This window comes from Paenibacillus sp. JCM 9796, from assembly GCF_055379675.1.
The window spans coordinates 1,953,755-2,069,097 of record NZ_AP043723.1; the positions used below are offsets into that span (position 1 = coordinate 1,953,755).

Annotated in this window: 105 protein-coding genes and 1 riboswitch (2 of these 106 running past the window's edge); of the genes, 11 read left to right on the forward strand and 94 right to left on the reverse strand. The window is 44.5% G+C overall.

Features of this window, described 5'->3' with window-relative positions; genetic code table 11:
• The 17 genes from ACZ439_RS09365 to ACZ439_RS09445 all read right to left on the reverse strand — a co-directional run.
• A protein-coding gene (locus ACZ439_RS09365; protein WP_464620940.1) for an McrB family protein crosses the window boundary here: on the reverse strand, positions 1 to 739 show its 5' end (the start). Its footprint begins 1,526 nt before the window's first position; the window shows 739 of its 2,265 coding nt (coding positions 1-739); its start codon is at positions 737 to 739; its stop codon lies off the left edge, out of view.
• A 16-nt stretch (positions 740 to 755) separates the two neighbouring features.
• A complete protein-coding gene (locus ACZ439_RS09370) occupies positions 756 to 1,286 on the reverse strand; it encodes a hypothetical protein (protein ID WP_464620941.1) in 531 nt (176 codons plus the stop codon).
• A gap of 273 nt (positions 1,287 to 1,559) precedes the next feature.
• Entirely contained in the window at positions 1,560 to 4,781 is a 3,222-nt protein-coding gene (locus ACZ439_RS09375) for a DEAD/DEAH box helicase (protein WP_464620942.1), read from the reverse strand.
• Positions 4,782 to 4,793: 12 nt separating this feature from the next.
• Positions 4,794 to 5,501 carry a hypothetical protein gene (locus ACZ439_RS09380; RefSeq protein ID WP_464620943.1) on the reverse strand — a complete coding sequence of 236 codons (708 nt, stop codon included), beginning with the start codon at positions 5,499 to 5,501 and terminating at the stop codon, positions 4,794 to 4,796.
• A 10-nt stretch (positions 5,502 to 5,511) separates the two neighbouring features.
• Complete coding sequence (gene pglZ, locus ACZ439_RS09385) at positions 5,512 to 7,410, reverse strand: BREX-3 system phosphatase PglZ (RefSeq protein WP_464620944.1); 1,899 nt, start codon at positions 7,408 to 7,410, stop codon at positions 5,512 to 5,514.
• 19 nt (positions 7,411 to 7,429) lie between these two features.
• Positions 7,430 to 10,186, reverse strand: a complete 2,757-nt coding sequence (locus tag ACZ439_RS09390; RefSeq protein ID WP_464620945.1) for a DNA methyltransferase — start codon at positions 10,184 to 10,186, stop codon at positions 7,430 to 7,432.
• A gap of 8 nt (positions 10,187 to 10,194) precedes the next feature.
• Positions 10,195 to 13,878, reverse strand: coding sequence for a DUF6079 family protein (locus tag ACZ439_RS09395; protein WP_464620946.1), 3,684 nt, complete (start codon positions 13,876 to 13,878; stop codon positions 10,195 to 10,197).
• An 18-nt stretch (positions 13,879 to 13,896) separates the two neighbouring features.
• Complete coding sequence (gene brxF / locus ACZ439_RS09400) at positions 13,897 to 14,352, reverse strand: BREX-3 system P-loop-containing protein BrxF (protein ID WP_464620947.1); 456 nt, start codon at positions 14,350 to 14,352, stop codon at positions 13,897 to 13,899.
• An 82-nt stretch (positions 14,353 to 14,434) separates the two neighbouring features.
• Entirely contained in the window at positions 14,435 to 17,734 is a 3,300-nt protein-coding gene (locus ACZ439_RS09405; protein ID WP_464620948.1) for a UvrD-helicase domain-containing protein, read from the reverse strand.
• Complete coding sequence (locus ACZ439_RS09410) at positions 17,727 to 20,624, reverse strand: PD-(D/E)XK nuclease family protein (protein WP_464620949.1); 2,898 nt, start codon at positions 20,622 to 20,624, stop codon at positions 17,727 to 17,729. Before ACZ439_RS09410 ends, ACZ439_RS09405 begins: the two co-directional genes overlap by 8 nt.
• A 1,290-nt stretch (positions 20,625 to 21,914) precedes the next feature.
• Positions 21,915 to 23,162: a vWA domain-containing protein gene (locus ACZ439_RS09415; RefSeq protein ID WP_464620950.1), complete on the reverse strand. Its 1,248-nt coding sequence runs from the start codon at positions 23,160 to 23,162 to the stop codon at positions 21,915 to 21,917.
• Positions 23,140 to 23,493: a hypothetical protein gene (locus tag ACZ439_RS09420; RefSeq protein ID WP_464620951.1), complete on the reverse strand. Its 354-nt coding sequence runs from the start codon at positions 23,491 to 23,493 to the stop codon at positions 23,140 to 23,142. The genes ACZ439_RS09415 and ACZ439_RS09420 overlap by 23 nt, the downstream gene beginning before the upstream one ends.
• A 137-nt stretch (positions 23,494 to 23,630) precedes the next feature.
• Positions 23,631 to 24,581, reverse strand: a complete 951-nt coding sequence (locus ACZ439_RS09425; protein WP_464620952.1) for a helix-turn-helix transcriptional regulator — start codon at positions 24,579 to 24,581, stop codon at positions 23,631 to 23,633.
• 130 nt (positions 24,582 to 24,711) lie between these two features.
• Positions 24,712 to 25,299, reverse strand: coding sequence for a zeta toxin family protein (locus ACZ439_RS09430; RefSeq protein WP_054796034.1), 588 nt, complete (start codon positions 25,297 to 25,299; stop codon positions 24,712 to 24,714).
• A complete protein-coding gene (locus ACZ439_RS09435) occupies positions 25,292 to 25,465 on the reverse strand; it encodes a hypothetical protein (protein ID WP_464620953.1) in 174 nt (57 codons plus the stop codon). The genes ACZ439_RS09430 and ACZ439_RS09435 overlap by 8 nt, the downstream gene beginning before the upstream one ends.
• A gap of 82 nt (positions 25,466 to 25,547) precedes the next feature.
• Positions 25,548 to 25,739, reverse strand: a complete 192-nt coding sequence (locus ACZ439_RS09440) for a hypothetical protein (protein ID WP_464620954.1) — start codon at positions 25,737 to 25,739, stop codon at positions 25,548 to 25,550.
• Positions 25,740 to 25,862: 123 nt separating this feature from the next.
• A complete protein-coding gene (locus ACZ439_RS09445; protein ID WP_054796007.1) occupies positions 25,863 to 26,039 on the reverse strand; it encodes a helix-turn-helix domain-containing protein in 177 nt (58 codons plus the stop codon).
• A 465-nt stretch (positions 26,040 to 26,504) separates the two neighbouring features.
• Here ACZ439_RS09445 and ACZ439_RS09450 point away from each other — a divergent pair, with 465 nt between their 5' ends.
• From ACZ439_RS09450 to ACZ439_RS09465, 4 genes are all read left to right on the forward strand, one after another.
• Positions 26,505 to 27,317 carry a hypothetical protein gene (locus ACZ439_RS09450; protein ID WP_464620955.1) on the forward strand — a complete coding sequence of 271 codons (813 nt, stop codon included), beginning with the start codon at positions 26,505 to 26,507 and terminating at the stop codon, positions 27,315 to 27,317.
• A gap of 135 nt (positions 27,318 to 27,452) precedes the next feature.
• On the forward strand, positions 27,453 to 28,976 hold the full coding sequence (locus ACZ439_RS09455) for a tyrosine-type recombinase/integrase (protein ID WP_464620956.1): 1,524 nt from the start codon (positions 27,453 to 27,455) through the stop codon (positions 28,974 to 28,976).
• A 2-nt stretch (positions 28,977 to 28,978) separates the two neighbouring features.
• Positions 28,979 to 30,082: a tyrosine-type recombinase/integrase gene (locus tag ACZ439_RS09460; protein ID WP_464620957.1), complete on the forward strand. Its 1,104-nt coding sequence runs from the start codon at positions 28,979 to 28,981 to the stop codon at positions 30,080 to 30,082.
• A 13-nt stretch (positions 30,083 to 30,095) separates the two neighbouring features.
• Positions 30,096 to 31,019, forward strand: a complete 924-nt coding sequence (locus tag ACZ439_RS09465) for a tyrosine-type recombinase/integrase (protein ID WP_464620958.1) — start codon at positions 30,096 to 30,098, stop codon at positions 31,017 to 31,019.
• 520 nt (positions 31,020 to 31,539) lie between these two features.
• On the opposite strand, the gene ACZ439_RS09470 is transcribed toward ACZ439_RS09465, so the two are convergent.
• From ACZ439_RS09470 to ACZ439_RS09485, 4 genes are all read right to left on the reverse strand, one after another.
• Positions 31,540 to 32,373 carry an ETEC_3214 domain-containing protein gene (locus ACZ439_RS09470; RefSeq protein ID WP_464620959.1) on the reverse strand — a complete coding sequence of 278 codons (834 nt, stop codon included), beginning with the start codon at positions 32,371 to 32,373 and terminating at the stop codon, positions 31,540 to 31,542.
• Between the two features lie 586 nt (positions 32,374 to 32,959).
• Entirely contained in the window at positions 32,960 to 33,781 is an 822-nt protein-coding gene (locus ACZ439_RS09475; protein ID WP_464620960.1) for a hypothetical protein, read from the reverse strand.
• A 56-nt stretch (positions 33,782 to 33,837) separates the two neighbouring features.
• Positions 33,838 to 34,182, reverse strand: coding sequence for a hypothetical protein (locus tag ACZ439_RS09480; protein ID WP_464620961.1), 345 nt, complete (start codon positions 34,180 to 34,182; stop codon positions 33,838 to 33,840).
• Positions 34,183 to 34,256: 74 nt separating this feature from the next.
• Positions 34,257 to 34,592 carry a hypothetical protein gene (locus ACZ439_RS09485; RefSeq protein WP_054796016.1) on the reverse strand — a complete coding sequence of 112 codons (336 nt, stop codon included), beginning with the start codon at positions 34,590 to 34,592 and terminating at the stop codon, positions 34,257 to 34,259.
• A gap of 1,480 nt (positions 34,593 to 36,072) precedes the next feature.
• Between ACZ439_RS09485 and ACZ439_RS09490 the strand changes: the two genes are divergently transcribed.
• Complete coding sequence (locus ACZ439_RS09490) at positions 36,073 to 37,251, forward strand: site-specific integrase (RefSeq protein WP_464620962.1); 1,179 nt, start codon at positions 36,073 to 36,075, stop codon at positions 37,249 to 37,251.
• A gap of 154 nt (positions 37,252 to 37,405) precedes the next feature.
• Here the strand turns inward: ACZ439_RS09490 and ACZ439_RS09495 are convergent, their stop codons facing one another.
• The 17 genes from ACZ439_RS09495 to ACZ439_RS09575 all read right to left on the reverse strand — a co-directional run bounded on the left by ACZ439_RS09495 (position 37,406) and on the right by ACZ439_RS09575 (position 55,367).
• On the reverse strand, positions 37,406 to 39,157 hold the full coding sequence (locus tag ACZ439_RS09495) for a recombinase family protein (RefSeq protein ID WP_464620963.1): 1,752 nt from the start codon (positions 39,155 to 39,157) through the stop codon (positions 37,406 to 37,408).
• Positions 39,158 to 40,305: 1,148 nt separating this feature from the next.
• On the reverse strand, positions 40,306 to 41,520 hold the full coding sequence (locus ACZ439_RS09500; RefSeq protein ID WP_127607660.1) for an IS256 family transposase: 1,215 nt from the start codon (positions 41,518 to 41,520) through the stop codon (positions 40,306 to 40,308).
• Between the two features lie 204 nt (positions 41,521 to 41,724).
• Complete coding sequence (locus ACZ439_RS09505; RefSeq protein WP_127608009.1) at positions 41,725 to 43,752, reverse strand: coiled-coil domain-containing protein; 2,028 nt, start codon at positions 43,750 to 43,752, stop codon at positions 41,725 to 41,727.
• Positions 43,739 to 44,227: a hypothetical protein gene (locus tag ACZ439_RS09510; RefSeq protein ID WP_127608010.1), complete on the reverse strand. Its 489-nt coding sequence runs from the start codon at positions 44,225 to 44,227 to the stop codon at positions 43,739 to 43,741. Before ACZ439_RS09510 ends, ACZ439_RS09505 begins: the two co-directional genes overlap by 14 nt.
• Positions 44,228 to 44,236: 9 nt before the next feature.
• Positions 44,237 to 45,193 carry a hypothetical protein gene (locus ACZ439_RS09515; RefSeq protein WP_127608011.1) on the reverse strand — a complete coding sequence of 319 codons (957 nt, stop codon included), beginning with the start codon at positions 45,191 to 45,193 and terminating at the stop codon, positions 44,237 to 44,239.
• On the reverse strand, positions 45,190 to 45,402 hold the full coding sequence (locus ACZ439_RS09520) for a hypothetical protein (RefSeq protein WP_464620964.1): 213 nt from the start codon (positions 45,400 to 45,402) through the stop codon (positions 45,190 to 45,192). The genes ACZ439_RS09515 and ACZ439_RS09520 overlap by 4 nt, the downstream gene beginning before the upstream one ends.
• Positions 45,403 to 45,889: 487 nt before the next feature.
• A complete protein-coding gene (locus ACZ439_RS09525) occupies positions 45,890 to 47,545 on the reverse strand; it encodes a hypothetical protein (protein WP_127608013.1) in 1,656 nt (551 codons plus the stop codon).
• A 32-nt stretch (positions 47,546 to 47,577) separates the two neighbouring features.
• Entirely contained in the window at positions 47,578 to 47,985 is a 408-nt protein-coding gene (locus ACZ439_RS09530) for a DUF6075 family protein (protein ID WP_127608014.1), read from the reverse strand.
• A 118-nt stretch (positions 47,986 to 48,103) separates the two neighbouring features.
• Positions 48,104 to 48,523, reverse strand: a complete 420-nt coding sequence (locus ACZ439_RS09535) for an RNA polymerase sigma factor (protein ID WP_127608015.1) — start codon at positions 48,521 to 48,523, stop codon at positions 48,104 to 48,106.
• 588 nt (positions 48,524 to 49,111) lie between these two features.
• Positions 49,112 to 49,441, reverse strand: a complete 330-nt coding sequence (locus ACZ439_RS09540) for a helix-turn-helix domain-containing protein (protein WP_054796026.1) — start codon at positions 49,439 to 49,441, stop codon at positions 49,112 to 49,114.
• 233 nt (positions 49,442 to 49,674) lie between these two features.
• A complete protein-coding gene (locus ACZ439_RS09545; protein WP_054796027.1) occupies positions 49,675 to 50,232 on the reverse strand; it encodes a hypothetical protein in 558 nt (185 codons plus the stop codon).
• Positions 50,233 to 50,471: 239 nt separating this feature from the next.
• Complete coding sequence (locus ACZ439_RS09550) at positions 50,472 to 51,185, reverse strand: response regulator (protein WP_464620965.1); 714 nt, start codon at positions 51,183 to 51,185, stop codon at positions 50,472 to 50,474.
• A gap of 92 nt (positions 51,186 to 51,277) precedes the next feature.
• A riboswitch (cyclic di-GMP riboswitch) is annotated at positions 51,278 to 51,363 on the reverse strand.
• A gap of 248 nt (positions 51,364 to 51,611) precedes the next feature.
• Complete coding sequence (locus tag ACZ439_RS09555) at positions 51,612 to 52,355, reverse strand: urease accessory protein UreH domain-containing protein (RefSeq protein WP_127608017.1); 744 nt, start codon at positions 52,353 to 52,355, stop codon at positions 51,612 to 51,614.
• Positions 52,356 to 52,539: 184 nt separating this feature from the next.
• A complete protein-coding gene (locus tag ACZ439_RS09560) occupies positions 52,540 to 53,130 on the reverse strand; it encodes a class I SAM-dependent methyltransferase (RefSeq protein WP_141336219.1) in 591 nt (196 codons plus the stop codon).
• Positions 53,131 to 53,165: 35 nt separating this feature from the next.
• Positions 53,166 to 53,687, reverse strand: a complete 522-nt coding sequence (resA, locus tag ACZ439_RS09565) for a thiol-disulfide oxidoreductase ResA (protein ID WP_127608019.1) — start codon at positions 53,685 to 53,687, stop codon at positions 53,166 to 53,168.
• An 8-nt stretch (positions 53,688 to 53,695) separates the two neighbouring features.
• Positions 53,696 to 54,745 (reverse strand): F510_1955 family glycosylhydrolase, encoded by a 1,050-nt coding sequence (locus tag ACZ439_RS09570; protein ID WP_164751823.1) that lies wholly within the window; start codon positions 54,743 to 54,745, stop codon positions 53,696 to 53,698.
• Between the two features lie 58 nt (positions 54,746 to 54,803).
• Positions 54,804 to 55,367, reverse strand: coding sequence for a TVP38/TMEM64 family protein (locus ACZ439_RS09575; RefSeq protein ID WP_127608021.1), 564 nt, complete (start codon positions 55,365 to 55,367; stop codon positions 54,804 to 54,806).
• 374 nt (positions 55,368 to 55,741) lie between these two features.
• On the opposite strand from ACZ439_RS09575, the gene ACZ439_RS09580 reads away from it, so the two are divergent.
• Positions 55,742 to 56,305: a C40 family peptidase gene (locus tag ACZ439_RS09580; RefSeq protein ID WP_127608022.1), complete on the forward strand. Its 564-nt coding sequence runs from the start codon at positions 55,742 to 55,744 to the stop codon at positions 56,303 to 56,305.
• Between the two features lie 788 nt (positions 56,306 to 57,093).
• Here ACZ439_RS09580 and ACZ439_RS09585 read toward each other — a convergent pair.
• The 3 genes from ACZ439_RS09585 to ACZ439_RS09595 form a co-directional block, all read right to left on the reverse strand.
• Positions 57,094 to 59,238, reverse strand: a complete 2,145-nt coding sequence (locus tag ACZ439_RS09585; RefSeq protein WP_127608023.1) for a heavy metal translocating P-type ATPase — start codon at positions 59,236 to 59,238, stop codon at positions 57,094 to 57,096.
• Complete coding sequence (locus ACZ439_RS09590) at positions 59,228 to 59,605, reverse strand: ArsR/SmtB family transcription factor (RefSeq protein ID WP_054796030.1); 378 nt, start codon at positions 59,603 to 59,605, stop codon at positions 59,228 to 59,230. The genes ACZ439_RS09585 and ACZ439_RS09590 overlap by 11 nt, the downstream gene beginning before the upstream one ends.
• 226 nt (positions 59,606 to 59,831) lie before the next feature.
• Complete coding sequence (locus ACZ439_RS09595) at positions 59,832 to 60,035, reverse strand: DUF2933 domain-containing protein (protein ID WP_054798818.1); 204 nt, start codon at positions 60,033 to 60,035, stop codon at positions 59,832 to 59,834.
• Between the two features lie 176 nt (positions 60,036 to 60,211).
• Between ACZ439_RS09595 and ACZ439_RS09600 the strand changes: the two genes are divergently transcribed.
• The gene (locus ACZ439_RS09600) at positions 60,212 to 61,114 is read left to right on the forward strand and encodes a cupredoxin domain-containing protein (protein ID WP_127608024.1); all 903 of its coding nucleotides are present in this window, start codon (positions 60,212 to 60,214) and stop codon (positions 61,112 to 61,114) included.
• Positions 61,115 to 61,127: 13 nt separating this feature from the next.
• Here the strand turns inward: ACZ439_RS09600 and ACZ439_RS09605 are convergent, their stop codons facing one another.
• The 10 genes from ACZ439_RS09605 to ACZ439_RS09650 form a co-directional block, all read right to left on the reverse strand.
• Positions 61,128 to 61,595 (reverse strand): putative iron-sulfur cluster-binding metallochaperone, encoded by a 468-nt coding sequence (locus tag ACZ439_RS09605; protein WP_127608025.1) that lies wholly within the window; start codon positions 61,593 to 61,595, stop codon positions 61,128 to 61,130.
• Between the two features lie 39 nt (positions 61,596 to 61,634).
• Positions 61,635 to 62,966: a multicopper oxidase family protein gene (locus ACZ439_RS09610; RefSeq protein WP_236595690.1), complete on the reverse strand. Its 1,332-nt coding sequence runs from the start codon at positions 62,964 to 62,966 to the stop codon at positions 61,635 to 61,637.
• Entirely contained in the window at positions 62,857 to 63,120 is a 264-nt protein-coding gene (locus ACZ439_RS09615; protein ID WP_164751825.1) for a hypothetical protein, read from the reverse strand. The genes ACZ439_RS09610 and ACZ439_RS09615 overlap by 110 nt, the downstream gene beginning before the upstream one ends.
• Before the next feature lie 43 nt (positions 63,121 to 63,163).
• A complete protein-coding gene (locus ACZ439_RS09620; RefSeq protein WP_236595681.1) occupies positions 63,164 to 63,574 on the reverse strand; it encodes a rhodanese-like domain-containing protein in 411 nt (136 codons plus the stop codon).
• A 14-nt stretch (positions 63,575 to 63,588) separates the two neighbouring features.
• Positions 63,589 to 64,395, reverse strand: coding sequence for a prolipoprotein diacylglyceryl transferase (gene lgt, locus ACZ439_RS09625; protein ID WP_127608027.1), 807 nt, complete (start codon positions 64,393 to 64,395; stop codon positions 63,589 to 63,591).
• Between the two features lie 144 nt (positions 64,396 to 64,539).
• A complete protein-coding gene (locus ACZ439_RS09630; RefSeq protein WP_127608028.1) occupies positions 64,540 to 65,397 on the reverse strand; it encodes a prolipoprotein diacylglyceryl transferase in 858 nt (285 codons plus the stop codon).
• 13 nt (positions 65,398 to 65,410) lie between these two features.
• Entirely contained in the window at positions 65,411 to 65,926 is a 516-nt protein-coding gene (locus ACZ439_RS09635; protein ID WP_127608029.1) for a TlpA family protein disulfide reductase, read from the reverse strand.
• A 61-nt stretch (positions 65,927 to 65,987) separates the two neighbouring features.
• Complete coding sequence (locus ACZ439_RS09640) at positions 65,988 to 66,701, reverse strand: cytochrome c biogenesis CcdA family protein (RefSeq protein WP_127608030.1); 714 nt, start codon at positions 66,699 to 66,701, stop codon at positions 65,988 to 65,990.
• Between the two features lie 61 nt (positions 66,702 to 66,762).
• The gene (locus ACZ439_RS09645) at positions 66,763 to 67,620 is read right to left on the reverse strand and encodes a M56 family metallopeptidase (protein ID WP_127608031.1); all 858 of its coding nucleotides are present in this window, start codon (positions 67,618 to 67,620) and stop codon (positions 66,763 to 66,765) included.
• Positions 67,617 to 68,051: a BlaI/MecI/CopY family transcriptional regulator gene (locus ACZ439_RS09650; protein ID WP_127608032.1), complete on the reverse strand. Its 435-nt coding sequence runs from the start codon at positions 68,049 to 68,051 to the stop codon at positions 67,617 to 67,619. Before ACZ439_RS09650 ends, ACZ439_RS09645 begins: the two co-directional genes overlap by 4 nt.
• Before the next feature lie 173 nt (positions 68,052 to 68,224).
• Here ACZ439_RS09650 and ACZ439_RS09655 point away from each other — a divergent pair, with 173 nt between their 5' ends.
• Positions 68,225 to 69,886, forward strand: coding sequence for a multicopper oxidase family protein (locus ACZ439_RS09655; RefSeq protein ID WP_127608033.1), 1,662 nt, complete (start codon positions 68,225 to 68,227; stop codon positions 69,884 to 69,886).
• 62 nt (positions 69,887 to 69,948) lie between these two features.
• Here the strand turns inward: ACZ439_RS09655 and ACZ439_RS09660 are convergent, their stop codons facing one another.
• The 5 genes from ACZ439_RS09660 to ACZ439_RS09680 all read right to left on the reverse strand — a co-directional run bounded on the left by ACZ439_RS09660 (position 69,949) and on the right by ACZ439_RS09680 (position 75,780).
• The gene (locus tag ACZ439_RS09660; RefSeq protein ID WP_127608034.1) at positions 69,949 to 70,848 is read right to left on the reverse strand and encodes a WD40/YVTN/BNR-like repeat-containing protein; all 900 of its coding nucleotides are present in this window, start codon (positions 70,846 to 70,848) and stop codon (positions 69,949 to 69,951) included.
• Between the two features lie 23 nt (positions 70,849 to 70,871).
• Positions 70,872 to 71,951: a sensor histidine kinase gene (locus tag ACZ439_RS09665; protein WP_127608035.1), complete on the reverse strand. Its 1,080-nt coding sequence runs from the start codon at positions 71,949 to 71,951 to the stop codon at positions 70,872 to 70,874.
• Entirely contained in the window at positions 71,948 to 72,640 is a 693-nt protein-coding gene (locus ACZ439_RS09670; RefSeq protein WP_127608036.1) for a response regulator transcription factor, read from the reverse strand. Before ACZ439_RS09670 ends, ACZ439_RS09665 begins: the two co-directional genes overlap by 4 nt.
• Positions 72,641 to 72,658: 18 nt before the next feature.
• The gene (locus tag ACZ439_RS09675; protein WP_127608037.1) at positions 72,659 to 73,483 is read right to left on the reverse strand and encodes a C39 family peptidase; all 825 of its coding nucleotides are present in this window, start codon (positions 73,481 to 73,483) and stop codon (positions 72,659 to 72,661) included.
• Positions 73,484 to 73,587: 104 nt separating this feature from the next.
• Entirely contained in the window at positions 73,588 to 75,780 is a 2,193-nt protein-coding gene (locus tag ACZ439_RS09680) for a spermine synthase (RefSeq protein WP_127608038.1), read from the reverse strand.
• A gap of 216 nt (positions 75,781 to 75,996) precedes the next feature.
• Between ACZ439_RS09680 and ACZ439_RS09685 the strand changes: the two genes are divergently transcribed.
• Positions 75,997 to 76,341, forward strand: a complete 345-nt coding sequence (locus ACZ439_RS09685; protein ID WP_127608039.1) for a four-helix bundle copper-binding protein — start codon at positions 75,997 to 75,999, stop codon at positions 76,339 to 76,341.
• Between the two features lie 62 nt (positions 76,342 to 76,403).
• Here the strand turns inward: ACZ439_RS09685 and ACZ439_RS09690 are convergent, their stop codons facing one another.
• The 13 genes from ACZ439_RS09690 to ACZ439_RS09750 all read right to left on the reverse strand — a co-directional run bounded on the left by ACZ439_RS09690 (position 76,404) and on the right by ACZ439_RS09750 (position 88,633).
• Entirely contained in the window at positions 76,404 to 77,594 is a 1,191-nt protein-coding gene (locus tag ACZ439_RS09690) for a D-alanyl-D-alanine carboxypeptidase family protein (RefSeq protein ID WP_236595682.1), read from the reverse strand.
• Between the two features lie 319 nt (positions 77,595 to 77,913).
• Positions 77,914 to 78,537, reverse strand: a complete 624-nt coding sequence (locus ACZ439_RS09695; RefSeq protein ID WP_127608041.1) for an NAD(P)/FAD-dependent oxidoreductase — start codon at positions 78,535 to 78,537, stop codon at positions 77,914 to 77,916.
• 47 nt (positions 78,538 to 78,584) lie between these two features.
• Entirely contained in the window at positions 78,585 to 81,014 is a 2,430-nt protein-coding gene (locus ACZ439_RS09700) for a heavy metal translocating P-type ATPase (protein WP_127608042.1), read from the reverse strand.
• A 97-nt stretch (positions 81,015 to 81,111) separates the two neighbouring features.
• Complete coding sequence (gene copZ / locus ACZ439_RS09705) at positions 81,112 to 81,312, reverse strand: copper chaperone CopZ (RefSeq protein ID WP_054798833.1); 201 nt, start codon at positions 81,310 to 81,312, stop codon at positions 81,112 to 81,114.
• Between the two features lie 25 nt (positions 81,313 to 81,337).
• The gene (locus tag ACZ439_RS09710; protein WP_372814415.1) at positions 81,338 to 81,676 is read right to left on the reverse strand and encodes a metal-sensitive transcriptional regulator; all 339 of its coding nucleotides are present in this window, start codon (positions 81,674 to 81,676) and stop codon (positions 81,338 to 81,340) included.
• 363 nt (positions 81,677 to 82,039) lie between these two features.
• Positions 82,040 to 82,450 carry a DUF302 domain-containing protein gene (locus ACZ439_RS09715; RefSeq protein WP_127608043.1) on the reverse strand — a complete coding sequence of 137 codons (411 nt, stop codon included), beginning with the start codon at positions 82,448 to 82,450 and terminating at the stop codon, positions 82,040 to 82,042.
• A 72-nt stretch (positions 82,451 to 82,522) separates the two neighbouring features.
• Entirely contained in the window at positions 82,523 to 83,776 is a 1,254-nt protein-coding gene (locus ACZ439_RS09720) for a cell wall-binding repeat-containing protein (RefSeq protein WP_054795925.1), read from the reverse strand.
• Between the two features lie 891 nt (positions 83,777 to 84,667).
• Entirely contained in the window at positions 84,668 to 84,976 is a 309-nt protein-coding gene (locus ACZ439_RS09725; RefSeq protein ID WP_054795924.1) for a type II toxin-antitoxin system RelE/ParE family toxin, read from the reverse strand.
• Entirely contained in the window at positions 84,969 to 85,229 is a 261-nt protein-coding gene (locus ACZ439_RS09730; protein ID WP_127608044.1) for a type II toxin-antitoxin system Phd/YefM family antitoxin, read from the reverse strand. Before ACZ439_RS09730 ends, ACZ439_RS09725 begins: the two co-directional genes overlap by 8 nt.
• Positions 85,230 to 85,389: 160 nt before the next feature.
• On the reverse strand, positions 85,390 to 87,717 hold the full coding sequence (locus ACZ439_RS09735; RefSeq protein ID WP_127608045.1) for a VirB4-like conjugal transfer ATPase, CD1110 family: 2,328 nt from the start codon (positions 87,715 to 87,717) through the stop codon (positions 85,390 to 85,392).
• 5 nt (positions 87,718 to 87,722) lie between these two features.
• Positions 87,723 to 88,073 carry a PrgI family protein gene (locus tag ACZ439_RS09740; RefSeq protein WP_127608046.1) on the reverse strand — a complete coding sequence of 117 codons (351 nt, stop codon included), beginning with the start codon at positions 88,071 to 88,073 and terminating at the stop codon, positions 87,723 to 87,725.
• Complete coding sequence (locus ACZ439_RS09745; protein WP_127608047.1) at positions 88,057 to 88,428, reverse strand: hypothetical protein; 372 nt, start codon at positions 88,426 to 88,428, stop codon at positions 88,057 to 88,059. Before ACZ439_RS09745 ends, ACZ439_RS09740 begins: the two co-directional genes overlap by 17 nt.
• 16 nt (positions 88,429 to 88,444) lie before the next feature.
• Positions 88,445 to 88,633 (reverse strand): hypothetical protein, encoded by a 189-nt coding sequence (locus ACZ439_RS09750; RefSeq protein ID WP_054795922.1) that lies wholly within the window; start codon positions 88,631 to 88,633, stop codon positions 88,445 to 88,447.
• A gap of 157 nt (positions 88,634 to 88,790) precedes the next feature.
• Here ACZ439_RS09750 and ACZ439_RS09755 point away from each other — a divergent pair, with 157 nt between their 5' ends.
• Positions 88,791 to 89,123, forward strand: a complete 333-nt coding sequence (locus tag ACZ439_RS09755) for a helix-turn-helix domain-containing protein (RefSeq protein WP_127608048.1) — start codon at positions 88,791 to 88,793, stop codon at positions 89,121 to 89,123.
• A 7-nt stretch (positions 89,124 to 89,130) separates the two neighbouring features.
• Here the strand turns inward: ACZ439_RS09755 and ACZ439_RS09760 are convergent, their stop codons facing one another.
• The 14 genes from ACZ439_RS09760 to ACZ439_RS09825 form a co-directional block, all read right to left on the reverse strand.
• Positions 89,131 to 89,970 carry a VirB6/TrbL-like conjugal transfer protein, CD1112 family gene (locus ACZ439_RS09760; RefSeq protein WP_127608049.1) on the reverse strand — a complete coding sequence of 280 codons (840 nt, stop codon included), beginning with the start codon at positions 89,968 to 89,970 and terminating at the stop codon, positions 89,131 to 89,133.
• A 59-nt stretch (positions 89,971 to 90,029) separates the two neighbouring features.
• Positions 90,030 to 90,329 (reverse strand): glutamyl-tRNA amidotransferase, encoded by a 300-nt coding sequence (locus ACZ439_RS09765; protein WP_430016623.1) that lies wholly within the window; start codon positions 90,327 to 90,329, stop codon positions 90,030 to 90,032.
• Positions 90,326 to 92,101, reverse strand: a complete 1,776-nt coding sequence (locus tag ACZ439_RS09770) for a VirD4-like conjugal transfer protein, CD1115 family (protein ID WP_054798835.1) — start codon at positions 92,099 to 92,101, stop codon at positions 90,326 to 90,328. Before ACZ439_RS09770 ends, ACZ439_RS09765 begins: the two co-directional genes overlap by 4 nt.
• The gene (locus tag ACZ439_RS09775) at positions 92,088 to 92,279 is read right to left on the reverse strand and encodes a hypothetical protein (protein ID WP_054795919.1); all 192 of its coding nucleotides are present in this window, start codon (positions 92,277 to 92,279) and stop codon (positions 92,088 to 92,090) included. Before ACZ439_RS09775 ends, ACZ439_RS09770 begins: the two co-directional genes overlap by 14 nt.
• Before the next feature lie 15 nt (positions 92,280 to 92,294).
• On the reverse strand, positions 92,295 to 93,188 hold the full coding sequence (locus ACZ439_RS09780; protein ID WP_127608051.1) for a hypothetical protein: 894 nt from the start codon (positions 93,186 to 93,188) through the stop codon (positions 92,295 to 92,297).
• On the reverse strand, positions 93,185 to 94,147 hold the full coding sequence (locus ACZ439_RS09785; protein WP_236595683.1) for a PcfB family protein: 963 nt from the start codon (positions 94,145 to 94,147) through the stop codon (positions 93,185 to 93,187). Before ACZ439_RS09785 ends, ACZ439_RS09780 begins: the two co-directional genes overlap by 4 nt.
• A complete protein-coding gene (locus tag ACZ439_RS09790) occupies positions 94,059 to 95,480 on the reverse strand; it encodes a relaxase/mobilization nuclease domain-containing protein (RefSeq protein WP_127608052.1) in 1,422 nt (473 codons plus the stop codon). The genes ACZ439_RS09785 and ACZ439_RS09790 overlap by 89 nt, the downstream gene beginning before the upstream one ends.
• A gap of 13 nt (positions 95,481 to 95,493) precedes the next feature.
• A complete protein-coding gene (locus ACZ439_RS09795) occupies positions 95,494 to 95,859 on the reverse strand; it encodes a MobC family plasmid mobilization relaxosome protein (RefSeq protein WP_127608053.1) in 366 nt (121 codons plus the stop codon).
• Positions 95,860 to 96,142: 283 nt separating this feature from the next.
• Complete coding sequence (locus ACZ439_RS09800) at positions 96,143 to 96,460, reverse strand: type II toxin-antitoxin system RelE/ParE family toxin (protein ID WP_127608054.1); 318 nt, start codon at positions 96,458 to 96,460, stop codon at positions 96,143 to 96,145.
• Complete coding sequence (locus ACZ439_RS09805; RefSeq protein WP_054795918.1) at positions 96,438 to 96,728, reverse strand: type II toxin-antitoxin system Phd/YefM family antitoxin; 291 nt, start codon at positions 96,726 to 96,728, stop codon at positions 96,438 to 96,440. Before ACZ439_RS09805 ends, ACZ439_RS09800 begins: the two co-directional genes overlap by 23 nt.
• Positions 96,729 to 96,892: 164 nt before the next feature.
• The gene (locus tag ACZ439_RS09810) at positions 96,893 to 97,843 is read right to left on the reverse strand and encodes a DUF3991 and TOPRIM domain-containing protein (protein WP_054798837.1); all 951 of its coding nucleotides are present in this window, start codon (positions 97,841 to 97,843) and stop codon (positions 96,893 to 96,895) included.
• Positions 97,844 to 97,892: 49 nt separating this feature from the next.
• Complete coding sequence (locus ACZ439_RS09815) at positions 97,893 to 98,177, reverse strand: hypothetical protein (RefSeq protein WP_054795917.1); 285 nt, start codon at positions 98,175 to 98,177, stop codon at positions 97,893 to 97,895.
• 170 nt (positions 98,178 to 98,347) lie between these two features.
• On the reverse strand, positions 98,348 to 104,359 hold the full coding sequence (locus tag ACZ439_RS09820) for a helicase-related protein (RefSeq protein WP_307720681.1): 6,012 nt from the start codon (positions 104,357 to 104,359) through the stop codon (positions 98,348 to 98,350).
• 68 nt (positions 104,360 to 104,427) lie between these two features.
• Positions 104,428 to 104,853 (reverse strand): TnpV protein, encoded by a 426-nt coding sequence (locus ACZ439_RS09825; protein WP_307720682.1) that lies wholly within the window; start codon positions 104,851 to 104,853, stop codon positions 104,428 to 104,430.
• A 235-nt stretch (positions 104,854 to 105,088) separates the two neighbouring features.
• Here ACZ439_RS09825 and ACZ439_RS09830 point away from each other — a divergent pair, with 235 nt between their 5' ends.
• Positions 105,089 to 105,490: a hypothetical protein gene (locus ACZ439_RS09830; protein WP_244932950.1), complete on the forward strand. Its 402-nt coding sequence runs from the start codon at positions 105,089 to 105,091 to the stop codon at positions 105,488 to 105,490.
• Between the two features lie 148 nt (positions 105,491 to 105,638).
• Here ACZ439_RS09830 and ACZ439_RS09835 read toward each other — a convergent pair whose 3' ends face one another.
• The 11 genes from ACZ439_RS09835 to ACZ439_RS09885 form a co-directional block, all read right to left on the reverse strand.
• Positions 105,639 to 105,905 carry a helix-turn-helix domain-containing protein gene (locus ACZ439_RS09835; RefSeq protein WP_054795916.1) on the reverse strand — a complete coding sequence of 89 codons (267 nt, stop codon included), beginning with the start codon at positions 105,903 to 105,905 and terminating at the stop codon, positions 105,639 to 105,641.
• A gap of 21 nt (positions 105,906 to 105,926) precedes the next feature.
• Positions 105,927 to 106,367, reverse strand: a complete 441-nt coding sequence (locus ACZ439_RS09840) for a hypothetical protein (RefSeq protein WP_054798838.1) — start codon at positions 106,365 to 106,367, stop codon at positions 105,927 to 105,929.
• A 32-nt stretch (positions 106,368 to 106,399) separates the two neighbouring features.
• Positions 106,400 to 106,576: a hypothetical protein gene (locus ACZ439_RS09845; RefSeq protein ID WP_164751826.1), complete on the reverse strand. Its 177-nt coding sequence runs from the start codon at positions 106,574 to 106,576 to the stop codon at positions 106,400 to 106,402.
• Positions 106,573 to 106,929: a hypothetical protein gene (locus tag ACZ439_RS09850; RefSeq protein WP_054798839.1), complete on the reverse strand. Its 357-nt coding sequence runs from the start codon at positions 106,927 to 106,929 to the stop codon at positions 106,573 to 106,575. The genes ACZ439_RS09845 and ACZ439_RS09850 overlap by 4 nt, the downstream gene beginning before the upstream one ends.
• Before the next feature lie 164 nt (positions 106,930 to 107,093).
• On the reverse strand, positions 107,094 to 110,912 hold the full coding sequence (locus ACZ439_RS09855) for a DUF5704 domain-containing protein (RefSeq protein ID WP_244932951.1): 3,819 nt from the start codon (positions 110,910 to 110,912) through the stop codon (positions 107,094 to 107,096).
• A gap of 4 nt (positions 110,913 to 110,916) precedes the next feature.
• Positions 110,917 to 112,023 (reverse strand): copper amine oxidase N-terminal domain-containing protein, encoded by a 1,107-nt coding sequence (locus ACZ439_RS09860; protein ID WP_244932952.1) that lies wholly within the window; start codon positions 112,021 to 112,023, stop codon positions 110,917 to 110,919.
• Positions 112,024 to 112,138: 115 nt separating this feature from the next.
• The gene (locus ACZ439_RS09865; protein ID WP_127608059.1) at positions 112,139 to 113,122 is read right to left on the reverse strand and encodes a hypothetical protein; all 984 of its coding nucleotides are present in this window, start codon (positions 113,120 to 113,122) and stop codon (positions 112,139 to 112,141) included.
• Positions 113,109 to 113,657, reverse strand: a complete 549-nt coding sequence (locus ACZ439_RS09870; protein ID WP_464620966.1) for a hypothetical protein — start codon at positions 113,655 to 113,657, stop codon at positions 113,109 to 113,111. Before ACZ439_RS09870 ends, ACZ439_RS09865 begins: the two co-directional genes overlap by 14 nt.
• Positions 113,658 to 113,667: 10 nt before the next feature.
• Entirely contained in the window at positions 113,668 to 114,057 is a 390-nt protein-coding gene (locus tag ACZ439_RS09875; protein WP_054795910.1) for a hypothetical protein, read from the reverse strand.
• A gap of 83 nt (positions 114,058 to 114,140) precedes the next feature.
• Complete coding sequence (locus ACZ439_RS09880) at positions 114,141 to 114,620, reverse strand: hypothetical protein (protein ID WP_054798840.1); 480 nt, start codon at positions 114,618 to 114,620, stop codon at positions 114,141 to 114,143.
• A 75-nt stretch (positions 114,621 to 114,695) separates the two neighbouring features.
• On the reverse strand, positions 114,696 to 115,343 hold the 3' end of the coding sequence (locus ACZ439_RS09885) for a hypothetical protein (RefSeq protein ID WP_127608061.1). 1,422 nt of this gene lie beyond the right edge of the window; the window shows 648 of its 2,070 coding nt (coding positions 1,423-2,070); its start codon lies beyond the right edge, outside the window; it ends in the stop codon at positions 114,696 to 114,698.

Sequence of the window (115,343 nt, forward strand, 5' to 3'; positions counted from 1 at the left end):
TACCATGGAGAGAAAGCGGAATATCTTCTTTATGAGAATTGAACTGTTCCAAAATCTTCAAAGAAAGAGCATGCCTAGTCGCCTCATTACGTACAAATTGCCGAATCGGTTCGAGCAAATTCCAAGTATTCCATATCACATCAATTAGTCGATCCATTTGTGGTATCTGATCAAAATCAATTAATGCGCCAAAACTTATCCAAGGACGACGTTTCTCATTTGCACTTTTTTGAATATAAGGGATCAAATCCGATTTGTTTAACAAAACTTCATCATTATCGCTGACATATATACTTACTTGATCTGAAAGTAAATCTAGGATCGCGCCAAATTCTTCTAGGTTATGTTGAGTTCGCACAGCCTCCCAGAAAGGATAGAAATTGCTGTTCAGTATTATTTTCAGTTTCCGATCCGCCCCGTTTAACGAGAGCATTAAAGCAGAGTACTCTGATTGAAAGAGGCTTTTATCCATTAATTCAACAAATGCTTTTTTGCCAATATCAGAATTCTGCTTGCTTTCCGCATACTTTGGATTCCGAGCATCATGCATCGTTGTACGAAGAGTAACTTCATATGTATGGACATGGTAATCTAGCAGTTCCGGGGCATCGCCTGCATATTTGTTTTTGAATTCTTCCATGAGTTGACGAAGCACTGGCTGGACTTCATCAAGCACGCGTTGGCAACGTAGCGACGTATCGGGAATAGACAGAGCTTCTTCTATTTGATGGATGTTCATGTTGACCTCCGATTATTTATTCGTAGGGATTTGATCTGAGAGTCATTCCTGGATTGGTAAGAGACAGCATATATTGATGCTCCTCAAAAGCATCCGATAATCTGGATTTCAGCTCGCCATCCAATTCGATCGGTAACACTTGCACTTCTTCGAAAACACAAGCAGGAACAGCGCCTTCTAAAATTGGAATAGCAGATTCCATTCGAATATATCCTCTATGCCGCCACATCGTTTCAACAACAGGGTCCACATCTCGGCCAACCACGTCTTGAAAAAATGGCGTAATGATCAAGGCAAAACCATCAACAACCTGACGGTTATCACCTACCAGCTTCTTCTGACAAATCCAAAGATAGAAAGGTCCCTTCAAGAGTTTTTTGGATTTCTGTTTGGATAACGCCTGAATAGCCGATAAATAAACATTTCGAATGTGCTCATTAATTGAATCTTCATTTTGATCGGACAACACAGATAGATCGAATTGGTAAGCCCAACCTTTAGATTTTAATACTTCCTCAGCCAATTCAATAGTTCTCAGTGAACTCATCCCCTCTCATGTGTTACTCTCACATAGTATAAATCAATCGTTGGACACATCCATGTCACGAAACATATGTTCTTTTTAAATTACTTTATCGATTACTTTTCTTGGTTACATTAATTATTAGTGCATTTGAAATAGTTCTCACTTCCTATGTCTTCGTCAATATCCAACAAAATCCTGCTATACAACCATCAATAAAAAAGCTTCCCAACATAGGATGTCAGGAAACGAAAAGTAGAATATTATTCTTTGTAAAGCGCCGCGGCACAGAAAGCCTTACATTTGAATAAACGTTGGTAAATCTGTTAGTTTTCTCTCTTCCTTCACAGTACCGTCTTTCACAACATAAATATAAGTCCGATCTTCTATCTCTTTCAAATCCTCAAAAAATTCTTCGGATGGCCAATACATTTCGTCGTCGGAAATGATGATGAATCGTGGTTCCCCGTTAAATCTTTCACTATAAAAGTCAACCAGCGAATATGGATTAAATGTCTTTGTATTTGCCCGCCCATTTTGTCGTTCGTAATCCTGGATAATGTCCTTGTAATCTACGGAAATGAGTCTTTGGGATTTCCCTCTTGGTATAACCTCCAGTTGGGCAATTCGTTTTGGAGGCTTCATTCCAATATTTTTTTGTCTTTGAACTAAAGCTAATCTCCGCTCCTTACGCATTTCCACGTCAATTAGATTAGCATCAACTTGATTAATTAAGGCACCATTACGATTTTCCTCATTTTCTCGTTCATACTTACCGCGGCGCTCAATTAAATCATCGATTTGTTTTTTAAACGTTTTGTCCAAATAGCTTGATACTCGGTCCAGCTGCTCTTCACGTTTTTGTCGAACCTGATCACGTAAATCCATTGCTGCCTTCACCGCGGCGGACCGAAATGAACTATCTAACGACTCACTTAAAGTGGTAAGTTCACCGACAAACTCATGCTGAAACAACCAATAAGGATCTAATCGAATTAATGAATCATCCTGTCGTTTACCTAGAAGGATAAGTTCATTAGCTAATTCATTTCCTGTGCCATCGGTAACACTATTAAGATAAACCTCAATTGACAAGGGTTCACTTACCGGACAATACACCATATAACGATCTATTGCTAATTTCTCATTTTCTTTACGTGTAAGAATCATTCCTAATTTAAATAGAGGATGATCCTCAGAAATGATATCGATTCCTTCCTTTACATAACTCCTAAATGAAGTGAAACGAATTGCATCCTCCAGTTGATACAATGGAAGACGATTTGTTTTTGATATATCTCGAATGTATTTAGGCAATCGTTCAATTCGTTTTATCTTCTCATTTTGGGTCTGGTGTATCCGCACATTACATTTCTTAAGGATATATTCTGTAAATAACCCAAAATTTTGTTCGGGGAGTTTTCTTACTACCAGATCATGCTGTTCCCTTCGCATCTTGGGTAAATCAAAAATATCTTCGGAAAGCCTCTCCCGCTCTACCTCTTCAAGCAGTTTTTTATGCTCTTCTGAGAGTTTCCGCTCCATAGTTGCAATAATATCGTCTAACTTTTCACGGTGAATGACGGCAGCTTGCATTAACGATGCCAAATCGTTGAAATCACCATCAACGATGTCACCGATAAAATCGTATACAAGGTCGGCACCTAAGTCTTCCCTCATTCGTTCCATTTTCTCAAGCAGACGTATCATTACGTCGCCTTCTCGTGTGTTAGATGCAACAAGATTAAAGATAGCCACTTCATTCTTTTGACCAATTCTATGAATACGTCCCATACGTTGTTCTAGCTTATTGGGGTTCCACGGAATGTCGTAGTTGATCATCTGATTACAAAACTGTAGGTTGATCGACTCTCCACCGGCATCCGTAGCAAGCATGATCTGGCACTCATTACGAAACAATTCAACTTGTCTTCTACGCTCATCCATAGAGAAACGCCCAACAATCTTCGCGATCTGCGGGACACGCGTTAATAAGCGTTTCTCCAAAAAATCAAGTGTGTCCGCCGATTCCGTAAAGATAAGAATCTTTTCCCCTTGATTCAATAAACCATTCCAACCAAATAAGGTTTGCTCTAGTTCATCATATTTTCGTTCAACAGCCGTTTCTTTCAGTCGGGAGGTTTTCCTTATTAATCGTTCTAACTCATTAATTTCGATCCTTAGCTCCTCTGGATCAAGGTTATCTGTTGAGCTTTCAAGTTCATCTTCTAACTGTTCTTGAGTTTCCAACGATTCGTCTTCATACTCATCCCAATCAAATTCCATTCTATTTTTGTTTTGTTTCTTCTTACTTGCGATCGTTTCTTCTAACAGCTTGATTAACCGGTCTCTTCTACGCTTAAGCGACAGATCTATGGCATTAACAGACGAGCTGAGCCTTCTTTGGAGCAGCATCATAGCAAAAGCTGTGCTGTTACTTCCTGAATTCATCGCTCGATTAAAGTAGAGACGAACATAATCTGTAACTGATTCGTAAAGATCAAGTTCTTCTTCAGATAAAGTATACTGAATCGTTCTAGCTGTCCGTTTAGGAAAAAGGGGCGTCCCATCAAAATTTTTGAGTGTTTCCTTTAATCTTCGAATAATAAACGGATTTGCCTTTTCGCGTAGGGATTCTGTTACCGACAAGTTAGAAAAAATATCATCATCTACTAAACGCATCAGATGCCGAAAGTTCTCCATGTCACCTTTATGTGGAGTAGCTGTTAGCAGCACGCAATGCTCTGCTTGCCTAAGTACGGTTTCGCCTAAGTGATATAGCTTTGTTTTAGATGTTTTCTTATTGGCAACTCCATGAGTGTAGGCTGCCATTTTATGAGCTTCATCCACGATCACAAGATCGAAATTCGCCTCACTGACTAAGCTTTTTACATCATCACGGGCCGCCCAATAAACGGAAGCAAGACAACATTCATGTTCTAAGAACGGATTTTTCGAACCATACTGCTTGATTACAGAGCGATTTATGATAAAGAAATCCTCATGGAATTTATCCTGCAACTCTTCCTGCCATTGTTTCAAGACTAATGGAGGAACAAGAATTAAGATTCTCTCCACACTTTCACGTGCTTTAAGCTCTTTAATGAGCATACCCGACATAATCGTCTTCCCTGCACCTGGATCATCCGCAAGTAAGAAGCGTACCTGGGGCATTTGAAGCATGCGGCTATAAACCGCTTCGATCTGATGTGGCAATGGAATTAAATTTTTGTTGCCCAATGCCCTTTTTGAAGAGTATTTACTATTGACTAACAATGCGTGATATCGCAGATAATGTTGAAGATCACTTGAGGCTATCTGCTGGTCCATACTAATTTGCCCACTTATTCTTTTCAAAGATTCAAGCTCAGTTTTATCCAACATTAACTCATAATACCGATTCGAATCCCGCCCTAATGCAGCAATAGAGAAAAAGCCTTCATCGAAGGCTTCAACTTTTTTAATTTCAACACTCTCTGGAAACTGAGCACCTTGTACTATTTCACCGACTTTAATCATGATCCCACCGCCTTACCTCAATCCTACCATCACCATGTCTATACCCTGCCGCGTTACTTGTAACCGACTATTTCTCAATTCGCTTTCCGCTAAGTTTAAACTGAATGGGAACAAACAAGGTTCCGTAGCAATTTGCTTTAATTCTATGGCTGATTTCTCAGCGGCTTTCAGCATGACCTCAATAAGCCAAAGTTTATATTCTAACTGGTGAATGGGTATCTTTCCAGCATTCATATATTGTTTTTTTTGCTCACTGATTACTTCTAAGTGTTTAAAAGTTCCAAGTACGGCTCCCGTTGATACACTGACTCGCCTACGTTCACCATAAAGCGCAAAAATTTTCCTGCTCAACTGCATACTCGAGAATTCCCCATGAAGCTGAAAGAGACGCCCCACTTGATCAGCAACATCCCTGAAGAATGGATATGCAAGAAGCATCATGCCCCAGTGCAGGAGCAATCTTTCTTCTCTCGAAGCGTTCGTACACAATTGTAAGCCACGATCCCGAATTTCCATATTCTCGTTGTCGACTAACAGCCAAATTTTAAACAGGATCGTTCTAGCATTAAGTCTTGCCTTAGCACCAGCAATATCTGCCATCAAATTTTGATCCACTAGATCATATAGCTGTTGTCGATTTTCCACTCTTGATAATTCACGTGCGATGTGGTCCAACTGATGCAATTGCAGTTTTTGATCAAAGCCAACCGCCTTTTTCAATCTGACACCTTCATTCTCTTCTTTTCTTGACTCGCACGAAAGGAACGATAACCTCTTCAATGCTGGTCCCGCCATGACTCACTACAACTTCGCCTTCTTTAACAAAAGCCTCGCCACTTTTAGCTGTCAATACGAAGAATTCATCCGGGAGGCCGATAGAATCCCATTTTTGCGACGAGTATTTCTGTACAGCCCGATCCCGCAACTCCTCAGAATTATAAACTCGAACTCGCTCACCACGGGTATCCGCTAATACGCCTTCGCGAATGGCTCCGATACCTATGCTTTCTTTGTTGCCATGATCAGAAGTTATATATACATCAAATCCAGCATCCAATAAATCGTGAAGTAATGATTGCAAATAACCGGTTTTTAACCAAATAGAAATTTGCCCTTGCATTCCCCTATGACCTTGAATCGTGTGATGTGTCAACTTATCGATAATGTCGACTACAAGTCCCGCCACTTTAATGCTCGATTTAGATAACGCCTTAATTTCCGATTTATTATATTCCCTTTGGCCTAATGATTTCTCATACGTGACATGGATTGGCGCAATACCATATTTAGCCCAACATGCTCTCCACTCTTTTTCCTCATTAGCTGTTGTATGAATGGTTGAGTAATAAGTTTTCGGTATTTCCCCCGAGAAAATGGCTTGTCTAGATACAGAGGTTAACGTAGGGATCCAAGCAAATGTACCGTTTTCTATAAAATCGAAAGAAGACTGTAAGTTTGAACGCAATTGACTCCACTGTACAAAACTTAATCCGTCCATTACAATTATAGCCTTTTTAGGACTTCCTTGCAGGTGCATATGCTCAGCCACTTTATGGAGCATAACCGGTGTATGCTGATCTGATAACGAAGCCAAAGCCCCATAATGATTATTTAGCCAGAGAGCAAATTGCTCTTCTATAAGTTGCTCAAGGGACTTTATTTTCTTACTAATTTCTGATGAAGTATCTAGAGTTAACATGATTGATTTCGCAGTACTGAATAAACCGATAAGGTTGACCCAGCCGCGGCGGTCAATCTCAAGTTCTAACATTTTTTCGATCTGACCGATATGCTCGTTTATTAAAACGATTTGTGACTGTTCTTCATTCAGTTGTTTTACTCCAAATAATAATGAATCAGGCAATGAATCTTTATTAAAGGAAATAGGTTTTAATTTGCCTATACGAAATAAACCAGCAAGTGTATCTTGTAATTTGGTATCCCAAAATGGATGATTCTCAGGAGTATCATTCTCCAAGAAATTGCACCATTCCTGCTGTAAGTAGGAGTACAAAGCATCAGAAGATTGAATTAACTCAGATATAATCAATCGTGGATTACTGTTTGTATGATTTAATGCATCTCTCAGATAGTTTTCTATCGTTTCAGGCATTGTAAAAGGAAGTTGATGTCGGCTTATACAAAGTAAAATATATTCAGCTGCGGAATCAATAGTGTCGTATGGTAATTTGTAAATTCGCTTCAATAAGAAGTCTATAGTATCATTGTCTGATCTCTTGACTGGTATATCATCCATCAACGATAAAGTATCTAGTGTTCTAAAATCGAGTTCTTGCACGATAGGTGCGGATAGCATTGGGAACAATTCACTTTTACAAATTGAAATATGTTTGCCCTGAGCCCATATATCGTAGGGGATATCACTGATATCATCTGACTTCGGATGTATTAGCAGATAACTATTAAATGGATTCGGTCTATACTGGCTTTCATACCAATACCTGAATACGGCCCGATCTTTAAATTCTACAACGTCTATCCCTAACTTATACAACTGGCTGATAATGACTTCATCTTGCAACAGGGAATCTGGGTCTGTCACTAACGTAATATGGTAGAAAGGTGCTTGAAAATGTTCAAGCACCTTTTGACGCCAATTTTTATTCAAATCGTCTACACTTCCTTAACTACAGGCCGAGTCTGATCTGTGCGTTATCGTAATACATTAGCAATTTGTCATCTTCTTGAAGTACGTTTTCAGGGAGGCGCTCCCCGATTGTTACGATTGTTTGATAATCTTTTTCTCCCCAAGCCTTCTTGAATCCAGCTCGGATTGCTTCCGTGCGGAATTGTTTGAGTTTTTTACGATTACCAACTAACCCATCACGATATGTTTCAAACTCACGTAATAACGATTTTTCACGTAACTTCTCTAAGTCCGCTTGTTTGTTTGGATCCGGTACATACCAACGGTCCTTAGCTTTCAGTTTGAGCCCCGGATCATTTTTAGAAAGATTTCGCAATAACTGAGTCGGAACTTCCCCATGTCCATCATATTTTAGAAAATTCTGTTCAAGTAAAGTATCTAATTCCGGTAACTCCTCATGCTTCGCTATATGCTGAATTTCCTTCATATAATTCGGATGCAGGTCCTGACGTGTTTGGGGCTTTCTCATAAGCTGTTGGCGTAACCACTCAATCGCACTGTTTTCATCGGAAACAAACAACGTCATCTGTGTAAATTCTTTAGCCAATGTTCGTTTTTTATCATATTCAGCAACTTGTTCTTCCAAAAAGGCCATTCCATCTCGCATTGGAAAACGTTGTTCTACTCCTAATTGGAAGTCAGCCGATGATATAGGTACCGAAAGGCTATGTTGAACATGATACGCAATCATCCGATCAAATAAAATACGCGGTGTCCTCTCTACTATAAGTTCAGCGGCCCCTTTACCCCCAACAAAAACGGGTAATTGCTGAAGATGTTGTTCAACAAAAAGCCAGGCTGATTCTTCTGAATTTTGTCGTTTTAACATATTATCTACAAAATCTGATTTGGGTTTATAGGCGGAAATTACAAGGTCTTGCTTTACAGCAGTTGTTGTAGTAATAGCTTTAAAACTGCCTTGTTTTTTATCAAGGGCGGATACATTGGCAATAATGAAGCCAGCACGTTCTATTGATTCACGTATGGCATTCCAAATACTCGCTTGAGAATTACTAAATTCAACTGTTATCCATTTCCCCGGTTTTAATGCTCTATAAAAGTTTGCGAAAGAAAACTCCATCAGCTTTCGGTACTCGAAAATTTGCTTGTCGTGCTTTTCATTTATTATAGCTTCATCTTTGTTATTAGTTTTAACTTTCAACCAGGATTCCCAAAGAAAATTGAGCTCTGAATACATGATATTTCCACCAAAAGGTGGGTCCACAAAAATATAATCGATAGAATTGTCCGGAATTTGAATAGTCGTAGCTGAATCAACAGAAATTATGGTATTTCCTTTATTTTTTGAAAATCCCATATTTTTAGGAAGTTTTTCACCAAATCGCTTAAGCGCATCCAACGCTGAAATTTCTCTATATAATGCTGGAATATAGTAGGTACCGCTAAGTGGTCCTCCACCTTCATAATTTGGTGTCCACCTGTACAATTTAGTTGTTGCAAAGGCTACTCCAGTTAACATTGCTAATAAGTTATTTCGATATTTGGAACGACTTGCCAATTGGTAAAACTTGGATAGTGTTAGCAAACTTCTTCTCGTATATAAATGATGTACATGTGTAAATCCATGACTATTAATAGGTTGTGCCGTATTATAACCAAACGGTAATTTATCTGTAGGGTAAAATCCATCATAAATGTAGGCATCTATGGACTTAAGTAACTCAGTATCTAAACTTTCAGCTCCTCTTTCCATTCTGTTTGATCCATATTTAAGATTAACAGCAACTGGGGTTTGCTTTGCACGTTTTATTGTAGAATTTATGTTCCCATCAAAAACTGTTTCCCAAGACCTTTCTAAACCTCTCTTCGTCAATTTGACTCCACAATTGGGACAAGAAAATTCTGCTTTAAGCTTTTGAGTATCTTTTTCTACAGCTTCATTCCAGTAATTTATTTCCCCTGAACATGAAGGGCAGATAAAAACATCGCTCCATATTGTATAAAACACTTCCCCTTGATTAGGGTATTTTGGATCATTCACCTCATACATCCATTTGCTATACTTCTTTAATTCGCCCATAATTTTTTTTATCTCTTGAGACAAGCTTTCTTTTTCAATTGGTAAATTAAAATTACTTGATATAAAAGTTGCTGCAGGGGAAAGGTCAGAAAGAATTGTTTTTCTTATCCCACGCTCTGATATTTTTTCGCCTTCTTGATTAATGATATTGTTGCCTTCAATTGTAAAGCCCATTTGTCGTAATTCCGTTTCATCGTTGCATAACTGACCCGCAACACCTGTCATCCCTGTTCCGGCAAAACCATCCCATACGATATCGCCTGGGTTAGTATAATGTAGTAGATACCTCATTATCGCTTTATGTGGCACTTTAGTATGATAACCATGTGCTTTATAAATTGAATCTGTTTTTCCTTCACTTACATCAGCGGTAAAAGGTTCTTTGTTATAGCCTTCAATATTAGTATCTTCTGATGACTTTTTTTCACGATTCCATTCGGAAATAAAATCAAAAAGCCATGGATTTGGACACACTGTAAAGTATGGGGGATCGGAAAGTGCGAGTATATCCTCGTCTTCACCTACTGGAAACCCTTCAATTTTCTTAAGTTCCGGTAGCTTTTTGCGTAATTCCTCGGTAAAGTACGCGCGGCGCGCTTCATCATTCTCAAATGTCAAACCCAAACAGGTCACAGGACCTGTTTGGGTTTCTTTTTTCATCTCGAATAGAGTTCCTTGCTTTAGGTTATCACTCATATCTAAAGTTACTCCTTCTTTAACATGATTCTTACTCGATTAGACGATTGGGTACCAACCTGTTCCCTTACTAATTGTTCAAATCGCACACGCAGCTCCTCAATAGTCAGGGGACTACCATCTCCAGCCATCTGCAACAACCGATCTAATGGCAGTTCAACTTTTTGAATTCCTTCTAGGACTTCCTTTATTGTTTGGACTAAGCGCAAATCAACCGGTATCCCAAATGTTTTATCGTCCATAAACTGTTTTATCAACTGTTTCTGTTCGCCACTGAGTAATTCAATATTCTCCCGTAACTCACTGTCATTGAGGTTAGTCAACAAGGTATTCGTCCAAGATTCAAGTAATTCTTCTAATTCCGTTTCCAACTGCCGAACAGTTACCTGCTGTGCAAATTTTTCATCTTTTGGACGATAACGGCAATGCGGACAAACAGGAGAATGCTCCAATTCACTTTTTTGCAATTTCCAGCAAATTTTCAAATCATCAGACTTTGTCTTCCATGCTTGTAATTGTTGTGCCGGCAGAATTGGAATCACAGAAATCTTCTGCAATGTATCGATACGTCCGTCACGTTTAAGCTGGTTGAGCTTATTCTCCTCTGTTGCTCCTAATCGTGATGCTGCGTGTTGAGCGTAATAGAAAGCAATATACTGATCTTTTAGCTGATCTATCACTTGAAGTTCAGCACTGCAGTCACTGTTAGCCTTTAAGGAAAGGTATAGATCCTCCAATGCACCTTCAACTTTTACATACCAATCATCAGCAATCGAGACATGATTCCTAGCACTCACGATATAGTTCGCTTTTTTGGTAATTTGAGAAGCAAGCTCACGCCACTTGATAAGTTTATCTATTAACATGATGGATTCTTGCTGGCTTTGAATTTCTTCAATTGTCTTTTTGAAATTTTTAAGTTTCGCCGGTGTATCGAACACTTGAAGACTCTGCAAGAACTGATTCAAGTTTTGAAGCTTACCTTGGTACTCCTGCAGCACCTCATCCGATAGAAGGGGCAATTCCCATGTAGGAATTTTGTCTTTAAGCTCATGTTGCAGTTTAACCAGCTGGGTCAATTGTTGCTGCACTTTAGTTTGAAGCGTTTGAACCCCATTTGTTTGAGAATCTGGTTGAAGCAATCCATGACTAATACTAAATAAATCAAACAATGCTCGTAGTTCTGCTAATGGCAAATCACTCGGTTTCTTAATATGGCTAAATTCGGCAATTCCTTCTGCTCTCAAAGCGATTAATTGGTTAAACTTCATGGAATCATAAGTTTCCCCATTAATCGTGATCACAATATCACCAGTGTAGACTAGCGCAGCTAGTATAACACTTAGAAGTTCAGGTTCTAATTGAAATCCGATCATTTTCTTGACTTCCCAATCCCCTTGAGATTGAAGAACCTCAAGCAGTTCAGAAGCATTTAGAACCTGTCCATTTCCTTTGTTATTTAACAAGTTCAGGACCCATTTGGCATATCCCGATTTCTGTACATTTATTTTTTCCCCATCCAATAACACTAATCCTTCAAGTATGGTTCTTGCCGTCTTGGTTTTTGGGTTAGAGATATTGGCTAATGTCTCCGGTATATATGTTTTCAACATAGCTTCACGAGTGATACTGATGCTGCTAAGCCGGAATGTAGGGTAATCAGTATATTTCTCCTCAAACCATGTGGTTAAACAATCATCTGCCGCTGCATCAATGATTTCCCGCACAGTCGCTTGAGCTGGAGCAGATAGGCTCCACTCAGCAAGTTTCTTAGTCACGCCCTTATATGTCATTTTATATGCAGATGGCATATTCTCAACAAGCCACTTCATTAATTTCCTTAAGAACTCAGCGGCCTTATCGTCATACAACTTCTTGGTCGCGCTTGAAGCAGTTATGGACATTTCCCTAGCACCTGCGTAAAGACGAAGCGCAGTATGGAATGACTCATCCTTTGTGTCCAGTTTGAAAAACACTTCGTCGGGTTTGGCTTCATCTTTGAATTTAGGCGGATCATACGGTTGAAGCATATAAATATAGAAGTCCCGCTCCGGTTGTGCTGTGGAACGTTCATTCGGCGCCCCAAAAAATAGATACCCCGGCCGAGTTACTTTCCTTGAGTACCAATTTAATTCATGCTGCCAAATTCGATAACCAGATACTATACTTGGAGATCCATCGTCGGTTAACTTCTCTAGGACTTCAAAGTAATATCGATCCAGTTGATTGCCAACTAACATCCCAGCTTTTTCTTCAATCAAGGAGTCAACGTCAGTTACTTTCTCCAAATCAAGGTAATATTGTCCGTTATCTCGATTAAAGGAAATAAACTGGTAGCTGACGGATTTCATGATCTCATTTAAAATCGTATCAATAGTTGCATTTAGAAAATCAGAATCTAAATCAGGAAAATCAAAATATAAAAATAATTGGTCTCTCAATTCCGCTGAAGAGACGCCGATCTTTACTTTAATATCATCCGTTGTAAGTCTAAACACGGAAAGAGCCTGTACGATACGTCTAGCAATTGGTTTATAACTTGCCTTTGCTTTAGGGAAAGAACTTTCAATCCGATCCATGAGGACATCCGATTTTTCCAATACTTCACGTACATCCCGATCTGTACGCAAAGTACGATCACCTTTGATATAAAGCCAATAATTATCGTAAGAGACTACTCCGGGGCTATTTACTGGAACTTCGGTATCAAGAAGTTTCTCGATCTCATCACTAATAGTGGTTAATGCTACACGTTTCTCCACAACACGTACATTCTCGAATGCCGTTAAGTACGCAGGATGAATTGGAAATAATGCAGTGTACTTCTCGATTTGTTCTCCAAGATTCTCAAAAAGTGGAGCAAATCTTTGTAAGTGTTCTCTTATTAAGGCTTTTTGACGGTCATTCTTTCGTAATAACCGCTGGGAAACGACGAATTCGATATCCTCACGAACTATGATTGCTTGCTCAGTACGCTCCTTGACTCTTCGAATTTCATTTGCTACGAATTGAAATTTAGGATTATCGAACAGCATTTCCTGTACGCCTGTAATAAATCTAAATCGAGTAGACTGTACAACTTCCCCCATAGCCCGTAAAAAACCTAAATCAAGAATAAGTTCTTGCTCCTTGCGTGTACGCAAATAATCAAGTAATTCATCTATCACCAACAAAAATCCGTGATCTGGATACACCTCATGAAATGCAGCCATCATACGTTTCATTTCGTCTTTATTACTTACCAATGTAGCTACATTCGGCATTTCATAGTCCACATTAATCTCTTGAAGATAATTAGTCATTTCTCGGAATAAAACTTCACCAAGTGGCAATTGAATTCCATCAAATTCTACACGTAATACTTTGAATTTCCCTTCTATTTCTTTTGCCTTTTTCGCAATTTTCTCATGATGGATATATTGTGAGGTCCCATCAGACTCAGCAATAGCTGCTATTACACTCATTAAGTGAGATTTACCGGTACCATAATTACCAACGATCATAATTCCTTTGTGGTCAATAGGACGTTGGAATTGAAGTTGCTCAAAAATAATATCATCGATTACTTCTGCCATACGGTCCGATATTACATATGTTTGGACTAATTGCTGAGCTAGTTGATTTTCAGCGGCATCCTTTAGAACAACTACAGACTTTATCGGTTCAAATTGGATCAGTTCTCTATACTTCATCGTTAAAACCCTCCACAATTAGTAGATCATAATACTATTACTGTATTCAGAATTCATGTAGTACTCTGGGTGCTCCGGAGTCGCATAATAGAGCACTCCATTTCCAACTTTACCAGGCCATATTACCAACAGAACTGTATTTCCACTCTGTGCTTCTAGTAACTTAACTGGATTTTGCTTTAACTCAGGGTCAAATAAATATTCGATATTGTGTATGCATACAACATTATGCTTTTGATCATTTATAGCCTTCCTTAGCCACTTCGCAACATCAAAAGGGCGTTTGTCAGAAGGGACTAATCTTAGTTGTTCTGATAAATATAAGCCTATGTTAAATGTCGGAATACCCTCACGATTTAAGTCATTGATGAGCTTCTGTTGGTTCGTAGTTGCCGGAAGCAGGAAAAAAAGTTTATATCTCTGATTACTCAAACTTGAGATCTCAGTATGTAACAACTCAAGTTTCTCAGCCATAAGGTTAACTCCTCTTGAATGTAGCTAATAGGACTATAGGATTATAATTCGACAAGTGGACCTGTTATCCTTCACTTAGACGTCATGTTGCCCAGTTTCCTAACAGGGCAAAATACAACCCCGCTTCTTTCACTTTATAACCAAAAGTCTTTTCCCATTCTGACGCATAAGCCAATACCTGCGGCCGATAGAAGTCAATGAATGATTGCAGCTTCTCTTCTGTTACGCTGTCCGTCTTGAAATCAACAATAACCCAGCCATCCTCTTCCTCGAAGAGGAAGTCTATGATTCCACGAACATAGGCATACTGAATTGAACCTGTACCTTCCAATGCAGCCGCAACCTCTGATGCTGCACTCCCAGCATCGCTAAATCCGCCGATTCGGTCGGCATTTTTTCGAATCATCAGCGGCACCTCGAATAAGCGGCGGCGAGCGCGCAGGCTGCGCTGCCAGAGCTCGCTGGCAATTACGCTTCTTACAACCCGAACGGATTCGCTTATGAGCTCCTCAGCCATGCCTTCCTCATCCGCTAAGAAGCGTATGGTGTCCTCAAGTTCCGACTCCGGCATTCCCTTGCCTAGCATCTCAATAGTACGGTGAACAACACTTCCAAAAGCCATTCCTTTGCCTGCCGCGGACCATTCCGGTGTATCGCCGGCTGCTTTCGTCTGGCCGGTGACAGATAAGACTGCGTAAGTAGGCTCACTAATCGCATTCAGCCTCATCTTTCGAACTTCCACGACATTTTGCAACTCCGGCCCCTCGGTCAACTCCGTCTTCTTCTCTGGCTTCATCGCCGGCACAGCAAGTTCGCGTGCGAGATCCATCCCATCTACGAGCGGTGTCCAAGGGCACTTCGCCGGTTGATCGGGATACAAGCTTATAACGAGCATCTGCTTCGGGCGTGTAGCCGCGACATAAAGTAACCGATCTTTCTCTGCATTGGAAAAAGCACGCTCTCGTTCGTTCATCTCACCCCATCCTAAGGGTTGAGCGATCACTTCCGTTTTGAACTCTCCGATTGATTTACTTATCGTAAAGTAACCTGCAGCCGGATCTGCGGAACGATCTATATACTGCGTCGCATCATAATCAGACTCCCCGCAGGGACAGGCTAAGAAGACTACGGGCGCTTCTAGTCCTTTGGCTTTATGCAGATTCATAATCCGGACAGCCTGGTTGCCGCCAGCGTAAAGGCTCGATGTTTCCATCTCTCGATCCGCGAGTATGTGCTCAATCAATCGACACAATTCCGCCCAGCTTGAACTCGCCGCAGGATCTCCATGTAACAGTTGCAGCATTCTCACCAATGTCCCCGCACGAACAGAGCCTGCCGGCAGCGTCGACACGTATGGCAGAACACCGAGATCATCCACGATTCGGCTGAATGCGGTGGCTGCGCTTAACGTGCGAACCCATCCCTTATATTTCTGAAGCTTTCCAAGCACCGTAACAACTGCCTTGGCCTCATCCCTGCAAGCCTCCAATGCCGGTAAGTCAAATAACGAGAACGAAAATCCGCCCTGCTTATAAGCCCATAATTGCCGATCACTCAAGCCGAACAGCATTCCGCGCATAACGGAGAGTAGAGCCGGTTTATCTGCGGAATCCTCTAAATACCGTACCAGCTGTAATAATGCTAGCAGTTCCTCATAGACCGTCGTACTGCCCGAAGTATCAGCCGGTACTCCGAACAAATCCAACTGTTCTGCGTACAGGTGGATGAACTCCCTCGTTTTCGTCAAAATCAGAAAATCACTCGGAACCGCATTTCGGTTTCCTCTATCACGATCTACAATCTGCAAATTACCATTATGACACGCCCACGATATATATCTTGCAATCTGCTCAGCATCTGTTTGTGCTACGGCAGCTTTGCCTCCCGGCATTTTGGGATAATTAAGAACGTATATCCCATGTGGCGGTTTACGAGCGCCTTTGGGATTGTCCGTACGTGTCTCCATCTTCACGAACGCAGCCTGGTACTCCGTTTCCGAAGACGGAAATTTGCCGACAAACTGACCATTTATGTAATCGCCGATGGAATGTACAGAACGGAAATTAGCTGCTAGACGACAAACCGCACCGCACTCCTGGATACGCGCCTTGACTTCGTTATAGATAGAAATATCCGCCCTGCGGAAACGATAGATTGACTGTTTCGGATCCCCGACCACGAACAAGGAACCCGGCCGTGGTGTAAGCCGCCGCCAGTTCTTCTCAAATACCCCAACCTCAGCGCTCCCTGTGAGTAGAAACATCAGCTCCGCTTGAATCGGATCCGTATCCTGAAATTCATCGACAAGCAGCCTCTGGTATCGTTCGGCGAAATACGCTCTTACTTCACTATTTTCACGTACAAGCTTGGCAGCTTCCATGAGTAAGTCCTGGAAATTCAGTTTTCCCACTGTGTATCGGCGTGTCTTGTAATAATCAAGTACAGGCCGCACGAAGCGGATCAGCTTCGAATACATATATTCACGCCATTCCTGAAGGAACGGAAAAAGTACGTTGATCTGCCAATCGGGAAAAAGCTTTTTCATCTCGCTGGCATATTCTTTGGATGTCCACCTATTAAGCGTCACGTCGAGCTTGCGGTCAAACCCCTTTGCGATTTCGAGAATTCGCATATCATCCGACAAGTCGATGTAGCGCATCTTTTGACGCGTCTGTCGAACAAGCTTCTGTACCGTATCCCAGCCTTTCTCAGGCTCCACCGTCGGAATATAGGGCGCTGCAGCATCGAGCAAAGGAAGCAAAGTATCACGAATTCGATCAAAATTGGGCCGCTCCCGTTCCTCGCAAGGAAGCTCAATATCAGTAAACAAAGACACACGATCAAATACGTCTCTAAGGGTATTAACATCCACACGCAGCGATAATAACTCTTCGAATTGTAACCGCGCTTCTTCATCCAGATCAGCAATGTAATCATCCCAACAACTCGCGCGGAATTGCTTATCACTTACTTCGTCCATTTCTACAAATGATGGATCCAGCCCTGCCTCAATGGGACGCTCGCGCAATAGCGATCCACAGAACGAATGGATGGTTCCGATGAAGATCAGATCAAGATTTCCCAGTGCTTCGGACAACCGCTCCCGAACTAAAGAAGCATCCGATGATCTTCGATATGCTTTCTCCAACGCCAGTTGGAAACGTTCTTTCATCTCGTCTGCAGCTTTGTTGGTAAAAGTAATAGCCGCGATTTGACTGACACTAACGCCGGATTCGATCAATGCCAGAAGCCTGCCAACCAAGCTGGTCGTTTTACCCGATCCAGCCCCTGCCTCAACAAGCAAAGTCGTATTTAAATCCGTAAGGATCCGATCACGGTCAGCTTGATCTGCAGGTGCCGTAAAGCCGAATGACTCAGTCATGACTCTCCACCTCCAGCAGCGTGCTTAGAATATCAGCATTTACAGACGAATCACGTTTGCCCGCCATCCACTCCGCATGAGATCCGCACACGGCTCGGTAATCACACCACCCACAGACCATCGAATCTTTAGCTGGGACATAAATCCCTCGATTCCGAGATTCCAGCAGCTTGGTAACGATGGCAGCAAGCTCTACTCTGCGGTTCTGAGTTCGAACTACCTTCTCGCCGCGCCCACGCTCGGTTGGAAAATAATATTCCGCCTCCGTAACCTTGGCTCCTGGATCCATACCTGTTTCGCGAAGCCACTGCTCTACAGCAATGGAATATACAGCATGCTGCAGCTGTGTTCCGCCGCTGAAATATTCAGCAGCCTTGTACTTGCTAGTGCTGCCCGTTTTATAATCGATAATCCGGTACTCGTGAGGTCCTATTCGATCGACCCGGTCGACGAAGCCTTTCAGCTTAAAATGAATACCTCCGGGCAAATGAATCTCCATCGGCTCTCCATCATGCGTCGCAAGCTCTAACTCGAAGAAGCATGGTTGATCCGTTCTGCCGTCTTCTTGGAGATAAAAGATTTCCACATCCCGACTGATTTCCTCACATTCCTTGTTGAATACATGCTGATTAGGGGCAGGGATGGATAGCGCATTCTCCCGGATTACGGCTTCCACGATCTCGACCAGTCGGCCTTTGTCATGCAGGGCCGGTTTCGTCCCTTTGTCCGTAACGTCCTCTAAATACCGCCTGAAAATATCATGCAGCAGGGAGCCTCTTTCGCTTGGTTGCAGCCAGCGGGTCCGATCGAATTCCGAGACTTCCTTCGGACGAAGCTTCAAGACATAGTAAAAATAGTATTGCAGCCCACAGCTCGCATACTTCTCTAACTGACTTACACTAATAGTATCGCGGCGTTGAACGTCATCTAAGCCATAAGCACTTGTAGAAAAGTCGCTCTCCAACCAACCGTCATAGGCTGATAACCTCTCACCAAATCGGAAAGTTAGGGCTTGATAACCCGCGGCAAGAGCAGGGTACGTTTCCATCATAGCCTGCCATCCATCCTTGGGTTTACCATTTGGTTCCTGGAGCAGTCGGGCCCACGCATCGATTCCGTCAAACGGAGCAGCTAACTCGGATGCATGCATGATATCCATAACACTGTAAGGTTCACCTAGTGAATGCTCTAATACTCCAAAATCTAATAACGAATCTCTTGACTGCAACCGCAGAACCTGAAGCATTTCAAAAGCAGGGCTGTTGCTCTTCTGCTCCCCTATATCATAAGAAGAATAGCTTAACCATATCTCGCCTCGAATTCGCGACAGTCGGGACTCACGTTCGCTTCTGGCATTTTTCGCACGTTCCTTGGCAGACTCCAAGTGCTTAGATAGACTAATACGTTCTTGGTCCAAGAGAAGAGGGTCTTGTACTGCAGATATACTCCAAGTTCTCTCATCCATACCCAAGATCCAAGTCCGTTCTCTCCCACTCCATCCACCGTTATGTAGAGAACTAATGTGAATCGAACCCGGTTTCGGTGTTGCCGTGGCGCGAATACGAATCCCAGATAATATCTCTTTCACGTACTGGACAGCCAAATCCATCGGCATTGGTTCAAGTGGACTTGCCGAGTATCTCTTCGTCATCTCCTTCAACGCTGCCCCTACATTTGCATCATCCAGTGACCGTGCCGGCACATATCTCTGAACAAAATCCGTCATCCACTCTAACAGTATAAGTGGATTCCATTCATTGCCTTCGGGCAGCTGATCAAACCAATCTTTCACGTAAGTAAATAAAGCAGTGCCTTGCTCCCGTTCTTCCTCACTCAGTCGTTCTGGACGAAGTAAAGCAAGATACCTTTCTCTCCCCCAACCAATACCGGACTTCTCCAGCAAGCGAATCCAATCGGTGCGAGACCAGCGTTCATCTGAAAACGAAATATAGCCATGTCGCAGCATTTCCGCAAGCCTCTTTACCGGGAAACCTTCTGCAATCCAATCAAGTATACCTACAACCGCTTTCCCAGCATCACAAAATATAAGCGGCAGTCCGTTCGAGAGCGTATATTCGACGCCCAGTGCTTCGGCATGCGAGTGAATAATGGGTGCATAATGCTCATAATCAGACAAAATGATTTCCATCCGATCAAGAGCCGCGGGGTCCGATAGTATTCTTCGAAATCCCTCTCTGACTTCCGATAGACTTCCGGTCGCGCGAAACATCGTGAATTTATTGGTTGAGAAATCTTCGTTTATATAAAATGGAACATCCGGATCAAGGAAGCAGAGACGATCCCCCGACAGCTTGTGGATCATATTCCGCTCTACAAACGTCCACCCTGTTGGCGCAAGCGCCAGATAGACGGTTTCGTCCCCTCGTGGTTCCAAGTAGTCAGCCAATCCGGCAACATCCGTCCGTCCATTTTCCCGCAGATACGTCTCGTAGAATGCGAGCATTCTTTTCAAATATTCGCCTTTAAGCGGATTTGTAAAACATTCCGCCTTCATTTCATCCGAACGAAGACCGGCCAACCGCATATCGGATATAACACGATTCACTTGATTGACGATACCGGGCTTCAACATGGACTCGTTTATATAAGTCATCGGATTCTCTATGGCCAACTGCTTCATCAACTCACGAACAACCCAAACAGCCTGCCCCTCATCAAGCAGACTGATTTTTCTGCGAAACAGCTCTGGCTTTGTATTTGCGGTCACTATTCCGCGAAGAGTCTGCACTTCTACATTAAAAATAGCTCCGTAACGCTTGCATATCTGCTCGAGCAGTTGGTGTCCTTGGGCATAGGATCCGGCCAACAACACTTTCGGAGACAATGGAGCCTCGTTGATTTTCTGATACAACCGATCGATCAGATCCATGTAAAAGCCTCCCTGCGAATTCATTTAACCTCATTTTACAATTTCGAATAGACAGCAGGATGTCAGCGAATGTATGTTCCGAAAAACGAAACACCCCGCTTGGGATCAAGCGAGGTTCGATAAAGCATCTGCAATCAGCCCGTAAATGTAAACTGAATTTACCGATTTACTCGTGACTTCTTGACTTACAGAGGTCCCTTTAAGCCGTACATGATAATAGGGATATATTCTTTCGAATTCTTTGAACGTAATGGTACGGGACATTTTCAGAGTGGAGCTTGGTCCGTTATCCTTTGCTTCTCTGATGAGAAGTTTAGTTCCATCCGTACTGACTCGAAACCATAAGGGTGTCTTTTTGTTTTGTGGGACGGTATGTATCTCGAAAGATTGGCTCTGGGCGCGTTCAATAATTCGATTCCACGTTTCAAGTGCTTGCAAGGTCTTCTTCCCCCTACTGACTTGTCTTGTTTTTCTATGAATAATGGATTTATCCACTTATCTTGGTGAGAAGGCCCCGCCGGAGACTTCTCTTTTTCGATAATGTTTAAATCTGTTACAGACTTCGTCACTTAACGTTATCAAGGAATGTGTTCTACACATGCCCTTTATATAGAAGTCACAATTGCCGCAATTACGATACTCACTATAGCTCCTCTTAATCCCATTCAGCTTCTTGGGATCCTCTTCTCTAGACTTATTATTGTAAACCTCGTCATTCTGACGGGATTGAATCATTTCAGATTTCGGAGTCATTGGCTTATTGGCCTGCTTCATCAGGGTCGGATCGATATAGGTCTTTACTTCAGAGCTACGCTTATTAGATCCTCCCCGATAGATGTCTACGGAGGAGATCGTCGTAATCGGCAGCTCCAAACGCTCCCAACCGGAATCATCCACATGATTACCATTCATGACATAGTCCAACCGACATATCTTGCAGTGAAAAATATTCGTCTGTCTCTCCACCGATGTCTGCGTTCGCTGGTAATACCATAGAGCCTTCTTCCTCGTCAGTTGTAGACTTGAACAGCAGCAGGAACATCGCTTTTTTTCGTCACAGAGCAAATACTTCTTCACGGCATTTCGCCCCCATGTCACAGTATAGCCATTATATAAGCGTTCTTTGTCAGATCCCTGCCAATGAACGTAAGCTTTTATTTGAGATTGATTTAACACTTACTTATTCTTCAAACTAAACGATTCTCCTTCTAAATTCAGACCAAGATTCCCATTTTTCGACACTCCGATAGTCCAACCGGACCTGGATCTCCTGGCTTAGGGGGCCATTCACTATTTTCGTTTCATACGGCGATACTTTTCTTGATGCAGCTCCTTACGCTTCTTGCTGGAATACTCGAAATTCTCCAGCTGACTGTATAGCTTAGCTGATTCTTCAGCCATGACCGGACTGCTCATAGTGACGGACATTTGAAGCATTTGATCTGCCTGAGCTTTCAGCAGGTTCTGACCATGTTCCATATCCCCCTGATCGAACGCTGCCATGGCTTCTTCGATGACCTTCGCAGATTTGGTCAGCTCAACCTGCTGTACCATTTGGGGATTTTCGGGCACGTTTAGCAAGTTGATATCTGACGTAAAATGAGCCATTACATCCATAGTAGTGCTGCAAGTTGCAGCGTTCTCCGTCACGTCAACGTACTCCCAGAATAATTGGAGCACATGATGCTCACCCTGCGTATGAGGATGAAAGGCCAATTCTACGAGAACAGACTTTACTTCATCCTGATATATGTCGCTGGCGTGAATAAAAGCATGCCCTTCTTGATTATCTACCGGATACCCGTAAACTCCGACAATTTGGGTTCCATCCGATGGAACCAACCTAAGTTTGATATTCTGAGCGACCACGGATAGCAGCCCTTGTAACTCTTGCTGAAAAATCGAAGGTATGTCATCTGTCTTGTCAATATAGTAGAAATTTCCACCGCCATACTCCGCAATGCCTTCCATTAATTCTTCATCGAAACCGTCGCCGACGCCCATAGCACTGATCCCGACACCAGAAGAACGGTATTCCTTTGCTATGGCAAACAGCTTCCCGCGATCCGTAATTCCTTCGTTGGCATGGCCGTCTGACAACAGAATGACACGGTTCACCATTCCTTCGGCCTTGTTCTTCCGGACATGCTGCGCTCCTTCAATCAAGCCCCCGCTGAGATTCGTTGTTCCACCAGCTTCAATGGTATCGATGCGCTGCTTGATCAGATCCTTATGCGTCACTTTTGCAGGCGGTAAAACGGTTCTGACTTCGTCATCAAATGCAACCAGACTGAGTAAATCATGGACATTCATCTGTTCAGCGACAAACCGGCACGCTTTTTTGCTGTACATCAGAGGCTCTCCCGACATGGACCCGCTGCGGTCCAATACCAGAGAAAGATTGATCGGAGCGCGGTCTTTAGCGTCTTTCATCCCTCCAATCCCATGTGCTTCGATAAGGAGATAAATCTTCTCCGCTCCTCCAGTCGGTAAAAATGGCTTACTCCATGAATGATTAAACAACACAGGTTGATTCATCTTGCATCTCCTTTCTCCGAATCGATTTCATTAACTTCTTTGCTGCGCGGCTTTTTTTGGCGGTTACATGATTTGCCCATTTAAGATTGCTGATATATTCCAGCATTCCAAGGCACGTGACTAAAGTAATGGTATTCGATTTTTCATCTCGCACATAACGCCAATAGGTCTGATCAAAGTAGACGGCAGGCTTCCCTTGCCACTCCAAAAAACACAGATCTTTTCTCGGTACCTTAGATAATTGATTTTGAAAACGATTGAAGTCGTCCTGACATGTCACCGCCCTCTCACAATAACGTTCAAATGCGTGTTTTGTTATGATGAGCTTCATTTGGCCAATGTCCCCCTTCTTTTCGTCCTTGTACCTACATCTTAAGCTATTCCTTGGGCACCTATTTGTCAGCGAATAGATGTTCGCAATAAGAAACCCCGCTTCTTAGCGAAGCGAGGCCACTCTATAGGTTACTTTTATTGATACATCATGATCCACTGCGACAACTGCTGTTTTAGCGATTCCCGGACGGTTTTGGGTTCCAGAATTTCCGCCGACGGACCATACTGAAGGATCCATCTTAAAAACTCTTTTTCATTATTGACCGTGACTTCGAAAATAAGGCTGCCGTCCTTCTGGTCCTTCATTCGCGGTTGTACGAACAGTTCTTCTTCCTTAATGTAACGGGCGACTTCAGCATTGAACCGAACTTTGAACGTGACGTTCTTATCCCCACGATCAATGGACCACGTGTTCTTCAAGTATTTTTTGATATTGAAATCGCCTTTGTCGAACTGCTGCCCGGTAGGCTCAACCTGCTGAAAACGACTGATCCGAAAGGTCCGAATGTCCTGTGCTGAGTGGCAATACCCAATCATATAAAACCGCTGATCGCGTGGAACAAGATAATAAGGATCAATTTTGCGCTCCGTCGTTTCATTGCGATATTGCGTATGGTAGACGACGTCGATTGTTTTATGCTCCAAGATGGCTTGAATGATTGGCTGCAGAAAATTGGGGCTTTCTTGACGGTACGCAGGTGTACCCATTTGAATGACACCGACGATATCCTCAATGATATTATTTTGGCGCGATTTCTCCTTAAGATGAGTGCCCATTACCTTATCATATGCTGTATCGAAGCCAGGAGGCAGCTTGTCCTTGTCCAGCATGGAAGGGAGCAAAGAAAACACAAGAGCTTCCTGTTCGGTAAAGTTAAGAGGATACAGAAAGAACTTACCCATAAACCGATATCCGGTTCCCCTGCCCTCTCTGGAAACCGGAGCAATCAGTTCGAGTATATCCATATCTCTGTAAATAGTCCGGATGTTCACATCACATTTGAAAGCAAGATCTTTTGCCGAGATTCCAGGGTTCGCTTGTATTGCATTAATAATATTGAATATGCGAATGACTTTATCAATCATGACAATCCCCTCTATTTCCCATAATAGGTAACATCCATTTTTGATTATCGTATCATGGTTAGAGGAATCTATGAAGAAATACTTTAGTTAATATAACAAAAGAACAGCCTGAATTTCCTGACTGTTCTCTCTATGTCTGAAATCTCTGCTCAATGCGTTCACCCCATTGAGGAATAGAGTCCAAGCGATAAGTTATTGAACCGTTATCTGAACCCAGAATAATTTTGCCTTCTATATGGCTGTTGTCTATAACGATCAGATGGTCAATTAAGTGAAGATAAGAAAGCAAATTTCCAATTGAAGTATCATGTCGTCTGATAATATCCTCAGTAGGAATGTGATGCCCACCGTTTTTAACTCGAGCTGCTACCCGCTCGATATTCAGCCGATAGTCTCCCAAGCCAACATAAAACATAGTTACTTCGTATCCGCTTACCTTGGCATCTTGCATAAGACGGATGGCGTTGCCCCCGGCCAATGTTGTTTCAATTGAGAAGTTACGGCTGTTTTGAATGCAATCTCTGGCCAATTTTATGGCTTCTTTCCCAGCGGATACTTTTCGTCTCTCTGGATGATAAGAATCCATGCCTCGTGCCAATGCATCAGGATCAATGTTTATACTGAGCCCGAGCTGGTCAACAATCAGATTACGGATTGTACTTTTCCCGCTGCCATTGTTGCCGGCAAAAACGTACATGATTGGCATTGTATCACGCATGATAGGCATCACTTTGGGGTACAGGAACAATATTGCCGCCACTGTATTCCTTTACGATTTGGCCTTCGCTTGTTTTGTATACTATGTATGTTTCGTTGGCTTTGGCATCCAACTTAGCTCGATCGCCCGTAAGTTTGATCAACTTTTGGAGATCTTTGAAGTTCATTTAGCTCACCATCCCGTTACGCAAGTATTGGCTTTGATTCGATTATAACACATAAGAATTTTCCGGCTATTCTTAACGAACATCAATCAATGATTACATCTATTTGATTCCCATTTTCGGGTCTGTTGTACATTCGACATGTAATGAGTGCTTGCTTAATGCCAGCGATTTTTCCTTTCAGAAATTCGTCATTAGGTTCCAACTGAAGCTCCCGCAGTAATTCGGCTAAGTTTCGTTCAAAGTATTCAATCAAACCCTCAATATCCTTTTCCAAAAGGGAACACCTCTCCAAGATATCTTAATAGTTCCGGTAATTATTATATCAATTCATATTGATAACTAAAAACAGCAGGAAAGTCCTTTTATGGAGACTTTATCTGCTGTATTCTTGCTTCTATTAAACCGATAAGTGTGCTTTGCTTCTCATCCATTCCTCGATCATATCCATGCTAAATAAAATTCTTCTGCGCACCCTTATATGAGGAATCTGTTTCTCGCGTACCATCGCATAGATACTGTCAGTGGATACTTGCAGATAACTCGCGAGTTCATTTACGGTTATTATTTGTTTCATTCCGATCTCCTCCAGGTTAATTCTTTTAAATTGATTTATCCTTGAACTTATTGTAAAATTTGTATCAATTACAGGCTTGGCCTGAAGTGAGCATTAATGAGGAATCAACGTCCTATTATAAGTCTGCCCTTTTATCCCTTTTCGCCTTTTGGGATAGCATGGGGTTATAATCCTTTCATATTGAGAGACTAAGCTGCACTTTACATCTGTTGATGTGAAGTGCTTTTTTGTTTTGAAGTCGAGCCAATATTTTATGAACTCATCTTCAAAACATAAGTGTGCAACGATCTGGTTAAACAAGATACGAAATCTTACTCGGTCTTGGGCCCTCCTTTTCAGGAGGTTGGTTTAATGTTGACTAGAATGAGTATTCCCGCGGCCCGACTTTCTATAGGAAAACTTACTCAAGTAAGAATTTCTATTGATGGTCAAACAACGATGTATCATTGTCATTGGTGATCCATTATGAGTAAGAACGGTAATAATTTCTACCCGCTTTACAGGGCCGAACCACTTCAGCAAGCACAAAATTATATAAGCATCAAAGATCCTCAGAAAAAAGGCGAACTAAAGCGTTACTTAAAAGCAATGAAATATAAAGATATTTTGATCATCCAGAGTAATCGCAGCCTATGGGAGCAAATATTAAGAGATCCAGATCCAATCTTTAGACGACAACTCTGCACAATAACTTATAAAATAACTCAAGAACAAATTGCACACAACGTATCAGGTTCAACAAAAACTGGATTTTCGTTGATCAACCATACGCTGCGGCCGGACTATTTGATCACATTCATTCTAGCAATCATGTTTAATGTCCCGTGGCAAATTATCACTGAAAAAGAACCCGTCGAGAACTCATTTAAAGATTTTACGGAATATAATCTCGACGGGTCTGCAAAAAGGATCAGCGTTGAGGCACTTTATGAAGAGAAGGATCGTGTTGGTCGAAACATTGCTGGATACTTAATCACAGATGCTCAGCGCCTGCTTGAACAGGCTGGACCCCTAACGACAGGACGCTGGGTGACTACGTATCCGGAATTAGATTATTTTGAATTTCATTTACCACATGAACCCGTCCTTCATAAAGCCAAAAGAAAAGAAATCCTCAACACCTTTCCATTTGCTACGCATTTAGGGACAACTTACACACCATTACGATCAGAACGATCTTTATGGGTGATGGGACCAAAACCTGGGAAGCTTCAAGAATATCAACAAACTTTAATGGAATTAGATTTCCGGGATGAGACAGATATTCGTGAAATCTAAATCATATTTGAATCAGACCATCTTCCGATTCGGAGGATGGTTTTTCTTATACAAGTAAGAATTTTCAGGCACCAGATAATAATTGGCCACCCTGTTGATGTAGTGAAAAACTCATCTGCTGTGGGAGGAATCAGTATGGAAAAGGATATGAAAGCCCAACCCCCTTCACGTTTGGAAACCGAAGAAATAACAAAAGAATCTTTTCGGCAGAATGCTTCTTTAAACGAAAAGATTCTTCTTTGTGAAGGTATGTTTACTGATCTTCGTGACGATCATGATATTAGAAAATTAACCCGAGCGAGGATTGAGAGCATGCTTTACGCGGGTAATCTTAAACAATCGGAAGCACCGATCAACGTTCATATTGGACGACAGGGAATCAACCAGTGGATATGGGAAAACAATGTGATACCTGAAATTCCAACGAATGTTTTGAAGGAATATCTTAAGCAGAAGCTGACGTATGATGCCTTTGCTTTTTATAACGAGTACATCATGGTTCGAGAACTATCGCAAAAAATTGCTGCACATTTGAAGATACCTGTCAGTGATATTTTAGATAAGCACTTCACGGACAATGAGGTCTTGGCGTATTTATCATCATCATTTGCAACAACCGGCAGAAAGCAGAACCTAATGGCGTTTATTGTTCAGCACGCAAATCAATTTCTACAGACTACCTTGCAAGATACAGAAAAAAATAGCCTGCTCTTTACGCCATTGAAAACAAATAAAGGAAAACCAGTTCATCCGAAAATTGAAATGTATATGAAACAGTTAACAAAAGAGGGCAAATCTGATCATACCAAAGCAAGAGTCAAGACGCACATCAATTCTTTGTTGGTTTGGTTGGTTGGCAATATGAAGGATTTCGCAGCTTGCCAATCTCATACTGTTCCAGTCTTATCCATTACAGAGACCCATCTACAGGAATTTCGTTCCTATCTACTGAAGAAACAGCGAAATGGAGAGTATAGCCTCATTACCATTAGTGAATGTATCTATGCTATTAGAAGCTTCTTTTTATTTTTGAAAAAAACTTTCGGATTTCCAGACCCGGCAAAAAAAATTAAATCGATTAAAGCAGCTCGATATCGTTTCCGAAACTTACCTACTAATGAACAGGCCACTGTGTTTTTTAATGTTATTGAGGTATATTCCGAGTATCCACTTATGGAGCGGATCGCTTTTCAATTTATGCTTACACTTGGCTTGCGTTCTATGGAAGTCTCACAAGTATCGTGGAATGACATTAATATGGAAATCCGAACGATTTGTATTCATAGTAAAGGCGGAAAATATCACGAATTACCACTGTCGGGAGAACTCTATCGTGATTTAAAAATGTTCCATAGCGTTCCTTCAAAGTCTACATACTTATTTGGCGACGATCCAAAAAGAATTGTAAGGAAATTTCAAAACAACTATAAATTATACAGCCATATCGCTGGCTGGACATTCCCCGGCGGCTTACATTTATTTCGCCATTGTTTCGTAACGAATCTAGTTGGTCAAAATCCTCCACCACAAGTGATTCAAGTACTTTCGCGGGTTATTAAAATGGACACGGTTAGTTTATATACCCATCTAAATCAGATTTCAAATTGGCTTTCACAAGAAGTGAATAAGCTTGATTATTCATACCGAGGAGGTAAATGAGCATGCCTATTTATGATAAAGAATTCGAAATGGACCTCTTATTAGAGGACAAAATTAAAGAAATGGCCGAAGCATACGGTCCCCATAAATTTCTCCAAGCTTTAAATCAAATGGATTGGATTCCAAAATCGACAAACAACGAAAAAGCTCGTGAGCATGTAAAACTAAGTGATGCTGTCGAGTTCTATTTTTTGAGCGATTCATTTACTGAACTTGCGGAAAAATCACAAGTAGCTTATCGCTATGAAATGAATTGGTTTATCAAATTCTGCAATCAACATTTCGATCAAGACCCTGATTTCAAAACGATTTGTACCTCTCAACATTTAAGTGATTACTTGGCACCAGTGAAAAATAAAAATACTCGAAGCAAAAAGGCTGCCTTTTTGAGAAGCTTTTTGCGAACCATTCTTGAGCATTTTTATGAAGAGAAGATAGATAAACTAAAGCGGGTATTAAAGGTGGAGGTTGATAAACGACGTGTACCTCGTGCATTCACTAAAGAACAAATTGATGAGTTGATACTGCTGGCTAGATTAGGACGTGAATCTCATCGGAACTTTATTATACTGTGGACGTTTCTCGGGACCGGGATACGCCTCAGTGAGCTATGTTCTCTTCAAATTGGAGACATTAAACCGCAGACACAAGACATTTGCGTTCGTTCAAAGGGCGAAAAAGAATTTAAAACTCCATGTAAAATCACTAATTTTTCACTTGAACTGCTGTGTAAGTATGTAAATTTCAGGTATGGTGCCCTTAAGGAGTCACCCAATTATACTGAGCTATATGTATTCTCCGACGATAAGGGTATTACACCACTTCATGAGAGTACTATTCAAAAAATGTTTACCAATCTCATTGATGAGGCGTCAACTATTACTGATGATGACAAAAGAGTTTATCAGCTATCTGTTCACTCTCTCCGTCATTCGTTTGCCCTTTATTTGCTGGAATCTGGTGTAAATATATACACAATCCAAGAGTTACTTAGGCATAAGTGGCTCAGCTCAACATTGGTTTATCTTAAAATGTTCGATAGCATGCTTGTTAAAGTAATCAATCAACATCCATTAGGAAAGCTGAAAGTCAATGATTTTTTTTAAGGGGGTCCGATAGATGAACAACATTTTATTCGAATCCAAGTACTATAAATTTTGGTATGAGCATGTAGATCTTACAGCGAAAGAATATGTTGAACGCGACCTGCGAAAGTTTGAAAAGTATTTGCAATTGAGAGGATTTGAAGGCGAACTTGATTTCGACAAATTCCATGCCAGCCCAAAGCATCCCGGCTTATTTCGACCCATTCAGCAATACTTTATCGACCAATTTGTAGAATACCTTCGCGAAGATTATCAGGCAACGAAGAATGTTATGTACAATGCGATCAGTTCTTTAAAAAATTTCTTTAAATTCCTATATGACATGGAGTTGATTCAACTTAACCCAATGGAGGATTATCCCAATCCATATTATGACCGGCCGATCAAAAATACTGCTCTTTCAAAAGAGGAATGCCTTGCTCTTCTCGGTGCTGCCATAAAAAAAGATCCTTTCTTTCGTCAGGAATTCGTTTTAATCTGGTTCATGCTGATTACTGGGGTTAGGAATTCGGAAGTTAGATCCGTTTCTCGAACCAGTGTTAACCTGGACACCAGGATGGTAATGATAATAGAAGGGCAGAAAAATGATGCTCGTTCTACCAGTATTACAACTGCTCTATCAGAAGAGCTTAGACGGTATATAAATCATCCAAACTATATCGCTTGGACAGAGAAAGGTAATAACAAGCTGTTTTTTCGAAAAGAAAAACCATTAACCGATAAAGCGTTACGAGTACTTCTAAAGAATTTATGCCTCGAAGCAAATTTATCTCGGATCGTAACCCCTCATGATTTGAGGCGTACAGCTGGCTATCTCTTGCAATCAGTCGGGATGAATATGGTCGAAATTCAAAGACAACTTGGACATCAAATTCTATCTACAACATTACGTTACATCCCGCCATTGAATGATCTAGAGAAGATCCTAGCCCAGTAGGGATGATATTTCATGAAAATGCAGAATTAAGTATTTACCGAGAGCTGATTACTTGCAGCACAGAATAATGTTTGATTTGGTTGTTTTAGGTTAAACTATAGTTGTGACTAAGCGTGGTCACTGGGAACAAGCGATCTTCGAGAAGGCGGTTAAACCTTTACCTCGATTGGTCGCTTGTTTTTTATTACTGATATTTGTATTCTTTGATGTTTCATGTGTCAACTTAATGGAAAAAATGGTGATGCATAACTACTGGAGAAGATACGAAGAGCGTTTTTCTTCGGCATTACCGGGGGTATGAAGCGCAGTTATGGTCTTAATATGAATGTTCACGATTTTTCCAAGGTGATTGATGGAATTGAACATGGTGTAATAAATACAATCCCGATGAACCAGATCACATTTACGTTGGTCATTTTCGAAATCGATTGAGAAAACAAACATAGACCGTGCCAGGTAAAGCCGCATATACGAGCGCTGAGTGTTATTGAATTCGTATAATAAATGTCAGATCACTACATTAAGATGAATCTTTTGGAAATTCCCTTGCATCGAAATAATCGATACCAATCATACCGATAGAAAGAATCTCATAAAGAGAGTTATCATTGATTTCTCCAATAACTCCAAATGAGTTTGGGGAATATGTCTTCCTAAAATCGTGCAGTTTATTTTTTTCACGATTCTTGCTTCTTGATAACTCAGTAAAACTAAAAATGATACTTGATTGTTCGTCTGTAAGCTTTGTATATCCTGCTGGTGCATATCCAAAAACATAATCTTTATAGTATCCACGATTTCCGAAATTATCTAATTCAGTATAAGAAATGAACTTACTAGATGCATCAGCGGATACATTTTGGGGTTGATTAGGCTCTATTTCAGTTAGTGTTGCTCTGCCCAGCCTTAACTTTTCGTTTTTATTTGAAGAAGGCATGGGGAGTAATGGGTTAAAATTTTCATCTCGAGTCGTTACTGAGTAGAAGAGAATTTTGTTCGTACTCTTTTCTGATATTGTATAAAGAAAGTATAAGTCGCTAACATAGAGCCTCTCTGTATAATTAATAAATTGACTTTGTGTTCCCATTGGTCGGATTGTAGAGGGTTTGCCGAATAACTGATCGATATAGTCTGAACTTAGACCTGTGTTTACCTTTTGTAGTTTTTTATAAATTTCTTCATGTTTATTGAAATTTGAAACCGCCTTACTTCCTATTTCAAATACGTTTTTTCCAAAATCAAGAACATCACCTAAGCCTGCTAAGATCGTTATTATTGCACCGATCAATACAAAAATAGGCCATTTCTTCTTTTGATTGTACGATTTGAGAAGTAATTCTAATCTTGATTTCACCTAACTGTCCTCGCTTTTTGTTGGATGCTAAAAATGCCGTACTACCATCCCTGCATTTCGGCTTGGCCGCTTGTCTACAACTTTATTTCGTAGGTCTAGCACTTTATTTACTGCAACGTAATACACATGCTCAGGCACGCTGATAAAAAATTAAAGTAGTGCGATAACGTCTTGTAGGCATGATTGCATACTTGTCAATAAACTGTCCACTTGAGTACTATTTCCAGGGTATGCTCCGGCAGAATGTAAATAATGATTTCGGATTCTAGCAACAGATGCGTTATGAGTTCGTCTTAAAGATTCAGCTAAATGTCTTCCAGTTCTTCTTATACCATGATCTCGCAGTTGGTATAACGCACTCCCCATCCCGTTTGGAGCTAGCTGATGATCTTGAATAAGAACTGCTTTTAAACATGTATCCAACGCTCGGCAGGAATGAACAACTTGTAATAAATGACGATTTCTAAGATTACGGATCCTGCGCCCTTCATATACAGATTCAAACTCCCGATGTATGTCTACATACTCTGGGCAACGGCTGACAGGAGTACCAACCAAAAGTGCCTGCATTGCTGTAATTCTTCTTCTATGTCCACTCATTTATATTTCTCTTCACCCATTCTGATAGTTTTTCAACAACGTATGGTACAATATCATGCTCCACTGCGGGTAGAATTGCCCAACCTGCATACGCTGCGGCAATACAAGGCGAGGCAACCATCCCATCACTTCTACCTGTAATAGAATCACTTACAAAGAGGTTTGCTGCAATATTAGGATAGGGCACGCCACGATCTAATTTAAAGGTCTCTTGGAGAAGAGGAACGGAAAAATCTCTTAATTGTTCACGTAACGACTTCTTCCTCCTTATATTCTTTGAATGATATTCAGCGTAGTATACACTATCTTGATATACTTTCATTTCCTTATACTTAGTGGTTTCATTTAAGTTTGCAGGAGCATATCCAAAGGCATTTTCTTTCCAGTCCTCTGAGAGGAGATAACCAGCACGCTCGGAAACATAATGACGTATATTTTCAGGTACAATCCGAATGTTAGGACCTAAATCACTATCATGAAACAGGTACTCAAGATGTCTCAAATCATCCTTTTCATTTATAGTCGCATGAAAATGCTCATAAATTTTTGAAAATGTATAGCTCTCGTTGCCGTCTACCATCAGAATGCACTTGGTATGCGATGGTAGGACAAGTCTAGATAATGTAAGTCTAGCTAAAGTCTGTGCTTCATCACTCGGACGACTTATGAAAAAAGCGAATAATCTCCCCTCTCCGCCGATTAACAACTTCGGACCGTACAGTAAATTAGGTAAGTCCGGATCTATTGATGTTACGAAATTCCTTGGTACTCTTTCTATAATAAGATTTAAAAAGTTACGCATCGACACTTTTGCTTTTTTCCACCCTTCGTTGAGACTCAAAGTAAATCATATGTAGGATTTTTCTATAGAGATTTTATTAAATCATCTACCGCCGCATTCAACACATGCCAGCAAGTAGTACAAGTTGCTTCATCATAATTAGCTTTTGTCGTCACATGAGTATATGGATGGACTACATTCCGCGACTCGCGTAACGCATGGCCGAATTTACCCCTATCAATCTTGAGCCATCCGAGCTCAACAGCCACATCAATTAGGGTGTTTAAATTCCAGTTATGAATGGGAGCTTTGCCTCCCTCTTTCCTATTGGGAGCAGCCTTCGCCTGATATGAATCTGCTTGATTCAATAACGCGCGAGAAAGCAAGAGTGCTTCTAATATGCTCCCCATAATGATCACCGATGCCAAGTATGCCCTAGCATGCTGACACATTTGAGCCTCTAGCCAACGATCCTTAATAACTATATCCAAATCAGGCATGCTTATTGTAAGCTTGGAAATTTCGTCAGGTGCTTTAAATAGTTTTTTTTTTCCTTAATTGCGCCAGTATCCAGGAACCTGAGTGCGGTCTTAATATGATTCGCTAAAGCCTCCAACCGTACACGGCGACTATTAGCCTGGAAGTCAACATCATGTTCAAAAGCACTAATCAGGCTGTTCGTATCTCCAGGTAAACTACGGAGTACGTGCCCAGCTTCCTTTACTTTAGCGTCAACAGCACGAAGAGAGTCAAAATTTCCAGTAGCTGCTGACCCGTTGTAGGCCATTACCTCAGAAAGTATTTGTTCAAGCAACCTCTTAGACACTACTATATCCAATGCATTACCCCCGATAGTTAGTTGGCGGATTTATACAATATCAACCTTTTTACCTATCATACTCCAGATAATAGAATATAGAAAAGCAGAAAATTGGCCTCAGGTATGTTGGATAATGACTTTGTCTACACCGATATTGAAAACGGACTGCTCAAGCCGGCGCTCCGATCGAAACGAGTTCCAACCCGGAAGAGCCCGGAGCACGAGAACTTTAAGCTGCGCTATTCTCGGCCATCAGTCTACAAAGTTTAATACTTTCTTTTATCTACTTTATTTCATTCACCGACTTGCTCTAAAGACTAAAAGCTCCAATTTATCTTTTGTAGGCTTTCCATCTTTGAACTTTTGACTAATTACCAGCCTGCTCTGTTCCTTTTACGCTTTGTGTGGCTTGGTTATTTTTACCTTTCTTCTGGTGTTCTATAAACACACGTACCGCATTTTTGTAATGCTGTTTAATTCATTCCTTTCGATTTAATCCAACTTCATTAGCCAACTGCTTGGCGTATGCTTTAACGCATTCATGGGTTTCACGAAATCCTATGAGTTCAAGATCTGCCGGCACTTCACCTAATATGATAGGTGCCCCCTTGAAATTATAGAACGCTTCGATTTGTTTAATGCTGATATCTACTATGGATTTGTTGATCTCTAACCAAGCATGAAGGCCGTCTCTTCCAGGCCCATGTAGTAATATATCGTCGAGTTCCTCAAAGGTTATTCGGTAAAGACCTTGACCTTATTGATGTTGGTATGTTTGGAGTATCCAATACAGCACAACAGATAAGTAAATGCATAATCCGCCCTTGTTCTGATAGTTATTGACTTGTCTCATCAAGGTTTCATCCAGGTTAAGGACGTTCTGGTCCAAACGATCCGCAAGTTTATACAGATAACCCATATAAAACAAGCACATATACAATTCAGTTTGAATCTCTGCTGGAACTTTTACCCCGCGGAATAATACAAAGATGATTACTGTTGTATTCATAACCCGTCTTCCACTTTTCCTTAAAACCCACAATCATTTTTTCTGCGTTCCGATCCAGTTCCATATGTCCTCCCATACTACATTAGCCCAAACCTTTGTTCCTGTATTGTTTGGCAGAATATAGATTGATTCAACTCCATAACTGGCCAAGAAGCACTTGCATATGTGTGCGCATAGTACTTCAAAGGGATCGAATAGTATCCCAGTCTTCCTTCCGTCGTGAAGTTAGACGGATGATGGCTCCTTAGACGGAATCACCGGTCCTTCTATTAAACAAGAACCCCCATATTCTAATTTCTGCCGTAGCTGACGTTCCTTTTTGAAGTACATTCCCCTCTCGGACATACACATTCACCTAATGATGACGTTCATGTTAAGTGTATAAAGCCGAATGAGAATGAGACTTCTCTAGGGTCTCATTTTTTCATTAATGGACAATACTAAGTATTACCAAACTAAAATTCCTGATTATTGAGGTGATTTATTAAAATGGCCAATATTCAGAAACGAGGCGAAACTTCCTGGTTCTTGACAGTAAACCTGGGAAAAAACGCTAATGGCAAATATATTAGGCATACTAAGACCATTCATTGCCGGACAAAACGAGAAGCTGAAAGTGAATATGCGAAATTCCGGCAAGAAGTCGAAGCAGGTGAGTATATTGCACCTCAGAGGATGACATTCGGGGCCTTTGTTGAGGAATGGCGTAATAAATATGCCATAAAACATTTGGGATACAAAACATTGTATACTTATGACTCGAATCTAAAAACCCGAATTCTTCCGTACTTTCAGCATCTAAAGCTGGAAGAAATTAAACCTCTTCACATTGTGAACTTTCTTGACCAACTAGAAAAAGAAGGCAGCCGCGGGGATAATAAAACCGGAGGGTTAGCCTCTGGAACAATCGAAATTCAGCACCGCATCTTAAAAAACATACTCAAACGTGCAGTCGAATGGAGAATAATTAAGCGAAACCCAGTCAATGATGTGCAAAAACCGAAAGTTATTTCAAAGGAGCTTATCCCTTACGACGAAGCTGAAGTAGAACAGATGCTTCGAGCACTGCAACGTGAACCTTATCACTGGAGGATAATGATTACTTTAGCTCTTACAACTGGGTTACGACGGAGTGAGTTGCTTGGACTTGAATGGAAGCATCTTGATTTTAACACGGGCGTGTTAGATGTTTCACAGAGCATGATCCATGCTCTGAAAGGTGAAGTCATCGTGAAACAGCCTAAGACAAAGAAATCCATTCGTAAAGTTGCATTACCAAGCTCAATGCTTAAAGAGCTAAAAGAATATTACGACTACAGAATGCAAGAACGAAATGACATCGGGGATGCATGGCGCGGCGGCAATTGGTTTTTTATGTTTTCACATACAGATGGACAACCTTTCCATCATGAACGGCCCTATCTTTGGTTTCGACAGTTCGTTAAGAAAAACGGGTTTCGATACATTCGATTCCATGATCTTCGGCATACCTCGGCTACAATTCTGATTAATCAAGGTGTTCATGCCAAAATCATTTCAGAACGGTTAGGACACGGAAGCATTACTACAACAATGAATATTTACGGCCATGCGCTTCGAACTGCAGATCAAGCTGCTGCAGATAAATTCGAATCATTCTTTACATCTAAGGCTGCACAAGGACAATAATGAAGACGCCTAGGAATTTCCTGGCGTCTTCGGTTCATTTAGGCTAACTTCTGATCGATTTTTACATCAATTTTACATCAAGCCTAATTTCCGTCCTCTGTATTAATATCTTTTTGAATCTGTACCATATCGAAAAATCCAGTAAATATAAGGATTATATTATGCTGTACCATTCCTCACCAACAAAGCTACCGATTCTACGTGTGTTGTGCTGGGAATAGGAATGCACTTTCCCCCTTTCACTTCGCATGGACTTTTTTTGCTTATGCATCTTGCTTTGGATGCTGTTATGAAAGCCGGTTTTATAGACGAAGGTCAATTTGTACGGCTCGGGACTACCTTGATCGGGGTTCTCCCCAATAATCACTTTATCGACAATGCTTTCGAATACGTTCCGGTCGAATGCGGTCAGAAGCTCATTCGTTTGAAGCACTTTGCGAAAATGTTCAAGCCGTTTTCCCAAGTCAATTTCATCTTGCGCGGATTGCTCTAACTGTTCCTTTTCTTCGAGCAATTTAGTAAGCGAAGTATCGAGCTCCGCATACTTCTGTTCGTAAGTAGCCCTGTCTATTTTCTCATCCAGGCACAAATCAATCAGTTTGCAACGTTTTTGCTCCGTAGCCTGAATATCGCTGATAATTTTGTTCAGTCGCTTTTGATTATTCTGGTCGCTAAACACGGACTCCATTCTTTTCATAAGCTCGTCTAGCACATCCGAATTGTTGCGGCACACCAATTTGTACGATTCGACAAAAGCACCCTCAATCAGCTTTTCCTCCAAGGCTTTACTGAGAGAGCAGTATTTCTTCCCTTTTTTCGTGGCTGTCACACACTGCCAAATCACCTTTTCATGCGGGGTTCCGCTGTGCCAGTTCCGCCGCGAGAGATTGCTTCCGCAGAAAGCACATTCCAACTTGCTGCTGAAAGCAAATTTCCTGCTGTACTTGTCCCGCTTGCCTTTTGCGCCGCGGCGGCGATTCTCGCCTCTTCGATGCAATATGTCCTGCGCCTTTTCAAAAACTTCCTCGCTGACAATCGGCTCATGATGATTTTTGACATAAAACTGATCTTCCTCGCCGTAATTGTCCAATCTTCTCTTGGAAATGGGATCGACGGTAAATGTCTTTCCTTGCAACAAATCGCCTTTGTACTTCTCATTCTTTATGATACCAAGAACGGTTGTGTCCTGCCATTCGACTCTTCCGTACTTGGTTTTATGTCCCGCCTCAGTCAGTTCCTTTGCAATAACGTAAGCGCCGATTCCCGATGAGTATCTTTCAAAAATATAGCGGACGATTTCGGCTTCTTCTTGATTAACGGTTATCTGTTTCGTATTCACATCGTAATCGTATCCCAGACAACTTTGAAAGCCCACCAGTTCGCCGCGCTTCATTTTCATTTTCAAACCTTTTTTCACGTTGGCGGAGATATTCTCCACTTCCTGCTGCGCTACGGAGCTTAGAATGACAAGCAACAATTCGCCGTCCATCGTCAGCGTATTGATATTTTCGTCTTCAAAAAATACGGCGATGTTCTTTTCCTTCAACATTCGGACGTATTTCAACGTATCCAGCGTGTTTCTTGCAAACCTGGAGATAGACTTTGTGATGATCATATCAATTTTCCCATCCATACAATCGTTAATCATGCGCTGAAAATCCTCGCGCTTCGTTACCTGTGTCCCGGTTATGGCTTCGTCCGCATAAATATCGACAAGCATCCAGTCGCTGCGCTTGCTTACGAGATCGGTATAATATGCGACTTGCGATTTGTAGCTGTTCAATTGCTCCTCAGTGTCGGTACTTACGCGGGCATAAGGGGCGACGCGAAGAACATCCGATAACTTTCCGGCGTTGCGATCCGATATTTTCCGACTTGCTTTAATCACTTCCACTTCAAGAGCCATGGTGTTGTCCTCCATTCTTATTTACTCGCCATCAGTTTAATAAGAGATGGGCGAACCGACAAATGTGCGAATCAAGAAGTAAGGTCCGAAATGATGCCGTAATCCCGCATCGTTTTGTTCTTTATCAAATGAAATTCGTTTTCGGTAATCAAAGATAAAGCCAGTAACTGTCTTATCATAGCTATTTGCATGCTGTACCGGATGAGTTTATGGTTCATAATAACCTCCCATTAATCCATCAAAGCTGAAAATCAGAGATGCGCAACGAACATAACCGTATGTGCGCATCTCTGTTTTCGCCTCTGTTTTGGTTGCTTCTCTCAAATATCCTATCCGGCGGACAGTGGTTAGCCGTCCTCATAGGCTTCAAACCTCTTCCAGGATCGCTGCAAGCCGCCCCCATTGCGCTGAACTGTGGCTGGACGGAAGTATCATTATCCCTCCGCATGGGTCTTCGCCATAAATAGCACCACCATTTTTCATTGCATGGGCAAAATCGCTCGCAGTTTACCGCTTCTGATTTCAGGGCATGTAGAAACAAGAACCGGCAAAATGGTCATGGCGCGCCTGCAATCTGGCTTTCCTTTCAGGTCATGCGGGGAACGTACCGGATAAGATTTTATTCAGTTTTCAAGGATCAATGAGGGGTTGAATAGTGTCCCTCTAATATTCATTTCATTTTCAATGCAAAATCGGACCTTGGTTGCAAAACTATCGATCAGATCGGAGAGCGTTTTCTAAGAAAAAGGCGAGGGGGCTAAGGAAAACGAGACACGAGGATACGTTCTTTTGATGCCAGACGTGAAAGGGGTATTGCTACTCTGTCGAGATAAATAGGCACAGACTTTATTGGTTTAATGCATTACCGCCGTTCAGTAGCGTTAGACTCTTTACGCTGTGGTCGAGTCTGACTCACAAGCGCTTACGTTAATGGCGGTATTACGTCACCGACGAAGCACATAAGTTGTAAGTGCTGACAATTCTCGAGTCTGTCAAGAATTTTGTGTAAACTCGGTTATGCCAAAGTTTGGTGCCGGACTTGACATGGAGCCTCCAGCGGGCATGACTTTTCGCGATTGGGCGATACTGGAAAGTCGGTATCGCGTGGCTAACCAGCCTATCATGCCCGCCTCTCCATGTAAAGTCCTTTAGCGGACATGTACGCGGTCAGGGAAGTGCACCGTGAGTTGCAGCAAGATTTGTCCCCAGTTTTGAACACGACCTGTCCACTTGCGAAGAACGTCCATTGTCGCAAGATACAGCATCTTGAGCAGCGATTCATCGTTCGGAAAAATACTTTTTCCCTTTGTGACTTTACGAAGCTGGCGGTGGTAGCTTTCAATCATATTCGTCGTGTAGATTAATTTACGCAGTTCTGGCGAGTATTTAAAAAACGTTGCGAGTTCATCCCAATTGTTTCGCCATGAACGTATGATCAGTGGATATTGCTTGCCCCAAACCGCCTCAAATTGTTCCAATTCCTGCAAAGCAGCTTCCTCCGTTGGAGCGGTATAAATCGGGCGTAGCGCGGCAGTAACCTTCTTCAAATCTTTGTAGGATACGTATTTGATTGAATTGCGGATTTGATGGATGATACACTTCTGAATCTCTGTCTGCGGGTAGCATGCGGCAATGGCATCGCTAAATCCTTTCAGATTATCGACGCAGATGATGAGAATGTCTTGGACGCCACGATTCCTCAGATCGGTTAGAACACTCAGCCAGAACTTCGCGGACTCGTTCTCGCCAATCCAAATGCCTAGTACATCCTTGTAACCCTCTAAATCAATGCCTACGACCATGTAAGCGGCTTTGTTGATAATTTGCCCGTCCTGCTTCACTTTGAAGTGAATGGCGTCCATGAAGACGACGGAATAGACATTTTGTAAAGGGCGATTCTGCCATTCTTTGATAAGCGGCATAATTTTAGCCGTTACATTGGAAATGAGTGTTGGGGAGACGTCGATGCCGTACAACTGGTTTAGATGATCCTGGATATCTCTTGTGCTCATTCCTTTGGAGTACATGGATATGATCTGATCCTCGATGCCGGTGACCTGTGTCTGATGCTTCTTGACAACCATCGGTTCAAATTCGCCGAGTCGATCACGTGGGACTTCAATTTCGACCTCACCATACTCCGACGTTACTGTTTTCTTGCTATGTCCGTTGCGGCTATTGCGAGTCTCCTTATTCTTTATATCATGCTTGGCGTAGCCGAGTTCCGTTTCCAGTTCGGCTTCCAACATTTCCTGAAGTGTCTCCGCAAAGAGTTCCTTCAACGTTTTCTGTACGTCTTCGACGGTTTTCAAGTTATTGTCTTTGATGAATTGGCGCAGTTGATCTTTTGGTAGTAATTTCATGATGTGTTCTCCCTCAACCTTTCGTTAATCTCCATTGTAATAGATTTAGGTTTGAGAGTTTACACAAAATATTTTACAGTCCCCAATTCTCCTGAACAAGCTAAATCCCCGGAACGATTATTATAACGAGAACATTCAATCCCTCATTCATTCTGGTTTTGGATTGAACTTAGTTATAAATTCCCCGGGGATTCTAGATATTTGCTATTCGCTTTCTGATTCGAACTTTCGAAAAGCTTTATTGGGTACTCTAATTAAATTATAATCTTCCGAAGGTAATTTACTTATTGCTTGACGTGTATCGCTATCCTTTATCGTAATTCCAACAATGACCTGACTCTTTTTCAACTTGATAATACAATTAAAAAATTGCTCCATATCATTAATAACGATGCTATGCTGGGCAGGTTCGTCAAAGATTAATACTCCGGGGTGATTTCCTGCTTTTTCATTAGATGTTTGGAGTAATGCCAGTATAAAAGCCCATATCGCTCGTATATTATCACTTGCTGAAGAATCAAATTTCATATCGAATCCTTCAATTACGGGTAGATATGACTCTAAAGAGATATCTATTTGATTTAAGTTGAGAATACTTTTATAACCAAATTGCCTCAGATTGTTAATAAAATGATTTCTTAATGTCTTTATTTTTTCCTCATCCAAGTCCGTAAACTTTTTACTTGGCAATCCGGATTTTTCTGTTAGATATTGTTTCCAGTCATCCGATAGCTCTTTTAGTTTCAGTTTCTGGCTTGATAAAAAATCACACAATTTATTGAGATTGTTTATTTCGGAATCAAGTTGCAATCTCTTATAAACAATAGATTCTGACATATTATCGTTCGTCGAATAAAGATCGCTGCGTAACGATTTAGCTAAACTACGAAGCTTAAATAAGCTATTTTCCAATTGAGTTATTTTACCCTGCAATTTCTCTTTATTTTGTCTATGACTATTTCGGGCAAATTCTAGCATCTCTTTCTGTGCGTTCAAATGCCTAATGTTTTCATCAATACTCATGACCTGCATATGACTTGAATCTGGAATCAAAGTATCCTGAATAGCTTGACTACATACAGGACAAAGATCCTTCGAAGTAGCTAAATTCAATTCAGAACCGAGATCTCGAAGACGTGCAGCATCTTTATTATTTCTAATATCAGAATCGATTATTTCCAGATTACTAGCTAATCTTTCAATACTGCTATTTTCTGAAAGCAACATATCTCTATGTTTATGAAGCTCGCTTTCGAATTGGTCTATTGAATTTTCAGTCTCATTTAGTTCTTCTTGAATCTCATCAAAATTATCGATGATTTTGGGCTTCATAAGCCCCAATTCTTTATACTGCTCGTTAAGGTCTTCAATATATTCCTCTATACTGTCATTATCCTTACTAATAAGGATTTTTGAGAAATCATCCTCGGACAGCAACTTCGGGCTTGCTGGAAGCCCACTTATTGTACATGACTCCCTATTTGTATAAATGATTAATTCCTTTACAAGGGACTCCCATTTATGCTTAATGTTACTTTCCGATGTCCGAAGGTAATCCTTTTTCTTTTCATTTTCCAAAGTATCTAGGCGCAAAATAAATTCTAATACCCGTTTCTTGGACTCTCTAATTCCGAGAACAGGCATTCCTGATAAGAGATCCGCCCATCCGTGCTTCTGTTCAATAAACATCCCTGAGAAAATTAATTGCAAATATAACTTTCTAATTGCATCATCAGAAGCTGGTACTAACGGTAATTCAATATGTAAGAATGTTTCTAAGAAGCTATGAAATCCTTTTTTGTTAACTGCTGAATTGGGCATATGTACGTACATATCTTCGCACAATATATTGGGTTTTCCGATATCGTCTAATTCACTGTGACACACCGTAATCAGTTTACTATCTCTATTTTCCATCTTAGCTGCCCGGTAAATTGTAATCACGTCTTTACCATTTGAAATTTCCAAATATGCCCCTGACTCAAGTACTGGCCATACGCTTTCTCCTTCTTCAATAGAAGTTTTATACACTGATGTCAGGACTTTCTCACCGCGACCACCAATTATTTCTTCAAGACCAAGACAGTAATAAATTGCAGCTATTATTGAACTCTTTCCACAGGTGTTATCTTCACTTGCAATAAAATTCAGACCTTCAGTGAATTTATCGTCAGATCCAAACACACCGTTACTTGTCTTAATTTCAGTTTTCAATCTTCTAATTCTCAACATTGGAATACCTCCAAAGCGAAGTGAGGTTGTTAATTTTTTCTTCTGTTAGTTTATTTGACAAGGTGAATAAATACCGCTTTTCATTACTTAATAAATCTGTGTTTCTAATAATTTTCTTTACGTAGGCCTTACCCTTCTTTGTCAGACGAAATAAACCATTTTGTTGTTGAAAGAACAGTTCTTCAGCAAGTGCATACTTTACAGCATGGTTTACTGCTGGATCAAATCTCACTATAGTATAATTGGTTAGTCTATCGTTAGCGAAATCACTTAATTTCTCCATGTCATTGTTTGTACTAAGACCGATTGAAATCATATGCAACTTTAACAATGAACACCCTCCACGGCCACAGCACATTTCAAGAATTAAGCAAAGTTGTGCCAACTTATAACTAATTCTATAGTTGTACGGTACTGCATCGGGCTTCGCATCAAACAATATCTCATCCGCAATTAGAAAATTTTTCTCTAGCATTATCCCAGTTCACCTACTTCTAAACTGCATCGAACAATCAGCAAGCCACCCGCTAATAAGATCAATTTTTAATTCCATTACTGATGCAGTTGTAAGATATTTAAACTGTTGTTCTAGCTTATTCTGAAAATCATCGAGTATTTCGAAAAATAACTTAGAGTTAATTGAACTGTCTGTATTCATTTTAGTTTTTAGGGATACCTGCTTTTTATACGATTGCTCCAGCATGTAAATTTCTTCATAGACCTCAGGGTAAGAAACACGTAATATTCTTAGAATTTCAATGCCTTTAATGTAGGAATCTATGTAAGTATTAACAATATCATTGAAATCCTCATCAGACTCTTCAACATCTCCCATTACTGCTTTAACCTTTCTTTTAATATTGCCGGCTTTCTCAGAATCGCATTTCGACCAGTCGGGACTAGTAGTATGGTAAATTGCAAAGTTAAGTTGCATATCCGTCAATGTTGTTCGAATGATTTTAGATATTTCCACTTTAAAGTCTTCTGCTTGCTTAATGACTATTACAAAATCATCATCTATATAATCATAATTATTTGGTTCGGATTCTTTCTTCAGAAGCACTTCTTTACGTTTAGTCTCTGCATGTGTAACAATTCTTGAATCCCTGTACTGAGGAATTACAAAATGCCATTCTTTTATTTTGGGCACACCCAATTCCTTTAATCTTTTGGCATATTTGGGCGATATCAATTTGTTTATATCTGCTGTCATTTTATCTCTTAGATGATCGTGCAATTCATCATCAGAATACTCACGTTCAGGGCAATAACATTGATAAACCCTTCCATGACGTGTAAATCCCTCAATACCAGCATCACCTCCATGAACTGCTGGAATTTCGGTGAAGTGCTCATCTTGGTATTTCATCCTGTAACAAGAGGTAATTAGACTTTCCCAAGAATCACCGTTTAAAGGTCCTTCAATAAAATTTAAGATCATTTAACTGTACCACCTAATAACTTAATAGAGATAGAACTACTTTTATCTGCTTCTTGGCGCAAAACTTTTATATCAACCATAAATGTAGCGAGTGAGCAAGCGTAACGAATTTCTGCCAATTGAAAAATAGAAAATACTTTCACAACGATTACCTCTTTATCGAAAAAAAATAATCGTTCATTTACTCGAGGTAGGGTACCAGTACTCATAATATTAATCCTCCACATAGAACTGACAATGGCTGTCGTGCCAAAATACCGCCCGTTACCAGTCATATAAAGCAAGCTCGATCCGTAAAGAATTAACTGGAGAACAGTATAAAATAATTCCGACCTGTTTTGATAAAACAAATCGTCATGCATATAATTACATATGTTCATGAAGACCCACCTTTCGCTACTCCCGAAAGTTACCTATTTGACAAAAGGGGACTTTATTCCTTCTTTTTCGCAATAAACGCGCTTTCCACAGCCAAAGTTTATTGAAGCCAACACTTGATAACCGCCCGTGAACCAATTTTGTCCAGCAAGAAGATATATGCTTTATGGGGCACGCTAACGCGAATAAGGCTCAGAACTTGAGCCTTATCTTTTCGGAGGATCAATTTGCGTTCGTAGAATGCGATCTGCCAAACAGGACTTGTTTATCCAAATCGAACAATTCCTCTTAGGGCAGATGATGTTTAATCGTTTCAGGTTATTCCGGCGTAAATCCAATATCCTGTTCTTTACCTAAGATCGCTAACATGAAAGGTCGGAACTCTACGGATAGCATTTCATTTATTATGTCTTTCTGTTCACTTGTAAAGCGGTATATGTCGGCCTGTTGCTCCGCAGTCCTGCTGGCAATCGTAATATGCAAAATGTACTCGTAGTTGGTAATCGTTTCTTCGCTGGTGCTCCCGTCTTCATGTTCTACCGTCATTGTTTCCTTATGTTCTATCGTTTCAACGTGAGTTTCTATTGGATTCATATCCCAAAAAACGGATTGGATTATACCGATTCTTGTTGCATCGAGCGTAGCCACATCCATTCCATTTTCAGCATCCATGACGGTCTTCACGGCGAAGACGGCTATAATATCCATCCAATTATCCATTCGAGTATTGTCCGCGCTGCCAGGATAATGAATTTCCACCCGGTCTACAGGGTCGGCTGATTGCTGTACTTCTTCCAGTCTGGCGGCAAATTCATCGTCCATTTGTTCAACAATTTGGGAAAGCGGCTTTACATCGGCGTCCGTATTTTCGCCGGATACAAAGATGCCAAAGGGAGAGGAAATGACTGCGGCTACCGCCATTACAATGCACAACAAGATGATAACGGAACTACTGATCCCCAAAAGCGCCGTCAATCCCTTGACGAGCAGGGCGGTTGCTTTTGCAACCATTCTAATGATCCGAAGATTAAATCTCGCGGCGGCTTGTGCCCTTTGAACAGATCGGCGGGCAGTCATCACCATTTGTACTGTCCGCCGTGCCGTTTTGAACGCATTCATTTTCCCTTCGGCTTGCGAATCCGGATGATTATTAGTCTGACCCAGTCGTTGCCCGGTTTTAATAAATAGGGGTAATACCTTGAATTTTCGTTCTTTACGTTTGATCGTTGAACCTGCTTGTTTTGATATAGCGGAGGGGATACGGGATAACGCTTGTCTGAAATGTCGTGGCTTCAATCTTTCCGGCGTTAGCGTTTTAGGGTGATTGCTTCGTACATTTGCTGAATGAGATGCCGCGGCGGTGATGATTATTTCATTTTTTACGACGGACTTTGGATGTCTAACGTCCATTCTTAGCATCTGGTCAGGAAAGCTGTTTTTTTGAGAACGATGCAAAAGCCGGGCATTGACCCGGCTTCGTACAAAGCGTTGTTTTCCCGGTAGTTGATCAGAAGGCAAAAGGTATTTTCCATCGAACGGCTCACGGGGTTGCATCCTACGGGTAAATCGCAGTGTACTCATGTTAGAAGCATCGGCATTCGGGGAAAGTCGGGAATCGTTAACGGGATTTTTTCTCGCCTTCATAACCCCGTCTGTCGTTTTCTTATACTTTTTTACGGGTAACCCACTCGATTGTGGATTAGCAGCATCTTCAACTGGAGTTGCCCTCTTTTTTTGAATCAACCGAATCAGTCTGCTGTTGGTCTTCATGCGAATGCCCATTTGAGCCATTGTTTTAATTGACGATGCGGTGCGGTGTTGCGCAAATTCAACAGGAGATGGGGAAGTCGACTCATCGTTGTCTGTATGATTCTTGACTCGGACACCCGTTTTCCTTACTCGTTCCATTAAATTTTTGAACCTATCCAGCCGTTTTATGTTTTTTACAACAACCCTCGTTTTAATTTCTTTCATCTTCTTATGCACCCCCGACAATCGGTATCTGTTCAGCGGGTTTGTTCAGATAGCCGTTTGAAAATCTTTTCCTGACTTCGGAAATATTCCGGATAACGAAGATGAATTGCCTCGAAAAAGAAAGGGGCGTAGCTGCAATCGAATAATTCGTTGGGAGTGGAGAAGCGTTCCCCACCTGGTTCGGTCCACCCGTTCCATAGATTAAAGGCGAGCCGACATATTCGAATGGAACTGCCGGTTTGCCATGGGGCCGAAAGGCCCTTGGGATTAATGCCGCCGTTAGAAAAATCAAACAAATCACGTACATGACTCCTAGTTTCCCGGGAAATGCCCAATGTGTAAAAAAGCGCACGATGATAGCCGTCGTTGCATTTCCTTTCAGCCAGCATTTGATGATAGAACCTCTCGTGTTCTTCATCCCGAAATCGAATAGGATGCATCGATACTTGCCCCTCTCACCGAGAATGATGAGCGGCTGGATGCAACCAGCCGCTGTCTGAAAAGATCCTCTATATAACATTTCATTCTGACGGGAAAACCGGACCCAATGACGAAAAATCACATGTTTTTGAGTAGACGCTCCATTATCTTTAAGCCTTGTTTAATAGATTTACGAACGGCCCGTTCATCGACATGCTCAGCTCTGGCAATAGCGACTTTGCTCATGCCTAGAAAAAAGTGTGCATAAATTCGTCTGGCCGATTTCTCCGGCAACTGGCACAACGCTTCGTAAAGCTGTTGCCGGGAGAGCTTGCGTTCATAGTACTCCTCCGGCGAAATCGAAAGAAAAAGAACGTCCTTCTCAATTCCATCGTTTCGATCCAGCGAGTAATACGCCCGGTGACGATACGTGCGCAGTTTGTATGCGCTTTCAATTAATTCAAACCGATGCAGCTCCTGAGCCACCTCGTCATCCACTTCAACCCATACATCCGTTTTCCAAAAAGGATATATGTCTTTCAAATTGATCTTTTTCATACTCGTCCCTCCGTTTTGGTTTGTTTGATCAATCAAAACAGAGGGGGGAGAGCGACAGCCGACGCTTCCTGACAAGCGGGAAGGACAACAAAAAAGACCTTGCCGCAGAGCGTGCCAACGCTTGATTGCGACCAGGTCTGATCGTAAGACTTGATAAACTTGATTCCACGCATGCCGATGAATCATTCGCCGCTTGTTATTATGTGTCGTCGGGATACATCAACATCAACTCCCTTTCTCACCTGGCAACACCGTGCGAGAAATTGTGCGGGCCTTTGATGGTTGGCGTTGCCCTATGTTTAGTTCAACTCCTTTACATTCGGAATATAGTCGACGACTGCTGTATCAGTAACAAAATAAAAAAAGCGCCGTATTTCTTCCCACTGGGATAGCAGGGAAAGAAACGGCGCTTGATGAAAGGGACAACCAGTCTTCATGATGCTTGTGGTTGCACAACCTGTCCACACTAACATCATAACACGGATCATGTGCATAACGCGTGCAGACTTTGTGCAAAAAGAGAGCAAATCCAGTGCTGCGTTCGGTGCATGTTCGATGCAGTTCCGGCGCTTCCTTTCGAGCAGTTACTTACTTTTGTCTCCACTTCAACAAATGCTCGATGTGTTGAATCAGAAAATCTAAATCTTCTTCGGAACAATGCTGTAGCATTTGGCCAATCTGGGACAACGGCTCTGGAAGTTCGCGATTCTCAAAAACAAATAACTGAGACAAATCCATGCGCAAACCAACAGCCAGTTTATAAATATTATCCAATGAAACGTTCTTTAGCCCGCGTTCAATTTGTCCGATATAATTAGGATGGAGGTCTGCCCGCTCTGCAAGCTGCTCTTGCGTCCATCCGTATTGTTCCCGCAATGTGCGAATGCGCTGACCTAACGAATCCCGAATTGAGTTCACATTTCCACCACCTTATTCTTTCAGCTTATAAGGCAGAGTAAGTCAAATGAACATTCGATAGATTCGCTATTCTCAGTATCCAATGTATGTGTTATAATCTCCTCAATACTCATTGAATCAATTGGCGAGACATTAATCGTATTTACTGGGATTGGACGTAACGAATAAAAACGTATTAAAATGAAAAATGGACGCAAAAAAAGAAGATGCGCATATGCATCTTCTGAAACCGGTCAATCATTTTGGGACGAATCCAAATCCAACAAAACCGCCCGATCTTTGATTTTCATATAGATTTTGTGCAATGTTCGCTTTCGAAGGTAGAAGTACGCGCGGCGGGAAAGTGCTAGGCGGCTCATGGCGTCTGAAAGCGCCAGTTGATCCATATATCGTAACCGAATGAACAAGCTTTCTTCCGGGGTGAGAGCCGAGAAAGCATAGTCGATCAAACCGATTCTGGATAGCAGCAACGGGATTTCATGTTCGGTGATTTCGATACGTCGTATAACCGTCCGTAAAACCGTTTCCTGTTTTCTGCCGCTGCTGTGAGCCGCAACCATTTGTAGCGTACGCGTTAATTCAGGGATGTAGGACAGTTCTGACTGCATGTACTTCAGTCTCGCCTTCCAGTCCTTGTAAGACTTCAGCCATAATTCTACTTTCTCATAGGGGACGGGGTGCTGGGTCAGCGTCATCACAATTCCCTCCTTGCTGTGCATGCTGCCTGAAATTGTTCCGCCAGCCTGCCTGTTAATCGTCATGATTATAGGTTGTTCACGCTCCGTTTTCATTATCATCGTCCCTTCTCTAGTAAAGTGGAGGAAGCAGTAAGGATGCCATTTTTCGCAACTTAAGTCAATTTTTGATTCTCACCTCCTACAAACTTGGTAATAAAATTCCTCTGTAGATACCTGCATTTGTCCACATTTTACCAATAATACATTCGAAAGAGGAGGGTGATTTTTCCCTCATACCAACAGATCATTGGTTGTCAAACCATCGCGAAACGGCTCGAATCGGAAACGAATCGCTAACAGGTGATGCGATCTAGTTGATCGTACAAGCGCCTACGTTTCGCTTTTTCCGCTGCTTCGCGAATGGAAGATACGTCGAATTTGCGAATGATATTGCGAACATGCGTCTTCATTGTGTTAGACGTGATTCCGAGCAATTCTCTAACTACCGGTTGTGTATAGCCCCAACCGATCAACTGCAAGATTTCTTTTTCAGTAGGAGTCAGCATTCGATGCAATTCCCTTCGCTTAACAAGTCCAATTTCATTACGGATGATGGATGCAACATCGGCGTGAAGGGAGGATTGCCCTTGATACGCTTCCCTGACGGCACTTGCGACATCCACATAATTGATCTTGGTAATATAATTGATCGCTCCGGCCAGCATTGCATCCACAATGATCTCGGGCTGGTAGAGTGAAGTCAAGATAATGATTGGCAGTGATTTGATCTTCAACACTTCGGCAATTGTATCCAATCCATCCTGTTGCGACGAATGTAACACCGGGTCATGAATCATTACGTCTAAATCCAATTGCATACTGGCTCGAATAGCCGATTCTTTGTTTGTTGCAATATGAGATATACTCATATCCGGCTCAGCATCGATCAACGCCGTCAACCGTTGTTGCCATACGGGGTCGCTGTCCACCAGCAATACTTGTATCCTGCTTTCTTGCCAGCGCATGACTTCTTCAACTTTTGCAGCATAGCGTACACGCTCCTCCATATATCATCACCTCGTATTCATTCTAGAATCACGACAAAAAGACACGTACCCTCAAACGGCCGTGTCTAGTTTTTCGTAGATGTGAGATTTGTGAGGGTAACCCGGCGATCATTGCAATAGTGCAGAAGACCCGTGGCTTTGCGTCCCAGCCTTTCGATCTGGTTTGCCATTTTTCCTATTATTTCTTCCAAATCATAGCCTTATAATACCATAATTTTTATTTTTCTGGCACCGCCCTAAGTCCCACGTGTTTAAATGTGTTGATATTTGTCGATTCTATATCATTTCATATCGAATGATACAGGATAAACTATAGAAGCGTCACAAATTGTAAGTTCGCGAAAAATTTCTTGATCACACAATAGGTCTAATCAACTACTCGTGGCTCTCACTCTGCATTATTTTTCCGTTGGCACCTCCCATGATTTACATTAGAGTCCAATATGTCAAGGTATCGCTTATGCCCAGCACTATAAATAACACACCCGCAAGTTTTTGTATCCACAACCCCCACCTTTTGGCACGCTTAACAATGACTCGATCTAACCCGAAACCTACAGCAAACCCGGCAATTAGTAAAAACGGCATTGCGGTACCGATTGCAAAAACAGATGGCAACACTACGCCATATGTTGATTGCAATGCCAAAGGCATAAGCGAACCGAAGAACAAAACAAACATTGTTGGACAAAATCCTAGCGAAAATGCAATCCCCATTAGAAAGGCTCCGCTCCTTCCTCCGGTTCGATCGGCCAATTTTTCAAAAAATCCTGCCACTCGAGCCCCAAGTTGAAAAGGAAGCCGAATCCAGCCAAGCAAAAACAATCCGATTAAAATCAATAACGGCCCAAGCAGCTTTCTTGCAAAAGAATATAAAGGGATCATGTCAGTGGATATCTTTTGACCGAAAAACCAAAACAAAGCACCGAAAATACTGAATACAATCATCTTCCCTAATAAATACATGAACGTTTCGGGCCACGACAACCTTGCTTGCGCTTGACGCTGCCCAAAGTAAGTAATAGCCGCAACGTTCGCTGACATTTGACAAGGAGCAACCGAACCAACAAAACCGAGAAACAGCGCCGCAAGAAAGGCGATATCAGTGTTCGCCGCGTTAACGAATGGTTCGCTAAGGAAGGCGCTAATTTTACTAAAAAAGGAGTACATTAACTATTCACCCCCCAAAATCCGTTAAATAGATTTGGCAGTTATGCTTTCATCACACATCGAACCTTGACAAGCATCTATTATAAACTACATAACGTAGTGTTTCGCGGATACATAAAAGCAGTCTATTTTATTTCCAGAATAACTGCCGCTTTATCGTTCACCGCAGTCTCACATTTCCAATTTATTTTATTCTTGCTTCAATTACTAGGAACAGTTCCCTACACATCGACGTCGTTTGCACCACTCTGAAACCTGCTTGTTCAACGGTTTCAAGTGTATTGCGGTTTAAATGACAACCAACACATAATCGTTTCCAAACGGGCGTTAACCAGTCTTGTATTTTACCAAGGACCAGATGATTTAACCTTACGTGTTCAAAAATTAAAATCGTTCCTTCAGGCTTGCATACTCTATGGATTTCGGCCAGAGCTTTCGCCGGGTCAGGTATCGTACATAATACTAGTGTTCCAACGATTGAATCGAACGAATTGGTTGGATACGGTAGTTTTTGGGCATCTCCCGGTACCACTTCGATCGGAACTGTAGCTTCACGTGCTTTAATTAGGGATTGCTCCAACATCATTGGATCTGGCTCTATTGCAATGACTTGATCTGCAAACTCATAGTACAAAAAGTTAATACCCGTACCTGAGCCAATTTCCAGCACTTTTCCTTTCGCCTTAGAAAGAAGCTGTTTTCTTATCCGGCCGAATATTTTTGTTTCTAGCGGCTGCATCAACCGATCATAATATTTGTTGAATAATTTATCCATTGCAGCCTCCTGATCATAAACTGCTCACGAAGCAATTATTGTAATAATCGATTTATCCGGATGAGGATATCTTGTTCTTTCATCTCACCAATAAATTTATCTTTGATCACGCCAGATGAATCTACGAAAAACGTCGTGGGATAAGACATAACATTATATTTGTTTCGGATTTCGTTGTCGTTGTCGATAATGATCGGAAACGTAATCGCGTATCGATCAATAAAACTTTGTACTGTAACCCGGCTTTCACTTAAGTTAATGCCAAGCACTACCACATTGTCGTCTTTCCATTGATCATATTGTTTTTGCAGAGCCGGCATCTCGTTCACACATGGCGGACAAAACGTACCCCAAAAATTGATTACCAGTGCTTTCCCTTCATAGTCTGCTAATTGATGAACCTGTTGATCCAAACCAAAAAGCTTAAACTCGGGGGCTTTTGAGCCAATTTTTACGGAAGAATCTGATCTAAATAACGCTGATCCAATTGTATAAGCTCCAATTACCAATACGACCGACAATACAACAATTTGAATCCATCTTCGATTACGTTTCACTGTTATTCTTAAACCCCTTTTCCTTTATCCGCAATTTTCCTCCAGTTCATCCCTTCATCCAAGGATATATATACATCCAGATTAAAAGTGGCGAAAACAAGTTCTTTGGTATTCGTTGGGTTCTGTGCAATATACGATGCTGCATCTTCAACAAGATCTGGAATATTCACCTCAACCAACTGTTTCTGTTGCAGATCCATTTGATAAATAACCCCTTTTTGTTTGTAGCTGCCAACGATTATATTTCCTTCCATACCAAAGGTAAGAGAAGTTACCTGTAGATCGGCTATTTTTTCGAATTGGTTGCCTGAATCTTTGGATACATACAACGCTTTTGTCGTTCCAACTGCAACGATTGAATCATCGGACGGGTGAACAGCTAAAGATGTCAGTTCGGACAGTTCAACATCTATTCCAGTCATTTCGCTTTTGTTCCATGTCTTTGCATCGTCTTTGGAATAATATAATCCCGTTGTTGTTAACCTAGAGTTCGGCTCCGGGTTAACTGCGTAAATGGTGTGCGTCTTGTAACTTGCACTCATTAAATGAAAATCAATTTCCCCATACAAATCCAGGATTTCAAAGCTTTTACCTTCATCTGAACTTTTTACAATTCCAAAAGGATTCCTTTTATTCGAACCCTGTGCCGGATGCCCGCTGCTATAAAAACCGTTGTCCACAGTGGTAAATCCCATATAATCGTGTTTTTCTCCTTGACCGTCTGACCATTTCCCTTGTGAGTAAACTTTCAAACCGAGGTGAGAAGGGATTAAAATTCGCTGTCCGTCCCCTGAATAACCGAGACCATGGACATGCGTCAACGTAATCGTTTTTGAAGCCGTTCCCTGCAAAGACAACACGCCGCTAATGATGACCGCGATTAGAGATGCGACCCATGCCCACCTGAATCCGGTTGCTATTTTGGTCCACTTCTGTCGCTGATATCGGTCTTCCTGCCTCTTCACATCTTTGAGCTGCTTTACTTTGTGGGATGCGTTCCAATGTAATGCAAAGAATAGAACAAATAATGCACCTGTTCCAATTAATAATGTGTTCATAATGAAATTCCCTTCTTCTGTAATGATGTAGTCAAATCTAATGCAACTGAACATTGTCTCATATTCGTTTCTTTCTATATAACAAATAAATTAATAATAAACAAAAAAGCGAAATTAATAGTCTGGGATAATATTCGCCGATGCGAATCAAATCATGTCCCACCATTGTCTCCAACGCAATGGAAGGGGCTTTGCCCAGCGAAGTAATAAGAAAAAAATCGGTAAAAGGCATTCGCGAGATCGCTGCGGCAAAAGTTATGACGCCGGAAGGAATCAGTGGAGTCAACCGAGCTATAAACAGAATCATTGCCCGACGACTGCGGCCCGCCTCGTTAAATCGTTGTAACCATTTCCAATTCTCTTTTTTTACTTTCTTTTGCTTACCGAACCCCCATCGATACAACCAGAATGAAACTGCTGCCCCAAGTGCTTCCCCTGCCAAGGAAAGAAAAAATCCAGGGATAAATCCGAATACAACAGCGTTAGCTCCTGATAAAAACAGGGTGGGAACGAGTCCTAATATACTGATCAGAATGTTGATCAGTAAACTAATCAGGATGGCCCATACCCCATAACTTCTTAGCCATTCTGCAATAACATCGACATTAAATAAAGGGGCCATCCGGTTTATTAGCCTTTCTGTAAGAAATCGGGTTTACCGCCAATCGTTTGTTCAAACTTCAAAGTGAAATTTCTATCGCAACCTATTACCAAGTCTCATTGTAGTATTTTAACCCGTTTTTATACTACTCATTGTAGTGTAATGTCGAGTTAGTGTCAATTTGCGCAGCCATGCTTACCTGTCTTATCGTTTAATTTATCTTGTAAATTTGAATGATTTATGAACACGGCAACTCTATTAACTATTAATCTCTCAATTCGTTTTCCCTATCTCTTTTTGTATATTGGAAAACATTCCATCCAACCCCCTCCTATCGCACATGTTACCATGGGTGAACAAGCAAGTTATATATCTTTAATTTTTGGAGGGATTCTATGAAAAAGATCGCAGCAATAGGGTTGATAACCAGCACTCTAGTTGTAAGTCCTCTCTTCTACCAAGGACAAGCTTATGCCGCTTCGCAAAATCAACAGGATATTAAGCTAACAAACATTTCTTCGGTCAGGCATAGTGTGATCAGTAGCGGGAAGAAATATTTAGGAACTCCTTATGAATTTGGGTCGAGCCGTTCTAACACCAGGACATTTGATTGTTCCGATTTTGTCAGACAAGCCTACCTGGAGGGAGCCAAAATTAAGCTTCCGGCTGATTCGAGAAAGCAAGGGGATTATGTAAAGAAGAATGGAACAGTCACAACAGATTGGCGAAAACTAAAACCAGGGGATATTATGTTTTTTATGTCCTATAAAGGCAGCAAAGATTCGAATTATCGCGGGATCGATAAAAGTAAGGAACGTATTACACATAACGGTATTTATCTAGGGAATGGAAAAATCCTTCACACTTATTCCAAAAAGTCGGGTGGAGTCAGAATCGATACGATTGAAGGTAAACAGTGGGAAAAGCGCTTCTTGTTCGGAGGAAGTATTTTAAAGTAACAAATAAAAATGACAATGTTATCTCAGTGATAATATTGTCATTTTTTGTTGCCCCTTCTCTTTAGACATATTCGCTTACAACTGGTCCGATACCGCTATTCTAGCGTCACCGTTTCATTCCGTGTTTTCGCGTCACGCGCATGAACACATGTTTGTTTCGAACAAAATTGTTTAATTCCGTCCCAATATCCCCAGATACAATTCTTACATTTCTTTGGTTGCTTTGGTTTTTGTCCAGCAAACAAACCTAATCCCCCTTCAAGTTTGGTTCATCAGTTAAATGTATCCATATTTGGTTTGTATTATTCAAAAAATACTTTTACAAAACTTGTTTTAGGATAGATGATCTCATAAGCCATTTGCATAAAGTGTGTCGTGCTAAATCCGAGTAGTTAGTAGAAATATAGTGTTTCAATATTTAGTGATATTATGATGCAAGTCGCACATACTCACACGTATCAATGCAATGGACAACGGAATGGATTACTGGAACAACATGATGAGAATTTTTTTAATAGTTCAGTTGTGATGCTTGAAGTGGCCAACGTCTATATAAATACTCCCATCGCCGAAAATCCCATACTTCGTTGACCGTGGCGGGTGTATTGTCGAAGAAAGTCGCATTAATTGAACTAAACATCCACAAACAACATGCAGATCGAGAAATGAAGCGTAGACGAAGCGAACGCCGAAGCCGATAGTTATTGCCGCCCGACCTTCGCTATTCGAAGCGAACCCCCCGCTTAGCTGACCTTTAAATGTAACGGAAAGTGGCGGGGCTTCTTCAATTACTTACTATTTCTGATCTTCAACAATCTAAGGCTATTTAGCGTAACGATCAACGTCGCGCCCATATCGGCGAAAACCGCCATCCACAACGTAAGCCATCCGGGAACAATAAACGCCAATGCAAGAAGTTTTATACCGAGCGAAAACGTAATGTTTTGTTTAATTATCGTTAGGGTTTTACGGCTTAATCGAATTGTATATGGTAATTTACTTAAATCATCCGCCATAAGCGCAATATCTGCCGTTTCAAGTGCCGTATCTGTACCGGCGCCACCCATTGCGATACCAACCGTTGAAGCCGCAAGCGCTGGCGCGTCGTTTACGCCGTCGCCGATCATTGCGACATTGCCGTAATCTTTGCGAAGTTGCTTGATATAGTCTAATTTATCTTGTGGCATTAGATCGGCTTTAACGTCCGTAACATTCAGTCGTTGCCCGATAGCTTCGGCGGTTGCTTGATTGTCGCCCGTAAGCATAATCGTCTTCTTGATGCCAATTTCGTGCAGTTGTTTGATAACGTCTTCACTGGAATCGCGTACTTCGTCAGCAACGGCGATTAAGGCAAGAACTTGTTGTTCAGTACCCAATACCATAACTGTTTTCCCCTGCTTTTGAAGAACTTCGATACGCTGATTCGTTTCAACATTCATATTGGAATGAAGTTCTGTGAAAAGTTTCGGACTTCCGATGTAATACAATTCCCCGTTTACCTTCGCTTTTACACCTTTGCCCGTAATGGACTGAAAGTCTTCAACGGTAAGTGATAAATCGGCGCAGATGCTTTCAGCTTTTCGAACAATCGCGGAAGCAAGCGGGTGTTGCGACCCTTTTTCGATAACTGCCGCGATAGCAAGCAATCCCTTTTCGTCTATCGTTCCGAAAGTTTCAACGTTAGTTACTTCCGGGAAGCCTTTTGTCAAAGTACCTGTTTTATCAAAAGCGATTGCTGAAAGGCGTCCAGCTTCTTCAAGGTGAATACCGCCTTTGATAAGAACGCCATTCTTTGCCGCGTTACCAATAGCCGTAACAATCGAAATAGGTGTTGAAATAACTAACGCACAAGGACAACCGACGACGAGTAGCGCCAATCCCCTATAAACCCATTCGCCCCAATCGCCACCAAGGATAAGCGGAGGAACAACGGCAATACCTAACGCCAAAATCATAATCGCGGGCGTATAGTATTTCGCGAACCGATCAACGAACGCTTGCGAAGGTGCGCGTTCCGCCTGTGCTTCTTCGACAAGGTTGATAATTTTTGAAATCGTCGTATCCTCGACTAATTTTGTAACTTTAACTTCAAGCAAACCTTCTTCGTTTAAGGTTCCCGCAAATACTTCATCGTCAATTGTTTTAGATACGGGAACGGATTCGCCTGTTATCGCGGCTTGGTTAATCGTTGATGTCCCTTTAATAACAACGCCGTCCATCGCAAGTTTTTGTCCCGGTTTCACGATCATAATATCGCCTACTTGAATATCGTCAACGTTAACCATTAGTTCAGCGGAACCGCGACGTATTAGCGCTTCTTTCGGTGCAATGTCCATAAGGGAACGAATGGATTGACGGGCTTTTTCCATCGAGTAGCGTTCCAGAACTTCACTGATAGCGAATAGAATGACGACCGTTGCGCCTTCGCCCCATTCGCCGATAGCCGCGGCGCCGATAATTGCTACGGTCATAAGCGTGTTCATATCAAAATTAAGACGGAAAAGATTCTTTATACCTTTAATGAATAATGCGTACCCGCCAATTATGATCGATGCGCCGTATGTTATTGAAGATAGAATGCTTTCTTCCCCGTATTGTTCACCAAGTAAATAACCCGCAACCAGTAGAACGACCGAAAGTAATACATTCCAGTTTGCTAACCAAAATGGTTTTTTCTTCTCGACTACACGTTCTTTTTCTGGCGTAACTTTTAAGTTCTCGAAAGCGCCAGCTTTTTCAAGTTCTTGAACGCTTGTCTTGCCGTAAACAGTTATTTTTGAAGCACCGAAGTTAACTTGTGCGTCCTTTACACCGGGTAAGTCCTTGACGTTCTTTTCAAATTTCCCCGCGCAATTGGTACATGTAAAGCCTTGCACGCGGAAAACATTTTTATTTTCTTCACTTATAGCGTTATTTTCTACATTACTTGCCATTAGTAATCAAATCCCCCGAATGTGTGGATGCTAACTGTACCAATTGACGAACATGATCGTCTTCTAACGAGTAGAACACTAATTTGCCTTCCTTACGGTTTTTCGCTAATCCAAGTTGATTTAACGTCCGTAAGTGGTGCGAAGCCGTCGCCATTGTTGAACCGATAATATTCGCGACGTCGCAAACGCAAAGTTCATCTTCTTCACAAAGGGCGAAGGCGATCTTCATACGTGTTTCGTCGGCTAATACCTTAAACATTTTGACCATGCCGTGAATATTTTGCCCTTCAAGCGATTTTTGTACCCTTTGAACCTTGGGTTCGTCATAACAGTAAATATCACAAGTGTCTTTTTCCTTTTTGCTCATTCCGTCACCCCTTCAATCAAACCTTTATTTGATTATTATCATAGCACGATCTTTTTATACATTCAAATGAAAATTTGACTGTGTTTAAAAAAGGCTTCAACCATATTTGAGTATAATTCCACGACATGGAAAAAGCGCTACAAACCAGGGAGTTTTTTTGTCCCTTGTTATAGCGCTTAGAATCGATGTAAAAATACAAAGAAGAGGCATATGCCCCTTCCGTATTTTAAACATGCTGTTTTTGTTGCAAATTTTCAACCTGTCGATGTAGTTCGTTATTCCGTTCCTTTAATTCGTTCAACTCGTTAGTCACTTGTTCAAGAGAATGACTGTTATTTGAGTTTCCGGCTTTATGATCGCCATGCATTCCTTTCATCATCCATATCATCATTATTGGACAAACAAGCATTAACAACCAGTACCAATTCATCTTACCTTCACTTCCTTTCTTGGTTATCTTATATGAGTTTTTATAACTCAATTGTAATTCCTAATTATGAGATCCCTGTGTAGAAGTTGTTGAAATCAAGTTTTTTCCACATTAATATTTAGGACATTCCATACATATTTTTAATATACAAGCTATCATTTACTGGAGGGCAAAAAATGACGAACACTTTCTTTTTCCTGGGTATTTATTCCGTTTTAACCATATGGATTCTTCGATTCATTATCGTTTTCCGCCATCGTTTATCCTGTATGGCCGGTATGATGGCTGCAATGGTGCAGGGAATGACAATCGGTTTAGGCGTAGGGACGCTGCTCGTTATATGGCTCCCGGGTGAAATCTTTCATGCAACAATAATTAGTATGTTAATCGGGGGAATCATCGGGACAGTTTCTGGAATCCCTATTAGTATTATGGCCATATTGGACGGACTTTTATCGGGTATCATGGGCGGCATGATGGGCACAATGTTTATGGTCATGATCCCTACATCATATACAATTGCAGCCATAAAAATCATGTCAGTTCTTTGTACCGGTGTGCTGTTTCTTTTATTTCTGATGTTACAGGGAGAAATAAAGCTAGAACATTTACAGAAAAGATCATCATTATTGTCCAAACCAGTCTCTATGTTTGCCGTAATCGTTTTGTTTGCAGTCATAATTATTTTGGGTGTAGGGAGCGATTTACACAATAACTACTACGGTAAACAATACAATAATACAGCTGATCCTAACGCTACGCATGAACACCAACTAGAGAAGAATTTACCAGACCTATCCAAAAATGAACTCGCAATAATAGCGAATGAATTTTCATTTTCCCCATCCACAATCCACATGAATGCGAACGAAAAAATAAAGATTATTTTGTATAACGCGGGAAATGTTGAACATGACTTTGAAATTGTCGGAACTGATATTCATGTCCATGCAAAACCAGGGCAAAGAAGCAGTGTAATCGCCACTCTGGAGAAAACAGGTGAATACCGAGCAGTGTGTACATTGCCTGGCCATCAGGAGGCTGGAATGATCTCTGCCGTTCGTGTTCATCCATTATAGAACAATATTGATATTAAGACGTAGGATTTTTATCCGTGTTAATGCTGCGTATAAATGAGGTTACATTACCCAAACAACAAGACCCTTGCGGGTTATTAACTTCACAGCCACAACGCTTGGCTTGTACCTGCATGCGTATATGTTCTATGGGGCGTTGGTTTTTTAGAGTTGCTTCCGTTAGGCGTTTTCTCGTCCATCCAAAACAGTAGCAAACCGGCACATTCAAAGCCTTGTTTTTCTGAAATACAGATATTTTGAGGTCGTCTGAAACGTAAGTTTGATCATTGCTGAAATAAACTACTTCACATGAGGAATTTGAGCAGAATGTGTATATCAATTCACTGTCTATGGTTTCTAAGGCTTTTGGTATAAGCATTGCTTTGAGTGTAATAAGAGGAACGTTCTTGCCCTTTTGCTGACAAATAGGGCAATAATTAAGATTCGACTTTTCCAACGATGATGATTGACAACATTCGTTCAATGATGACCACTCCTTAATGTCCGTAGAAACACGCTAATCTTACTCGCTCGGCTGCGATTGATCAATATGGCTCGGAATTGCATACCCGTCATAAAGTACTGATGTCATCATCCCAGAACTCGCATGGTTGAGATCGTGGCAATGAAACATCCACTCTCCGGGATTATTTGCAATGAAAGCCAACTCATACTTCTCGCCCGGTTTTACAACAAGTGTATCTTTGAAGATCGCCCCGTCTTCAACCGGTGAGCCATCCTTACTTAATACTTGAAAAAAGTGTCCATGCAAATGCATAGGATGATCGAACATCATATCTTTGCTTTCTAATGTTACTTTAATAATATCCCCTCTCTTCACATCAAGCGGATCGATATCAGGATATGTCCTTCCATTAATTGTATAGATCATCCCCATTCCTTTCATTCCATGCGACAGCACCATCTTGTATTCTTGATCATATTTATTTGATGCAAGAGAAGCATATTCTGTTGCAATCCCGGATCCAGTCAATGTAAAGATTCCGTCATACTCCGTTTCATCCAATGTTTTCTTGGATGTTCTATTAATTAATGGAATGATTAATCCATCTGCAGCAGGCGTATTTAACATCTCTCTTATAAAAAAGCTGCTATCGGGCGCAGTAAATTCCACATCGTATCTTTCCCCTGGTCCAACGGGCAAAAGCTTATTTTGGATTATTTGCGGATCCATTACTGCCTGCCCATCAACCGCCACGACTCTATATTCGATCGAACCCAAGTTCATATAATGGGTTATATATCCTGCATTTATAAAACGCAACCGCACATTCTCACCCGTTTGAATTTCGTACGCAGAAATCAAATCACCAGACTTGCCATTTACAGTGAAAAGATCATCATTGGAGCTTCCCATCATACCCTTTGATCCTGCTTTTCCCTTACTATTCATCTCATCCAGGATAAACGTATAATCTCGGTCCAACTCCGTTTGCCGGTCGCCCTCCACGATCAGTGCACCATATAACCCAAGATCCACTTGCTCGGCACTTTTGTAATGGGAATGATACCAATAGGTGCCTGGAACGGTTGCTGTAAATGAATACTGAAAACTCTCTCCAGGTTTCACTGCGTTCTGTGTTACCCCGGGTACTCCATCCATATCTACCGGAACAGGATATCCATGCCAGTGGATGGTTACGGGCTGATCCAGCTCATTCTTCAAATTGACTTCTACCTGCTGCCCTACTTTTACACGGATTTCTTGGCCGGGTACAGTTCCGTTATAGGAATAAAGGTTTAGTTTTATTCCCGACGAGACCTCTTGTTTGTGCAACGATATTATATGTGATCTTATCGCCTTCGATTTGAGGCCTTGTATAAAAGGTATCATCGATTGGAAGTATTGAAAACTGATTAATATCCACTTCTTTCCGTTGTCTTTTTTCACTTGTGGGTTCTGATCGATTCATCATTCCCATCATTGAACAAGAACCAAGGACTGAGGCAATGAGAAGGATTAGAATTGCTTTATAAATGTTTTTCAACCGCTAGTCCTCCTTCTTAACGTGCTCGTATTTTAACGGATAGTTACTTCTCGAGGTCCCCCGTCCATTTAGCCATACCGCCGTCAAGATTATAAACCTGGTTATAACCATTCTCTAACAAAAGGTTCCCACTTTCCACTCCCATACGACCGGTATGACACACAAAGACAATTTCCTTATCCTTAGGCAGTTCAGTATACCTCAACTGAATCTCCTCAAAAGGAATGTTTATCGAGTTGGGTACTCTACTATTGGAAAATAATTCGGGTTCCCTTAAATCGACAATGACCATATCTTTTTTACTGTTGATCATATTCGTGAGCATCTTAGTATCCACGATTTGCAGTTCAGGTATAGTTTCTAGGGACTTGTTCGTTGTTAAAAACTTGATGGAGGCCGCTCCTAACATAACTACAATCAATACAAGTAAGACAAACCACTTATTTCTTATCACAAGCGACCCTCCTTTTAATGAATTTGTTCTAACTTGGGCGAAAGATCTTCGGGGTCTTTTCGTTTCTGTCTTAAAGTGAAGATCATCATGATTACCAGACTAATTACAATCACAACTACACTCGTCCATTGTCCTGCTGTCCAATTAAAAAGATATCTAGGAGAGTCACCTCTTAAAAACTCCAGCATAAACCTTCCGATCGCATACAAGATGTTATAAGATAAGAACAAAAACCCTTTAGGCCATGTTTTATTTTTCATGATCAATAAAATCGCAAATACAATGAAATCCCACTGACCTTCCCATATCTCGGCTGGCCAAAGTGGTTGCGGACCGTATTCGGCATATGCCATTGTGCCTTCCGGATAAACGATGCCAAAACTTGAGCCTGTAGGTGATCCATACGCATCTCCATTTAAAAAGCAAGCGATACGACCGATAGCCTGGCCAAATATAATAGCTGGCGCCATCGTGTCCGCCAGCTCCCAAAATGAAATCCGAGCCACTCGGGCGTAAATCGCCGCAGCGATAAATCCACCTACTAGCGCTCCTTGAATGGCAATACCTCCGTTCCAAATAGCAGGTATCTCCACTAAATGTTTGGAGTAATAGTCCCATTGGAAGAAGAACACATGCCAAATTCTTGCAACCAAGATTGCTCCGATTAGTACATAAAACATCATGTTTGGAATATGTTTGCGATATGTTGTCCCTTTTGCTAAATAATACGCCACACCCATGGCCAACATGATGGCTAAAGCAACGACCAATCCATATGATCGAACTTGGAAATCGCCAATCGAAAAAAGAATCACTCTCATCCTATACCCTACCTTGCCCTATAATTGTTTTGCAAATTAGGCGTTCGCCCAAAAAAACAGTCCCTTACCGCATCCGGGTCTAAATCCACCGCAAAGCAGAGCGCTTCAAACCATTCTGTTTGTATAAACGATAATGCATCTTGTTTAATCTGAAAATATTGTCCTGTTCTCTTTGCTCGAATTTTCAGATCGGATTTGGTCAGCAACAGCATTTCCTGGATCAGAAGATAATACCCACGCGGCATCATGTTGATCTTCATCCCTTTCGCTTATTGATGTCTGTTCATGATGTTTCAATCTGTTTAAGAACATGGAAGATATAAATCCCGCTGCCATCATCAACAAATACACGATTTGTTGTCCAGATAACCCTAGTAGAAAAATTGCTTTCGGCTTAAATAACGACACTAGCATCAAGCCTGCACCAAAATAAGTTAAAAACAGAACAACTATGTTTCCCGAACCGACCTTCGACCGTTGTCTCCACAAGTAAATGAGCATGGGAACTGTAATAAACAGCATGTAAACATTGATAGGATGATATTTAAACTGAGGGCTTTCAATCGAAATTCCCCAAGGCAACGAAGTAGCCGAACCGTATTGCCATCCAATCAAACTGTATACGAGGACTGACGTGATGGTTCCAATAGCAAGCAGGTCACCAATAAAAAAAGCCGGAACTTTCAATCGCCGTATACTTATGGTCATGTAAAATACGGCAACCGTAACTCCTATCCATAATCCCGTTGAAGAACCAATCATAGTAATTAATCGATACGGGTTACTCCATAAAATAGACGGCGAGAAAAGCAAGGGGCTGAATTTCCAGACGAAGAATACGATAATAAAACTATTGAAAAGCTTATCAAGAATTGGACGATCATAGAAAGGGGAGTTTTTGATTAGCTTTTGCAGTACATAGTAGCCAACCATTCCTGAAAACCCCATCAGCAGCCAGTCCAATTTAATCATAAAGGGTCCAAATTGCAGTATTTCCGGCATAACCCTTTGCCCCCTAACGAATAAGTCGCTTAAATTTACTTTCCAAATCTCGGGAATCTACAACTCCGATTACCTGATCCACAATGACGCCTTTCCCATTTACAAAAAAGGTTGTTGGAATTGGCCTGATCTGATATCGCCCAGACACTGTTCCTTCCGGATCCAGTAAAACGGGGAAATCAAAACCGTATTCCTCCACAAAAGCTTTTGCTCCATCAATACTGTCGCCGACAGTAACGTTTACTGCATAAATCTCGATCTGTTCATTATATTTTTCATACAGTCTCACCAAATCGGGCGCCTCAATCCTGCATGGGCCGCACCATGATGCCCAAAAGTTAATAACAACGGGTTTGCCATTCAAGTCATCAAAAGAATACGCCTTCCCATCAAGTCCAGTTAGTGAAATCTGCGGGGCTCGATACCCTACTTTGGGCAGTTCTTCCTTATTATTTGGTGATGGCGATTGATAAACAGCCGCAACGGTGAGAACAACAATAGTCGCTAGCACTATCCATTGTTTTTTCATCCTTTTCCTTCTCTCCATTACCATATTCAAAAAGTTATATTTTCCAGCATACTACTTCCTTTTAAAATCCTGTAAATCCACCGAATAACTGAATCAAGAAAATCGTAATTTTTGTCATTTGGTCCGTATACAACAGAATTCCGGTCAATACCATCAAGGCCCCACCAATTTTCATCAAGATGCCTGAATATTTAAGTATCGATTTTAATCGTCCGATAAAGAATGCCATCACGAAAAACGGAATAGCAAAACCAATTGTGTAAGCAACGGTATAGATAATTGCCTGATTCGGATTGGCCACTCCAAGCATAATCACCGCCGACAAAATTGGTCCGACGCAGGGTGTCCAACCCGCCGCATACGTTATCCCGACAAGTACGGAACCAAAATAACCAACTGGCTTGTTCTTGAAAGTAACTCTCGCGTCTTTCATTAAGAACTTGGGTGTAAAAACTCCAAGCATAACCAGACCCATAACAGCGACCATAATACCTCCAAGTTTGCGTATCAGGTCTTGATAATCAGTAAATAAGTTTCCTATGAAACTAACTGAGATACCGAGAGCAATAAAAATAATTGAGAAACCGATCATAAAAAACACCGTATGCATCATCGCTTGCCGGTGGAGCATTCCTTTACCTTCTTGCAAATCTTTTACAGAAATACCTGTAATGTATGATAGATAAGAAGGATACAATGGAAGACAGCAGGGCGAAATAAATGATAAAAGACCTGCGCCAAATACAAGCCAAATGCTTAAATCTGCAGCATTCAAAAAGGTTACCTCCCTTTTCACACTACTGATTGTAGTGTAAATTGTTTTGAAAAGGGCGGGCTTACGAACACCCACCTAAAATAATGCTACTCATAATAAATATAAGAGATAGGGTCAGTAACAACGGTTTAAAGTCAGACATGGGAACATGGATCCGCTGTTTCGGTTCAAGAACTTGCATAATTCGATAATTGATTGCATTTTCTGCAAAGTAAGCAACTGCAGTAGAGTGCTGCATCTTGCCTACTTTTGATAGCTTTAGTAGAACATTGCCTAAATAATACTCCGTCCCCATTTGCTTAATGGCGAATCGGTCGGCAAGCAATTCCTTCCATGTCTTAAAATCACGTACCATCGCCTTCATCGTCGGTATATACCCTAACCCGTCAAGGATCAAAGCTAACAGGAACATTTTCAATGGGTCACGATTCCGGCAGTGGTACCACTCATGAAGCAGAATGGCTTCTACTTCATGATTGGAAAACATGCTCAATACTCCGGTTGAAACAATAATTCGGGGCTGGAAGAATCCTATTGTTAGAGCAATAAACTTCTCATCATTAACAACAATGAACTCTGTCCCCCACTTTTTATACTTATCATTCAGTTGTTTGGTAAGTTTCGTATGTTTCTTGCTATGAAACACCCTGAGCCATTTTTGGGTTAAACGTAATTGCTTGTAAAGACGCCAGATCATTTTCCCAAACGTATATAAAATGATCACGTTGATCAAAAATTTTATGACATTATGGGCTACGGTTTCTTCCTTTAATGCACTTATACAATATTGGAAAAAGTTCCAGGGAAGGCGAACATCCCATAGTTGATGCGCTATATATAGGCCCATTTGTACTAAAATCATAACACCGACGAGTAACAAGGAACCGAAAATGAAATTTATTCGGAATACAGGATTCATAAATCTTTCCTGCTTTTCAGTTGATTTAATTTATCCGATAATTTATTGATCAATTCAGAGTCGGCATCCTCCAACGCATCAATCATGTGTCCCACAACAAGATCACCAAATTCTTGAATGAGGCCATCTGTAACCGCCTTAGTTTGTACGTGCAGAAATTGTTCTTTCGTTTGCACAGGTTCGAAAACTGTCACCCTATTCCTGCCTTTTCCACGTGTATCTTTACTAAGGTGCCCTTTTTCCAGCAATCGATTCATTACGGTCATCACTGTGTTAAACGAAATAGGACTTTCCTGATTTAAAATTGACTGCACATCCTTGATACTCATACCATCGGACAACCACAATATGTTCATAATCTTGGCTTCGAGTGGGCCGAAAAAACGATTTAATCCTTCTTCATTCACATTAAACTTCTTCACATTTGTCATTTTCTGCCCCCCCACACTACAAATTGTAGTCTATTAAATACACTGTGTCAATCGCTCACAAATCGGGCAAAAATGAATCCGGCCTCCCTACATAAGTTCTACATAATCATGTATTATGATTAGTTTGTGATAAATGTTATAGACAAAAGTATTGAGGATAGGGAGGAAGCATTATGAAGATTGGTACACGTTTTAAATTAGTATTCGTTTTTGCAATACTTGCTGTTTTGCTTACAGCCTGCTTTGATTCGAAGGATTCGATGGAAGGAATGGATCACTCGAACATGAATCAATCCGGTATGACCAATACGGATAGCAGCAATCAGTCTAATGTAAATACACAAGATAAAACATCAAAGATGACAACCTTAAAGGGGAAGGAATTTACGCTTACCGCAAAAACAAGCAATTTAGAAATCACTCCTGGAAAAACGTTGCCTGTATGGACATTTAATAACTCTGTGCCAGGCCCCGAATTTCGTGTTAAACAAGGCGACACCGTCAAAATCACATTAAAAAACGATTTGCCTGAACCCACTACGATACATTGGCATGGTTTACCTGTTCCCAACGAAATGGACGGCATTCCGGGTGTAACTCAAAATGCTGTACAACCTGGGAAGTCATTTGTCTATGAATTTAAAGCTACTGTTCCCGGCACTTACTGGTACCATTCTCATCAAGACGGTGCTAATCAAGTGGATAAGGGCCTCTACGGTGCGTTTATTGTTGAAGGAACAGATGAGAAAGTGGATCGGGATTATACGTTAGTTTTAGATGAATGGATGAGCATGGGCGATATGGACATGTCATCAATGGACAATAGCAGCATGAACATGGATATGTCATCGATGGATCATAGCAACATGAATATGGATTCTTCAAAAGACCAGGCATCGAGTGAAAATAACATGGACCATGGAAATATGGGTGATGATGCTCACGGTTCTTCGGCTGAAGGTCATGATATGAGTATGTACGATATATATTCAATCAATGGGAAGTCGGGAGACTCGATTGATAAACTTATAGTGAAAAAGGGCGAAAAAGTTCGCATTCGACTCGTTAACGCTGGATTACTTTCGCATAATATCCATTTACATGGGCACGAATTTAAAGTCGTCTCTACTGACGGACAACCGATCAACAATCCTGCTTCTATCAATGATCAGGTCATTTCGATTGCTCCGGGAGAACGCTACGATCTCGAATTTGAAGCGAACAACCCCGGGCAATGGTATATCGAAGATCACGGAGATGATCCGCGTGTGAAAGGCATGAAGGCCATCATTGCCTACGAAGGCGCAAACGCAGATACAGACAAGCCAAACGAAACTGCCGCGCTGCCAATCCTTGATTTGACACGTTATGGGCAATCATCAAATTCAGTGTTCACATTGGACCAAAAATATGATTTAGAGTACACGATGGATCTGAATACGGATCAACAGAGTGGACAGCAGGTCTATACGATTAATGGAAAAACATATCCCGACACTGAGAAAATCAAAGTCAAAAAGGGAGACCTCGTCAAAGTCCGATTAGTCAATAATTCCAAGACCGACGATCATCCCATGCACCTTCATGGTCATTTCTTCCAAGTTCTTAGCAAGAACGGTAAGCCTATAGAAGGCTCACCCATCGTGAAAGACACACTTAATTTGAAACCAGGAGAAGAATACGAAGTGGCTTTTGTTGCGGATAATCCAGGAGACTGGATGTTCCACTGTCACGAACTTCACCATGCTGCAGCAGGTATGGTTACGCATTTGCAATATACCGACTATAAGAGCGATTTTGTACCTGATCCGAATGCCGGCAATAAGCCTGAATAACCTTAAATGGCCTGATCTTACGCCTTAAATTAGCGTAAAATCAGGCTGTTTTTTGCAGGTTGTTATTTTGTTTTCGCCCAGCTCTCACCACCGTCTTTACTTTCATATACCGAATACCTTTCAGTCACAATTAACAGACGGTTGGCGTCTTTCTTCGAACCTTTGATCCCAAGCGGCATTTCTCCATTCAAATCGACTAGCATTGGCTTCCAAGTTGTTAAGTCGTTCGATCTTTGAAATCTGCTTTCATTCATAGTAATGATTTCCCCGGTTGGCGTAATAAAAATTTGAAATGTCGGCTCATTACCGATCTTCGTCTCTTTTATATTGTTATCCATTATATCGTAACGGTACAGCCCGCTTTCTGTGCCGGCAATAATGGATGAAGATTGACCGGGTGCAATTGCTATAGAATATGCAGCTTGAGGAATAACACCTACCTTCGTCCAGGTATTCCCACCGTTGTTGGATTCATACAGATTGTCTCCTGGACCAGCAAGCATTGTATAAAGATGCTCAGGGTTATTTGTATCCATGGCCAAAAGGTGCGCATCCGGTTCATTTGGTTTTTGTTTATTCGGTAGCCCGTCTTCGGCCACATCCCAAGTCTTTCCACCGTCTAATGATCGCTTAACAAAACCATGACCGGAAACTATCATTTTTTCCGGATTTGTTGGATCGATTTCCAGTCCCATTACGTCGTTACTTTGCAAAGGTTGTAATGTGCGTAACCATTTCCCGTTGTTATATTCATAAACACCTGTATGCGTTCCTAACCAGACAGTTGATTCATCTGCAGAATAGCTAAAGACATGAGGATGCGTTGCCGAGCCGGGTTTTAACTCGTCCGCTGAGCTTGTCCTATTTATGATTCCCCAGACAGCCACGCCTAAAATTCCAATCATAACGATCGAAAATACCCACCCTATACTCAAAGAAGATCCTTTTTTCTTACTGGCCATATTTATCTCTTCTCCTTCAGTTACTAATCCAAATTTTTAGGAAGTTGAATATAAACAATAGTTCCATGGTTGCTTTCAATCCATACCGATCCATGGTGGGCTTCGACTATTTTTTTCACGATTGTAAGACCAATACCTCCACCCCCGGATTTTCGATTTCGCGATTTGTCCCCCCGATAAAACCGTTCGAAAACATATGGCAAATCTTTAGGCGAAATACCTGATCCAGTATCACTCACAGTGATAAGAACACTTTCCCCCTTATCCGTCGCTTTTATTTCCACATATCTATTTTCCGGGGTAAATTCCAAAGCATTGCTTAACAGATTAACAAGAACTTGAATAAGACGTTCCTTGTCAACCTGTATGATGATTGAGGGAGCACTTTTGACTATGAGTTGAACATTTTTTTGCATGTAGGCAGCTGATACCACGCTTACTCCATGTTGGATCAACTTACTTATGTCTTCTTGTTTCAAAGATAATCGAAATTGGGAGGATTCTATATGTGTGAGTTGCTCCAAATCAGCAACCAAACGAATTAATCGCTCGATTTCTTCATAACAGGCTTGAATCCGCGACGGTGTCGGTTGCCAAACTCCATCTTGGAATGCTTGCATGTGACTTTTTAACGTTGCAAGCGGAGTACGCAATTCATGTGCAATATCTTGAGTCATTATTTTGCGCAAATGTTCCTGATTTTGCAATTGTTCTGCAAGTCGATTTAATGAGGCTCCCAGATCCGCCAACTCGTCATTTCCTTTAATGTTTGACCTTGATTCTAAATGTCCATGTGTCATTTTTTCCGCAACATGTTTCATTGTGATCAGCGGCGCAGATACTCGTTTCGCTATATATAAGCTAATACCGATGGTCAAAAGAAGCGCTACCAAAAATGTCCAAACGATGGATTGAATCAATGCTTGTTCTAAATGATAAATAAGCTGAGAAAAATCGTGAGTCATTCCCATCGACTGGTTCTGATACATCAAGAAGTGATAATGCGTCTCAAATATAAGACTTATACTAACGAATACGAGTATGGCTGCCACCGTAAAAATAAAAATGAAGGAAAGGCGGGCACGCAATCCGGTTTTTCTCATCTAGTACCACCCATAAAGCGATACCCAACACCGTAAAGGGTAACGATATATTCCGGTTTTTTAGGATCCGGCTCAATTTTTTGACGTAAATTTTTAACATGCTGATCAATGGACCGAACATCCCCCGCATAATCAAAACCATACACTTTTTCCACCAATTCTTCTCTTGTAAAATGTCTTTGAGGATGTCGGGCTAAAACCATCAGCAGTTTATATTCGTTCGGAGTTAACACAATCGGAGCTCCATTTAAATATACCTCATGGCGTAAAACATCGATAATAAGCTCGCCATCGTTAAAAGAGACGCGATCAGCAAGTAAATAACTGTCATCGGAACGTCGAAGGATTGCCCTAACCCTGGCAACCAACTCTCGAACATCAAAAGGCTTAATCAAATAATCATCTGCACCAAGCGAAAGACCTTGTATCCGATTATTTTCTGAAACCTTTGCGGTAAGCATAAGAATGGGAACGGAGCTTTGCTGACGAATTTTTTGGCATACTTCTTCTCCAGGAATATCCGGAAGCATCAAATCCAGTATGACCAAGTCGATTGCCGTTGATTCGATAAACGATAAGGCTTCTATACCCGTTCCCGCCTCAACGACGTTGTACCCCTCCTTTACCAAATAAGAACTAATGACATCGCGGATTTTTTCCTCATCATCGACTATTAAAATGCTCTTCATACCCTATCATCCTCGCAATTAATCTACTCTGTAGGATAGCGCCTGTTTTCCTAAGGCTTCCCAACTCTCAATAAATTGTTTCTTATCGACTTTAATTCCTTTTTGATTTTTTCGCGGGTCGTTTATAAACACATGATCATTGTCGTAACCGACCAAGAGCACCGTATGCTCTTGAAACGTCGTCCGGATCGGCCCAAGTGGGGAATCCCACACCATCCATTGCTTTTCAGACGGCTTCGTGTATGAAACGGTTGTCCAAACCAGAACCGGAAAACCGTCAGATACTTGTTGCTCCAGTTCATCAAAGTCTTTTCCGGTAAAATCAATTCCGGTTGGAATATATTTGATAAGTAATTCAAATAATGCCGTGTGATAAATACCGTATCCTTTTTTCTTGCCTGTTATATCTCCTACAAAACCTAAATTCGGGTTTCCCCAATAGCGGATGCTTCCGTCTTTATTATACTCAATAGGCGTAGGATCCTGTTTTAGTTCGGGAAGCAAATCCATTTTACTTTTATCGATGCCGTAAAAATTGAACATCATCGTTAATGTTGCAATTTCACATCCGTTATAAAGTTCGGGTAACTGAAGAACGACAGGTGCGTCAATAAAGGCCGATTCGAGCTTTTCTTTTTTCTGATCAACATTATCACTTTCATTATAATCATCTTTATTTTCAGTTAAGATAGCGACGGATTGTCGCATGTCATCGGGATTAGAACCTATCAAAAACTCCTGATCAGTTATCTTTAAATACAATAACAACGTAAAGAACGCGCTTGTCATAACAAGGCCGATGACTAATATTGTTGCAAATATGTACTTCAGAGTTTTCAACATACTTTCTGCCTCTCCCGTTGTACAACCACTCATAATAAATTTAAAAATTTAATACACTACATATTGTAGTATATATTTGGATAATTGTAACTACCTGTTCTCACTTATTTATAAACCAATTTCGGATGCACAATGTATAGCAATCCGTAAACAGCGGCCCCGATCATCATTGCAACGGTAAATCCCATTGTCATGGAAATCATTACGGAAAGAAGGGAACCGGCTACTGTCATCAATCCGTTTATCGCCCAACTTACCGCCGTCTGCCGTTCCGAAACTTGAGTTAAACCATAAGGAAAGGGCATACCCATAAAAAAGCCCAGCGGGAATAACAATATCGCTGCAACTGCTATTCGATAAATCAAAGGCAAATAAAACATTTGCTCATTGTACCAAGTAATTCCCGAATTCACTCCTATCGCAAGAATTGTTATTATCAGTAAAGGGACAAATCGTTTCGTTTGTCCATTGAACCATATCCCGGATAACAAACTCCCGATTCCACCGGCAATCAGTAAAATACCCAGAACCAATACAAAAGACAACGTAGGATGGCCTAACGGTAAAATAAGCCGTTGCACAAGCGTTGTTTCAATGATAATAAAACCGATGGCAATACCTGAAAAATAGGCGGTCCCTCCGTATCCGTTTTTCGTTATTCTAGCAAAGACAAATACGAACAAAAATGTCAGAACTACGATCCAAATAAACGAATAGGGGATTTTTCCTGTTTTGTTATAAAAGAACGGCATATCGTCGCTATTCGCAGCCAAGTTGACTTTCTGATCGGCTAATAACTTACTTAACGAAGAGTATTGATCATTTACATGAGGAATGTGAATCGGAATTTGCTGTATGCTCTCCGTTTCCGATTTTAAACGGTTGGCTAACATTAACGAAATCGGCCGCTTGTTAATGATCAACAGAGGCCGTGTTATCACGCTTCCCCCCATACCCCAAACCTCGTGTCCAAGATGCTGAAACGTACCAATCACTGCAATGTGATCACTTATTCGATTGTTGGTAACCCCTTCGCTTTTAAGGGATTTTTCAACAGCAGTCATAACCTTCGCCAATTCCATTTCGTTATGAAGCAGAAAGGCAAGTCTTCCGCCCGGCTTTAACTTCTTTAGATATTCTCCTACCGCTTCAACTGTAAACATATAGTTTTCTGTTAAGGTCATACCCAAAGCGTTTTCTGACTCCTTTTTTACCAACGATAAGTAAATTAAGTCATACTGATTTTGGGTTTGCCGGATATAGTTACGGCCATCGGATACAATTTCCCTAACGCCAGGCTGTTTAAATACATTGCCTGAAAAAGATGACATTGCCTCAACAGCCCGAAAACTTCCTGGATTGATATCGACTGCCTCAATCTGCTCAAAACCGGCCATTTTTGCAGTCAGGACTTCTTGTCCCCCGCCAGCACCAATAATTAAGACCCGTTCTTTTGTAACATCTTGAAAAGCAAGAAAACTCGTTGTCCATCGCAAATAATCGACCTGCTGCAAATCGCCTGTATATTTCGAAATTGGCGATACTGCTCCGCCATCGATCGTGATATATAACAATTGCCCATCTCCCGCGTCGTATACATCTGTGCGAGAAAATGAATTCCAATCCGAATAAACAATGTGAGTGTCTTTTTCACCTAAAAACAAATTTGCCGGGCTCGTTTGGTAAGCACGAAATGGAAGAAAGTTAGTAAAAGGTTGAACTAAGTTGAAAATCAAGATAGCAAGACCCGTTATATATATATATTTTAATGGGTTTGCAGCGGTTTTGACGCTGCAAACAAAACTAATGAACACTAGCGCCGCTGATATTAGACTGACCATTTCGATCGGACCTAGTACATCCATTAACCATATAGAAAATACCGCACCAATTCCGGCACCGGCTAAATCGAAAAAATATATCGTCCGAATATTTTCACGTTGCCCCTGCATGATTGCGGCAAGCAACGAACCACCCGCGAAAAAAGGTAAAAGTGCTACAGCCGAATAGAACCATATATTCTGATAAGGAAGCACATATATTGTTAAAACTGAAATAATCAACAGGATAGCAAATAGCCCTAACCATTCATTGCGGTTTCTAAAGACGAATCCTGAAGATTTGTAGGCTAAAAACCCGCCAAGACCGATTCCTAATGTTGCCAGGGAAATCGTTAAAAAGACGAAGTTATAATCCAGTATCACCGAAAAAAAACGGGAGAGGAATACTTCATATACTAAAAAAGCAAAAGCCGATGAAAATGTAATCAGCATATCTTTACGATCGCTTCGCTTCAATGACATAGTTCCCCTTCATAAGGTAATCCTGTTAATATTAACAGTTTGGTCAAATCGTGATGACCTTAAAACCAAGCAAGGGGTGATGTTTTTATAATATCTTTCCGGATTAATTAAATGAAAGGAAGATGGTTCTCTGCCCTCACGAATATAGATGTATCATTTGGGAATTATACATCAAGAAGTAACCAACGATATAAGGAGGAGTGTTATTCCATGCCAGTCACAACGCATACTGCACAGCATCACCAATCTTGTATCGACACATGTAATGCCTGCGTACAAGCTTGTGAACATTGCCTAACCGCGTGTTTGAATGAACCGGATGTGCAGGCAAGAATTCAATGCATTCAGTTGCTGCGGGATTGTGCAGATATTTGCTCAATCTCATCTCAATTCATGTCACGTAACAGTCCCTATGCCAAACAAATCTGTAATATCTGCGCAAGCATTTGTGATGCTTGTGCGGCGGAATGTGCGAAGTTTAAAGACGAACACTGCCAACACTGCGCCGAACTTTGCAGAAAATGCGCTGAAGAATGCAGAAAAATGGCAGCTTGACTGAGATAGGGGGACGGTTGTCCCCCTTTCAGTTATCCCTCTTTTTTTATTTGGATTTTTCTCTAATTTTCGAAAATTTGTTTAGATAATTTTTTTTGCTTTCTCTTTTTCCTTAAGATTAGAATAACGACCGTAAGAATTAACATAAACATAAATGTTATACTGGTGCTGAATGGGGATGATGCTGCCTTTTTTTCAATTGAAGGATCTTCCGTATTATCTCGTTTAAGTTCTTTATTATTATTGATTTCCAATTCTTTTGAATATATTTTTTTTCCGTCAAAGTTCAAAACAACGATTAGGAAAGCAGAATCATCGATCTGGATATCAAATTTTTCGTCTTTATCGCTTGTAAAGATTAATTGTTCCGGGATTACAAAACGGTCGATATAAGACTCAAATGCTGAGGGATTTAAAGTAATCTTATTGGTTTGAAAATGTTCAAATCCATAGTCGAACAATTTTACCATATCACCGTAAGCTAATTCTGACGAATCGGCTTTCAAGGTAACGGCAATCCATTCTGAATTCCCTCTCTTGACAGAGGCAACCAACGTGTTTCCGGACTGACTCACATATCCGTTTTTTACACCTGTTGTTCCTTCGTATCGCCATAGTAGTTTGTTATGATTATAGAGTGTTGTTTCCCATCCTTTCCCGATCCACTCCATTTCCTTTGTTCCAACGATGGAACGAAATATCGGGTTTTTCATCGCGTATTGCGTAATAATTGCCATATCATAAGCAGTTGTTTGATGTTTTTCATCAAATAGCCCATGCGGGTTTTGAAAATTTGTGTTCTTAACTCCAACCGTATCCCTGACAAATTGATTCATACGTTCTGCAAATTGGGCTTCACTTCCATCAAAATATTCCGCAATCGCTGTTCCCGCATCATTGCCTGAATTAATAAGCAGTCCTTGGACAAGTTTTAATAATGTAACCTGTTCCCCTTCAAGTAAATAAACTCTCGTACCAATAACATTTCTAGCTGTTTCGCTAACGGTTACAATATCGTCCAAATTGCCCTCTTCTATAGCTATTATCCCTGTTACGATTTTCGTGATACTTGCGGGATACATTAAGCGATTACTTTCTTTTTCATACAATATGGTGCCTGTTGCTCCGTCAATTAAGATAGCAGCTTCGCTGTTGAGCGAAAAATGCTGATCATCTTTCGTTGCATATACCGTATTTTGAAAAACGAATATGAACGAGACGAATAGAAGAAAAAAATGATAGAATGTTTTCACTGAACTTTTCCTTTTCATGAACGGAATTGAAAAAATACACTACTTATTGTAGTGTATTAAAAAGTGCAATGTCAAGATCTTAAGATCCTTGAAATATCCTTTGTAATATTTTGAAAATGCATATCGCTTTAGTTTTTATCTAAGAATTACAGTATAGCAGTACAAAGTTAAAATAACTTCGGACTGCTATACTATTTCCTTGGCATCCATTTACTTTATTTATACAGCGATTATAAGATATAACTAAATTGGATTTTCCTAAAATACCGCTCAGCACCAACCTTATACTGTTCTTTCACTAGTAGTCCCCTCTGAAATATTAAGCTGCTTCAGCAACTTCTCGTAATTTTTCCAGCGATATACGTTCCGCATATCTGGCGTAGGTCTCTTTCTTTTTTCCGTTCTGCTGAAAGTCTGTAATCAATCGGGTGACTGCAGGAATAAGCTGTTCTGCTCTAAGGCCAGGTACTAACAACTGCGCAAGCCGCGCCTTCAAACCTTTGGCATCGCCACCAACATAGAGATCATATCTATCTTTCATTTTCACGATAGCAATGTCTTTTAGTAAAGGCTCGCTCGTACCGAGCGCACAACCTGCATAACCAATCTTCAATGGACTGGGAACTGGATGACCGACAATTGCCTTATCGAGTGTTTCGGCTACATCCAACCCTGCATCCTCTGCTCCTCTGCAAAAATTGCATGCAATTAAACTTTTCGAATAAAAGCCTGCAGGGTGAATCTCCAAGCCTGCTTCCTGCAATTGTTTCTGCACTTCTTGCACACGTTCTTCTTGCAATGCCACATAAAGCTGCTTGAATGTCGTCATTTCAATCTGGGCATCTTCCCCTACGATGGAACCTAGCAATGCAAGCTGGTTAGGCTTAAATATTGTACCACCCACTCCAAACCCAGGTGTTACGGCAAATTTCTGAAAAGCCATTTGATTTTCACTCTCCCTTTTCAATATATATGAAGCTTAGTTCAAACTTAAATTTTCACTCTCTGCAATCTCAATGCATTTAACACTACGGAAACGGAACTGAACGCCATTGCCGCTCCAGCCACCCATGGCGCCAACAAGCCAATTGCCGCAATCGGGATTCCAGCGGAGTTATAAGCAAGAGCCCAGAATAAATTCTGCCTAATGTTCCGCATTGTCTTACGGCTCATAAATATCGCATCAGGTATACTATTTAAATCACCACGCATCAATGTTACATCAGCTGCTTCCATGGCTACATCGGTTCCAGTACCGATCGCCATCCCGATATCCGCCAGTGCCAGGGCTGGAGCGTCGTTGATACCGTCGCCAACCATCGCCACCTTTTTGCCTTGCGACTGTAATTTCTTGACCTCTTCCGCTTTTCCCGCTGGCAACACTTCGGCCAACACATTATCAATACCGACTTGCGATGCAATGGCCCGAGCCGTCCGCTCGTTGTCCCCCGTAATCATGATTACTTCTAGTCCCATCCGCTTGAGGCGATCAACAGCCGTTTTTGAAGTCTCTTTAATCGTATCAGCCACGGCTACTATTCCGGCATATTGTTGATCGATCGCAATAAGCATCGCTGTTTTCCCTTCCTGCTCTAACTTCGACATCTGATCGAACGCCTGCTCCGCAGTTACGCCATACTTGGCCATTAAACGGCGGGTACCGGCCAAGATCACCTTTCCTTCTACAACAGCGCGGATGCCGTATCCCGGGACGGCTTCAAACTCGCTAGCTTCGGGAAGTTCCAGACCTCTCCCCTTAACACCTGACACGATCGCCTCCGCAAGCGGGTGTTCCGAACTCTTCTCAGCTGCACCGACTAGGCGCAGGAAATCCGATTCCTCCATATTATCGACCCATACATCGGTCAATTCCGGCTCACCTTTTGTAATCGTGCCGGTTTTGTCCAAGATGATCGCCTCGATTTTATGCGTCGATTCCAAATGTTCTCCGCCTTTGAACAGAACGCCCATCTCTGCTGCACGACCGGAGCCCGCCATAATTGAGGTTGGCGTTGCAAGACCTAGCGCACACGGACAAGCGATAACAAGGATAGCTATCGATTTTTCCAATGCACTGGCAAAATCGCCTGGTGTTACAATGAAGTACCAAACCCCAAAGGCTAAAACCGCAATGGCGACTACAATCGGTACAAAGATGCCGGAGATGCGATCCGCTACCCGTTGGATCGGCGCTTTCGAACCTTGTGCTTCTTCCACAACTTTAATTATTTGAGCCAGCGCTGTTTCCTTACCGACTTTTGTTGCCTTTACTCTCAATCTTCCGTTCTTGTTAACGGTCGCTCCAATGACAAAGTCGCCTACGTTTTTCTCTACGGGAATACTCTCTCCGGTTAACATCGATTCATCTACGGATGACGTTCCCTCGACCACTTCTCCATCTACGGGAACTTTCTCACCCGGCTTCACAAGTACGATATCTCCGGTCACTACTTCTTCAACCGGAATGGTCAGTTCCTGTCCATCGCGCACGACTAGCGCGGTTTTGGCTTGTAAGCCCATAAGTTTTTTGATCGCTTCGGACGTTCGTCCCTTCGCCTGAGATTCGAATAGTTTTCCGAGAACAACCAATGTAATCAATACGGCGCTTGTCTCAAAATACAGATCCGGTCCATGATGTGCAGCATCCGCAGATGATGCCCACACAATCGATAAATACAAACTATAGAAATAGGCTGCAGACGTTCCTAGTGCAATAAGCACATCCATATTGGCGCTTTTGTTACGTAAAGCCTTAAAGGCACCCACATAAAACTGCTTTCCGATATAAAACTGGACTGGGGTGGCAAGTGCCAATTGGAACCACGGATTCATAAATAATTCAGGCATCCAGATCCACGATGTGAATGAAAAGTGGCTAACCATCGACCACAACAACGGCAAACTTAATAGGACTGAAATGAATAGCTTACGCTTTTGATGTATTATCTCTTGATGCCGATGTTCCTCCAAATTACTTTGAGCTTGTTTTGGCATTGCTTTATAACCTAGTTTTTCTACTTGGTTCTGCATATCGGCGACAGTAACTTCCGTCGGGCTATATTCCACATGAGCTGTTTCCATCGCAAAGTTGACAGTTGCATTCGTAACACCCGGCAGCTTGTTAAGCGATTTTTCAATCTTGTTTGCACAGGCTGCGCACGTCATACCACTAAGCTGCAGGTCGATTGTTTCCTTTGCCGTCCCGTACCCCAGTTTTTGTATGCTTTGTTCCATTTTTGAAAGATCCATTACTGTAGGATCGTACGTTATCGTCGCCCGCTCCATCGCGAAATTAACATTGGCCTCTTTAACCCCTTCCAACTTATTCAAGCCTTTTTCAATACGATTCGCACACGCGGCGCAGGTCATACCAGTAATTTGCAGGGAACTTTGCTTCAATTCGATTTGATTGGATTCCATCTGTAGTCACCTTTTCATGTACCCATGGGGGGTATAATTTTGAGTAAAAAAATGATGGAAAATAGTCACTCGATGCGAGTGACTACTTCGTTAAATTTCAAACCACATCATAGCCTTGCTCTTCAATTTCATGTTTGATTTTCTCAAGATTAACGTTATTTTCATCATACTGAACCTGAACTGTACCATTTTTTAGATCAACTTTTGCGGTTACCCCAATATTTCGCAGTGCTCCTTCAATAGAATTTACACAATGATTGCAAGACATGCCTTCCACTTTCAATGTTTGATTTTGCATGTTACGGGTCTCCTTTATTTGAAATTTACTTCATTAAAGTATTCATTGTTTTCAATAGTTCTTCAATAACCTCGACTTCACCATCTTGTATTCGTTCCACAACACAGCTTTTTAAATGTTCGGCCAATAACAGTTTTCCTACGCCGTTCAGAGCGGATTGAACCGCGGCAATTTGATTCAAAACATCATCACAATAAGTATCCTTTTCGATTAACCCTTTTATACCTCGGACCTGTCCTTCAATCCGATTTAATCGAGCTGTTAGTGCAGCTTTCGTTTTACTGGAATGATGACTTTTCCGTTCATCTAAACTCGAACAACAATGTTCTTGAACATCTGTAACCCCAGTTTGTATGATTTCCACTAAATTGCACCTCCTTGTATTTATAGTATACCCCCCTATGGTAATTGTCAATCATTATTATCCGCAAATTCGGGTGTTTGCGCTGAAGCAATTTTCTAATAACGATATAGACAGTAAATCCGGATACCGCAATAATCAAAGCCATTCCAATAAACATGACGATTCACATTCCGAACATACCATCCATCATCCAGTTCATTAATCCGTCCCTTATGTCACTATTTTTTCGAACAGTAGTTTTTTTTTTTAAGTCCATTTTTCTCATACCAAAAACACTAAATTTCAATGAAAAATGACACATACCCGGAGGCAGTGTCTAGACGTACCTTATAGCTAATGATATTTTCAGACCAGAGGCGTTAATCACAACGTCCTTTGGATATCGCGGATTAACGGCTTTTTTTCCACGCAGGCTATAAGCCGCTTCTCGATATCTGAAGCGATAGCCATCAGTTCATCGTTCTCTACAAGTCCGATTAAAGCCGTAGGCTTCGGCAAGCCGATCCGGGTACTCCCGCTCTCTTCATAAACGGCAAGCTTACATGGGAGGAAATAACCAACCAAAGCATTTTCTGAAAGCACACGTTTGGCTTCATTTGGATTGCATACTTCAAGAATATGATAAGTATTGTCAAAATCAACACCTTTCTCATGAAGTTTTTCCTGCATATCTAATTGCCAGAGGACACCGAATTTTTCTTCCTTTAGGTTTTCAGTAAGGGCTGAAATTGCTTCTTTAGGCGTTTTTGCTGTCTTAACAGTGTAATGGAACATGACTTTTCCTCTTTTCCCTGTTCAACTCGCCCGCGATGAAGACAATCGCAAGTAAGTCCTTTTATTTAACATCTAATGACCCATAGCCGGCATTTCCGACATGCCGTTTTTAGAATTTCCCTCATGTTGCCCATGTCCTTCGCCTGTGGAAGAAATGATCTCCAGCATATCGTCAATTTCTCCTTGTGCAGCCCTATTCAACGATTGTTCATCGCCGACTAACCAAGAATGGTTATACGGCCCTTCCGTTGGAGATTTCTTATATTTGGGTTGAACCGTCATCATGTAATCCATGACAGTGTCCGGCATCTTCTCCTTATCAGTCCAAAGAATAGGAGCATGTTTGCCCAGATGTGAGAAAGGCGCTGCTGCGAGAGCCAATGATGCTGTATTCAGACTAATAAACGAAAAGTTATGTCCCGGTGAAGTGATTCCCCATCCAAATCCGGTCTCGGGGTCTTTATATTTAGCAAATGCAACGGCATTTTCATAAGGGTCGTTTCCAGAGATCCGAACGACCTTTCCGTACTGTCCTAATTGTTTTTCAACATTTTCGGATATAATGCTCTTTGGTCCCAATAAATAAATAGATGCCTTTCCATTTCTAAGCTTTAATGCTTCTATTGTATCCGTTGGAATCTCATCCTTTGTTACATACAGTAGCGGCTCAGGCATGTGTGCAATCCAGTTAATTGCCGGCAGTGAATATTCTTGGCTATCCAGAGAGCCTATAATTACAGATTGTGGATAGCCCTGTGAAATTCTTGCATAATAATCATCTACTGTTTTAGCGATAGCTGCGGGACCTTCACCCTTAATCCAATCTATTTTAAAGCCCATTCCTTTGATTTCCTGCTCAACATTTTGATCCAGATTTCCGACCAAAATAACTTGTGTTCCGTTATTCAAAGTCGATCCTACAGGATTGAGCCTTTTTAATTCATTTTTCGTAATCTCTGGCACATTATTCTTATTCACAAATAATACGGGGCCATTATTCGGATGATGAATTAAATCTGCACTTACTAGTGCGGATTGCCAATCTTCTGGGTTGGCCAGAATAACACCACCGGGCTGGTTCTTTTCGTTTGTCGCCATCCAAACCGTTTTGGACACCAATACGGCCGTTTGAAAAGGATCACTGTTGTTAATACGTGTTGTATTTTTAGAAGCGATCCAAGGAGGCTCTGACGCTTTGTTTTTCTGTTGATCGACGTTTACTTGACCTTTTTGTGTTTGTTGGCCTTGTGTAGCTCCCGGTGTGCATGCAGTTAATGTCAATATTACTGCGAAGAAAAGGATATTGATCTTTAAACGCTTATTCATGCGAAATCCTCCATCTTGGATTTTCATCTGTAACTTTTAGATGTACTTCAAACTTCTGCCTTTGCGGCTTCCCGTATATTATTTCCAAACGGCTGAAAGTCTTATCCATTTGTTTCTGGGGAATTTACGCCCCAATTAGTCTTGATTTACAAGTAAAGCTACTGTATGAGGTCACGAACAATCGGTTACAGCGTAAAATGTCTACTTTGCGTACGATAAATCAAACTTGCCATTTGATTTATACATCTTTCCATACTTTGTTGAATTCAGGTTTCGTATCATATTTTGGGCACATGCCGTGTTCATGTTATGCTATCTAGCATAGACTGTTATACGTGATGCAAACATCACGAATTCGCCCCTAAGGGAGGTATGCAATAACTTCACCTATTACACAATGCGGTGCCTACACCCTCAATCATGAAGATTGTTGCCGACAAAAAAGGTGGATTGGCATTTAAAAATGAAACTTTATCTTGAGCAACAAAAAACTAATTACTCGAAACAGGAGAAGAAATTTTCAAAACTTGCCGGGGAAAAAGCGCACGTGCCTAGTAACGACACCGTTGCATAATGTATGATAAGCATGATGGAGAGATCCGTGTATAGCGAGGTTTGCGAAGACTTTGAACGAGAACTGAACTCCCAAAAAGTTGACCATTTATCTGTGCCTATATAGGAATGTGTTACCCCTAGCCGTTGGCCAGGGGTTATTCTACATTGGTATGTTGTTCCTAATTATTTGCTTCTTCCATCTATCTCGATCTTTATAGAATGATTCAGTTGAAAAATCTCTTATTTCGTATTTCCTTGGTAACTGCATTGTTATTTATATATAAAGCATAGAAAAAAGCAACCTAGATAAGAGTTGCTTTCGATTATATTATGTTTCTATATTAATTTATTATAGTCTTGTGCTCCATAAAAGAAGCGTAAAATAACTACCTTTTCTGCGCCTTCGTCCACTTTATAGACAAGAATATAATTCTTTATAACCGCCTTTCGATAACCTTCCTTCTCCAATCGATTATCTTGACACTTAGGATACATTACAGGGTTATTTCTTAGATGAGCATAACACTTATCAACCTCGTCAAGGAAATCAGAAGCAGCTGTTGGATTTGCCAGCTGAACTGCAATGTATGAAACAATATTATCTAAATCCTGATGAGCAAGTTCTGTGACAATCAATCTATACATCGTATTTTTCTCTTATGCTTTTTAATGAAGATTCGCCATCAAGAACTTTTTCTTCCGCCAATTGTTTTTCAGCTGCATTCAGCTTTTCGTAGACATCAAGCATAAACATCTTTTCCTCATACGTTTTCATGCTCATGAGAACCATGTCTCCATATCCGTTCTTGGTAATAAAAATAGGCTCATCAGATTCTTGACACATTTGAGAAATTTCACTCGTATTTTTCAAATCGCGAATTGGGATTATTTTAGGCATAACATCCAGCTCCTTTTCGTGGCCTTATTGTACCATAAATATCCCCTACATTCAATGATCTTACTAATCATCTTATTAATCATCCCTACTATCTGTCACCATCTTTATAAAATAGTAAGCGGATGGATCTAATGGCGACCAACCGCTTACTGCTGTTTTGTTATCCCTCCCCGGGCTTTGTCGTCATTAGGCGATACAGTTTCGTATTCCGCGGGAATTTGTCGGTAAATGGAACAAGGGAACTGCCTACCTTCATAAGTCCATTTCCGGCGTCTACATTCGTGATGTATGAGAGTTGCAGGTCTGAAATATTAAGCAACTCGGCAAGCTCCATCCGATCGGTGCTGGCCTGATTCAACATGACGATAAATTCACTATTTGCTAACATGGTACGTGCCGTATGGCTTTGCAGCAAATCGTCCACGTTTTGCGTAATTCCCGTACAAAAGGCGCCATACTTTCGGACACGCTTCCAAAGCGTGAAAAGAAAGTTGGCGCTATATTCATGCTGGAACAACAGATAAATCTCGTCGATAATGATAAACGTATTTTTTCCCTTTGCCCGGTTTTGTGTAATCCGATTCAGGATACTATCCAGTACGACTAACATGCCAATCGGGAGCAGCTGCTTTCCCAAGTCAAGAATATCATAGCAAATGAGCCGGTTATAGACATTAACATTAGTAGGCTTTGCGAACGTATTCAGACTGCCGGAAGTAAACAACTCAATCGCCAGAGCAATGTCTTGCGCTTCTGGTTCAGATTGCTTGAGCAGTTCAGCGTGAAAATGTTGCAAAGTAGGCGGGTCGCCTTTGAAATTGCTTTGCAAATAAGTTCGATACACTTTTGCGGTGCAGCGGTCGATCAACGACTTCTCCTTTGCGCCAAGGGGATAGCCGCCCATCAGTTGTTCGCACAGCGACAGAACAAACTCCGACTTGAGGATGATTGGATTGGCCCCGTCGCCGTACTGCCGATTGATATCCATGGCATTAATATGATTCGGCGAGGTTGCGGAAATATGGACCGTTTCGCCGCCCAGTGCTTCCACCAGCGCAGAATATTCACGCTCAGGGTCAATCAGGATCACGTCGTCATCGCCTGCTAGCACCAGATTGACTATCTCACGCTTTGCCGTAAAACTTTTACCTGAGCCGGATACCCCCAGAATGAAACTGTTCCCGTTTAACAGTTGCTTGCGGTTGGCCATAATCATATTCTTACTGATGACATTTTGGCCGTAATACATACCGCCGGGATGGATGACCTCCTGTGCCCGGAATGGAATGAAAACGGCAGTGCTTTCCGTCGTCAAAGTTCGCAACGCATGTACCTTGCGCAATCCATACGGAAGCACCGTATTGAGTCCGTCCATTTGCTGAAAGGTCAGCGGTGCTAACTGGCATAGATGCTTGCGAGCAGTTGTCAACAGGGCTTCGGTATCGTTGTCCAACTGCTCCTTGCTCTCCGCAATATGCACCATTGTCAGCAGTCCGAACATCATGCGCTGGTCGCGTGTCGTCAGATCGTCCAGAAACTCCTTGCTTTCCTTGCGTTGTTGCTCCATATCATAAGGAACAACGGCAGAGAAATTATTATTGTTGTTTTGCCGCCGCTGCCAATTCGTTATATTCGTCTCCACGCCGAGCAGCCGGTTTTCCACTTCGCGGACGGCCTCATCGGTCGGAATCGGTATCACATCAAGAGATAGCAGCAAGTTCCGGTTTAGGTCGCATAATTCAGCCACCATGCTGTCCTTGATGTAGCTCGCGTATTCCCGTAGAAAAACGACACGGCCAAAGTAGCGTCCCATCCGAAAGTAATCCCGTTCGAACTCAAACGTATCCGGACTGATGTAATCCTTGAAGTCATGTCCCTTGCGCATGGTAGCGGACAAGTCAAAGTGATAGTCAGCCTCCTCGCCAATTCGAAAAAAATCATGGAGCATGCGCAGGCGATCTATCGCATCCAGTTCCACGCATGCGGAACCAAGACGCGAGAAATGCGCCATCAGTTCCGAACCGATTCTGGCGAAATACTGACGGGCATCCTCCACATTTCTTTTGACCACAGATACCGTAATATATTTTTCCTGAAAAGTGCCGTTTGCGCCCATCGCCTTGTCGAGCAACATCTGGTTGTATTCCTCGCGGTATCCATCAAGTCCGTCCTGACGATGGGGGATCAGCAAGGTGTCTTCCACGTCCAGCCGATTTAAACGTCGGTTATGAATCGTGATTTTCGTCGTCGCGCCGCTATCGAGAGAATTAAGCAGTTCGCAATAGGCTAGGAACATTGCTTCCTTGTCTTCTCTGGAGGCGACAGCGTAGTTCATGTCTTCAAATCGGTACGACTTAGAAAACTTGTTGCCCACAAAAAAAATCCCATCCGGCCAGATGGCACGAATCGGGATGACTTGCTGGACACCCTTCGGAATGGCGAACCGTTCCTTGTCTTGCTTGATAATTCGTTTAAGCGTTTTAATCACGAGCTTCACTCTCCTTGCTCACGCTGCTGGACATACTTATGCAGCACCTCGTAGTAAATGTTCGTCGCGCGATAAACCAGCCGTTTGGGCATGAGAAATTCGGATTTTACATACGTCCACAGAAGCTGCTCTGCCGTCATGCCGTGGTAGTGAATAAACCCGAGCGCGGCGCAGGGGGCGGCTCCCAGAATGCACATCCAACTGAGCGTCTCCACGCCGAAGCGGTCTCGCAAAGCAAAGTACAAGCCAATTGCCACCAGAACGGCCAATACTGAAAAAAAGAACTGCCGCAAGGACAGTCCAAAAAACAAGCTCTCGGTATATTCCCGGATTTCCCGGTTAATTTTGACTTCCATGTGTAGGACCTCCCGAATCTGCCGCCCGTGCATCGGGCTGGCGACTATCTATGTTGGCGAAGCCCTGCTCATCGAACGGATGAAGATGACTCGATAACGCGGACGCAAGCTGTATGCCATCTTTCAGACCTTGCAGATATAGCCATTCATTCATAATTGCTTGCTTGAGGTGCTGACAATCTTCCCAACCCGCAAATTCCGGCATGCGCCCGATGTCCATGCCCGCGAATAAGCGTTCAAATGCTTTTCTTTCGTTTTCCCGAATGCGGCTAAGTTCGGAGTGATTTTCAATAAGATCGGATACATTGTCTAGCCGTTTTTGAATCGCTTCTCTGAACCATGGCGGAAATTTCATCGTTTGCCCACACCTCTCATCTACCATGTCTCCGATGCCGTTTGCGTCGGGTACGCTCATAACGAACGAGCAATTCATCCACTTTGCGACTTTGCTCCTGCAATTCCTGGTTGTCGGATAATCGAATGGATTGCTTCAATGACTGCTCGCCTAGCTTGTTCAGCTCCTGTCGTTCTTTCTCCAATTTACGCAATAGATTGCTCATTCTTCCACCGCCTTGTTTTCAGATGGGCTACCGATTAACATATCTGGATATGAGTTTTTAGCCCCCCCTGATAGTAATTTCAAAACTCATGTAAGTCAATTCTGTGCTTGTCCATAATAGGAACTATGAACTCCTATTCGGAAAGAGATGACAAGCGATGCACGTTTACGATAAAAAAATAGTAGGCCAGCGGATACGCAAACGGAGAGAAGCATGGGGCATGTCACGCGAGCAACTGGCCGAGCAGATCGGGCGTGTTCCCCGGTTTTGCGCGGACATTGAGCGGGGGAAAGCCGGCATGTCGATAGAAACGATGCTCAGCATCTGTCATGTGCTGAAACTGTCTCCGAATGATTTGCTGCTACAAAACGTTTACGCTGAACCTTCCAATGAAATTGAGCTGATTATGGCCGCGCTCCAGCAATGCACAGACAAACAGCGCAAAGACTCGCTGGCGCTGCTGAAGCTGTTTCTGACCGCCATCCAATAATTCCCGCCTATAAACCCATCATCTCCCGAACGACCCGGTCGGCCATCTTCACCGTGCCGACCAAGACCAGCATGTTAAAAATGAGTTCTCCGATGTACGTCCATACCATCGTGACCGCGCCAGAGCCAGCTTCGACAGCCGGGGGCGCGCTGGCAAACGCCGCGTAGATGATGCACGCCAGCACGATGATCGCCCCTTCCATACAGGCGGCTGCATATCCTTTCAAAAATGATTTGCCGATACTCTGGCTCGGCTCGCCAGCGAATGAGGCGAGCGGAACCGGAGCAATCGCTGTATACAGATAAATCCGAAAAAAACGCCCGTACACAGAAAGAATCATGATGAAGGACAGAACGGTAATAAACAGGCTGCCCAGCAAAGAGACGACCCAGAGTGGTATGCTTTGCCAAAACCCGACATCTTCGATCGCCTGGGTAATCGTGTCCGGCAGCGACATGCCATCCACCGCACCAAACCCCGAACGGGACATCATCGTCGAGATGATGCCCTGCACAATCGTAAACAGAGCCATCATCAGTTCCAAACCATAGGTGACAACTGCCTTGGCCAGCACAAATCGGACAAATAACTTGACCGCCAGCTCCGGCCGCTTCAGTTCGGCAAAATTACCCGCTGTTTTCATCACACCGACGACAAAAAATAAAACCAGCAGCGCCAGTCCCGTTGCCTGTAACGCGCCGTGAATATCCGTGATGATGCGCCAAATGGTGCCCCCCTTGAAATCGACTGGTGACTGGGTAACAAGGTGCCAGATTTCATTCATTTTCTGCTCCCAGGTATCTAGAGCATTCTCCAAATTATCTGCAATCCAACTGTTTTTCGACATACGCTCACCCTTCTGTCGAGGGAGGAACGGGCGTCGGCTCATTCCTCATCCTCCATGGCTTAACCTGTGATCAGGTCCAAAATCTCTTTGGTAAACGTGATGATGACGCCCCCGGCCAAGGTTAAAAAACCATTCGCTCGCTGCGAAGGGTCATGCGACTTGAGCGACAAGCCGATCTGCACAACGCCAAACCCCAAAATAATCATGCCGACCGCGCGAATCAACCCGAAGATAAAATTGGACAAGTTGTTGACTGTCGTCATCGGGTCGCTTTGGGCATAGGCGGTGGAAACTAGCATCGTCCCGAACAGCACCGTCATCATGTAGAAAGCAATCAGCCATTTCGTTTTACGTTTCAAACGCGATCCATCCCTTCATGTAAAAATAATGCCTCCAGTTCTTCCTCTGACAAAAGCTCATATTCACCGTTCTCATCCAATTGCACCGTCCTCCAATCGAGCGCATGCTCCGTACCGCCGTGCTGGTACGCCTGACCTGCGCCGTCTGTCGTCAGCGCGATATGAGGATGGCGCAGTACCTCGTATTTGTCATCAAGCACCGGTCGTTCCCCACGAATAAACAGCAGCGCATAACGATTATCAAGGAGTCGCACTTCATCAGGGGTAAGCAATTCCCGGCCAGACTGCTGGTAGTTGATGGAATAGCTGCCGCTGCGTCCTTTACTTTGGCCGTAGGTGTTCGTATCAATAGTTTCTTTGCCAAGTAGCTCCGACACATACTTGTGCGTGGATTGTTCATTGCCGCCCAGATACAGGAACAGATCGCAGTTGCCGACGATGGATTCCCATGCGTCCTTGTACAACACTTTAAGCTGTGCCAAGTTTTGCAAAATGATAGACACCGATATTTCCCGACTGCGGATCGTTGAGAGCAGCTTGTCGAACTCATCGGGCAGGGCGACATTCGCGAACTCGTCCATGACAAAATGCACATGCACTGGTAGACGGCCGCCGTAACGGTAGTCCGCTTCGTACATGAGGCATTGAAAAAGCTGCGTGTACAGCATGCCCACGATAAAATTGAAACTGCTGTCGTTGTCGGGGATGACGGCAAATAGCGCCGTCTTCCGGGTGCCGATACGTGGCAAGTCCATTTCATCGACCAGGCTCATTCCGGCAATGCTGTGCAAATTGAATTTTTCCAATCGCACGCCAAGTCCGATCAGAATGGATTTGGCTGTCTTGCCCGCAGCCAGCTTGAAGATGTTGTATTGCTTGACGGCGAGATGTTCCGGGTCGCGCATGGCAAGCCGCTCGAACAATTCATCTAGCGGGCTTTGGTACGTTTCGTCTTCTTCCCGAACCTCGGCAGCAGCAATCATTTCCATAATCATCGGGAAGTTCTGCTCCTCCGGCGGCGCTTCATAGAGCAAGTACAGCATGAGCGCTTCCAGCAAGGCGGTTTCAGAACGTTCCCAAAAGGGATCGTTCGTATTGCTGTTTTTGGGCGTCGTGTTGCGAATCAGATTGGTGACCAGCTTTAGCACATCCTTATCATCCTGCAAATAGGAGAAAGCGTTATAGCCGTGGGAACGGTGCGGATGAATCAAATCCAACACTTTAATGTCATACCCTTTCGTCTGAAGCAAATGACCGGTGTCACGCAATATTTCGCCTTTCGGATCAAGTACGACATATGAGGTGTGCGCCTGCATCACGTTCGGCTTCGCATAAAACCGCGTTTTGCCGGAACCGGAACCCCCTACGACGAGAACATTCAGATTACGGCGGTGCTTGCGTCCATCTAGACCGATGCGCACGTGCTGCGTCAATATTTTGTTTTGCTCCGCTTGCTTGCTCTGGTATTTGGCGTTGATCGGTTTCGCCTTGCCCCACTTGGCGCTGCCATGTTCTTCGCGGCGACGATAATTACGCGGCGAAGCCAGATACGCGCCAACCGCCAGCCCATAAGCCAGCGTACAGACGAGCAGGCTTCGGATTGAATCCTCAACCCACTGGAGTTGAAAGGGATTCGCCTCGCTTAGATGAAGCAGGATTGCAGGCAATCCCCCAGATAACGCCGGGGCGACGAGCAGCGCCACCCATATGACGGGAATAAAAAAAACCGCAACGAGTACAAGTTGACTCCTTGCGGCTTTAGCGCGTTTCATGGCGACTCCGGCGTTTCATTCTTTGATAGGGCGCATCCAACGTTTTCAGTAGCAGATCGTCCACCGCATCGGTCGGCCGCCGCTCGCCTATCAAGTCATTACGCAGCTTATTCAACGCGTTGATGACAATGCCATGCTCGTAGTGGTCGAGACTGAGTATGCGTTCTTCCGTTTTCATGGTTCCTCACGCTCCTTAGCGGGTAGGATCGGTTCGACCTGGTTGCGAAGGTTGCCGCTGCGGGTTCAGTATGCGGTGCATACGCCGGGAAATCGTATGCGAAGCTTCTTTCATCGTCGTCAATTCCGCACGAATCGGCTGCGGCTCCATGTCTTTGAACCGTTCTGCCACCCGGTCAAACCGGAACGCGGTCGTTTCAACTCCAGCCTGCTTGCAAAGGATATAGGCAACACTGTAGGCATGAAACTGATATTCTGATCGGCTGTAGCGACTATCGCCGCGATCCATTTCCGCATGCGCCAGTTCCTGCGCCAGTGCGCGGAAGATGTCTCCAGCTGCCAGCCCGCGGCGGATGACAATGTTGCGCACATCCGGTTGGTAGAGCGCATGCACATCCGCAGGAAGCGCATCGCTGATTGTGATCGGTACTGGCGCACGATCCATGAGCGCCTTGATGCGGGTGCGATCATCCGGGTAGACCGGTTGATCCGGTTTCTTTGCAGTGGTTTGGGCTATATCGAACATCTTCTTCGGGTTGTAGCTGGTCGCGGTGCTTCCATCTTCCCGCCGGTATTCCTCGCCCGGTTCCAAAATATAAAAACCGGTTTCCTTGCGGCGGATCGATACGCCTTGTTCCTTCCAACCCTCGAAATCCGCTATGCGTGTCGCTTCCGGGCGTTGTGCTAAAATCAGCAGCGCATTGGAGACACTGTAACGGTCAAAACGGCTTTGCACATCCAGATAACGCTGAAACTGTTCTCCATTTTGAACAATCGTCATCGTCGTCGTATCAATCGTGTCGTAAGTCCACTGCCGCTGTTCCTGTTTTTGGTGAACCCACGCTTCCTTGTCAAACGACTGCTCTCGCTGGATGGAAGGAGTAGAGAATAATTCGTCCAGTTCGTTCATTTGGATTTCCCTCGCTTTCGATTCCGGGTAGTGGGCGTTGGCGTTTTGTCGCCCGATGTTGCCTTGCCACGATCCCTGCGTTTAGGCAAAGACGGCTCACGCTCCATTTGCCGCCGTCTTTTCTCCGCTTCGCGATTTTCTTCACGAATTTCACGCAACAGTTGACGGATCGACACCTTTTCCTGCGCCGGTTTACGATCAGTCGAATCCCTTACGTTGTCGACGCTGTGCCCGGAGATAGGCACGGACGGAATGGCCGGTTCCATCGTTCTTCCCTCCTGCATCGGGGGAGAGGGCAGCGGTGTCTGCTGCTGCACTCGTTCGTCGGCCGAAGGTGCGGCTGCCGGGGGAGTCGGTTCCGGAGGCGCGGCTTCCGGTTGCTGGCTTGCTGCCCGAACCTCCTCCGGCTGTTCGGTCTTTCCCAGCAGTTCGTCCAAAAAATCTTCTCGAACTTCCTCCGTGACAGATGGCGGACTCCCTTCCCGCTCAGGCGCTTCGCCGTTTAACTCCGGCGTTTGCGCAGTTTGGCTCTCGTCCGGCTGCTTTTCGCTGCGGGTATTTGCAATTTCTTGTTTGATGCTGGCCGTGTCTACCGTCGCCAGTTTGAAGCGCTCGACGATCCGGTTGATCTTGGACGCATCTTCGGCACGCACCATCACATCGCAAAGCCCGTCCACGTTCTTTTTGTCGCGTAGCGCGCAATATAGCACACCGTACCGCTTGGCCTCCTTACAAAAAGTCGGGAGATCCTCGGTTTTCACGGCAAACACCTTGAGTTCCTTGCCGCTGCGGAGCAAACTTTCCAAACGGATGCGCCCTTTTGTCCGTTTCTGTCCCTGCAAGGCGGCGAACAAATACACCGCCAAATGCTTAGCGCCTTCCCCGGAAATTTTGGCCACCATCTCGATGCCCCGCAGACTCATGCTGACGACTTGATCGGCCGCTTCGTTTCCGCTCATCGGCGTTCATCTCCTTTCGTATGTGATGTTCGGGTTCACGTTCACGCAATAAATGGACCATCCCCTCCGAACGGGCGAGAATACCCGTGCAAAGCTTCACCTCCTTTCGCAGTTTCGCAAGCTGCCGGGTCGCCTCGGCAATTTGTCTTTTGATTGCCTCACGCTGCTCCGGCTGCTTACAACGGCGCAGCCGGTTGTACAATGCCTTGCGCGCGCTGTACCCTTGTTTCATTTCCTCCTGAAGCCCGGTGAGATTTGCGAGTAGCTCATCCTTCGTGGTGATGCGGCGGCGACACAGCAGTCTTGTCTGCTCGGTGATGACCGTCAAGTGGCGCAAGTCTTGACGCAACAAAAAATGCGTCCTTCGCGGGGACGCACGTTGACGGGGCAGGATGCCCATTTCATATAAATAGCGTAGGTACAACGCCTGCAAGCCGCTGAATTTACGTCCAGCCCTCCAAACTCCACGAACCCTGACAACTCGCTTTCGGCGCGGTAGCGGAAGTGAGGGCTGGCGCTTCGGCATGTGGTTTTGCAAGATGCGCTCCTTTAACGCTTCCTCCGTATATTCGTATCCCAAACTGCGCAAGCGGACGAAGCGCTCCTTGCCGGGCGGACGCACTGCCAGATGTTTCACATTGGTTTTGATCGCATACCCTTGTTTTTGCAGAGCGGCGAAAAACTGGGTCATTGTCATGGAAGCTGCGATGGCGGTGTCGATGTCCTCACGAATCAATCCCCGCCAAGTTGGTTTGTTTTCGCGTTCCGCCTGCCACTCCCCATAGTGCTTAGCTTTACCTGGTTCGGGATGTTCAATGACCGACAGCGCATGCTCCCGGCAAAGCCGGTCGGACGTGTGCCGCAGCAAAGCGTAGGAAGCTTTGTTGTCGTAGTACCGCTTGCCATCTACAAAAGAAACAGCATTCAACACAAAATGATTGTGCAAATGTCCCTTGTCCAGATGGGTTGCTACGACGACTTCAAAGCGTTCTCCCCATAGTTCTTGCGCCAGCCTAACCCCGATGGCATGGGCAATTTCCGGCGTCGTTTCGCCCGGCGCGAACGACTGATATCCGTGAAACGCGACAATGCCATCCGTTTTTTGAAATTGTCGCTTGGTGCGCTGCATTTGCTCATAAGCGGTGAGCGGGTCGCAGTTGATGCCGCTCACGTACAGTTGCCTCTCCGTTTTCGCATCCGCTGTCGCATAGCCAAGCGCCTGCTGCAAGCTATCTGGTTCGGCGCGATCTTGTGTCGTTTTGTCGGGATTTCGAGCGTAGTCCAGTACGCGCTTCAAACGGTCAGTCACATCCCAGATCGCGGTCGTTGCCATTTGTCATGCCCCCTTACGGCGGATGTCCGCTTGTATGCATCGAAGGTAGTTCGCTTCTTCGCTCCGGTTCGGTTACCGCCTGTTGAATGTGCTGAACAGCACGGCGCAAGTGATCGGCTTCCTCCTGAAAGGCAGCTCTTTCCAGACGACCGGTCGTATGTGCCTTCACAGCCAGTTGATTCAGATTATTGCCTATGGCGTGCAGCTCACGAATCATCGCGTAGTAGTCCAGTGGCGGCAGCTGCTTCGGTACATATCCATTAATGAGCGCTCGGATGTACGCCTCCCGAGAAAGTCCTGTTTTTTCCACTTCTCTAGTAAGGCGAGCATGTTCGCTTTCACTCAGGCGAAGCAGAAATGATATCGAACGTTTCCTCATCGACCATCACCCCTTTCCATAAATGTCTCCTTGAAGCAGAACGCTGCCGCGATGAACAACCAGTTTGAACACGATTCGATCATCGAAACGATAGCATCGCGATGATGGGGTCTTAGGGGCTGCGCCCCTAACAAGCGAATTTGGATATCCAAATTCAGTGCTTGCTGCAACGCAAGACATTCGTCTCGCGTTGCCATCAAACCGCCTGCCGGGAACAAGAGAGGACCCCAAAAACACAAAAAAGACGCCGATCCGCTCGGGCGTCTTCCGCAATACTTTTTTGTTATCGCACCAACCAGCGGTAATCCTGGCGGCAGTCTACAATGAAATCGACATACACGATTTCATCCTGAATTTGATACAGCACCAGATACCATTTATCTACGAACATTTTGTGATACTTGTTGGACGGGATAAATTCCGCTTCCAGAAAAGGATACCGTTCCGGCATTTGCGCCAAGGAACGTATCGATTGTAGCAATTCGTTTTTCGTTTTCCGCGCCGCATCCGGACTTTTTTCCGCAAGAAACCGCACATGAGTCGCCAGCATTTGGCGGGCGCGATCGGAGACGATGATCTTATAACGGGGCATCTTTTCCATGCTGAACCTCGTCAATAATGCCCTCCAGGTAATCGTCCAGTTCATCCGGCGTCATACCAACACGGCCCGCCAAACGATCCTCTTGCACAGCGAGCAGTTCTTCGCGCAGCTTCAACATCTTCTCGCGACGGGAGAACGTCTCAATGTCCATCACGACGAGATCGCCTTCACCGTTCTTGGTCAGATACACCGGTTCCCCGGAAGATTTGCATAGATCGGCGATTTCATTATAGTTTTGCCGGATACTGGCGGAAGGCTTGATAATCATCTTGGTCACTCCTTGCATAGCTGTATATTGATTTTATTATACCTATTACATGCTATACAATCAATGCGATTGCGCTTATCCCCAATCTATTCACATCTTATCCACATACCATAAGTTTTTATCGTATCCCCGCAAAAAAAGCGTTGACCGTTCAGCGTCTACCGCTATCGGGACGGTTCACCGCGTCTTCGCCGGAATTCCATCAAATCGTTGTTTACATCCTTTCCGAACTTGGGCGGCTCATCGGATATGAGAAGGGCGAGGGAGAAGAGCCTCTGTATCGTGGCTGCCGCCAATCGCCCCGGCTCATCATTGTCCAGGTGCAGTACAAGTCGATTCACCTTGGGAAAGCACTGCAAGTAATGCGTTAGGGCAGACGGGGGAGTAGGGTCCTCCCCATTTGTCCTGGGCCTGTATATGCCGGCCAGCGACAGCTTATTTGCCTGCCGCCAATCCCGGCCGGCGAGATGTTCCAGCGTACAGTAAGATAAAAGATCAATGGCGCTCTCAAACAGATGCAGTTCCGTACAGTTTCCCGAGGCCGGAATGGAAAACGAATACCGCTTGTCGCTGCCGGCGGCTTCCCCCATATAACGGGTGCTTGTCGTACCGCGTATCGCCGCATAGCGCGGCGTCCCTCCCTGGTCAAATCCGACGAATACCGCGTTATGGTAACGGCGGCTTTCATACAAACGCCCCGTTTCGAGACAGTAGTCGATCACCGGGCGGTGGATGCCTCGTTTGCTCAAATAAGCGATGACGCGATGAGAGTTTTCATACGGTTCTGGAAGCTCAAACCGCGCTGGAGAAGAGCGTTGTTGCAAAGATTGCGAAAATGCAGGTGCGCTGCCCGGATGAACGCCTTCAATTTGCAGCACCGCATCGGGAAAAGACATGCCGCGCACTTTGATCAAGTAGTCCAGCGCCGAGCGCCCGCCGATCCCCCTTGACCACCAGTACCATTTGCCGTTGGAGATTTTCAAGCTGTCATGTGTACGGGTGGTGTAGACATTGCGGGAGCAACGTATCAGTTCCGCAGGCTCGTACATTTGCAAATACGTGAGCAGATCCAGTCTTTTTGCACGTTCGATTTGTTCCTTGTTTACGTAGATCATTGCCGCGGCTCCTTCTGGAAATCCTGGCAGCGTCCGAAGGGTATATGGTTCATCGTGCCCTACCCCTCTTTTTGGGGTACAGATAAGCTCTGCCTTCCTGCAACTTCGTAACACCTTTCTTTTTCATGAATGCGTCTAAATCGCCTTCATAAACTTGACTGGTCACCCCGTTTGAGTCGCGGATGTAATAATACGTATCGCCAAATCCGTTCTTCTCTTTGGAAATCAACTCCAATGACGGCACGGTTTCTCCCTCCTCGATCAAGTCGGTTCCGTAACAAAAAGGCGGCAGAATCGGACAAAAGCATCCGCCGCTTGGGATGGCATACAACATGTTCATTCCTCCGGAAATGAGAAAAGGACCCCAAAAACGGAGTCCAATTCGTCATGTGATTGATAACTTTAACAAGCGAGCTAACTTCGACCTGTGAAATGCTCGCACCGATACCATGTTCTTTCCGCATGAAGTTCCCTTACAGGGGCAGGAACGGAAGTGTCAGACCGTTATCGCTCGCGGCCCACCACCCGCCGTTCCGGCGTTTCCGGTTCTTCGTCCGGCATGCTGTCCACGGCTTCGTTTTCCTGTTTGTCCATGTTGAGCAGCGCATTCAATTCCGCTAGACGCGCCGCTTTCGTTTGAAGCTCCTGCTCCTTCTCGAATGGAGCCGCGATTTGTTCCTTCGCCGTTTCCATTTGCAGACGCAAGGTGGCAAGCTGTTCACGGGCATGTTCCAGCTTCACAGGCAAATCCGACAAGGCGTTGTTGATGCGGCTAATGTTGCCGCCCGCATCCGCTCCGAGCGTCACCGTATGACCGAGCGCACTGCGCAGCGTAACCTTGTATTCCTTATGGAAGCTGTCAAAGGACAGCCACAAGGAAAAGCCCCGGTAGCTGCCGATTTCCTGCGAATCGTGCGAAGTCATTCCTTTGTAAGCGTCCAGCAAAGCCGCGCCCGCTGCCGCCCTCTCCGAGTAGGTGTAATCTTTGATCGTCATGCCGGGGAATTTATCTGCCCCATCCGCCTCGGGTGCCAGAGAACGTGTATACAAAGCGACGTCCTGTTCATAGCCGGCAATTCGTTCCTCCGTGGACTTGATTTGCTGTGGCAGCAGCTTGAGCAGCCGGTCCTCCAACGCATACCGCTGGCTCAAGTGATTGGCTTTGAGCAGCTTCAATTTGGATACCTGGATGTCCAGGTCCATTTTCTCCTTAATGTACGGGTTGCCGGTCGCCAGCGCCTTCACTTCGGCATAGGAGAGCGCCGTCTCATCGATATCCTCGGCGGAACGGACCGGAGACTTACTGGTCATGATCTGCGAAATGAAGCGCTGCTTGTTCTCCAGTGTCTGATAAAGGTACGCGTCGAACGTGTTCTCCGTCACATAGCGAAAAATATGCACCTCGCTGTTCTGGTTGCCTTGCCGGATAATGCGCCCGCTGCGCTGCTCCAGATCGCGCGGACGCCAAGGGCAGTCAAGGTCGTGAAGAGCAATCAGCTTCGTTTGCACGTTGGTGCCTGCGCCCATCTTGAACGTCGATCCGAGCAGTATCCGAACTTGGCCGCTGCGTACTTTGGCGAATAGTTCCTTTTTCTTGACCTCGGTATTGGCGTCGTGAATATAGGCGATTTCCTCGGCAGGAACACCTTTCTCCATCAGCTTGCGCCGCAACTCGTCGTACACATTGAAGGCATCATCCTGTTTCGGAATGGACAAATCGCAGAACACCAACTGGGTCAAACGCTGCGCCTGATGTTCCTCCCAATACCGGAAGACATTGTCCGCGCAGGCGCTGACTTTACTGCCTTCGTCGTCAGGAAGCAGGGGATTCGCCAGCCGTTGATCGAGCGCCAGTTTGCGTCCGTCATTGGTGATCGTCAGCATATTGTCCTCATGGGGCTCTACTTCCTTCGCCCGCACCCGCTCGGCGCGGCGGGCAAGATCCGCGACCATATCGCGCTGAAAGTCGCTTGGCGGCACCGCAACATTGTGAAAATGGGCTTTCGGGACGGGAAGTTGGAGCATGTCCGCAGTCTGGATATCGGCCACTTCCTTGAACATATTCATCAGTTCCGGCAAATTGTAAAAACGGGCAAACCGGGTTTTCGCCCGATAGCCCGTTCCTTCCGGAGCAAGCTCGATCGCGATGACGGTTTCGCCAAATGTCGAAGCCCACGCGTCAAAATGCTGCAAGCCTTGCCGCCTGAGCCGTTCGTATTGCAAATAGCGCTGCATCGTATACATCTCAGTGATGGAGTTGGAAATCGGCGTACCCGTCGCAAAGATAATGCCCCGGCCTCCGGTCAGTTCGTCCAGATAGCGGCATTTGGCAAACATGTCCGACGACTTCTGCGCTTCGGTTTGCGACAGTCCGGCTACATTGCGCATTTTCGTATAAAGAAACAGGTTTTTGTACGAATCAGCTTCGTCCACGAATAGCCGGTCTATGCCGAGTTCCTCGAAGGTCACGACATCATCCTTTCGGCTCGTGTCGTTCAGCTTCTCCAGCTTGGTCTGCAGCGTCTTTTTTGTTTTTTCAAGCTGTTTGATCGCATAGCGTTCGCCTCTGGCTTCCTTGAGTTCCCGGATGCCGTTTGTAATTTCCGAAATCTGTTCGTACAGTTGCTGCCGTTGGCGCTCCGTCGAAATCGGAATTTTCTCAAACTGCGAATGGCCGATGATGATCGCATCATAATCGCCTGTGGCAATCCGCGCACAAAACGTTTTGCGGTTTTTCGTTTCAAAGTCCTTCTTGGTCGCCACCAGAATATTCGCCGACGGATACAGCTGCAAAAACTCCGCCGCCCACTGTTCGGTCAGATGGTTCGGAACGACCAGCATGCTCTTGTTGCACAGCCCAAGATGCTTGCTCTCCATCGCCGCGGCGGTCATGGCGAACGTTTTTCCTGCGCCAACACAATGAGCGAAAAGGGAGTTGCCGCCGTACAGCGCCCGGGCAACCGCATTGACCTGGTGCTGGCGCAGCCGGATTTCCGGGTTCATCCCGGTGAATCGGATATGACTTCCGTCGTATTCGCGAGGACGGATGGCATTGAACCGGTCATTGTACAGCCTGGTCAGCCGTTCGCGCCGCTTCGGGTCTTTCCATATCCAGTCGCGGAACGCTTCTTTCATCATCTCCTGCTTTTGCTGGGCGATGGCCGTTTCCTGCTTGTTCAGCACACGCTTTTCCACGCCATCCTCATACACGGTGTCAAATACGCGCACGTCCCGCAAATTCAGCGTATCTTCGAGAATTTTGTACGCATTGACGCGGTTAGTGCCGTACGTGACGTTCGCCTTGATATTGTTGCTGCGGTCATCGCTTTTGCCTTTGACGTTCCAGGCAGCCGTATATTCGGAATACATGACATTGATGTAGGTCTGGTACATCGGCGGCGTGTCCACAAGCTCAAACAGAAATTGCCGAATGTCTTCCGGCGGCAGCCAGGTTGCGCCCAAACGGACATCAATTTCGGAGGCGTCCAGGTCTTTCGGCTGCACCGCTTCGAGCGCTTTGACGTTTTCGCCGTAACGTTCGGCATCGTATGCGGCAAACTGTCTGGCCACACGCAGCTTCTCCCGCACATTGCCGGACAAGTACGCATCCGCCGTTTCGTAGATCGGCTTGCCTTCCTCGTCCAGATTTACGGGATTGGGAAAGATGACGCCGCGCAGCTCTTTTATCAGTTCTTCTTCCGTCCAGCCGGTTAACTGCGCCATATACGGCAGATCGACACGGGCTTTTGCGCCGATGGAAACGGCAAGCGCCTCCGAAGCGGTATCCACCTGCTCCACATGGATGCGCTGCCGGATCGTGCGCTTGGTGAACATATCCGCCTTGCGCAGCAGCCGTCCTTCCTCGTCGATGATTTCCAGCGAGCAAAGAAGAAAGTAAGAACTGTCATCCGAAAAAGCAAGGCTGTTGGCGCGGCTGTTGATCAGGCCGTATTGCGCCGTAAACCGGTCATACTGCGCATTCAGCTTGCGCTGTTGCTGTTGAATGATCTCATCGCTGTAGTCTTCGGTTTGGTACTCGATAAGCTCGCGTACGGTGTCCCGCAGCAGAATCATTCCCTTGATGCGGCCTGCCGCCGTAGCAGAAGTGTCTACGCGCCGCATCCGGCTGTTCTCCCGGTAGTAGATTTGTCCATCCACCAACGCAAAGCTGAAATTGCGGATAGTCGGATCGGCAGGGAGAGAAGGTTCTTCTTCCTCCGGCTGGTCTTCCCGTTCCAGCTCCGCCCATTCGGCATGGATGTTGGACAACGCTTCGCGCAGAAGCTCATCCAAATTGGCGTCCGGGTATGGCTTGCAGGATGTTTCCTGCCGGTTGCCGTACATCCGGTCGTCAAAAACCATTGTGCCCAGCACCATATCGGGATGTTCCGCGAAATAATGATTCACCGGCACACCGTCCGCTGTCTCGGACAGGGATAGCCATGTTTCGGTTTGCTCGCTGACGGCGACCATGCGATCCCGTTTCTGTAAAAAGATAATGTCGGCGGTTACTTCGGTTCCGGCATTGGCCAGAAACGCAATGCTCGGCAGACGCACCGCTCCGAGCAATTCGGCGCGTTCCGCAATATATTTGCGAACCGCCGGGTTCTGCTTGTCCATCGTGCCTTTGGACGTAATAAAAGCAATGATGCCGCCCGGACGCACTTTGTCCAGTGTCTTGGCGAAAAAGTAATCATGGATGAGAAACTTGTGTTTGTCGTAACGTTTATCCGCCACGCCATAACCGCCGAACGGCACGTTCCCGATGGCGAGATCGAAGAAGCTGTCCGGCAAATTCGTCTGTTCGTAGCCGCTGACCGCAATCGACGCCTGCGGGTATAGTTGCCTGGCAATACGGCCGGTAATGCTGTCCAGTTCCACGCCAAACAGCCGCGAGCCTTGGAACGACTCCGGCACCAGTCCGAAGAAATTGCCGATGCCGCAGGACGGCTCCAAAATATTGCCGCTGCGAAAGCCCATCGATTCCAACCATTCGTACATCGCTTTGATGACGGTCACAGACGTATAATGGGCATTCAACGTTGACGCGCGAGCGGACGCGTATTCATCCGGCTCCAGCACATTTTTCAGTTCCGCATATTCGGCTGCCCACTGCGTGTTCGCTTCGTCAAACGCCTGCGGAATGCCGCCCCATCCAACATATCGAGCCAGTACCGCCTGCTCGTCCGCTGTCGCTTGCCGCTGCTCCTGCTCCAGCTTGTTCAGCAGCCGAATCGCTTCCATGTTCCATTTGAACTTCGTTTTTGCGCCGCCATGCCCCAGCTCATCATCCGTAATCCGGTAGTTGACAGCCGGGACAGACGGACGGGCTGGCGCGGTGCGGCCGGCCACAGGATCAGGGGAAAGGGAAGTGTCTGGCTGCGATACGGTCTCTGGCCCCTCCGTCACCGGCTCTTCCGGTGAAACCGCATCTTCCGCTGTTTCCCATGCCGCTTCGTCAAACCGTTCCGGCTCCTGCTCTCCGGTAATCAGATGATCGTTCAGCGGGTTTTCGCGCAGCATTCGCTCAAAATCCCGGCGATTCAACGCTTTGATGACGAGCGGGAACTGACGGTCTTGCAGCACCACTGTTCGTTGCTCCAGTTGCACAACTTCATATTCGTCCGCGCCGATCCAGACCGTGCTGCCTGCGTCATAACCGTATCGTGCCCGTTCCCGATTCACCGGCGTGTGTTCCGATTCCGCTTGTGCGTCTGGTCGGGAAAGCCCCGACGATGCATCCGGCTGCGGCACATCGGGCCTGGCCATTTCCGCCGCTTGCAGCCGCCGCTTTTCCTCTTGTTCTTCCGCAAAAGCAGGCAACCGCTCGGCTTCCTGCCGGTTCAAGTAACGACCCGCTGCCAGCAGTTCGCCGATACGTTTCTGCACCTTCATCCACGGCAGCACGACTCGCGTATCCGGGTTCATGATGGAGCCGCGGGTCAGCGTGATGCCTTTGCTGTCATAATTCATGTGAATATCCGTGCCGATCAGCGCGGGAAGGCGCCCGCCGGTTCCGTATTCCCGTTTCAGGAAATCGGCGTTCTCCTGTGCGGACAGCGACTGCTGGAAATGCAGCGCAATGCGATACTTGCCGTTCTCGAAACCGCTGCCATTTTGCAAAATGGCGTCAATGACCGCTTGCGGCATGAAAAAAGCGGAGGCTTTTGCGTCCTCCGCTTGTTCCATCCACAGCGTCTGTTGCTCGATGGATGGTTCTAACTTTCGCGACAAGTCAAATTCGTTCAACAGCATCATGCTGGCGATATGCCCGGCGATGACGCCCCAATCGTAAAAGCCTTGCGCCGTTCGTTGCTCCGCCGTCCCCGTCCACAGATGCAAAACGTTGCGATACGGTTCAAACCCGGCCTGCACGCCTTCATCAAGCGTCAGTTCGGTGATGCCTGCCGGAAACAAACCGCGCACATATAACACACGCTCGAACTCATCCTCATGAGCAAGGAAAAACGCTGCAATGTCCGACTTGCTCTCCCGCAGCGGCGCGGCTCGGAGCATGTCATTGATGATGGCATGGTCATGAAAAAACGGAAGGCTTCGGTCCTCCGTTTCCCGGTCGTACCATTTTAATGATAAATCAGTTCCGCGAGAATCAGTTCCTCCGCCTGCTGCTTCAGGTTGTTCATGTGTCCCGTCCAGCCCAGCGGATCGCTCGCCTTGTCCGGTGCCGGGTGAGACGCGAGCATCTGTTGCATCGTCCGGTCGATCTGCTCCCGCGCCGTCCGGTCGATGTCCGCCAGATGCCGGTTCAACTGCTCCGACAACATCAGTTGGGCGTACATACCCTTCCGTTCGGTTTTCAGAAACGTTTTGCGCATCATCCCGTACTTCCCGATGGGCGTCTCCGCTTCGCTCAGCATCAGATTGGGCAGCAAATAATCCCCTTGCTGCGTGTACGTCAGTTCCATGTTCATCCTTCCTTTCTTGCAGGGTAGCTTCATTGTGCGGCAAGGAATCGGGTCTTGCAAGGGTATGAAGCGACTGACCCTCATTTGCACGTTGTGCCTCCCGGCGCAGCGCTCGGACGGTCGATTCCACTTCCCGCAGCATCATCTCGGACACATCGCTAATCGCTGCGCCCAAGTGGGACAGCGCAGGAAGCGTGTTGAAATACCCGATGCCGGACAAATCCTCGATGCTGATGTAATGTGCGGGATCGAGTCCGCAACGGGTCATCGCCATGTAAGCGACGGCCGTTTCGGCCATTTGCTTGAACAGTAATTCCACATGTGGTATGTCCAGGTCTTCCAGCAAACTGTGTTCCCGCTCTTTCATCAACTCCGCCACATAATCGGCGCTGTTGTCATCCACCGCATTCCGCGCAGCAGCGAGCAACGCAGCAGGCAGATCCGCACGTGGTTCCATCTCATCCGACGCGCCGAACGCATTTTCCAGCGTTTCGATGACATGAGCCGTATCGCTGTCCTGCAATCGCCAAAGCGACACCTGCGGCTGGCGTCTGCTCTGGGTATCCGATACGTCAAACACATGGCGCAGGCCCAAGTGGTTGCCCCGATCTTCGATCAGGGCAATCCCTTTTGCACCGCGCTTCACCCAGCGATCCAGCCGTCTGTTCCAGACGTCAATCGGCGCGCAGGCCGTTGCGTCAGGACGTTGTGCGTAGATTAACAGTTGATCCTGAAACGGATATTTATAGTTCCAGGCCGCCGCCCGCAAAAAATCCGCCCAGCGGTCAGGGTGATTCGTCACCGTGCGAGCCGTGCTGGCAGCCAGTTCGACGATGCGCTGCAACTTGGCTGTCATGAGAGCGCCTCCCTTACCGAAACGTTATTTGATTGGTCAGGCGAATGCCTTCCTCGGAATAACGAGCCGTAATCCGAATGAGTCCAATAAGTTGCAGGCGATGCAGATTTCGGCGGACAGTGGAAGGAGAGAGACCCACCTCCGAAGCCAGCTTTTTGCCGGACAACAAGACGCAGCCATGCCGCCCGCCCGCGCGGTCCATCAGGTAGCTGTACAATAGCTTTGCTGCAGGAGGGACCTTCGCTTTGGCCAGCAGTTGATACCGGGTAAGATCATTCATAAACTTCCTCCTCGGCAGACGCTATCGCTCCGGCGATCGTTCCGACAAACGCTCCGGCCGGACGTAGCAGTACAGATAGAAATTGTAGTCTCCCGCATGCGGGAAACAACGCAGATAGTACCGATGGTGTTCCGTTTGAAAACAAAAGCCATATACACCGGAATGCCACGCCCCCGATAGACGTGCCTCCGGATGCAGCATGCACAAATGGTGCATCCGGCTGCGGCTTTGAAGCAGCCCTTGCTCCTTCAAGTTTTGCACAACCGCATCCAGTTCTGCCCGAAAAGTCAATGTTTTCAATGTTGGCAAATGCTCAAACCAGGTTACCCAGAACGTCTCGCCGTTGCTTCCAAAGTAACCGCGCAGGTGCCCAATACATCCCCGTTCCGTATCCTTCTCGATCGAAGCGGAATAAAAATAGGCCGCATCTTCCGACACGGCCGTTTGCAGTCTTTCCATCATATTCTTTTCCTCCCGGCTGGTAGGTGTTCGCTCTAGGTTGCGACACACATAGAAGGGGAAAGTCCGATATCTGCCACAAGCCGACGGGAGGAAAGCCACACGGGGCTGTTTTTTCCGCCCGCCAAATCCAGTAAATAGCAGAACACCAGCTTGGCCGCAAGCGGAAGCGAGGCTCCGTCCAGCAGCCGATAACGAGTGAGATCGTTCATTGCGTCCTCCTATCGTTGCGTTTCCGTTTTTTCTTCTGTGCGGCAAGCGTGGAAGGCGCTTGCTGTTGCTGCTCCACCAAGCGCTCCGGCCGGGCATAGCAGTACAAGTAAAAGTTGTAATCCCCGGCAAAGGGAAAGCAGCGCAAATAGTAGCGGTGATCCTGCGTTTGCATGCAAAACCCGTACACATCCGTGCTCCAAGCACCGCCGATGCGCGCCTCCGGATGCTCGCTGCAAAATCGTAACATATGCTGGCGGCTTTTCAGCACCTTCTGATCGCCGATAGCTTGAAAGACTTTACCCAATTCTTCTTTAAAAGCAGTCGTTTCAAGGGAGAGCGCCGGGGAAACCATGTTACCCAGAACTCCTCGCCCGACCGCCCAAAATCGCCGCGCAGGTGGCCGATGCAGCCACGTTCGATCTCCTCTGCGGCAGAAGCGGAATAAAAATAAGCCGTATCCTCTGGCGCGGCACTTTGCAGCTTTTCCAACATGTTTATCCCTCCCGTCTGGTGAATTTAATGGGTGCCGCCCGTCCCAAAGTCGTCGTAGCTGGACAAATTGGCATGATAAAAGACGACGTCGCCGTCCAGCAGGGAGAACGTTGCCCCGTATGGATCGACGAAGCTGCGCTGAAACCCTTCCATTCGCCACTGATTGTCCAGCGGCGCGTTTTTGTATTGCAGATGCGGATGTTTCAAGTCTTGATTGCGGATCGTTTCGATGTTGAAATTGACGATGATGTACCCATCCTTCAGAAATACGGGCGCATTGTCGTCCAGCCGGTGCGTGCGGCCGTACTCGGCCAGATTGAAGCCTTTCGGCACCACGTACGGCGCGGCGGGCACGCTGTAGTCCCCCCGCCATCGCTGAACTGAAGCGTTTGCGCGGGCCGCATCGATGCCGGAGGGCACCTGCGTGCTTCCGACAAACGTCCGAAGCTGAGGCGGCAGCAGCATAATATCGTAGCCGCCCACATAGGTCGGCTTCTGCGCATCCTTTACATATTGATCGATAAACGTCTGCCTCGCTCCGGGCGAACCGTTTAGCGACCAAAGCGTTGCGGCTGTGTCGGTCAACTCCTGCTTCGGCACATTGCGCAGGCGAGCGTCGAGCGTCACATACCGTTTCTCCACATCGTCGCCGGAGCCGATACGAATAAAACGCTGACCGCCTGAATGATAGTAAAGATCGACTTCTTGCCTGTTCTTCCCCTTGCTGTCCACAAAATAAAACGTCGGTGTAATGAGGATGCCGTCGCCCGAGCCGAACATGTTGCCTTTCGTCATGACTTCGAATTTGAAATGGTAACCCGTTTTGACCGCAACATTTTTCTTGCCGCTCTCCGGGTGACTGCCTTGCCGTACCGGCAGCACGTAAGGAGGGGTGTTGCCGCGCGGTGCGCCGTCAATACCTTTCGTGCCGACCCAATAGGCGTTTCCTGTCGGCGTCGCGCTGCCTTTTTGGGTGCGAAACACCGATTCCCAGGCAAAATCGGCAATGTCGGTGATGCGGAAATCATAGAGACGTCCGATCACTTCCACTGGAACCGCCTGCGCAGCCACATGGTTGGACAAGTCCAGGTTGGCATTCATTTGGGACGTGAAGGAAGCCGGGCTGTTCTCGGCAAACGTTCGGAATAACACGTCGTAATGGCCCTCGTCCACCCAAACGGGCAAGTAGAAGGTCGTCTGCAACTGACCGACCGGGATGGACACCCACGTGTCCTTGGGGACGAACGACGTGCGATCCGCTTTGTACACATCGAACGGAAAGCGTACCTGCTTGTCCCTCACATACTTGGCATAATCCCGATTGCCGTAGCCCTTGATGTCCTTGTGCGGGCCGCTTGTCGGAATCGTCACGGTGAAGGGCCGGTCCAGAATGAGCGCCGACCGCCCGGCAGTCGGCTGCGTTTTCTGGTTGTGGGCCTGATCGTCCGACACCGAGGCGTAGTTCACCACCGGCGTATGCACGGTTACCGGGTTGATGCCGACAATGGAAAACGTTTTGTTTGCTCCGCCACCGATGCCTTTAATCAGGGAATACGTTATGGTGCCGGTACTCGGCTGATTCGCTTTGTTCGTTTTGGAAGCGTCAATGAGATAACCTTTGCCGTACAGCACATCTTGCCCAATCATCGGCGGGGCCGGTATCGCCCCCGGCGTCGGTGCTTTTTCCTCAACGATTCGATTGTCCATGATTGTATTTCCGTTAAAAACGAATGAGTCATTTTTCACCTTGATCTTGCCGATGGCTTTCTCGGCCTCGTTGGTCCAGTCCTCGTTTGGTACGGAAGGCCGCCTGGAGCCGCCGGAAATCGTTTGTCCGGGAAGCGTCACATTCGAATAGACCGGATCGATGATATGCGCGTTGAGCGACGCATCATGCGCGGCGGAAACGGTTGGCGGCGCATAGCCATTCGGCTCCAGCGTAACCGTTCCCGACGGAAGCGCATAATTGGAGACCGTCGCCTTCTGAATGCCGTACACTTCGAGATTTTGAATCGTCCAGAAGCTGTACTTGCGTTCAATCGAATAGTTTTTGCTGACCGTCTGTGTATCTGAACGCGGAACGGTAATGGTCGTCGGATTCCCGTCCGCATCGGGCGGGCCGGATCGCGTCTCCGTCCAGGTGAGGGTATATGTTTTACTCACCTGAATCGGGTATTGCTTCGTGCCGCTCGTTTCCATGAACGTGTTGCGATACAAGTACGATTTGGCCAAAGCGTTCACATACAGGCTCTCTGAAGTCGGAATGCCTTGCAGCACATCAAATTTTTCTGCGCCGCGCGCATCCGCCTGAATGACGGCAGAAACGTTCGGCTCCATCGCTTCGGCCTGCTGGGAAGCGCCGGGCTGCGGTTCTCCGCCGCCGTCGCCTTTGCGTACCGTATGATCAGATGTCGAGTCCCCCGTATTGCCGTCCACATCCTTCACAACGACGGTGATTTGCACGCTCACTTTGTCGCCGGACGTGAACGGGATTTTGATCGGAATCGTTTTACTCGTTGACGTGCCGGAGAGGTTTCCGGTTTTGTCGCCCGTTTGAACGAGCCTGGCATTTCGAATATCCGTGATTTCGTATGACTTCAAATTCTTTAGCGACTTGACTTCAAAAACAAAATCCCCGTCCACTTCGGTCACGTTTTGGTCGACCGTTTCCGGCGCTTCAATCCGGGACGCGACCGTTACCGAGGAGGGAATTTTGTAAATGCCGATAAAGTTGGAGCCGCCCGATCCCACCAGAATGGAGCGCTCTTTGAGCTTCGGGTCGCCTTTTTCCAGAACGAACAGCTTCTCGTCGGGTTTGTTATTGTTCGTAATGTAAGAGCGGATGATTTCATACGTCTGACCGCCGGAAGTGATTTGTCCTTCAAACGTATGGTTCGCTTCCTCGCCGGTTGCGAAAACGCCTTTGTCCACTTCTTTGAGTTTGGTGCCGTCTTCTTTTTGATAGATGGCCTTCACCGGATTGTTCTCTGCGTATTCGGCAACCGCGTCCGTTCCGCCCAGATGTACCGTAAAGCTTCTCGTTCGCACCTTCGGATTCGTTTCGGGATTTTCTTGCAGCCAGTCTTTCCGCGTCGGGTCCTGCTTGGGCGATAAATAGGAGCGAACGATCGTATACGTTTTTCCGTTGTCCTCAATTGTTTCGGGAAATTCATGATCGATCGTTTCCCCGACTTTGTACTTGCCCTTTAGAAACGTAGCTTGCGGTTGCTCTATGACTTTTCCGTTCACGGTTTTCGCAATGACATCAACGGGAAATTCCGCGCTTCGATAGGGTACATGAATGCCGAAATAATCGTCCAAGTCGTCCGGATGCGCCCAAGGTTCGGCCCTCTTGATCTCATCCAGCGTATAAAAGGGCCCTTTGCGCACGTTGCCGTTTCCGTCGATAGACACCATGATGGCATACAAATATAAGTCGTCGTTGTCTTTGATGTCGCCCATGCCCGCTTTCCACATGCCTTCCGTGACGAGCGCCTCGCTGACTTCGTAATAGGTCGTGACAGGCTGGCCGGGGATGGGCGGATTCGGTTCCTGTCCTACTTGCCGTACTTGCTGGTCCAAAAAAGAAGCGTGTTGGCCGCTTCTCGGATCGCCGCACTGCTTGGGCGTCGTATTCGAACATAATTGGTCACGGCGCACCGTCCAACCCACGGTTCTGTATTTAATGGACGATGTTGCAGCCGTACTGGTGATCTTAAATTTAATGGTGCCATTTTCAGTTCTGACATCGGGAGGTCCCGCGAAAACAGAGGTTGGAATGGAGAAAAACAAAAATAAGCATGCCAGCAGCATGCTCAAGAATCGTTTATGCAATTTGTTCATATCTCTACTCCATCCTTTTAATCGTATGGTTGTAGAATAAACTAGCGCTCGGACTTACTTTCAACGTTGGCCCCCAATCGCCTCCCACATTCGTGGACATCGAGATATCGGTGTAGCCTTCATACCAAATTCCCTTTTCAAAAGATTGTTGGTTAGGGAACCTTTCATCATAGAGCAAGTCTTTACTTTCCTTAAACGAAACAAATTTAATCCTGAATTTGGATCGGATATAATTATCGCCGAATCCGTTCCGATAGATCATGGAAGGCTCGGGATCAAGGTATCCTTCAATTTGAATCTTGTTTTCTTTAACCCAATCCACATACCGCCGGATGTATTTCAATTCCGCATTGGAACTTTGCACCTTCGTGGCAAATACCGCCTGCGCCCAAGAATCGTCAATCGTTTTGTAATCCACGTTCAGCCAGAGTGCACCAAACGTTTTCAGTCGGCTCATCCATATATCCACGTTTTTCTTATTGAATTCCGGTATGGTTGAATACAATACCGATGAAACTTTGCTGTCCGTAGGATGCGAGTAGGGATAGGCCATCTCATACGCTTCATTCGGCACATCGGCCAGAATGTACGGGTAATCTTTCGCGTTCTTCGGCAAATGGGTTGTGCGAATCAGGCGGCCCCATTCATCGTACTTTGCATTGGCGTCTTCTTGTGTGGAAATAAATACGGTCGATGTCGGGCTATCCCAATTCACTTCCGCCCCCAGCGCTTCGCTGACAAAACGCAGCGGGACAAACGTCCGGCCGCCGCTGGTGATCGCCTTCGAATCGAAGGCCACCTCTTTGCCGTTGACGAGCGCCCTGCTATCGCCGATCGTAAGCACAATATGCAGGTCGTCCCGCTCAATCGGTACGGTCATGGTTTTGGGCTCCCAGCCTACGTTTGCGCCCATCTTTTCCGCGATGAATCGAACCGGCACGAGCGTCCGATTGTTTTCATCGACAAATGCTTGCGCATCGGGAAACCAGATTTTTTGTCCGTCCATGACGACGCCGACAAAGGACGGAAGTCGGCTCGCCGCGCTTGCCGTTACGGTGAACAAGCTGCAAAGCATCGCGGCGACAAGTCCTGTAATTATCCATTTTCTCACGCCATTCGCTCCTCTCTTAATAGGGGTCATGACAAGTTTGGAAGATTTCGACTGTCAGGTTCATCATAGAGCCGATCTGACGGCGTGTCCACTTTCCGAAATCACCGCCGTCTCGTTAAGATGGCGAGACAGGACAGTCCAGCGGCATATAGCCTTTTTGCGCGGCCGCTTGTTCGCTGGAAAACGTCTCTTCCACCGGATAAGCAAAGCCGCATGTGCTGCGATAATACACCTTCATGCTTCCTTTCCTGGCCCCGAAAATCTCCGGCTTCTTGAGCACGCGGCTTCCGCCGAGCGCATAATTGTTGTAAAACTTGCCTCCCATCGGAATGCCTTGGATAAAGGCAAGCACCCCGACGTCATCCACGGTATTGTGCCATTCCTCCTGCGAAATGGTCGGCAGCGTGAAGGTGTAAGAAAAGCCGTATCGGGAAACCGATTCGTTGTGTTTGTTGATTCGGTAGGCGAGTTCGTCTTCAATTGCGCGGACGATGGTGCTTCGACGCACCTGCTCAAATCGCTCCGCATCCTTTAATAGCGCAATATTCGTCTGCTGCCCGACGTCGGCCCGCAAGCCTTCGTGCCAGCTCCGGCTGCCCGCATCGTAAGCGAGGACGAAATCGTCCAGCGTGAACGAAAGGCTGTTGCCCGATGAATCGGCGTAGGCATACGGCTTCTTCGCTCCCCAAACCGGTTTCCGTTCCGTGTTCCCGTCGGCTCCCGTCCACTCCTCCTCGGCATAGACGTAGAAACCGTCGTAACCAATCACCGCAATAGCCGGGATATACCGACCCAGTACGCCTTGCGCAACGGGATCGTCGGCAATGCCGAAGCTTGCGTACAGCGTCCGAAAAAAAGCGGCAATCGCCTCGTCCTTGTTCAGCGCCACCCGCTTGGCCGATTCGTATTGCGTCTCCCGCCGCTGGTCGGTATTGACGGTCAACATCCGCGCCGCGTCATCCACCGCTGCGTCCAGCGCGGCGTTATAGCGCAGCTCGGTCAATAGCGCCTTCCGCTGCGTTTCGACCTCGATCCGGTTCACGGTCGCAAACGGCAGGAAAATGAGCGCCCCGACAATGGCCCATTCAATCAGCCTCATTGCGCACCACCCCGCCGTAAGGAATGAAGATTTTTTCGTTCGGACTGATGGCCTGGTTCAGAAAATCGAACAGAATCGTACCTGGAGTCCGGTTCTTATTTTTGACCGTGACCGCAAACGTGTCGCCGACCCGCAGCTTGTAGCGTCGCGCCGGATCGTCTTTTGCAGCCGCGCTATTTGGGAACAGAACAGGCAAAATCTGCGCGTTGTAAAACTTGTCGTAATGCACTTCGTAGCTGCCCCGAAACGTATCCGGCCTTGTCGGGTCGTCGTAAACCGGCACGTACTTTTTGCTGCCGTGTTCCATTTGCACATCGAAGGTGTTGCCCGTTGCCGCAATCGTCTCCATAAAGTCCGTATACATGGTCGGCGACACAAAGCCTTTGTCCCGCACCGCATCCACAAACGTTGTCGTCGCCTTCAATACGACCAGTTCCGAAATATCGTCCTGCTGGTCGAAGGCTGCGGAAATGGGGTAGAGATAGAGCAATAAAACGGCAATGAGCACCGCGAAAACTTTCGAGAAACTGTTCATGGCATTCTCCTTAGCGTGAAGCGAAAATGAGGCGCAGCAGTTGTCCGGACGCATCACGCTGGGTGACTGCCGTATACCGGGCATTCAGGCGAATGCCGGCGGGGACGAACTGGTCCCGATCGAGCGGCGGCACGTATCGAACGCCGTCCACCACGATTTCCGCGTCTCCCGTCTCCAGCCGGGCAACGGATTGCGCTACCTCTGCGCCGGATACGGTGCCGTCGCCGGCAATCGGCGAAAACGTCATCTGCATGTTGCGGTCCAGCGACTTTCCCGACACATAGGCGGTGGCGTTCAGCGCGGCCCCGGTTTGAAAGAGCAGCAGTCCGCTCGTTGCGGCCATCAGAAAGAGAAGACAGGCCACGCTCATTTCCAGCATCGTTCTGGGGGCATGTTCCATCGGTTTCCTCCTTGGAAACGCCGGGGCGTCCGTCTATACCCGAAAGGACGCCCCATCAGCGTTGTGATTTCAGCAACGGGCGCTTACTGCTGCCGAAACACAATGCCGCGGATGACGTTGCTGCTGTCGTGCACCAGTTGCGCCCGAAATTTGCCGCTCGGATTGACGTAGTTCACATTCGATTCATCGAGCGCATGGCTAAGTTGCCCCGGCGCTTCACCAACCACTGAGCCGTAGGTCACGCTGTCGATCGGAACACCCGTGTTGATCACCTTGCCGTACCACTGACCTGCCGGATTTTTCCCGGTGACGATCTGAATGCCGAACTGATCTTGATCGCTGAACTTGCGCAGCGCGTTGACCACCTGACTGCCCGACAACGTCGTGTTGTCGTACACCGTAAACGCCGTTTGCGACAGCTCCGTCTGGATATTGCTGAAATTGCTTTGCGCCGCCTTGGTGGAGTCTTGCGCGGAAATAAACAATACGACGGCGAGGGTAATGAGCGCGATGGCAAGAAAAATGCCTGCCGCCATCACGAGTGCTTTTTGCGCGTTAGACATGAACCGATCTCTCCTTCAAATGAAATTCGAAATAAAAAGACACTTCCCGTTTGGAAAGCGCCGCAACATGTCCGCTTACTGAATGCGCTGAAGCTGTTCGTAGTATACGGACATCTGGTGCAAGCTGACGATGACGAGCGGAATGACCAGATAGCCGAAAATGAGAGCCATCATCGGCGCAAACCCGATCCATTTTCCCCAGCCTGCCTTTTGCTCGATCAATTGCTCGTACTCCTGTTTGCGCTGCTCCTGCGCGTAAGCCTGTTCCGACTCCAGATCGTCGAACGCTTCCCGAATCGGCAAACTTTGCGCCGCCAGCTCCAGCTTTTCGACCGTGCGGACGAACGGCACAAACGGCGCATCCTCTTTCAGCTGCGCCAGCGCCTGGTCCGCGCCCTGTTCGAAATGGAGCAAGCAGGTTTGCAGCGGTTCCTTGAACACGCGGGCAAACTGTTCCATCCAGATAAGCAGATGCTCGACCGACATCCGGTCCAGATCCGCCAGCATGGCGATGACCGCATGCAGTTGATCCACTTCATGCTTCATCTCCATCTGCCGCATGCGCCGCTGGAACAATCGAACGCCGACCGGCATAGCGTAGCCGCCCCATCCCGCGAGAGCGGCGAGGAGCGCTTCCCACCACTTCAAATATTGATTGTCCAGCTTCGTGAGCTTGCCCATAATGCGCCGAGCCGCAGCGCGAAGTTGATCGTCCTGATTCGC

Bases quoted from the DNA above. Each gene is read 5' to 3' on its own strand.
- ACZ439_RS09370 (WP_464620941.1), bottom strand. From the start codon at position 1,286: ATGAGTTCACTGAGAACTATTGAATTGGCTGAGGAAGTATTAAAATCT.
- ACZ439_RS09375 (WP_464620942.1), bottom strand. From the start codon at position 4,781: ATGATTAAAGTCGGTGAAATAGTACAAGGTGCTCAGTTTCCAGAGAGT.
- ACZ439_RS09390 (WP_464620945.1), bottom strand. From the start codon at position 10,186: ATGAGTGATAACCTAAAGCAAGGAACTCTATTCGAGATGAAAAAAGAA.
- ACZ439_RS09395 (WP_464620946.1), bottom strand. From the start codon at position 13,878: ATGAAGTATAGAGAACTGATCCAATTTGAACCGATAAAGTCTGTAGTT.
- brxF (WP_464620947.1), bottom strand. From the start codon at position 14,352: ATGGCTGAGAAACTTGAGTTGTTACATACTGAGATCTCAAGTTTGAGT.
- ACZ439_RS09405 (WP_464620948.1), bottom strand. From the start codon at position 17,734: ATGACTGAGTCATTCGGCTTTACGGCACCTGCAGATCAAGCTGACCGT.
- ACZ439_RS09410 (WP_464620949.1), bottom strand. From the start codon at position 20,624: ATGGATCTGATCGATCGGTTGTATCAGAAAATCAACGAGGCTCCATTG.
- ACZ439_RS09415 (WP_464620950.1), bottom strand. From the start codon at position 23,162: ATGAATCAACCTGTGTTGTTTAATCATTCATGGAGTAAGCCATTTTTA.
- ACZ439_RS09420 (WP_464620951.1), bottom strand. From the start codon at position 23,493: ATGAAGCTCATCATAACAAAACACGCATTTGAACGTTATTGTGAGAGG.
- ACZ439_RS09425 (WP_464620952.1), bottom strand. From the start codon at position 24,581: ATGATTGATAAAGTCATTCGCATATTCAATATTATTAATGCAATACAA.
- ACZ439_RS09430 (WP_054796034.1), bottom strand. From the start codon at position 25,299: ATGCGTGATACAATGCCAATCATGTACGTTTTTGCCGGCAACAATGGC.
- ACZ439_RS09435 (WP_464620953.1), bottom strand. From the start codon at position 25,465: ATGAACTTCAAAGATCTCCAAAAGTTGATCAAACTTACGGGCGATCGA.
- ACZ439_RS09445 (WP_054796007.1), bottom strand. From the start codon at position 26,039: ATGAAACAAATAATAACCGTAAATGAACTCGCGAGTTATCTGCAAGTA.
- ACZ439_RS09450 (WP_464620955.1), top strand. From the start codon at position 26,505: ATGAGTAAGAACGGTAATAATTTCTACCCGCTTTACAGGGCCGAACCA.
- ACZ439_RS09455 (WP_464620956.1), top strand. From the start codon at position 27,453: ATGGAAAAGGATATGAAAGCCCAACCCCCTTCACGTTTGGAAACCGAA.
- ACZ439_RS09460 (WP_464620957.1), top strand. From the start codon at position 28,979: ATGCCTATTTATGATAAAGAATTCGAAATGGACCTCTTATTAGAGGAC.
- ACZ439_RS09465 (WP_464620958.1), top strand. From the start codon at position 30,096: ATGAACAACATTTTATTCGAATCCAAGTACTATAAATTTTGGTATGAG.
- ACZ439_RS09490 (WP_464620962.1), top strand. From the start codon at position 36,073: ATGGCCAATATTCAGAAACGAGGCGAAACTTCCTGGTTCTTGACAGTA.
- ACZ439_RS09495 (WP_464620963.1), bottom strand. From the start codon at position 39,157: ATGGCTCTTGAAGTGGAAGTGATTAAAGCAAGTCGGAAAATATCGGAT.
- ACZ439_RS09500 (WP_127607660.1), bottom strand. From the start codon at position 41,520: ATGAAATTACTACCAAAAGATCAACTGCGCCAATTCATCAAAGACAAT.
- ACZ439_RS09505 (WP_127608009.1), bottom strand. From the start codon at position 43,752: ATGTTGAGAATTAGAAGATTGAAAACTGAAATTAAGACAAGTAACGGT.
- ACZ439_RS09510 (WP_127608010.1), bottom strand. From the start codon at position 44,227: ATGCTAGAGAAAAATTTTCTAATTGCGGATGAGATATTGTTTGATGCG.
- ACZ439_RS09515 (WP_127608011.1), bottom strand. From the start codon at position 45,193: ATGATCTTAAATTTTATTGAAGGACCTTTAAACGGTGATTCTTGGGAA.
- ACZ439_RS09520 (WP_464620964.1), bottom strand. From the start codon at position 45,402: ATGAGTACTGGTACCCTACCTCGAGTAAATGAACGATTATTTTTTTTC.
- ACZ439_RS09525 (WP_127608013.1), bottom strand. From the start codon at position 47,545: ATGAAAGAAATTAAAACGAGGGTTGTTGTAAAAAACATAAAACGGCTG.
- ACZ439_RS09530 (WP_127608014.1), bottom strand. From the start codon at position 47,985: ATGCATCCTATTCGATTTCGGGATGAAGAACACGAGAGGTTCTATCAT.
- ACZ439_RS09535 (WP_127608015.1), bottom strand. From the start codon at position 48,523: ATGAAAAAGATCAATTTGAAAGACATATATCCTTTTTGGAAAACGGAT.
- ACZ439_RS09545 (WP_054796027.1), bottom strand. From the start codon at position 50,232: ATGAAAACGGAGCGTGAACAACCTATAATCATGACGATTAACAGGCAG.
- ACZ439_RS09550 (WP_464620965.1), bottom strand. From the start codon at position 51,185: ATGGAGGAGCGTGTACGCTATGCTGCAAAAGTTGAAGAAGTCATGCGC.
- ACZ439_RS09555 (WP_127608017.1), bottom strand. From the start codon at position 52,355: ATGTACTCCTTTTTTAGTAAAATTAGCGCCTTCCTTAGCGAACCATTC.
- ACZ439_RS09560 (WP_141336219.1), bottom strand. From the start codon at position 53,130: ATGGATAAATTATTCAACAAATATTATGATCGGTTGATGCAGCCGCTA.
- ACZ439_RS09570 (WP_164751823.1), bottom strand. From the start codon at position 54,745: ATGAACACATTATTAATTGGAACAGGTGCATTATTTGTTCTATTCTTT.
- ACZ439_RS09575 (WP_127608021.1), bottom strand. From the start codon at position 55,367: ATGGCCCCTTTATTTAATGTCGATGTTATTGCAGAATGGCTAAGAAGT.
- ACZ439_RS09580 (WP_127608022.1), top strand. From the start codon at position 55,742: ATGAAAAAGATCGCAGCAATAGGGTTGATAACCAGCACTCTAGTTGTA.
- ACZ439_RS09585 (WP_127608023.1), bottom strand. From the start codon at position 59,238: ATGGCAAGTAATGTAGAAAATAACGCTATAAGTGAAGAAAATAAAAAT.
- ACZ439_RS09590 (WP_054796030.1), bottom strand. From the start codon at position 59,605: ATGAGCAAAAAGGAAAAAGACACTTGTGATATTTACTGTTATGACGAA.
- ACZ439_RS09595 (WP_054798818.1), bottom strand. From the start codon at position 60,035: ATGAATTGGTACTGGTTGTTAATGCTTGTTTGTCCAATAATGATGATA.
- ACZ439_RS09600 (WP_127608024.1), top strand. From the start codon at position 60,212: ATGACGAACACTTTCTTTTTCCTGGGTATTTATTCCGTTTTAACCATA.
- ACZ439_RS09610 (WP_236595690.1), bottom strand. From the start codon at position 62,966: ATGATACCTTTTATACAAGGCCTCAAATCGAAGGCGATAAGATCACAT.
- lgt (WP_127608027.1), bottom strand. From the start codon at position 64,395: ATGAGAGTGATTCTTTTTTCGATTGGCGATTTCCAAGTTCGATCATAT.
- ACZ439_RS09630 (WP_127608028.1), bottom strand. From the start codon at position 65,397: ATGCCGGAAATACTGCAATTTGGACCCTTTATGATTAAATTGGACTGG.
- ACZ439_RS09635 (WP_127608029.1), bottom strand. From the start codon at position 65,926: ATGAAAAAACAATGGATAGTGCTAGCGACTATTGTTGTTCTCACCGTT.
- ACZ439_RS09645 (WP_127608031.1), bottom strand. From the start codon at position 67,620: ATGAATCCTGTATTCCGAATAAATTTCATTTTCGGTTCCTTGTTACTC.
- ACZ439_RS09650 (WP_127608032.1), bottom strand. From the start codon at position 68,051: ATGACAAATGTGAAGAAGTTTAATGTGAATGAAGAAGGATTAAATCGT.
- ACZ439_RS09655 (WP_127608033.1), top strand. From the start codon at position 68,225: ATGAAGATTGGTACACGTTTTAAATTAGTATTCGTTTTTGCAATACTT.
- ACZ439_RS09660 (WP_127608034.1), bottom strand. From the start codon at position 70,848: ATGGCCAGTAAGAAAAAAGGATCTTCTTTGAGTATAGGGTGGGTATTT.
- ACZ439_RS09665 (WP_127608035.1), bottom strand. From the start codon at position 71,951: ATGAGAAAAACCGGATTGCGTGCCCGCCTTTCCTTCATTTTTATTTTT.
- ACZ439_RS09670 (WP_127608036.1), bottom strand. From the start codon at position 72,640: ATGAAGAGCATTTTAATAGTCGATGATGAGGAAAAAATCCGCGATGTC.
- ACZ439_RS09675 (WP_127608037.1), bottom strand. From the start codon at position 73,483: ATGTTGAAAACTCTGAAGTACATATTTGCAACAATATTAGTCATCGGC.
- ACZ439_RS09685 (WP_127608039.1), top strand. From the start codon at position 75,997: ATGCCAGTCACAACGCATACTGCACAGCATCACCAATCTTGTATCGAC.
- ACZ439_RS09695 (WP_127608041.1), bottom strand. From the start codon at position 78,537: ATGGCTTTTCAGAAATTTGCCGTAACACCTGGGTTTGGAGTGGGTGGT.
- ACZ439_RS09700 (WP_127608042.1), bottom strand. From the start codon at position 81,014: ATGGAATCCAATCAAATCGAATTGAAGCAAAGTTCCCTGCAAATTACT.
- copZ (WP_054798833.1), bottom strand. From the start codon at position 81,312: ATGCAAAATCAAACATTGAAAGTGGAAGGCATGTCTTGCAATCATTGT.
- ACZ439_RS09715 (WP_127608043.1), bottom strand. From the start codon at position 82,450: ATGTTCCATTACACTGTTAAGACAGCAAAAACGCCTAAAGAAGCAATT.
- ACZ439_RS09720 (WP_054795925.1), bottom strand. From the start codon at position 83,776: ATGAATAAGCGTTTAAAGATCAATATCCTTTTCTTCGCAGTAATATTG.
- ACZ439_RS09725 (WP_054795924.1), bottom strand. From the start codon at position 84,976: ATGTATAGATTGATTGTCACAGAACTTGCTCATCAGGATTTAGATAAT.
- ACZ439_RS09730 (WP_127608044.1), bottom strand. From the start codon at position 85,229: ATGCCTAAAATAATCCCAATTCGCGATTTGAAAAATACGAGTGAAATT.
- ACZ439_RS09740 (WP_127608046.1), bottom strand. From the start codon at position 88,073: ATGGAAGTCAAAATTAACCGGGAAATCCGGGAATATACCGAGAGCTTG.
- ACZ439_RS09745 (WP_127608047.1), bottom strand. From the start codon at position 88,428: ATGAAATTTCCGCCATGGTTCAGAGAAGCGATTCAAAAACGGCTAGAC.
- ACZ439_RS09750 (WP_054795922.1), bottom strand. From the start codon at position 88,633: ATGAGCAATCTATTGCGTAAATTGGAGAAAGAACGACAGGAGCTGAAC.
- ACZ439_RS09755 (WP_127608048.1), top strand. From the start codon at position 88,791: ATGCACGTTTACGATAAAAAAATAGTAGGCCAGCGGATACGCAAACGG.
- ACZ439_RS09760 (WP_127608049.1), bottom strand. From the start codon at position 89,970: ATGTCGAAAAACAGTTGGATTGCAGATAATTTGGAGAATGCTCTAGAT.
- ACZ439_RS09770 (WP_054798835.1), bottom strand. From the start codon at position 92,101: ATGAAACGCGCTAAAGCCGCAAGGAGTCAACTTGTACTCGTTGCGGTT.
- ACZ439_RS09775 (WP_054795919.1), bottom strand. From the start codon at position 92,279: ATGAAAACGGAAGAACGCATACTCAGTCTCGACCACTACGAGCATGGC.
- ACZ439_RS09780 (WP_127608051.1), bottom strand. From the start codon at position 93,188: ATGAACGAACTGGACGAATTATTCTCTACTCCTTCCATCCAGCGAGAG.
- ACZ439_RS09785 (WP_236595683.1), bottom strand. From the start codon at position 94,147: ATGAGCGGAAACGAAGCGGCCGATCAAGTCGTCAGCATGAGTCTGCGG.
- ACZ439_RS09790 (WP_127608052.1), bottom strand. From the start codon at position 95,480: ATGGCAACGACCGCGATCTGGGATGTGACTGACCGTTTGAAGCGCGTA.
- ACZ439_RS09795 (WP_127608053.1), bottom strand. From the start codon at position 95,859: ATGAGGAAACGTTCGATATCATTTCTGCTTCGCCTGAGTGAAAGCGAA.
- ACZ439_RS09800 (WP_127608054.1), bottom strand. From the start codon at position 96,460: ATGGAAAAGATGCCCCGTTATAAGATCATCGTCTCCGATCGCGCCCGC.
- ACZ439_RS09805 (WP_054795918.1), bottom strand. From the start codon at position 96,728: ATGATTATCAAGCCTTCCGCCAGTATCCGGCAAAACTATAATGAAATC.
- ACZ439_RS09810 (WP_054798837.1), bottom strand. From the start codon at position 97,843: ATGATCTACGTAAACAAGGAACAAATCGAACGTGCAAAAAGACTGGAT.
- ACZ439_RS09815 (WP_054795917.1), bottom strand. From the start codon at position 98,177: ATGTTGTATGCCATCCCAAGCGGCGGATGCTTTTGTCCGATTCTGCCG.
- ACZ439_RS09820 (WP_307720681.1), bottom strand. From the start codon at position 104,359: ATGCTCCGAGCCGCGCCGCTGCGGGAGAGCAAGTCGGACATTGCAGCG.
- ACZ439_RS09825 (WP_307720682.1), bottom strand. From the start codon at position 104,853: ATGAGGGTCAGTCGCTTCATACCCTTGCAAGACCCGATTCCTTGCCGC.
- ACZ439_RS09830 (WP_244932950.1), top strand. From the start codon at position 105,089: ATGTGGTATGTCCAGGTCTTCCAGCAAACTGTGTTCCCGCTCTTTCAT.
- ACZ439_RS09835 (WP_054795916.1), bottom strand. From the start codon at position 105,905: ATGAATGATCTTACCCGGTATCAACTGCTGGCCAAAGCGAAGGTCCCT.
- ACZ439_RS09840 (WP_054798838.1), bottom strand. From the start codon at position 106,367: ATGATGGAAAGACTGCAAACGGCCGTGTCGGAAGATGCGGCCTATTTT.
- ACZ439_RS09845 (WP_164751826.1), bottom strand. From the start codon at position 106,576: ATGAACGATCTCACTCGTTATCGGCTGCTGGACGGAGCCTCGCTTCCG.
- ACZ439_RS09850 (WP_054798839.1), bottom strand. From the start codon at position 106,929: ATGGTTTCCCCGGCGCTCTCCCTTGAAACGACTGCTTTTAAAGAAGAA.
- ACZ439_RS09855 (WP_244932951.1), bottom strand. From the start codon at position 110,912: ATGAACAAATTGCATAAACGATTCTTGAGCATGCTGCTGGCATGCTTA.
- ACZ439_RS09865 (WP_127608059.1), bottom strand. From the start codon at position 113,122: ATGAGGCTGATTGAATGGGCCATTGTCGGGGCGCTCATTTTCCTGCCG.
- ACZ439_RS09870 (WP_464620966.1), bottom strand. From the start codon at position 113,657: ATGAACAGTTTCTCGAAAGTTTTCGCGGTGCTCATTGCCGTTTTATTG.
- ACZ439_RS09875 (WP_054795910.1), bottom strand. From the start codon at position 114,057: ATGGAACATGCCCCCAGAACGATGCTGGAAATGAGCGTGGCCTGTCTT.
- ACZ439_RS09880 (WP_054798840.1), bottom strand. From the start codon at position 114,620: ATGTCTAACGCGCAAAAAGCACTCGTGATGGCGGCAGGCATTTTTCTT.